This is a genomic window from Nitrospirillum goiasense (genome assembly GCF_034427435.1).
Lineage (GTDB): Bacteria > Pseudomonadota > Alphaproteobacteria > Azospirillales > Azospirillaceae > Nitrospirillum.
This window is the reverse complement of the sequence record NZ_JAXQNP010000004.1, coordinates 450,515-564,253: the sequence shown is the minus strand read 5'-3', so window position 1 is coordinate 564,253 and position 113,739 is coordinate 450,515. Positions and strand designations below refer to the sequence as shown.

At 67.6% G+C, this 113,739-nt stretch carries 101 protein-coding genes, 2 pseudogenes and 1 riboswitch (2 of these 104 only partly in view); of the genes and pseudogenes, 43 read left to right on the top strand and 60 right to left on the bottom strand.

Annotated features, from left to right (window positions below; translation table 11 throughout):
• Together tcuC and ULB03_RS24335 are read right to left on the bottom strand one after the other, a co-directional pair.
• On the bottom strand, window positions 1-719 hold the 5' portion of the coding sequence (gene tcuC, locus ULB03_RS24340; protein ID WP_322485668.1) for an MFS transporter. It extends 565 nt beyond the left edge of the window; the window shows 719 of its 1,284 coding nt (coding positions 1-719); it begins with the start codon at window positions 717-719; its stop codon lies off the left edge, out of view.
• Window positions 720-745: 26 nt separating this feature from the next.
• Window positions 746-1,549, bottom strand: a complete 804-nt coding sequence (locus ULB03_RS24335; protein WP_322485667.1) for a substrate-binding domain-containing protein — start codon at window positions 1,547-1,549, stop codon at window positions 746-748.
• A 110-nt stretch (window positions 1,550-1,659) separates the two neighbouring features.
• On the opposite strand from ULB03_RS24335, the gene ULB03_RS24330 reads away from it, so the two are divergent.
• On the top strand, window positions 1,660-2,556 hold the full coding sequence (locus tag ULB03_RS24330; protein WP_322485666.1) for a LysR family transcriptional regulator: 897 nt from the start codon (window positions 1,660-1,662) through the stop codon (window positions 2,554-2,556).
• A gap of 7 nt (window positions 2,557-2,563) precedes the next feature.
• On the opposite strand, the gene ULB03_RS24325 is transcribed toward ULB03_RS24330, so the two are convergent.
• From ULB03_RS24325 to ULB03_RS24305, 5 genes are all read right to left on the bottom strand, one after another.
• A complete protein-coding gene (locus ULB03_RS24325) occupies window positions 2,564-3,463 on the bottom strand; it encodes a hydroxymethylglutaryl-CoA lyase (RefSeq protein WP_322485665.1) in 900 nt (299 codons plus the stop codon).
• Window positions 3,460-5,520 (bottom strand): acetyl/propionyl/methylcrotonyl-CoA carboxylase subunit alpha, encoded by a 2,061-nt coding sequence (locus tag ULB03_RS24320; protein WP_322485664.1) that lies wholly within the window; start codon window positions 5,518-5,520, stop codon window positions 3,460-3,462. Before ULB03_RS24320 ends, ULB03_RS24325 begins: the two co-directional genes overlap by 4 nt.
• Complete coding sequence (locus ULB03_RS24315; RefSeq protein ID WP_322485663.1) at window positions 5,520-6,332, bottom strand: enoyl-CoA hydratase/isomerase family protein; 813 nt, start codon at window positions 6,330-6,332, stop codon at window positions 5,520-5,522. The genes ULB03_RS24320 and ULB03_RS24315 overlap by 1 nt, the downstream gene beginning before the upstream one ends.
• Before the next feature lie 10 nt (window positions 6,333-6,342).
• Complete coding sequence (locus tag ULB03_RS24310) at window positions 6,343-7,950, bottom strand: carboxyl transferase domain-containing protein (RefSeq protein ID WP_322485662.1); 1,608 nt, start codon at window positions 7,948-7,950, stop codon at window positions 6,343-6,345.
• Between the two features lie 64 nt (window positions 7,951-8,014).
• On the bottom strand, window positions 8,015-9,193 hold the full coding sequence (locus tag ULB03_RS24305; protein WP_322485661.1) for an isovaleryl-CoA dehydrogenase: 1,179 nt from the start codon (window positions 9,191-9,193) through the stop codon (window positions 8,015-8,017).
• A 193-nt stretch (window positions 9,194-9,386) separates the two neighbouring features.
• Between ULB03_RS24305 and ULB03_RS24300 the strand changes: the two genes are divergently transcribed.
• Both ULB03_RS24300 and ULB03_RS24295 read left to right on the top strand, forming a co-directional pair.
• Window positions 9,387-9,977 (top strand): TetR/AcrR family transcriptional regulator, encoded by a 591-nt coding sequence (locus ULB03_RS24300; protein ID WP_322485660.1) that lies wholly within the window; start codon window positions 9,387-9,389, stop codon window positions 9,975-9,977.
• A 166-nt stretch (window positions 9,978-10,143) separates the two neighbouring features.
• Window positions 10,144-10,479, top strand: a complete 336-nt coding sequence (locus ULB03_RS24295) for a hypothetical protein (RefSeq protein ID WP_322485659.1) — start codon at window positions 10,144-10,146, stop codon at window positions 10,477-10,479.
• Between the two features lie 49 nt (window positions 10,480-10,528).
• Here the strand turns inward: ULB03_RS24295 and ULB03_RS24290 are convergent, their stop codons facing one another.
• Window positions 10,529-10,849: a hypothetical protein gene (locus ULB03_RS24290; RefSeq protein WP_322485658.1), complete on the bottom strand. Its 321-nt coding sequence runs from the start codon at window positions 10,847-10,849 to the stop codon at window positions 10,529-10,531.
• A gap of 39 nt (window positions 10,850-10,888) precedes the next feature.
• A complete protein-coding gene (locus tag ULB03_RS24285) occupies window positions 10,889-11,350 on the bottom strand; it encodes a hypothetical protein (protein WP_322485657.1) in 462 nt (153 codons plus the stop codon).
• 557 nt (window positions 11,351-11,907) lie between these two features.
• Here ULB03_RS24285 and ULB03_RS24280 point away from each other — a divergent pair.
• The 4 genes from ULB03_RS24280 (at window position 11,908) to ULB03_RS24265 (ending at window position 16,182) form a co-directional block, all read left to right on the top strand.
• A complete protein-coding gene (locus tag ULB03_RS24280) occupies window positions 11,908-12,855 on the top strand; it encodes an aldo/keto reductase (RefSeq protein WP_322485656.1) in 948 nt (315 codons plus the stop codon).
• Between the two features lie 170 nt (window positions 12,856-13,025).
• Window positions 13,026-14,060, top strand: coding sequence for a GlxA family transcriptional regulator (locus ULB03_RS24275; protein WP_322485655.1), 1,035 nt, complete (start codon window positions 13,026-13,028; stop codon window positions 14,058-14,060).
• A 69-nt stretch (window positions 14,061-14,129) separates the two neighbouring features.
• Window positions 14,130-14,729 (top strand): cytochrome P460 family protein, encoded by a 600-nt coding sequence (locus tag ULB03_RS24270; protein WP_322485654.1) that lies wholly within the window; start codon window positions 14,130-14,132, stop codon window positions 14,727-14,729.
• Window positions 14,730-14,976: 247 nt separating this feature from the next.
• Window positions 14,977-16,182, top strand: a complete 1,206-nt coding sequence (locus ULB03_RS24265; protein WP_322485653.1) for a TetR/AcrR family transcriptional regulator — start codon at window positions 14,977-14,979, stop codon at window positions 16,180-16,182.
• Window positions 16,183-16,197: 15 nt separating this feature from the next.
• Here ULB03_RS24265 and ULB03_RS24260 read toward each other — a convergent pair whose 3' ends face one another.
• The 4 genes from ULB03_RS24260 to ULB03_RS24245 all read right to left on the bottom strand — a co-directional run bounded on the left by ULB03_RS24260 (window position 16,198) and on the right by ULB03_RS24245 (window position 19,867).
• Window positions 16,198-16,548 carry a hypothetical protein gene (locus tag ULB03_RS24260; RefSeq protein WP_322485652.1) on the bottom strand — a complete coding sequence of 117 codons (351 nt, stop codon included), beginning with the start codon at window positions 16,546-16,548 and terminating at the stop codon, window positions 16,198-16,200.
• Between the two features lie 46 nt (window positions 16,549-16,594).
• A riboswitch (SAM-I-IV-variant riboswitch) is annotated at window positions 16,595-16,725 on the bottom strand.
• A 41-nt stretch (window positions 16,726-16,766) separates the two neighbouring features.
• A complete protein-coding gene (locus ULB03_RS24255) occupies window positions 16,767-17,570 on the bottom strand; it encodes a MaoC family dehydratase (RefSeq protein ID WP_322485651.1) in 804 nt (267 codons plus the stop codon).
• The gene (locus tag ULB03_RS24250; RefSeq protein ID WP_322485650.1) at window positions 17,567-19,063 is read right to left on the bottom strand and encodes an acyl-CoA synthetase; all 1,497 of its coding nucleotides are present in this window, start codon (window positions 19,061-19,063) and stop codon (window positions 17,567-17,569) included. The genes ULB03_RS24255 and ULB03_RS24250 overlap by 4 nt, the downstream gene beginning before the upstream one ends.
• A gap of 72 nt (window positions 19,064-19,135) precedes the next feature.
• Entirely contained in the window at window positions 19,136-19,867 is a 732-nt protein-coding gene (locus tag ULB03_RS24245; RefSeq protein WP_322485649.1) for a TetR/AcrR family transcriptional regulator, read from the bottom strand.
• A 214-nt stretch (window positions 19,868-20,081) separates the two neighbouring features.
• On the opposite strand from ULB03_RS24245, the gene ULB03_RS24240 reads away from it, so the two are divergent.
• The 5 genes from ULB03_RS24240 to ULB03_RS24220 all read left to right on the top strand — a co-directional run bounded on the left by ULB03_RS24240 (window position 20,082) and on the right by ULB03_RS24220 (window position 25,278).
• Complete coding sequence (locus tag ULB03_RS24240) at window positions 20,082-20,861, top strand: alpha/beta fold hydrolase (RefSeq protein ID WP_322485648.1); 780 nt, start codon at window positions 20,082-20,084, stop codon at window positions 20,859-20,861.
• Between the two features lie 58 nt (window positions 20,862-20,919).
• Window positions 20,920-23,157 carry a TonB-dependent receptor gene (locus ULB03_RS24235; RefSeq protein WP_322485647.1) on the top strand — a complete coding sequence of 746 codons (2,238 nt, stop codon included), beginning with the start codon at window positions 20,920-20,922 and terminating at the stop codon, window positions 23,155-23,157.
• Between the two features lie 87 nt (window positions 23,158-23,244).
• Window positions 23,245-24,543: a spinster family MFS transporter gene (locus ULB03_RS24230; protein ID WP_322485646.1), complete on the top strand. Its 1,299-nt coding sequence runs from the start codon at window positions 23,245-23,247 to the stop codon at window positions 24,541-24,543.
• A gap of 70 nt (window positions 24,544-24,613) precedes the next feature.
• On the top strand, window positions 24,614-24,865 hold the full coding sequence (locus ULB03_RS24225) for an AbrB/MazE/SpoVT family DNA-binding domain-containing protein (protein WP_322485645.1): 252 nt from the start codon (window positions 24,614-24,616) through the stop codon (window positions 24,863-24,865).
• Window positions 24,862-25,278, top strand: coding sequence for a type II toxin-antitoxin system VapC family toxin (locus tag ULB03_RS24220; RefSeq protein ID WP_322485644.1), 417 nt, complete (start codon window positions 24,862-24,864; stop codon window positions 25,276-25,278). The genes ULB03_RS24225 and ULB03_RS24220 overlap by 4 nt, the downstream gene beginning before the upstream one ends.
• On the opposite strand, the gene ULB03_RS24215 is transcribed toward ULB03_RS24220, so the two are convergent.
• The 5 genes from ULB03_RS24215 to ULB03_RS24195 all read right to left on the bottom strand — a co-directional run bounded on the left by ULB03_RS24215 (window position 25,279) and on the right by ULB03_RS24195 (window position 30,172).
• Window positions 25,279-26,742, bottom strand: coding sequence for an APC family permease (locus ULB03_RS24215; RefSeq protein WP_322485643.1), 1,464 nt, complete (start codon window positions 26,740-26,742; stop codon window positions 25,279-25,281).
• 131 nt (window positions 26,743-26,873) lie between these two features.
• Entirely contained in the window at window positions 26,874-27,554 is a 681-nt protein-coding gene (locus ULB03_RS24210) for a GntR family transcriptional regulator (RefSeq protein ID WP_322485642.1), read from the bottom strand.
• Window positions 27,555-27,596: 42 nt separating this feature from the next.
• Window positions 27,597-29,129, bottom strand: coding sequence for a histidine ammonia-lyase (gene hutH / locus ULB03_RS24205; protein ID WP_322485641.1), 1,533 nt, complete (start codon window positions 29,127-29,129; stop codon window positions 27,597-27,599).
• A 45-nt stretch (window positions 29,130-29,174) separates the two neighbouring features.
• On the bottom strand, window positions 29,175-29,984 hold the full coding sequence (gene hutG, locus ULB03_RS24200; RefSeq protein WP_322485640.1) for an N-formylglutamate deformylase: 810 nt from the start codon (window positions 29,982-29,984) through the stop codon (window positions 29,175-29,177).
• A complete protein-coding gene (locus tag ULB03_RS24195) occupies window positions 29,981-30,172 on the bottom strand; it encodes a hypothetical protein (protein ID WP_322485639.1) in 192 nt (63 codons plus the stop codon). The genes hutG and ULB03_RS24195 overlap by 4 nt, the downstream gene beginning before the upstream one ends.
• 235 nt (window positions 30,173-30,407) lie before the next feature.
• On the opposite strand from ULB03_RS24195, the pseudogene ULB03_RS24190 reads away from it, so the two are divergent.
• Window positions 30,408-30,653 (top strand): annotated as a pseudogene (locus ULB03_RS24190) (hypothetical protein); the annotation flags it as partial.
• Window positions 30,654-30,849: 196 nt separating this feature from the next.
• Here ULB03_RS24190 and ULB03_RS24185 read toward each other — a convergent pair.
• The 5 genes and pseudogenes from ULB03_RS24185 to ULB03_RS27535 form a co-directional block, all read right to left on the bottom strand.
• Window positions 30,850-31,191 carry a PilZ domain-containing protein gene (locus tag ULB03_RS24185; RefSeq protein WP_322485638.1) on the bottom strand — a complete coding sequence of 114 codons (342 nt, stop codon included), beginning with the start codon at window positions 31,189-31,191 and terminating at the stop codon, window positions 30,850-30,852.
• Between the two features lie 48 nt (window positions 31,192-31,239).
• Window positions 31,240-32,595 (bottom strand): pentapeptide repeat-containing protein, encoded by a 1,356-nt coding sequence (locus tag ULB03_RS24180; RefSeq protein WP_322485637.1) that lies wholly within the window; start codon window positions 32,593-32,595, stop codon window positions 31,240-31,242.
• Window positions 32,596-32,915: 320 nt separating this feature from the next.
• Window positions 32,916-33,797 (bottom strand): RNA polymerase sigma factor RpoH, encoded by an 882-nt coding sequence (gene rpoH, locus ULB03_RS24175; RefSeq protein ID WP_145734075.1) that lies wholly within the window; start codon window positions 33,795-33,797, stop codon window positions 32,916-32,918.
• A gap of 144 nt (window positions 33,798-33,941) precedes the next feature.
• Entirely contained in the window at window positions 33,942-34,232 is a 291-nt protein-coding gene (locus ULB03_RS24170; RefSeq protein ID WP_322485636.1) for an RluA family pseudouridine synthase, read from the bottom strand.
• 3 nt (window positions 34,233-34,235) lie between these two features.
• Window positions 34,236-34,618: pseudogene (locus ULB03_RS27535) on the bottom strand (RluA family pseudouridine synthase); the annotation flags it as partial.
• A gap of 470 nt (window positions 34,619-35,088) precedes the next feature.
• Between ULB03_RS27535 and ULB03_RS24160 the strand changes: the two are divergent.
• Both ULB03_RS24160 and ULB03_RS24155 read left to right on the top strand, forming a co-directional pair.
• A complete protein-coding gene (locus tag ULB03_RS24160) occupies window positions 35,089-35,508 on the top strand; it encodes a hypothetical protein (RefSeq protein WP_322485634.1) in 420 nt (139 codons plus the stop codon).
• Between the two features lie 234 nt (window positions 35,509-35,742).
• On the top strand, window positions 35,743-36,765 hold the full coding sequence (locus ULB03_RS24155; RefSeq protein WP_416211185.1) for a threonine aldolase family protein: 1,023 nt from the start codon (window positions 35,743-35,745) through the stop codon (window positions 36,763-36,765).
• Window positions 36,766-36,848: 83 nt separating this feature from the next.
• On the opposite strand, the gene ULB03_RS24150 is transcribed toward ULB03_RS24155, so the two are convergent.
• The 3 genes from ULB03_RS24150 to ULB03_RS24140 all read right to left on the bottom strand — a co-directional run bounded on the left by ULB03_RS24150 (window position 36,849) and on the right by ULB03_RS24140 (window position 38,247).
• Complete coding sequence (locus tag ULB03_RS24150; protein ID WP_416211184.1) at window positions 36,849-37,160, bottom strand: cupin domain-containing protein; 312 nt, start codon at window positions 37,158-37,160, stop codon at window positions 36,849-36,851.
• Window positions 37,161-37,303: 143 nt separating this feature from the next.
• Window positions 37,304-37,549: a DUF982 domain-containing protein gene (locus tag ULB03_RS24145; RefSeq protein ID WP_322485632.1), complete on the bottom strand. Its 246-nt coding sequence runs from the start codon at window positions 37,547-37,549 to the stop codon at window positions 37,304-37,306.
• An 86-nt stretch (window positions 37,550-37,635) separates the two neighbouring features.
• Window positions 37,636-38,247 carry a LysE/ArgO family amino acid transporter gene (locus ULB03_RS24140; protein WP_322485631.1) on the bottom strand — a complete coding sequence of 204 codons (612 nt, stop codon included), beginning with the start codon at window positions 38,245-38,247 and terminating at the stop codon, window positions 37,636-37,638.
• A 96-nt stretch (window positions 38,248-38,343) separates the two neighbouring features.
• Here ULB03_RS24140 and ULB03_RS24135 point away from each other — a divergent pair, with 96 nt between their 5' ends.
• From ULB03_RS24135 to ULB03_RS24120, 4 genes are all read left to right on the top strand, one after another.
• On the top strand, window positions 38,344-39,258 hold the full coding sequence (locus ULB03_RS24135; RefSeq protein ID WP_322485630.1) for a LysR family transcriptional regulator ArgP: 915 nt from the start codon (window positions 38,344-38,346) through the stop codon (window positions 39,256-39,258).
• 80 nt (window positions 39,259-39,338) lie between these two features.
• Window positions 39,339-39,824, top strand: a complete 486-nt coding sequence (locus ULB03_RS24130) for a (2Fe-2S)-binding protein (protein ID WP_322485629.1) — start codon at window positions 39,339-39,341, stop codon at window positions 39,822-39,824.
• The gene (locus ULB03_RS24125) at window positions 39,824-42,109 is read left to right on the top strand and encodes a xanthine dehydrogenase family protein molybdopterin-binding subunit (RefSeq protein ID WP_322485628.1); all 2,286 of its coding nucleotides are present in this window, start codon (window positions 39,824-39,826) and stop codon (window positions 42,107-42,109) included. Before ULB03_RS24130 ends, ULB03_RS24125 begins: the two co-directional genes overlap by 1 nt.
• Window positions 42,110-42,280: 171 nt before the next feature.
• Complete coding sequence (locus ULB03_RS24120; protein WP_322485627.1) at window positions 42,281-43,528, top strand: SGNH/GDSL hydrolase family protein; 1,248 nt, start codon at window positions 42,281-42,283, stop codon at window positions 43,526-43,528.
• A gap of 11 nt (window positions 43,529-43,539) precedes the next feature.
• Here ULB03_RS24120 and ULB03_RS24115 read toward each other — a convergent pair whose 3' ends face one another.
• Window positions 43,540-45,465: a sigma-54-dependent Fis family transcriptional regulator gene (locus ULB03_RS24115; protein WP_322485626.1), complete on the bottom strand. Its 1,926-nt coding sequence runs from the start codon at window positions 45,463-45,465 to the stop codon at window positions 43,540-43,542.
• Window positions 45,466-45,741: 276 nt separating this feature from the next.
• On the opposite strand from ULB03_RS24115, the gene adh reads away from it, so the two are divergent.
• The 3 genes from adh (at window position 45,742) to ULB03_RS24100 (ending at window position 48,819) form a co-directional block, all read left to right on the top strand.
• A complete protein-coding gene (gene adh, locus ULB03_RS24110) occupies window positions 45,742-47,262 on the top strand; it encodes an aldehyde dehydrogenase (RefSeq protein ID WP_145734048.1) in 1,521 nt (506 codons plus the stop codon).
• A gap of 20 nt (window positions 47,263-47,282) precedes the next feature.
• Window positions 47,283-47,696: a DUF779 domain-containing protein gene (locus ULB03_RS24105; protein ID WP_322486234.1), complete on the top strand. Its 414-nt coding sequence runs from the start codon at window positions 47,283-47,285 to the stop codon at window positions 47,694-47,696.
• Window positions 47,697-47,865: 169 nt separating this feature from the next.
• Complete coding sequence (locus ULB03_RS24100) at window positions 47,866-48,819, top strand: helix-turn-helix domain-containing protein (protein ID WP_322485625.1); 954 nt, start codon at window positions 47,866-47,868, stop codon at window positions 48,817-48,819.
• A 1-nt stretch (window position 48,820) separates the two neighbouring features.
• Here the strand turns inward: ULB03_RS24100 and ULB03_RS24095 are convergent, their stop codons facing one another.
• The 9 genes from ULB03_RS24095 to ULB03_RS24055 form a co-directional block, all read right to left on the bottom strand.
• Window positions 48,821-49,195 carry a response regulator gene (locus tag ULB03_RS24095; protein WP_322485624.1) on the bottom strand — a complete coding sequence of 125 codons (375 nt, stop codon included), beginning with the start codon at window positions 49,193-49,195 and terminating at the stop codon, window positions 48,821-48,823.
• Window positions 49,196-49,466: 271 nt separating this feature from the next.
• Window positions 49,467-49,697, bottom strand: coding sequence for a transposase (locus ULB03_RS24090; RefSeq protein ID WP_416211183.1), 231 nt, complete (start codon window positions 49,695-49,697; stop codon window positions 49,467-49,469).
• The gene (locus ULB03_RS24085) at window positions 49,669-49,794 is read right to left on the bottom strand and encodes a hypothetical protein (RefSeq protein WP_322485623.1); all 126 of its coding nucleotides are present in this window, start codon (window positions 49,792-49,794) and stop codon (window positions 49,669-49,671) included. Before ULB03_RS24085 ends, ULB03_RS24090 begins: the two co-directional genes overlap by 29 nt.
• Window positions 49,795-49,921: 127 nt before the next feature.
• Window positions 49,922-51,244, bottom strand: a complete 1,323-nt coding sequence (locus tag ULB03_RS24080) for an APC family permease (RefSeq protein ID WP_322485622.1) — start codon at window positions 51,242-51,244, stop codon at window positions 49,922-49,924.
• 145 nt (window positions 51,245-51,389) lie between these two features.
• Window positions 51,390-52,877 carry a S10 family peptidase gene (locus tag ULB03_RS24075; RefSeq protein WP_322485621.1) on the bottom strand — a complete coding sequence of 496 codons (1,488 nt, stop codon included), beginning with the start codon at window positions 52,875-52,877 and terminating at the stop codon, window positions 51,390-51,392.
• Window positions 52,878-52,918: 41 nt separating this feature from the next.
• Window positions 52,919-55,036: an amidohydrolase family protein gene (locus tag ULB03_RS24070; RefSeq protein ID WP_322485620.1), complete on the bottom strand. Its 2,118-nt coding sequence runs from the start codon at window positions 55,034-55,036 to the stop codon at window positions 52,919-52,921.
• Window positions 55,037-55,269: 233 nt separating this feature from the next.
• A complete protein-coding gene (locus tag ULB03_RS24065) occupies window positions 55,270-57,240 on the bottom strand; it encodes a S9 family peptidase (RefSeq protein WP_322485619.1) in 1,971 nt (656 codons plus the stop codon).
• Window positions 57,218-58,708, bottom strand: a complete 1,491-nt coding sequence (locus ULB03_RS24060) for a S10 family peptidase (protein ID WP_322485618.1) — start codon at window positions 58,706-58,708, stop codon at window positions 57,218-57,220. Before ULB03_RS24060 ends, ULB03_RS24065 begins: the two co-directional genes overlap by 23 nt.
• A gap of 118 nt (window positions 58,709-58,826) precedes the next feature.
• On the bottom strand, window positions 58,827-60,104 hold the full coding sequence (locus ULB03_RS24055) for an aminotransferase class V-fold PLP-dependent enzyme (RefSeq protein WP_322485617.1): 1,278 nt from the start codon (window positions 60,102-60,104) through the stop codon (window positions 58,827-58,829).
• Window positions 60,105-60,484: 380 nt separating this feature from the next.
• Between ULB03_RS24055 and ULB03_RS24050 the strand changes: the two genes are divergently transcribed.
• The 3 genes from ULB03_RS24050 to ULB03_RS24040 all read left to right on the top strand — a co-directional run bounded on the left by ULB03_RS24050 (window position 60,485) and on the right by ULB03_RS24040 (window position 63,526).
• Entirely contained in the window at window positions 60,485-62,410 is a 1,926-nt protein-coding gene (locus tag ULB03_RS24050; RefSeq protein WP_322485616.1) for an ornithine cyclodeaminase family protein, read from the top strand.
• A 4-nt stretch (window positions 62,411-62,414) separates the two neighbouring features.
• Window positions 62,415-62,900: an Lrp/AsnC family transcriptional regulator gene (locus tag ULB03_RS24045; RefSeq protein WP_322485615.1), complete on the top strand. Its 486-nt coding sequence runs from the start codon at window positions 62,415-62,417 to the stop codon at window positions 62,898-62,900.
• Between the two features lie 140 nt (window positions 62,901-63,040).
• On the top strand, window positions 63,041-63,526 hold the full coding sequence (locus ULB03_RS24040; protein WP_322485614.1) for an Lrp/AsnC family transcriptional regulator: 486 nt from the start codon (window positions 63,041-63,043) through the stop codon (window positions 63,524-63,526).
• Window positions 63,527-63,539: 13 nt separating this feature from the next.
• On the opposite strand, the gene ULB03_RS24035 is transcribed toward ULB03_RS24040, so the two are convergent.
• The 7 genes from ULB03_RS24035 to tyrS all read right to left on the bottom strand — a co-directional run bounded on the left by ULB03_RS24035 (window position 63,540) and on the right by tyrS (window position 74,387).
• Complete coding sequence (locus tag ULB03_RS24035) at window positions 63,540-64,997, bottom strand: S10 family serine carboxypeptidase-like protein (RefSeq protein WP_322485613.1); 1,458 nt, start codon at window positions 64,995-64,997, stop codon at window positions 63,540-63,542.
• 26 nt (window positions 64,998-65,023) lie between these two features.
• Complete coding sequence (locus ULB03_RS24030; protein ID WP_322485612.1) at window positions 65,024-66,226, bottom strand: pyridoxal phosphate-dependent aminotransferase; 1,203 nt, start codon at window positions 66,224-66,226, stop codon at window positions 65,024-65,026.
• Between the two features lie 121 nt (window positions 66,227-66,347).
• The gene (locus ULB03_RS24025) at window positions 66,348-68,075 is read right to left on the bottom strand and encodes a M61 family metallopeptidase (protein WP_322485611.1); all 1,728 of its coding nucleotides are present in this window, start codon (window positions 68,073-68,075) and stop codon (window positions 66,348-66,350) included.
• 102 nt (window positions 68,076-68,177) lie between these two features.
• The gene (locus tag ULB03_RS24020; protein ID WP_322485610.1) at window positions 68,178-70,334 is read right to left on the bottom strand and encodes a TonB-dependent receptor; all 2,157 of its coding nucleotides are present in this window, start codon (window positions 70,332-70,334) and stop codon (window positions 68,178-68,180) included.
• Window positions 70,335-70,634: 300 nt separating this feature from the next.
• Window positions 70,635-72,101 (bottom strand): S10 family peptidase, encoded by a 1,467-nt coding sequence (locus ULB03_RS24015; protein ID WP_322485609.1) that lies wholly within the window; start codon window positions 72,099-72,101, stop codon window positions 70,635-70,637.
• Between the two features lie 111 nt (window positions 72,102-72,212).
• Window positions 72,213-73,043, bottom strand: a complete 831-nt coding sequence (locus tag ULB03_RS24010; protein WP_322485608.1) for a hypothetical protein — start codon at window positions 73,041-73,043, stop codon at window positions 72,213-72,215.
• An 81-nt stretch (window positions 73,044-73,124) separates the two neighbouring features.
• A complete protein-coding gene (gene tyrS / locus ULB03_RS24005) occupies window positions 73,125-74,387 on the bottom strand; it encodes a tyrosine--tRNA ligase (protein WP_322485607.1) in 1,263 nt (420 codons plus the stop codon).
• A gap of 375 nt (window positions 74,388-74,762) precedes the next feature.
• Here tyrS and ULB03_RS24000 point away from each other — a divergent pair, with 375 nt between their 5' ends.
• The 5 genes from ULB03_RS24000 (at window position 74,763) to ULB03_RS23980 (ending at window position 80,179) form a co-directional block, all read left to right on the top strand.
• Window positions 74,763-75,728 carry a sulfonate ABC transporter substrate-binding protein gene (locus ULB03_RS24000; RefSeq protein WP_322485606.1) on the top strand — a complete coding sequence of 322 codons (966 nt, stop codon included), beginning with the start codon at window positions 74,763-74,765 and terminating at the stop codon, window positions 75,726-75,728.
• Window positions 75,725-76,939 (top strand): FMNH2-dependent alkanesulfonate monooxygenase, encoded by a 1,215-nt coding sequence (gene ssuD, locus ULB03_RS23995; protein WP_322485605.1) that lies wholly within the window; start codon window positions 75,725-75,727, stop codon window positions 76,937-76,939. The genes ULB03_RS24000 and ssuD overlap by 4 nt, the downstream gene beginning before the upstream one ends.
• Entirely contained in the window at window positions 76,936-77,715 is a 780-nt protein-coding gene (gene ssuC, locus ULB03_RS23990) for an aliphatic sulfonate ABC transporter permease SsuC (RefSeq protein WP_322485604.1), read from the top strand. The genes ssuD and ssuC overlap by 4 nt, the downstream gene beginning before the upstream one ends.
• On the top strand, window positions 77,712-78,491 hold the full coding sequence (locus ULB03_RS23985) for an ATP-binding cassette domain-containing protein (RefSeq protein WP_322485603.1): 780 nt from the start codon (window positions 77,712-77,714) through the stop codon (window positions 78,489-78,491). The genes ssuC and ULB03_RS23985 overlap by 4 nt, the downstream gene beginning before the upstream one ends.
• A gap of 176 nt (window positions 78,492-78,667) precedes the next feature.
• Entirely contained in the window at window positions 78,668-80,179 is a 1,512-nt protein-coding gene (locus tag ULB03_RS23980; RefSeq protein ID WP_322485602.1) for an FAD/NAD(P)-binding protein, read from the top strand.
• A gap of 27 nt (window positions 80,180-80,206) precedes the next feature.
• On the opposite strand, the gene ULB03_RS23975 is transcribed toward ULB03_RS23980, so the two are convergent.
• The 3 genes from ULB03_RS23975 to ULB03_RS23965 all read right to left on the bottom strand — a co-directional run bounded on the left by ULB03_RS23975 (window position 80,207) and on the right by ULB03_RS23965 (window position 82,584).
• The gene (locus tag ULB03_RS23975; protein WP_322485601.1) at window positions 80,207-81,286 is read right to left on the bottom strand and encodes a branched-chain amino acid aminotransferase; all 1,080 of its coding nucleotides are present in this window, start codon (window positions 81,284-81,286) and stop codon (window positions 80,207-80,209) included.
• A 211-nt stretch (window positions 81,287-81,497) separates the two neighbouring features.
• A complete protein-coding gene (locus tag ULB03_RS23970) occupies window positions 81,498-81,728 on the bottom strand; it encodes a hypothetical protein (protein WP_322485600.1) in 231 nt (76 codons plus the stop codon).
• A 70-nt stretch (window positions 81,729-81,798) separates the two neighbouring features.
• A complete protein-coding gene (locus ULB03_RS23965) occupies window positions 81,799-82,584 on the bottom strand; it encodes an enoyl-CoA hydratase (RefSeq protein WP_322485599.1) in 786 nt (261 codons plus the stop codon).
• A 211-nt stretch (window positions 82,585-82,795) separates the two neighbouring features.
• Here ULB03_RS23965 and ULB03_RS23960 point away from each other — a divergent pair, with 211 nt between their 5' ends.
• The 3 genes from ULB03_RS23960 to ULB03_RS23950 all read left to right on the top strand — a co-directional run bounded on the left by ULB03_RS23960 (window position 82,796) and on the right by ULB03_RS23950 (window position 86,144).
• Complete coding sequence (locus tag ULB03_RS23960; RefSeq protein WP_322485598.1) at window positions 82,796-83,704, top strand: FadR/GntR family transcriptional regulator; 909 nt, start codon at window positions 82,796-82,798, stop codon at window positions 83,702-83,704.
• A gap of 57 nt (window positions 83,705-83,761) precedes the next feature.
• Window positions 83,762-84,622 (top strand): alpha/beta fold hydrolase, encoded by an 861-nt coding sequence (locus ULB03_RS23955; RefSeq protein WP_322485597.1) that lies wholly within the window; start codon window positions 83,762-83,764, stop codon window positions 84,620-84,622.
• A 118-nt stretch (window positions 84,623-84,740) separates the two neighbouring features.
• Window positions 84,741-86,144, top strand: a complete 1,404-nt coding sequence (locus tag ULB03_RS23950) for an alpha,alpha-trehalose-phosphate synthase (UDP-forming) (RefSeq protein WP_322485596.1) — start codon at window positions 84,741-84,743, stop codon at window positions 86,142-86,144.
• 115 nt (window positions 86,145-86,259) lie between these two features.
• Here ULB03_RS23950 and ULB03_RS23945 read toward each other — a convergent pair whose 3' ends face one another.
• The 3 genes from ULB03_RS23945 to ULB03_RS23935 form a co-directional block, all read right to left on the bottom strand.
• Complete coding sequence (locus tag ULB03_RS23945) at window positions 86,260-86,766, bottom strand: YciE/YciF ferroxidase family protein (RefSeq protein ID WP_322485595.1); 507 nt, start codon at window positions 86,764-86,766, stop codon at window positions 86,260-86,262.
• A 110-nt stretch (window positions 86,767-86,876) separates the two neighbouring features.
• The gene (locus ULB03_RS23940) at window positions 86,877-87,326 is read right to left on the bottom strand and encodes a DUF3775 domain-containing protein (protein ID WP_322485594.1); all 450 of its coding nucleotides are present in this window, start codon (window positions 87,324-87,326) and stop codon (window positions 86,877-86,879) included.
• A 71-nt stretch (window positions 87,327-87,397) separates the two neighbouring features.
• A complete protein-coding gene (locus tag ULB03_RS23935; RefSeq protein ID WP_322485593.1) occupies window positions 87,398-88,303 on the bottom strand; it encodes a LysR family transcriptional regulator in 906 nt (301 codons plus the stop codon).
• Window positions 88,304-88,412: 109 nt separating this feature from the next.
• Here ULB03_RS23935 and ULB03_RS23930 point away from each other — a divergent pair, with 109 nt between their 5' ends.
• Window positions 88,413-89,912, top strand: a complete 1,500-nt coding sequence (locus tag ULB03_RS23930) for a CoA-acylating methylmalonate-semialdehyde dehydrogenase (RefSeq protein WP_322485592.1) — start codon at window positions 88,413-88,415, stop codon at window positions 89,910-89,912.
• Between the two features lie 24 nt (window positions 89,913-89,936).
• Here ULB03_RS23930 and ULB03_RS23925 read toward each other — a convergent pair whose 3' ends face one another.
• A complete protein-coding gene (locus tag ULB03_RS23925) occupies window positions 89,937-90,467 on the bottom strand; it encodes a GNAT family N-acetyltransferase (RefSeq protein WP_322485591.1) in 531 nt (176 codons plus the stop codon).
• Window positions 90,468-90,550: 83 nt separating this feature from the next.
• Here ULB03_RS23925 and ULB03_RS23920 point away from each other — a divergent pair, with 83 nt between their 5' ends.
• A complete protein-coding gene (locus tag ULB03_RS23920) occupies window positions 90,551-91,126 on the top strand; it encodes a helix-turn-helix domain-containing protein (protein ID WP_322485590.1) in 576 nt (191 codons plus the stop codon).
• Window positions 91,127-91,136: 10 nt separating this feature from the next.
• Here ULB03_RS23920 and ULB03_RS23915 read toward each other — a convergent pair whose 3' ends face one another.
• Window positions 91,137-91,664: a L,D-transpeptidase family protein gene (locus ULB03_RS23915; RefSeq protein WP_322485589.1), complete on the bottom strand. Its 528-nt coding sequence runs from the start codon at window positions 91,662-91,664 to the stop codon at window positions 91,137-91,139.
• Between the two features lie 234 nt (window positions 91,665-91,898).
• Here ULB03_RS23915 and ULB03_RS23910 point away from each other — a divergent pair, with 234 nt between their 5' ends.
• Window positions 91,899-92,483, top strand: a complete 585-nt coding sequence (locus tag ULB03_RS23910) for a DUF4865 family protein (protein WP_322485588.1) — start codon at window positions 91,899-91,901, stop codon at window positions 92,481-92,483.
• Here ULB03_RS23910 and ULB03_RS23905 read toward each other — a convergent pair.
• A complete protein-coding gene (locus ULB03_RS23905; protein WP_322485587.1) occupies window positions 92,466-93,644 on the bottom strand; it encodes a winged helix-turn-helix domain-containing protein in 1,179 nt (392 codons plus the stop codon). The two genes, ULB03_RS23910 and ULB03_RS23905, sit on opposite strands and share 18 nt — an antisense overlap.
• Window positions 93,645-93,788: 144 nt before the next feature.
• Between ULB03_RS23905 and ULB03_RS23900 the strand changes: the two genes are divergently transcribed.
• On the top strand, window positions 93,789-94,172 hold the full coding sequence (locus ULB03_RS23900) for a DUF1636 domain-containing protein (RefSeq protein ID WP_322485586.1): 384 nt from the start codon (window positions 93,789-93,791) through the stop codon (window positions 94,170-94,172).
• Here ULB03_RS23900 and ULB03_RS23895 read toward each other — a convergent pair whose 3' ends face one another.
• From ULB03_RS23895 to ULB03_RS23875, 5 genes are all read right to left on the bottom strand, one after another.
• Window positions 94,173-95,420: an SGNH/GDSL hydrolase family protein gene (locus tag ULB03_RS23895; RefSeq protein ID WP_322485585.1), complete on the bottom strand. Its 1,248-nt coding sequence runs from the start codon at window positions 95,418-95,420 to the stop codon at window positions 94,173-94,175. It lies immediately after the preceding gene.
• A 26-nt stretch (window positions 95,421-95,446) separates the two neighbouring features.
• Window positions 95,447-96,382, bottom strand: a complete 936-nt coding sequence (locus tag ULB03_RS23890; protein WP_322485584.1) for a polysaccharide deacetylase family protein — start codon at window positions 96,380-96,382, stop codon at window positions 95,447-95,449.
• Window positions 96,383-96,424: 42 nt separating this feature from the next.
• Window positions 96,425-99,244, bottom strand: a complete 2,820-nt coding sequence (locus ULB03_RS23885) for a glycosyl hydrolase 115 family protein (RefSeq protein ID WP_322485583.1) — start codon at window positions 99,242-99,244, stop codon at window positions 96,425-96,427.
• 73 nt (window positions 99,245-99,317) lie between these two features.
• Window positions 99,318-101,681 (bottom strand): glycoside hydrolase family 3 N-terminal domain-containing protein, encoded by a 2,364-nt coding sequence (locus ULB03_RS23880; protein WP_322485582.1) that lies wholly within the window; start codon window positions 101,679-101,681, stop codon window positions 99,318-99,320.
• Window positions 101,682-101,819: 138 nt separating this feature from the next.
• A complete protein-coding gene (locus ULB03_RS23875) occupies window positions 101,820-102,548 on the bottom strand; it encodes a GntR family transcriptional regulator (protein ID WP_322485581.1) in 729 nt (242 codons plus the stop codon).
• A gap of 179 nt (window positions 102,549-102,727) precedes the next feature.
• On the opposite strand from ULB03_RS23875, the gene ULB03_RS23870 reads away from it, so the two are divergent.
• The 4 genes from ULB03_RS23870 (at window position 102,728) to ULB03_RS23855 (ending at window position 110,052) form a co-directional block, all read left to right on the top strand.
• The gene (locus ULB03_RS23870) at window positions 102,728-103,885 is read left to right on the top strand and encodes a LacI family DNA-binding transcriptional regulator (protein ID WP_322485580.1); all 1,158 of its coding nucleotides are present in this window, start codon (window positions 102,728-102,730) and stop codon (window positions 103,883-103,885) included.
• 203 nt (window positions 103,886-104,088) lie between these two features.
• Window positions 104,089-105,294, top strand: a complete 1,206-nt coding sequence (manD, locus tag ULB03_RS23865) for a D-mannonate dehydratase ManD (protein ID WP_322485579.1) — start codon at window positions 104,089-104,091, stop codon at window positions 105,292-105,294.
• Between the two features lie 89 nt (window positions 105,295-105,383).
• Window positions 105,384-106,715: an MFS transporter gene (locus tag ULB03_RS23860; protein WP_322485578.1), complete on the top strand. Its 1,332-nt coding sequence runs from the start codon at window positions 105,384-105,386 to the stop codon at window positions 106,713-106,715.
• A gap of 412 nt (window positions 106,716-107,127) precedes the next feature.
• On the top strand, window positions 107,128-110,052 hold the full coding sequence (locus tag ULB03_RS23855; RefSeq protein WP_322485577.1) for a TonB-dependent receptor: 2,925 nt from the start codon (window positions 107,128-107,130) through the stop codon (window positions 110,050-110,052).
• A gap of 140 nt (window positions 110,053-110,192) precedes the next feature.
• On the opposite strand, the gene ULB03_RS23850 is transcribed toward ULB03_RS23855, so the two are convergent.
• The 3 genes from ULB03_RS23850 to ULB03_RS23840 form a co-directional block, all read right to left on the bottom strand.
• Complete coding sequence (locus tag ULB03_RS23850; RefSeq protein ID WP_322485576.1) at window positions 110,193-110,711, bottom strand: flavin reductase family protein; 519 nt, start codon at window positions 110,709-110,711, stop codon at window positions 110,193-110,195.
• Between the two features lie 212 nt (window positions 110,712-110,923).
• Complete coding sequence (locus ULB03_RS23845) at window positions 110,924-111,571, bottom strand: flavin reductase family protein (RefSeq protein ID WP_322485575.1); 648 nt, start codon at window positions 111,569-111,571, stop codon at window positions 110,924-110,926.
• Between the two features lie 137 nt (window positions 111,572-111,708).
• On the bottom strand, window positions 111,709-112,113 hold the full coding sequence (locus ULB03_RS23840; RefSeq protein ID WP_322485574.1) for a hypothetical protein: 405 nt from the start codon (window positions 112,111-112,113) through the stop codon (window positions 111,709-111,711).
• Window positions 112,114-112,434: 321 nt separating this feature from the next.
• On the opposite strand from ULB03_RS23840, the gene ULB03_RS23835 reads away from it, so the two are divergent.
• Complete coding sequence (locus tag ULB03_RS23835) at window positions 112,435-113,115, top strand: response regulator transcription factor (protein WP_322485573.1); 681 nt, start codon at window positions 112,435-112,437, stop codon at window positions 113,113-113,115.
• Window positions 113,102-113,739: the 5' end (the start) of a sensor histidine kinase gene (locus ULB03_RS23830; RefSeq protein ID WP_322485572.1), read on the top strand. It continues 760 nt past the right edge of the window; the window shows 638 of its 1,398 coding nt (coding positions 1-638); its start codon is at window positions 113,102-113,104; the stop codon falls past the right edge of the window. The genes ULB03_RS23835 and ULB03_RS23830 overlap by 14 nt, the downstream gene beginning before the upstream one ends.

Below are 113,739 nucleotides of genomic sequence, written 5' to 3'. Positions count from 1 at the left end.
ACCATCATCATGCCCGCCAGCACCAGCCGCCAGTTGGCGGCGATGGACAGGACGCTTTCCCGGAAACTGGGATGATGCGTGCGGGCCTGGAACGCCGCCGTTTCCTGCAAGGACCGGCGAATGACGAAGATCACCGGCACGATCAGGCAACCGATGAAGAAGGGGATGCGCCAGGCCCAGTCATGGACCTGCTGCGCCGACAGGACCTGGTTCAGCCCATAGCCGATGAGGGCCGCGGCCATGATCGCCGCCTGCTGGCTGGCGGATTGCCAACTGACGTAGAAGCCCTTGGTGTTGGGCGTGGCCATCTCCGCCAGGTAGACCGAGACGCCGCCCATCTCCACCCCGGCGGAAAAGCCCTGCAACAGGCGGCCGATCAGCACCAGGGCGGGGGCCAACAGCCCGATGCTGGCATACCCGGGCACGAAGGCGATCAGCACCGTGCCCAGCGCCATGATGGCCAGCGTCAGCACCAGGCCCTTGCTGCGTCCGATCCGGTCGATGTAGCTGCCCAGGATGACCGCGCCCACCGGCCGCATCAGGAACCCCGCCCCAAAGGTGGCGAAGGTCAGCATCAGCGACGCGGTGTCGTTCCCGCTGGGGAAGAACGTGTTGGCGATGTAGGGCGCGTAGAAGCCGTAAAGGAAGAAATCGAACATTTCCAGGAAGTTGCCGCTTGTCACGCGCAGCACGGTGGCCAGCCTGGACGACTGTTTCATGGGGGAACCTGGCATCGGGACGATCCTCAGCGACCAGCTGTGTTGGCGGGCACCAGCCCGGATTTGATGATCAGGGGTGCCGCCTCCGGCGACGACAGGAAGGCGATCAGCTCTTCGGCCGCCGCCTTGTCTTTGGTCCCGGCGGCGATGCCGATGGAGAACGGGGTCACCTTCTGGGCGTCCTCGGGCAAAGGCCCGACGATATCGATGCCGGACAACGGCAATAGCTCGCTGATCTGTTGGAAGCCGATCTCCGCCTCGCCACGCGCGACCACGGCGCCGACTGGTTCGGCCGGGATCATCCGCGCCTTGCCCTTCATGGCGTCGGCGATGCCCAGGCGCTCGAACAGGACTGTCGACAGGAAGACGCCGCTGGCGCTGTCCGAATAGGCGATGGACTTGGCGTCCAGCAGCACCTTCTTCAAAGCGGCGACGGTCGAAATGTCCGGGTGCGGGGCGCCCGCCTTGACGGCCATGCCGATTTTGGACAGGGCCAGGACCCGGTGGTCGGCGTCCATCACCTCCCCTTCCCGCACCAGCTTGTCCAGGCTGTCGCCCACCATGATGACGACGTCGATATCCTGGTGCTGGTGCAGTCGATTGGGGATGGACTGCGGCGTATCGCCCATGGAGGGGCCCCACACGGAAACCAGCGTATGTCCGGTGCGCTTTTCAAACTCGGGCGCAAGCGCCTTGTAGGCGGCGGCGAAGCCACCGGAACTAGCCACGTGCAGGTCCGCCGCGCCAGCCGGCAAGGGCGCCACCAGCATCAGCAGGGCGAGCGCGCGCGAAATGACGCCGCCCGTTGAACGGGGGTCACTTCCGGTCATTTCCGTCTCCTCCGGTTTTAATATCTCAGCCATAGTGCGATGGCCCACGGTGGACAGGAATTGCATTTATCTTCTCAATTGATAACTATACCGTATCAATTGGGGGTGCCATGCGGCTGGATTTCGAATTTGGCGAGGTGCTGGCCTTCGTCACCGTGGCGCAGACGCTGAACTTCCGCGCGGCGGCGGATCGGCTGTACATCTCCCAGCCCGCCTTGAGCCGGCGGATCGAAAAGCTGGAGGCGGCGCTGGACATGCGCCTGTTGGAACGCACCACGCGCAAGGTGGAGTTGACGGATGCCGGCCGGCAGTTCCTGAACCACGCCGTCGTCATTCTGGAGGAACTGGATTTGGCCCGCGCCAGCATGGTTGAGCGCGCCAGCAGGGCCAAGCAGCTGGTGACGGTGGCCTGTGTGCCCTCCGTGGCCAACCACGTCTTGCCGGAAATCCTGCATCTCTATGCTGAAACCCATGCGGGCGTGCGCATCCGGGTCATCGACGAAAGCGCCGGCAAGGTGCTGGACGCCGTGTTGGACGGCGAGGCCGATATCGGCATCAGCTTCCTGGGGGCCCAGAACGCGGATATCGACTTCACGCCCATGCGTAGCGAACCCTACGTGCTGGCCGTCCGGCGGGATCATCCGCTGGCGGTCGCGACGACGGCCCGCTGGGCGGATCTGGAGAGGGAACGCTTGATCGCCGTTTCACTGAACAGCGGCAACCGGGTGCTGATCGAAAACGTGCTGGCCAGCCTGCCGCGCCGCCCCACCATCCATTATGAGGCCAACCATGTCGCCGGGGCGCTGGGGCTGGTATCCGCCGGGCTGGGGGTCGCGGTGCTTCCCGGCTTGGCCCTGGCCAATGACGCCTATCCCGGGCTGGTCGGCCTGCCCATGCGGGAACCGGAGCTGAGCCGCACCCTGGGTCTGCTCACCCGGGCCGGGGCCCGGCTCAGCCAGGCCGCCACCGCGCTTCAAGACCTGGTGCTGCAACAGATCAGCGGCTAGTGGCGCCTCATGCCTTCTTGGCCAGCAGGGCGCGGCCGGCGCGGCTGGCGTTGGGGCGGCCGATGGCGTCCGAGATCCAGCGGCCGATGGCCGCGAGCGCGTCCAGGTCCACGCCGGTGGACAGCCCCTGCCCCTCCAGCATGTAGACCACGTCCTCCGTCGCCACGTTGCCGGTGGCCCCCTTGGCGTAGGGGCAGCCGCCCAGGCCCGCGACCGAGCTGTCGATGACCCGGATCCCCTCGTCCAGGCTGGCCAGCAGGTTGGCCAGCGCCTGGCCGTAGGTGTCGTGGAAATGGGCGGCCAGCTTCGCCACCGGGACCTCTTGGGCGACACGGCGGATCAGGGCCGCGGCCTTGGCCGGAGTGCCCACGCCGATGGTGTCGCCCAGCGAGATCTCGGCGCAGCCCAATTCCACCAGCCGGGCCGACACCTCCGCCACTTTGGCGGGGTCGATCGCGCCCTCATACGGGCAGCCCAGCACGCAGGAGACATAGCCGCGCACGGCGATGCCGTTGTCACGGGCCAGGCGCGCCACGGGGGCGAAGCGGTCCAGGCTTTCCGCGATGGAACAGTTGATGTTGCGTTGGGAGAAGGCCTCCGACGCGGCGGCGAAGACGGCGATTTCCGTCACGCCCGCCGCCAGAGCCTGGGTTAAGCCGCGCTCATTGGGCACCAGCACGGGATAGCTGACGCCCGCTTGCCGCCGGATGCGGCCCAGTACCTCGGCCGTGTCCGCCATCTGCGGCACCCATTTGGGCGACACGAAGGCCCCCGCCTCCACCACCGTCAGGCCGGTGGCCGACAGCCGGTCGATCAGGGCCACCTTGGTGTCGGTGGGCACCAGGGCGGCCTCGTTTTGCAGGCCATCGCGGGGGCCGACCTCGACGATCCTCACGGCGGCGCTCATGCCTCGTCTCCGGTCACGATGATCAATTCGGCGCCGTCCGGCACCTGGTCACCGACGGCATAGCGCACGGTCTCCACCGTGCCGGGGCCTTGCGCCTTGATGGTGTGTTCCATCTTCATGGCCTCCAGCACCACCAGGGCCTGCCCCTTCTCCACCCTGTCCCCCGTCGCCACCAGTACGGCGATCACCTTGCCCGGCATGGGCGCCACCAGACGCCCGCCGCCGCCGGCATCGACCATGCCGACGTCCAGCGGATCGATGAGGGTGAGGCGGTGGTGCCGGCCGGGACGGAACAGGTCCAGCTCCCGCCCCCGGCGTGACCAGCCGGCCGTCAGCCGGCGTCCGCCGACCTCGGCCACCAGCCGGCCGCCCCCATGGGCGGCGTCGGGCTCGAAACGGGCATGGCCCGCCAGCTCCTCGCCATTGGGCAGGGTGATGTCGAAGCCGCCGTCGCGCCGGCGGCAGGCCCGAACCTCCAGCGGTTCGCCGCCCTCTTGCCCCGTGGTGAAGGTCAGAACCTCCGGCACGGCGTCGTTCAGGCGCCAACTGTCGCCGGTGGCCCAGGGGCTCCACGGGTCCTTGGTCCGGGCGGCGGCGGCCACCGTCTCCGCCTTGCGCTCCAGCAGCACGCCCAGCGCGGCCAGCGCCAGGACGTCGCCGGCAGGGGCCGCCGGCGGGGGCAGCAGGTCGGCCTGGTGGCGCTCGATGAAACGGGTGTCCAGGTCGGCCGCCAGGAAGCCGGGGTGGCCTGCGATGGCCGCCAGGAAGGGGATGTTGGCCGACAGGCCGCCGACCTCGGTTTCCGCCAGCGCCTGCCGCAGGCGGCGCACCGCGGCGGGGCGGTCCACGTCCCACACGATCAGCTTGGCGATCATGGGGTCATAATGGATGGAGATGGCGTCGCCCTGGCGCACACCCGTGTCCACGCGCACATGCCCGCCCGATGCCGGCCCGGCCTGGGGGAAACGCAGGTGCGACAGCGTGCCGGTTTGCGGCAGGAAGCCCTTGTCCGGATCCTCCGCGTATAGCCGCACCTCGATGGCGTGGCCGTTCACCGCCAGCTCGCTCTGGCTCAGCGGCAGGGTGCCGCCAGCCGCCACCCGCAGCTGCCATTCCACCAGGTCCTGGCCGGTGATGTACTCCGTCACCGGATGTTCCACCTGCAAGCGGGTGTTCATCTCCATGAAGTAGAAACGGCCGTCGCCGCCCGTCTCCACGGGGTCCAGCAGGAATTCCACCGTGCCGGCGCCGACATAGCCGATGGCCTTGGCCGCCGCCACCGCCGCGGCCCCCATCTCCTGCCGCAGTTCCAGCGGCAGGTTGGGTGCCGGCGCCTCCTCCACCACCTTCTGGTGGCGCCGCTGGATGGAGCAGTCACGCTCGAACAGGTAGACGCAGTTGCCATGGCTGTCGGCGAACACCTGGATTTCCACATGGCGCGGGCGGCCCAGGTACTTTTCGATCAGCACCCGGTCATTGCCGAAGGCGGCCTGGGCCTCGCGCTTGGCGGAGGCCAACTGCTCATGGAAGTCTTCCGCCGAGGTGGCGACCTTCATGCCCTTGCCGCCACCGCCGGCCGACGCCTTGATCAGCACGGGGTAGCCGATGCGGGCCGCCTCCGCCGCCAGCACGCCGCTGTTCTGCTCCTCCCCATGGTATCCCGGCACCAGGGGGACGCCGGCGGTTTCCATCAGGGCCTTGGCCTCGGACTTGCCGCCCATGGCGCGGATGGCGCTGGCCGGCGGGCCGACGAAGATCAGGCCGGCGGCGGCGCAGGCCTCGGCGAAGCCGGCGTTTTCCGACAGGAAGCCGTAACCCGGGTGGATGGCCTGGGCCCCGGTGCGGGCGGCCGCGTCCAGGATGGCGTCCATGCGCAGGTAGCTGTCGCGGGCGGGCGCGGCGCCGATGCGCACCGCCTCATCCGCCAGCGCCACATGTAGGGCGCCCGCGTCGGCGTCGGAATAGACGGCCACGGTGCGGATGCCCAGGCGGCGGGCGGTGCGGATGATGCGGCAGGCGATTTCGCCGCGGTTGGCGATCAGCAGCGTCTCGATCATCACTTGTCCCCATCCCGGGTGGTTTCCTGGGGCTGGACCCAGGCGGCCTTGCGCTTGTCCAGGAAGGCGGCGACACCCTCCCGCCCTTCGTCACTGGCACGGATCAGGGCGATGCGCTCCGCCGTGTCGCTGATCAGATCGTCGGTCACCGGCCGGTTGGCGCAGTCGAAAACCAGGGCCTTGGCCGCCGTCTGGGCGGCGGGGCCGCCCTCGCCCAGGCGCTTCAGCAAGGTGGCGACGGCGCCGTCCAGCTGGTCGGCCGGCACCACCTGGTGCACCAGGCCCAGGGCCATGGCCTCCGCCGCGCTGAACCGTTCCGCCGTCAGGAAATAGCGGCGGCAGGCGCGCTCCCCCATGGCGGCCACGACATAGGGGCCGATGGTGGCGGGGATCAGGCCCAGCTTGACCTCCGACAGGCAGAAGGTGGCGCCCTCGGCCGCGATGGCGATGTCGCAGCAGGCGACCAGGCCCACGCCGCCGCCGAAGGCCGCGCCGTGGACCACGGCGATGGTGGGCTTGGGCGTCCGGTTGAGGGTACGCAGCATGGTGGCCAAGGCCAGGGCGTCGGCATGGTTCTGGTCGCGGCTGTAGCCCGCCATGCGCCGCATCCAGTCGAGGTCCGCCCCGGCGGAAAAGCTGGGGCCATTGCCCTTCAGCAGGATGGCGCGCACCTGCGGGTCAGCGCCCAGTTGTTCGAACAACTGGGTCAGCTCGGCGATCACGCCCTCGTTGAAGGCGTTGTGCAGGGCCGGCCGGTCCAGGGTGACGGTGGCGATCCCCGCTTGATCCACGGTGGCAAGAACATCGGTCATGGTCTTGATCTCACATCCGGAAGACGCCGTAGGTGGTCGGTTCCACCGGGGCGTTGAGGGCGGCGGAGAGGGAGAGCGCCAGCACCATGCGCGTCTCGGCGGGGTCGATGATGCCGTCGTCCCACAGGCGGGCGCTGGCGTAATAGGGGTGGCCCTGGTGCTCATACTGGGCGCGTATGGGGGCCTTGAACGCCTCCTCCTCCTCCGCGCTCCAGCTCTTGCCCTGGGCTTCCAGCCCGTCGCGCTTCACGGTGGCCAGCACGCCGGCGGCCTGCTCCCCGCCCATGACGCTGATACGGGCGTTGGGCCACATGTAGAGGAAGCGGGGGGAATAGCCCCGGCCGCACATGCCGTAATTGCCGGCGCCGAAGCTGCCGCCGATGATGACGGTGAACTTGGGCACCTTGGCACAGGCCACGGCCGTCACCAGCTTGGCGCCATCCTTGGCGATGCCCGCGTTCTCATACTTCTGCCCGACCATGAAGCCGGTGATGTTCTGCAGGAAAATCAGCGGGATGCCGCGCTGGTTGCACAGCTCGATGAAGTGCGCGCCCTTCAGCGCGCTTTCCGAGAAGAGGATGCCGTTGTTGGCGATGATGCCGACGGGATAGCCCCACAAATGGGCGAAGCCGCAGACCAGCGTGGTGCCGTACAACTGCTTGAACTCATCGAACTCCGACCCATCGACCAGGCGGGCGATGATCTCGCGCACGTCGAAGGGCTTGCGGCTGTCGGTGGGGATGATGCCGTAGATTTCCTCGGCGGCGTACTTGGGCGCCACCGGCTCGCGCAGGGCCAGGGCCGGCGCCTTCACCCGGTTCAAATTGCCGACGATGCGCCGGGCGATGGCCAGGGCGTGGGCGTCGTTCTGGGCCAGATGGTCGGTGACGCCGCTGGTGCGGCTGTGCACGTCGGCGCCGCCCAGATCCTCCGCACTCACCACCTCACCCGTGGCGGCCTTCACCAGCGGCGGGCCGCCCAGGAAGATGGTGCCCTGGTTGCGGACGATGATGGATTCGTCCGCCATGGCCGGGACATAGGCGCCGCCCGCCGTGCAACTACCCATGACCACGGCGATCTGGGGGATGCCGGCGGCCGACATGGTGGCCTGGTTGTAGAAGATGCGGCCGAAATGGTCGCGGTCGGGGAAAACCTCGTCCTGGTTGGGCAGGTTGGCGCCGCCGCTGTCCACCAGATAGACGCAAGGCAGGTTGTTCTCCCGCGCGATCTCCTGCGCCCGCAGGTGCTTCTTCACCGTCAGGGGATAGTAGGTGCCGCCCTTGACCGTGGCGTCGTTGGCCACCACCACGCACTCGGTGCCGGAGACGCGGCCGATGCCGGTCAGGATGCCCGCCGCCGGCACCACGTCGTCATAGACGCCATGGGCGGCCAGTTGTGAGAACTCCAGCCACGGGCTGCCCGGGTCCAACAGGTGGCGCACCCGGTCGCGGGGCAGCAGCTTGCCGCGCGACAGATGCTTGGCCCGCGCCTTCTCGCCCCCACCCTGCTTGATGCCGGTGACGGTGGTGTGCAGGTCATCGACCAGGGACCGCATGGCCGCCGTATTGTCGGCGAAGGCGGCGGCGCGGGTGTCGATCTGGGAAATCAGCTGGGGCATGACGCGGGTGTTCCTCCCCCTTCAGGCACGAAACAGGTTGCCAGGCAAATGGGTCAGGCGGATTTCAATTGGCGCTTTCGCGGAACAGTTCCCGCCCGATCAGCATGCGGCGGATCTCCGAGGTGCCAGCGCCGATCTCATACAGCTTGGCGTCGCGCAGCAGCCGGCCGGTGGCGTATTCGTTGATATAGCCGTTGCCGCCCAGGACCTGGATGGCGTCCAGCGCGCACTTGGTGGCGCTTTCGGCGGCCAGCAGGATGGATCCTGCCGCGTCCTTGCGGGTGATCTTCTTGGCATCCGCCGCGCGGCCCACAGCGTAGACATAGGCGCGGGCGGAGTTCAGGGCCACGTACATGTCCGCGACCTTGCCCTGGATGAACTGGAACTCGCCGATGGGCTGGCCGAACTGCTCCCGATCATGGATATAGGGCACGACCACGTCCAGGCAGGCCTGCATGATGCCGATGGGGCCGGCGGCCAGCACGGCGCGCTCATAGTCCAAACCGCTCATCAGCACGCGGACGCCGCCGCCCACCTGGCCCAGGATGTTCTCCTCCGGAACCTCGCAGTCCTCGAACACCAGTTCGCCGGTGTGGCTGCCGCGCATGCCCAGCTTGTCCAGCTTCTGCGCGCAGGAAAAACCCTTGAAGCCCTTCTCGATCAGGAAGGCGGTAATGCCCTTGGGGCCGGCGCTCGGGTCGGTCTTGGCGTAGACCACCAGGGTGTCGGCGTCGGGGCCGTTGGTGATCCACATCTTGGTGCCGTTCAGGACGTAGCGGTCGCCCCGGCGCTCGGCCTTCAGCTTCATGGACACGACGTCAGACCCGGCGCCGGGCTCACTCATGGCCAGGGCGCCGACATGCTCCCCCGAGATCAGCTTGGGCAGGTAGCGCCGCTTCTGTTCGGCCGAGCCGTTCAAGCGGATCTGGTTGACGCACAGGTTGGAATGGGCGCCGTAGCTGAGACCCACGGAGGCGGAGGCGCGGCTGATCTCCTCCATCGCCACCATGTGCTCGACATAGCCCATGGCGGCCCCGCCGTACTCCTCCTCCGCCGTCACACCCAGCACACCCAGGTCGCCCAGCTTGCGCCACAGGTCCATGGGGAACTGGTCGGTGCGGTCGATCTCCGCCGCGCGCGGGGCGATCTCCGCCGCCGAGAAGGACGCCACGGCGTCGCGCAGCATGTCGGCGGTTTCGCCAAGGCCAAAATCCATGGTGGGGAACGCGGCGGAGATCGACATGGCGGGCTTGTCCTCCCTCGGGGAATGTGAGATTGCTTATTTACAAACGGTCATACGTTTCTTTCGGGCGGGCCGCAAGGGTGATTTAGGGACCAAATGGGGCGTGATCTTGACGGCCGCCAGCGGCGGGCTGAAAAGTCGCGGGCACCGGTGGACCTAAGCCCCGGAAACATCAGGAATTGGATTTTTCGGCATGGTGCGGACGGTGGGCTCACGCGGGCCCAAGACGATGGAGGCGATCCGCGCGGCGGGCCTGCGCCTGATCCGGCAGCATGGCTATGAGGCCATCACCCTGCGCCAGCTTGGGCAAGAGGTGGGGATCCAGCCGGGCTCGATGTACAACTACATCCAGTCCAAGCAGGACCTGCTTTTCATCCTCATCCGCGACCACATGGTGGCCCTGTCGGCCGAGGTGGCGACGGCGCTGGACGGGGCGGCCGATCCCCTGGACCGATTGCGGCGCTTCATCCGCTTCCACGTTTCCTACCACATCCGCCGCACGGATGAGGTGTTCATCGGCGGCTCCGAACTGCGCAGCCTGGAGGGCGAGAACCGTACCGCCATCCTGGCCATGCGCCGGGATTATGAGCGCCTGCTGGTCACCATCCTGCAGGACGGCATGGCCGCCGGCCAATTCAAGCGCACCGACCCGCCGGTGACCGCCTACGCCATCCTGGCCATGCTGACCGGCGTCTGCACCTGGTACAACCCCGCCGGCCGCATGGGGGAAGAGGAGCTGATCCGCCTGCACCAGGACATGATCCTGGGCGGGGTGCTGGCGTGAAAACGGCCCTGCCCCACCGATGGTGCGCGGCGATGGCGCTTGGCCTCCTGGCTATGTTCGCGCCGCGTGTCGTGGCGGCTGCTTTCTGCCCCACCCAGCGGGCCGCCGCGCAAACCTATCCGCTTTGACGCGATCTGCCCCGGATGTGCGCTGGGATGCGGAGTCCATGGTGTGTGGCGACGTCAACGGCGATGGTATTCCGGACCAAGCGGTTTTGGGATATCGCGACCACCTGCTTATCCTGGCCATACGCCGGGGAGGCCAGCCTCGGCCCCAAATCCTGCAATTCGCGATTGGCGGCGGGGTTCAACAGGGCTTCTGCAGCCTGCCGGTCACGTTGCGCACAAGCGAGCTGGTTTGCGACACGGAAGAAGGCCTGTTGTACGGCTGCAAGGCTGGCAAAGGCGTGGTGGCGCTGTCAATCGAGGACGGAGGCTGCGACCCGATCAATCTATACTGGAGCCACGAGGCGCAAGCCATGCTGTGGTGGCGCATGAAGTAGTGGAGGGCATCCCGACCGGCGATGTCACCGGTGCTGGCCGTTCAGCTGACTAAAATATATGAGCGATTAGGGATAGAAGAGAGAGGACGAATAAAAAAATCTGATTACCGATCGGGATCTTTATGCTTTTTCGATATATATCTATTTTCTCTGAGTGTTCGTTAATATTTGTCACAGCAACCATCAGAAATAGAAGACCAAAGATGATGGATAAAATTGCGAAGCAGGAGGATGCGATCAGAAAACCTCCACCTTTCTGCGAGTCTTTCAGCAGCCCCACGGAAAGGCCGATCACCGCGCTGGATAGCGTAATGATTTGCTTGCAAAGTTCGACGGCGATGTCGACAGACTTATGACGCAGTTCAGTCATGATAATGCCTGTGCCAATCAAGCCGTATGGAATTAAAATTTAAGCGGGCTGGCAGAAGGGCCAAGGGTTACCTAATTTGCGGCACAGGTTGCGAATGGCATCCTGTAAGGCTTCGTTCGATACGATGACATAGTTGCCGTTACGAACTTTGATGTACTTGGTTCCCATTGACATCTGGTTCTTTTTTGCAAGTTCGACCAATTCTTTCATGATGCGTAATGATATCTCGTATAGATCCAGGGAATTCCAGCTTCCTGGCAAGTTGGGAGTGTCCTGTCCCCCGACCCGATCATCCCTTCCACCCGCGCTTTGATCCGTTAGTTCCTGATTGGAATTCTGCACCCCTACCACACGTTCGGATTCCGCGAGAGCAAAAGAGTTAATTCTCTCGGCGCTCTCCCCAATAAAAATAATGCCCTTGCGTTCCGCGACCTGGACCGCCCGTTCAATCAAAGACTGGTGAAAGCTTTGCGGAAAGTTCCTGAGGGAATAGGACATCATCGCGCTCCTTGGGTGGGGCGAAACAGGGTCAGGCACACCGATTAGGGAGGAGTAGGCGCTAAGTTGATGAATTCAATTTAATATATTAGGTTCATGGCATCAACAATTATAAATTGTTATTCAATTTCATGCTGCTCGAAATAATATTTTCGCAGCTGCTGGAGGGCCTGGACCCGGCCGGTGTCGCCCCGGCGCAGGTCACCGATATTCTGATCTCCCAAGCCCATTCCGCCCCATGCCGGCGCCCGGATTTCCATGGATGGATGGGGCAGCCCCGATTCCATCCATGGTTAACATCGCCCCGGGCTTGGCACTTACCGTGGTATAGTCCGCTACCCTTTGGAATTGGGCGTGGCGGTGGGAAAGATGGGCGGTTAAGCCTCGGCGCCTGCGGTGACTAAGAGGCGCCACTTCGTTTTCCACTCGACGGCGATCCTCGGAGAGGTCGAATATCGGGGGGCTGCGGAGGCATCCCCTCTTCCAGACGGTTTAACCACGGCTTTCATTCCCCATCCCTGACCCCATCCCTGGCCCCATCCTTGATCCGGATCGCACCCATGCCTGGCACCCCGACCCACATTCCGCCCGTTCCCGACGCCTTGAGCTGCCTGCATCCCGAAGGCCCGCGCCTGTCGCCGCTGGTCTGGGGCGCGTGGCGTTCCCGCGAGGGGGAAGAAACCGGCACCCCGGCAAAGCTTGCCCGCTTCCTGGAGGGGTGCCTGGAACTGGGCATCACCAGCTTCGATCATGCCGACATTTACGGCGATTACGGGGCGGAGGCCCTGTTCGGCCAGGCGTTGAAGGAATGGGGGGGCAAGCGCTCCGCCCTGCAACTGGTCACCAAGTGCGACATCGCCCTGCTGTCGCCCCAGCGGCCCGGCCATGTGGTGAAGCATTACAATACCTGCGGCGACCATATCACCGCCTCGGTGGAACAGTCGCTGCGCAACCTGGGCACGGATTACATCGACCTGCTGCTGCTGCACCGGCCGGATCCGCTGATGAACCCGGACAACACCGCCGACGCGCTGGACCGGCTGCTGCGGTCGGGCATGATCCGCCATATCGGCGTGTCCAACCATAACCCGTCGCAGGTGCGCCTGCTGCAGTCCCGGATGGCCCGGCCGCTGGTCACCAACCAGATCGAATTTTCCGTCACCACGCTGGCGCCCCTGTTCGACGGAACGCTGGACCAGGCGCTGGAACTGCGCATGCGTCCCATGGCCTGGTCGCCGCTGGGCGGTGGCGGCCTGTTCACCGGCGCCACGGAGCAGGCGCGCCGCACCCTGGCGGCGCTGGAGGCGGTGGGCGCGGAGATCGGGGTGAATGATCCCGGCACGGTGGCTTTGGCCTGGCTGATGCGCCATCCCGCGCGGCCGGTGCCGGTGCTGGGCACGACGCGCCTGGAGCGGGTGCGCACCTACACGCAGGCCGCCCACCTGAAGATGCAGCGCCAGCACTGGTTCCAAATTCTGGAGGCCAGCCAGGGTCACGAGGTGCCCTGACCCCGCGCGGCCAGCCGCCGCTGGCGGCGGTTGGTGCCACTTGGCCAGGGTCCACCGGCGATGGCCGGAAGTGTCGGGCGGATGTCCTTCCGCCCGGCACCCGTCCCGCGGATACTGTCCCCATCGCACACCCCGGCATCGGGGTGGGATGGGGACGGATTGGGGCAGGCATGACGCGGGCACCGGCGCTTATCGGAATCATCGGCTACGACGACGTCAACGCCCTGGACGTGACCGGCCCGGCCGAGGTCTTCGCCAACGCCGCCGATCTGGCAGAGGGTGGTTTGGCAGAGGGTGGCTTGGCGGAGGCCGGTCAGGCGGGACCGCCGCGCCATCGCCCCTACCGCGTCGTGCTGATCGGCGTGGCGGTAGGGGCCTTCACCAGTGAGTCCGGTATCACCTTCATGCCGGCAAATAGTCTGGCGGCGGATGACGTGCCGGATTTGGACACGCTGATCATCGCGGGCGGCAAGGGCCTGCGCGAGCCGGCGACCAACGGGGCCGTTGCCCATTGGCTGGCGGATAACGCCCATCGTTTCCGCCGGGTGGCCAGCGTCTGCACCGGCATTTACGGCCTGGCGGCCAGCGGCCTGATGGACGGCCGGCGGGTCACGACCCACTGGCGCCACGCGGCCGACCTGGCGCGCAAGTTTCCCGCGCTGCGCGTCTGCGATGACGCCCTGTTCCTGAAGGATGGGCCTTTCTACACGTCGGCGGGTGTCACCGCCGGCATCGACCTGGCGCTGTCGCTGGTGGAGGAGGATCACGGGCCGGCGCTGTCCCTGGCGACGGCCCGGGAACTGGTGGTGTTCGTGAAGCGCCCCGGCGGCCAGGCCCAATTCTCCGAGCCCCTGCGGTTCCAGAGCCGGGCGGCCGACCGGTTCGCCGATCTCTCCGCCTGGATTCTGGGTAATCTGGACCGCGATTTGTCCGTCGACCAGTTGGCGACCCGGGTGAACCTCAGTCCCCGCCAGTTTCGCCGCCGCTTCATCGCCGCCTTGGGCCGGCCGCCCGCCGACTACATCGCCGATGTGCGCCTGGGCGAGGCGTGCCGCCGTCTGCTTCAGCCCGGAACGACCGTGGACGCGTTGGCGCCGGCCGTCGGCTTCCGCAGCGCCGACGCCTTCCGCCGCGCTTTCCGCCAGCGGTACGGCGTGTCCCCCAGCCAGTATCAAGCCCACTTCTCCCCAGCCGGAACCGGCTGACCCATCCACCACCCCACCAGCGGAGGCCCTCATGGCCTGGTTCTTTCCGCCCGCCGTCTCGCGGCGGCGATGCCCCTGCTTTGCCTGCTGTCTATCACCGCCGGTCCGTCCATCGCGGCGGACGACACCCCCCCGTTCGTTCCGCGTTTCGATAAGGATGACCGCTTGGCCTTCCCGGACGGGTACCGCGAATGGGTTTATGTCACCACCGGCCTGGACATGTCCTATGGTCCCGCCCGAAGCATGGGCCATTCCATGTTCGACAACGTCTTCGTGAACCGTGAGGCCTACCTCACCTTCAAGCAAACCGGCACCTGGCCAGAGAAGACGACCTTCGTGCTGGAGGTGCGCGGCGCGGCGGACAAAGGCTCCATCAACAAGAACGGCCATTTTCAGACGTCGGAGGTCATGGGGCTGGAGGTCCATGTGAAGGACACCGCGCGCTTTCATGACGACGGCTGGGGTTTCTATTCCTTCGCGGTGGATGACGCGACGCCGGCGCCGGCCGAGCAATTGCCCGTGGAGCAAAGCTGCTACAGCTGTCATCGGGAGCATGGCGCCGTGGACACGACCTTCGTCCAGTTCTACCCGACCCTTACCCCCATCGCCGCCGCCAAGCACACCTTCAGTGCCGCCTACCTGTCCGAAAGTAAGCAGGGTGGGCCGTGACGTCTCCCGGCCGGGCGATCTTCTGGGCAGGGAGAGCCTGCCGCGGCGCAATTGTGATATATTCTGACATCCTTGCATTGCTGTTGTAACCCGGATGGATTATCAGTGCTGGACGGCAGTTGAAAAAAGCACGGTCATGAACTCTGGCCTGATGTCCCCGACTCGTTCGGCTTTATCCAATATCCCAGACGATCGCGCATCGGGGGCCGCGCCCCCGCCCCGCGCCGCCCCGCGGCCCTTGGCCGGCGTGCGGGATCGGCTGATCGACCAGGGCCATACCCTGTTGGCCCAAGGCGGGCTGAAGGCCCTCAGCGTCCGCAATCTGGCCGCCGCCGCGGGACTCTCAGCCAGCGCCGTCCCCTATCACCTGGGGGATAAGGACAGCCTAACCCAGACCGTTTTCCAGGCGGCTGTGGAGCGGGACCGGCAGACCTGGGTGCAGTTCCATGAGTCCGTGGGCCGGGAAGGCATGCCCCTGGCGGCCTTGGCGGAGGCCTTGGTGGTGCAGGCGCTGGACCTGTCCTTCCGGCAGGGCGCCATCGAGTTGGTATGGTATGAGCTGATCCATCAGGCCCGCCACACCCCCGCGCTGCGTCCCATCCTGGCCGATTGGTATGAGGAGCGGAAGGCGCGCAACCGCGACCTGTTCGCTTTGGCCGGCCTGCCGGCCCATGTGGCGGACGTCATGACCCATTACCTGGTGGGTGACCGTTCCACCCTGCTGGTGGCCGGTGGCGCCTCGGGCTACGCCCTGTCGGTGGCGGAAAATATCCGTTACCTGTGCGACCCCCAAGGCAACAGCGGCCTGTGGTATGAGCGTCTGCGCCGCCCGGCATGCCGGGCGGCGGACGGCTTGGACACCTTAGGTGAGACCGAGCGGCGCATCGCCGCCGCCGCCGTCGCCATCATCATCGACCAGGGCGTGGCCGCCGTCACCCACCGCGCGGTGGCGCAGCGGGCCGGTGTCTCCCTATCCTCCACCACCTATCATTTCCGCTGTCGAGCCGACATCATCCGCCGCGCTTTCCAGTTGATCCATGAGGATCTGCGGCGGGAGGTTCCGGCGACCCACCGCGAGCCCCCGCCCCTGTGCGTCTTTCTGCGGGCCGTGGCGGAGCACATGCTGGTGCCGGTGGCAGGCGAACGCGTCGCCGGGCGCAACGCCACCTACGCCATGGGCGACTTCGCGTTGGAGGCCTGCCGCGACACACCGCTGGTCCCGCTGTACCTGACCTTCCGCCAGGATCGGGGATCACGTATCTGTGCGGCGCTCGACCATGTGGTCGGGGGCCCATCCTCCCTTTCCCCGTTCCAGGCGCAGATCGTCTCCACCTGGATGCAGGGGCGCGCCCAGATCCTCAATGCCCTGGACGCGCCGCCCGACGTGGACGGCTATGCCGGGGAATTGATCGTCCTGCTGCGTTATCTGCAGCCGGCCTTGCCCAGGATTTGAGGCGTCCCCAGCGGATCAGAAGTTCAGGCGTCCCAGGTGGCGTCCGGCCAGGACCCAGGCGCGGGCGGCGGCCAGCTGTTCGCCCGGCAGCACCTGGCGCAGGTGGACCACCCGGCGCTGATGATGCCGGCTTTCCAGCACTGTGTAGATGTGGGTGTGGACGCCATGGCGCCGGTGCACGACGGCATAGGTGCGGGCGACACAATCGGACACGCCCGGCAGGGGCGTGCGTTCCTCCCGCAGCAGGTGGACGCTGTCGCCTGGCCCACTGACGATGCCGGGGGCGGGCTCAAGTGCGGGCTGGCCCTCTTCCGGCTGCGTAATGACAGGGGAAGGGCTTACGGGGAAGGCGGCGGGTATATGCACGGCGTGTCCACTCCAGACGGACGTGACCGGCCCTGCGACCATACGCTGCGACCCACTTGGTTGCCGCCGCACGGGATCAATCCCGGTGGCCGCCACATCTCCGCATGTGCTGCGGAAACCACCTTGCCTGGGTTGGCAGGTTGGTGCGGGACGCCGGCCCCGCTCCTGATGCAACAACGACGGCGTCGCCGCCGTCGGATATTGGATACTATCGCTGGTCAGGCTTGGCAATCCGACATTTGGGCATGGCTGGCCCAGCGTTCCGGGCCCCAATGGGGCGCCAGAACCAGGGCGCGGCCGGTGGCGACGGTCTCACCCCTTCCCCCGCCCGCATGGATGCGGCAGACCGTGGCCAAGTCCACCAGCCGCTTGTCGGGGCGCAGCCGGGTGATGGTCACCGTGGCGTCCAGCGGTGCATCCAGCGGCACCCGGCGCGAGAACACCGTTTCCTGCTTCAGGTAATTGGTGCCGGGCCCCGGCAGGCGCGTCCCCAGCAGGAAGGAAAACAGGCTGAGCACCAGCGGTTCCCGCAGGCGATGGCCGGTCAGCCGCTCATAAAGGCCAAGATCAGCGTCGGCATAGAGGCGGGTGACGCTGGCGGTGGAACCGCCCAGCGGATCGGTCCAGCCATTGTCGGGGGGCAGTGAGGAGGCCAATGGGGCCAGGGTCGCCACGCCCTCGCACACGGCCTGCCCATCGGCTTGGCGCTGGGCCAGAAGTCGGACGCGGGTGTCGTCCTGCGGGTCGGCGCGGAAGACCAACGCCTCGTCAGCGTAGGCCGGGGCGGGAAAGGTCACGGCCAGCCGGGCCAGCGGCGGACCGGGCCGCGCGTCGGATACCAGGCCCCGCAGCAGGGCGCACAGCAAGGCGCCATGCGCCACGGTGCGTCCGAAGTGGGTGCGGGCGGCGTGGCCGGCATCCAGATGGATGGGGTTGTCGTCGCCCGACAGGCGGGCGAAGGCGGCGAAATCATCCTGGGTCAGGGTGTGCTCCGCCTGCGCGGGGCCGCTCAGCACGCTCACGACGCCAAATCCAGGCCCGGCGGCGGCACCATCAGGCGATGCTTTTGGATTTTCCCGGCGGCGGTGCGGGGAAAGTCATCCACCAGGACGAAATGGCGCGGCACCTTGTAGCCGGCCAGCAGGGCGCGGCAATGGCGCGCCAGGCTATCCACATCGGTTCCAGGCTGGACACGGACGTGGGCCTGTCCCACCTCCCCCCACACGGCGTCCGGCATGGCCACCACCGCGACCTCCAACACGCCGGGATGCCGCAACAGGGCGTTTTCCACCTCCACCGGGTAGACGTTTTCCCCGCCGGAAATGAACATCTCCTTCAAGCGGCCGGCGGGGTAGTAATAGCCATCATCGTCCTGGCGCACGAGATCGCCGGTGCGCAGCCAGCCGTCCTCGGTAAAGGCCGCCGCCGTCGCCGCCGGCTGGCGCCAATAGCCGGGCGTGACGGCGGCGCCCTTCACCCACAGCTCCCCCACCTGCCCTGGGGGCACGTCCCGCCCCTGCGCATCCGCCACGCGCACCCGGCACAGGATCTGCGGCTTGCCGATGGACCCCACCTTGGCTCGGGCACCGGCCGGGTCGTTCAGGAACAGGGTGGGGCCCGTTTCCGTCATGCCCATGCCGTTGCAGACGGGGGCGCCCCGGTCGAGGAAGCGGCGCGCCAGCGCATCCTCCAACGGCGCGCCGCCGCAGGCCCAGCGCCGCACCCCGCCCAGGTCCGTGGTGGCGAACCGGGGATGCAGCGCCAACTGCCGGTAAACGGCGGGAACGCCGAAGAAGGTGGTGATGCGGCCGTCGGCGATGAGATCAAGCACGGCATCGGCGTCGAACCCCGGCCGCACCAGCACCTCGCCCCCTGCCATCAGCAGCGGCAGGGTGTGCAGGTTGATGCCAGCGGTGTGGAACAGCGGCAGATAGTTCAGGGTGCGGTCGCTTTCCGACAAATCCACACCCTGGCGCAGGTTGACGTAATTCGCCATGGCCATGCCGTAGGTGTAGAGCACGGCCTTGGGCTCCCCCGTCGTGCCGGAAGTGTAGAGCAGATACCAGATGTCGTCGGCGGGCCACACCTCCCGCGCCGCCAGCGGCCGGTGCGTGCCCACCCGCGCATCGAAGCCATCGTCCAGGTTGAAGCACGCCACGGGCAGCGCCTCCGCCGTGGCGCCATCCTCCACCCCGTGGAACAGCAGCCGGGGCTGGCAGTCCGCCATCACGCGGCCCAACTCCGCCGCCGGCATACGCCAATTCAGGGGCACCAGGATGCAGCCCAACTTGGCACACGCGAACAGCAGCACGAAAAAGGCGGGGCGGTTGCGGCAGAGCACCGCCACGCGATCGCCGGGTTCGATGCCCAGCGACGCCAGCATGCCGGCGGCGCGGGCGGCGCGATCGTCCAGCCCGGCATAGCTCAGGGTGTCACCGGTGGTGAGGTCCACCAGGGCCACGCGGTCGGGCGACAACCGGGCGCGTTGCGCCGTCAGGTCGAACAGATCCCACATGATCCGGCGCGGCGCGCGCCACTCCCTTGTTGTTCCGGTTACGCAATGGTCCCGTTAACGCAAGGCATCACATCAGGGCTTCAGCCCCCGGGCGATGAAATCGGCGGCCTCCGCCGCGATGTCCGCCGCCGGGCGGTCGTCCCCCCAGACGGCGTAGCGCTGGCCGATGAAGACGCTGATGCCGATCAAGGCCCAGGCCCGCACCTCCACATCGCCCTCCCGTATCTCCCCCCGTTTCTTGGCCGACTCCAGATTGTTGATATAGCCGTCGGCGAACACCTGATAGTAGCGCCGGTACGCGTCCTCGGCAACGAACTGCGCCTCCATCACGATGCGATAGAGGTTGCGATGGGCCCGCACGAACTCGATGAAGGCCTCCAAACCCACCCGCTCGGCCGTCAGGCGGTCGGGCGCCTGGGCCACCCGTTCAGCGATCCAGCGGCGGGTCAGCGCACCCATATCCTCCACCAGCGCCCGGAACAGCGATTCCTTGCTGTCGAAGTAGGTGTAGAAGGTGCCCAGCGCCACGGCGGCCCGTTGGGTGATGCCGCTGACCGACGCCTCGTGAAAGCCGCGCTCGCCAAATTCCAGGGCGGCCGCGTCCAGCAACTTGCGCAGGGTGCGCTTGCCCCGCTCCGTGCGTGGCGCCTTGTCGCCGGCCGCCGCCTCCGCCGTGGGCATGTCGGTTTCCCGGCCCTCCGCTCCATCCCGCGTCAGGGCATCCCCCTCGCCCTCGTCCGGAACCTGCCCTACCGCATCCGGCCCCACCGCATCCCGGCCCATTGCACCCCGCGATTGCGCCATGCCCCACCTCCCTCTCTTGTTTTTCAGAACTTGAACGTTGACTCAACTTTCATCTTACGGCAAGCATGTCGGCGGGAGGATGGTGCCGCCGGCACATTCGTGTCGCTGGATACCACGAAGCGCGGGAAACACCGATGCACGAACTGGGGCGACAGGCCGGGGCGCGGCCACGCGGGGGGACGCATGCCCGCTGACACCGGCTGACGGCGGCCTGATGGCCTACCGCCTGGCGGGTCAGGGGCGCCCCTTGGTGCTGCTGCACGGCTGGGCCACGCACGGTGGTTTCTTCGCCCCGCAGGTCGCCGGCTTGCCCGGTACCTTCCAGATGGTAGCCCCTGACCTGCCTGGTCACGGCGTCACCCCTGCCCTTCGGCCCACGGTGACGGGCCAGGCGGAGGCGCTGCGCGCCCTGCTGACCGCCCTGGACCTTCGCGGCGCCGTGCTGGTCGGCTGGTCCATGGGGGCCATGGTGGCCTGGCGCGCCCTGCTGGATGGCGTGGCCAACCGGGTGGCCGGCTTGGTGGTGGTGGACATGAGCCCGCGCCTGTGCAACGGCGCCGGGTGGCCCTGGGGACTGCGCGGTGCGGTCCAGGAGCGCGGGCCGCAGGCGGCGCGGCTGCTGGCCGCCGACTGGGCCGCCTTCGCCCCGCGCATCGCCCGCCGCATCTTCGCCGCCGGCACCCCGCGCACCGACCTGCGCCACTGGGCGGAGGGGGAGATCGCGGCCTGCGATGCCGAGGCGATGGCCGCGCTGTGGCTGGATCTGCTGGCCCAGGACTTTCGGGCGGACCTGGCGCGCCTGCGGTTGCCCACGCTGATCCTGCGGGGCGCCTTGAGCCAGCTTTACCCCGCCGGGACGGCGGACTGGCTGGCGGCGGCCCTGCCCCAGGCGCGGCAGGTCACCTTCGCCGCCTCCGGCCATGCCCCGCATCTGGAGGAGCCGCGACGCTTCAACGAGATCATCGCCGGCTTCGCCGCCGGCCTGCCGCCCTGACTGGTTGGAACCGGCGGAAAACGGCGATCAACGAACCAAAGAACGGGAGGGTAAGGACATGGGCAAGGCTGCAGATTGGACGTTGGGGCGGATGCTGAGGGGGATTTCGCGGGCCTCGGTCGCGGGCCTGGTCATGGGGACTGCGGCATGGGTGCAGGAGGCAGCGGCGCAAACGGCGCCCCCCGCCCCGGAGGACGACACGATACAAGAGGTGGTGGTGACGGCCCGCCGCCGGGCGGAAAACCTGAAGGATGTGCCGGTGGCGGTCACCGCGATATCGGCCGACCAATTGCAGGCCCAGGGCTCCGTCAACCTGACGGACCTGGAGTACAAGTCGCCCAACACCACGGTGCAGGTGGCGCGCGGTTCCAACTCCACCCTCATCGCCTTCATTCGCGGCGTGGGCCAGCAGGACCCGCTGTGGGGCTTCGAACCCGGCGTGGGCCTCTATGTCGATGATGTCTACATCGCCCGCCCGCAGGGTGCCGTGCTGGACATCTACGACGTCAGCCGTATCGAGGTGCTGCGCGGGCCGCAGGGCACGCTGTACGGCCGCAACACCATCGGCGGCGCCATCAAGTACGTGACCCGCGACATGACCGACCAGCCCACCGCCAACGCGCGGGTGGAGATCGGCAGCTATAACGAGCACAACGTCATCTTGTCCGGCAGCACGCCGCTCAGCGAGAAGTTCGCCATCGGCGGCGCCGTGGCCATCTACCGTCACGACGGCTACGGCCACAACCTCTACACCGGCGCCGACCAGTACAATAAGGACGTGGTCGCCGGCCGCATCAGCGCGGAGTTCAAGCCCACCGAGACATTCACCATCAAGGTGGCGGCCGACCAGACCAACGACATGTCCAACGCCAAAAGCGGCCACCGCGAAACGGTGACACCGGCCGGAGCCGCGCCCCTGCCCGACGACTACGACACCATGGCCGGCGTGGGCGACCATAACTTCGTGACCAACCGCGGCATGTCGTTGACGGCGGAATGGCAGGTGTCGGACCAGTGGCTGTTCAAGGCCATCAGCGCCTACCGGGACGGCTACACCCAGACCAATATCGACTTCGACAACCTGCCCCAGCCCTATCTGGACGTGCCCGCCCAATACAAGGACCACCAGTTCAGCCAGGAGGTCCAGGCCGTCTATACCGGTGAGCGGCTGCAGGGGGTGGCCGGCATCTATTACATGGATGCCACGGCGGCCGGCGCCTTCGATACCGATGTGCAGAACCTGGGGCTCAGCATCCTGACCTCCGGCTCGGTCAAGACCAAGAGCGTCGCGGGCTTCACCGACCTCAGCTATGACATCACCGATGACCTCAAGGTGTCGCTGGGCGGCCGCTACACCAACGACGACAAGACGGGCAGCGTCTATCGCGCCTATTACCTGGGCATCCGCAGCCCGGCGTTCGGCGGCAAGCAGCAGGCCCCCTTCTCCATCCGCACCAACTACACCAACGACCGCAGCTTCGGCGAGTTCACGCCCCGCGCCAGCGTCAGTTACAAGCTGACGCCGGATATGACCGGCTATGTCTCCTACTCCAAGGGCTTCAAGTCCGGCGGCTTCGACATGCGCGGCGACGCGGTGCTGACCCCCGACACGGTCAAGGGCTACAACCCCGAAACGGTCAACAGCTATGAGGTGGGCCTGAAGGGGGACTATCTGGACCGGCGCCTGACCTTGAACGTGGCCGGATTCTACGCCGACTATTCGGGCCAGCAGGTGACAACCCAGGTGCCCACCGCCACCGGCATCGCCAGCTTCGTCGACAACGCCGGTGCCAGCCACATCTATGGCCTGGAGTTGGAGGCCGTGGCCAAGTTGACCCGCCAGCTGACCGCCCAGGCCAATGTCGGCTACACCCTGGCGCAGTTCGACAAGTTCCTGTCCTATGATCTGACCAGCAGGCAATACGTGGACGTGGCCAACACCCGCGGCTTCCAGAACACGCCCAAATGGACCACGGGGTTCACCCTGTCCTACCTGCTGCCCTTCGATGACAAGAGCACCCTGAACTCCTCCGCCAGCGTGTCGTACCGCAGCTTCACCCAGCTATACGACACCGCCAGCATCCTGGACCAGCCGGGCTACACCTTGCTGGACCTGAATTTCATCTGGACCTCCGCCAATGACCATTGGCAGGTGGGCCTGCATGCCAAGAACCTGACCGATGAGCGCTACCGGGTGGGCGGTTATCCCTTCGGCGGCGCCACCTATGCCAATTCCTTCGCCGCCTATTACGGCCCGCCGCGCACCATCACCGGCACGGTTGGCCTGCATTTCTGAGACCGGCGTGTCCGGCGCCTGGGCGGGTGGGATCCAGATCAGCGGTCCCGCCCGCTTCCCCATGCTAGAGAACAGCCAGGATCACCCATGAGCGAGAGCACGATGACCGAAACCGCCCTTCCGCCGGCCCCGACCCTGGTCCGGCCAGGATATCGCGTCCTGGTGATGGCGGCGCTGTTCGTCGTCTACACCCTGAATTTCGTGGATCGCCAGATCCTCAGCATCCTGGCCGTGCCCATCAAGACGGAACTGGGCCTGACCGATACCCAGTTGGGCTGGTTGGGCGGCCCGGCCTTCGCCCTGTTCTACACCTTCCTCGCCATCCCCATCGCCCGGCTGGCTGACCGCATGAGCCGGGTGCGCATCATGGCGGTGTCGCTGGCGCTGTGGAGCGGCTTCACCGCGCTGACCGGCCAGGTGGGCCTGTTCTGGCAGCTGTTCCTGTGCCGCATGGGCGTGGGCGTGGGGGAGGCCGGCGGCGTGGCCCCCGCCTATTCCCTGATCAGCGACTATTTCCCCAAGCGGCAGCGCGCCCGCGCCCTGGCCGTCTACTCTTTCGGCATCCCCTTTGGCAGCGCCTTGGGCATCCTGCTGGGCGGCTACATCGCCACGGCGGTGAACTGGCGCCTGGCCTTCACCGTCTGCGGCGTCGCCGGCCTGGTCATGACGCCGATCTTCCTGCTGACGGTGCGCGAGCCGGTGCGCGGCGCGTTCGACGCCGTGAAGAACGCGGGCAGCCCGGTGCCGTTGCGGGCCGTTCTGGCCATCCTGGGCACCAAGCCGTCGTTCTGGCTGCTGTCCGCCGGGGCCGCCTCCTGCTCCGTCCTGGGGTATGGGCTGGCGTTCTGGATGCCGTCGTTCCTGGGACGCATGCACGGCATGGCGCTGACCGACGTCTCGCTGCTGCTGGGCGGCGGCACCCTGGTGGCGGGAACCTTGGGCATCTGGGCGGGCGGCGCCCTGGCCGACCGGCTGGGCGGCCGTGCCAAGGCGGCCTATCCCCTGGTGCCGGCGGTGGCCTTCCTGATCGCCGTGCCGCTCTACGCCCTGGGCTTCCTGGCCAAGGAACTGTGGCTGGTGGCGGCGCTGTGCACCCTGCCGCTGGCCCTGGGCCTCGCCTGGCTGGGCCCCATCATTGCCGCCGTGCAGCATGTGGTGCCGCCGTCCATGCGGGCCACGGCCTCGGCCATCTTCCTGTTCATCAACAACCTGGTGGGCATCGGCTTCGGCATCTTCTTCTTCGGCCGCCTGTCCGACTTCCTCGCCCCCCGCTTCGGCGCCGAGGCCCTGCGCTACTCCATGCTGATCGGCCTGGGCTTCTACCTGCTGAGCGCCCTGTTTTTCATCCTTTCCAGCCGCCGCCTGGAACGGGATTGGGAGGGGTGACACTACCCGGGTTGCCAGTAAGGGTAGTGTGCCTTACGATAGAGATGATCTCCATCAGGGACACTCTCCCATGTCCATTGAGCTGACAGTGACGGCCAAGGGCCAGGTTACCTTACGCCAAGAGGTTCTGGCTCACCTGGGAATTGGGCCTGGTGACAAGGTCGTGGTCGATCTGCTTCCTGACGGTAGGGTCCAAGTCCATGCCAAGCCGGGCTTGGCGATAACGGAGTTGTTCGGCGCTCTGAAACGGCCCGGCCAGCCCGTCCTAACCATTGACGAAATGAATGAGGCGATCACGGCCGGTTGGGCTGGCGAGCGGTGAAGATTACCATCGATACCAACATCCTCGTCCGTTTCTTCATTGAAGACGATCCAGAGCAGGCGGACGAGGCGCGCGCCCTGATGGCCAAAGCGACACGGATCGTCATTCCCCTGCCCGCGTTGTGCGAGGCGGCCTGGGTATTGCGACGCGGGTATCGACTTCCCGCCAGGGATATCGCGGATCAACTGGAACGCCTGCTGCTTGTCGATGTGATCGTGGTCGACAGGTCGGCGTTGGCGGCGGGTGTCGCTTTTCTGCGTGCCGGGGGCGATTTCGCCGATGGGGTTATCGCGACCGAAGGCCGGGACAAGGGCGGTGAGGTGTTTGTCTCGTTTGATCGTGGCGCCGTCAACCGTTGGCGGCGCATGGGCGGGAACGCTGCCGAACCCGCCCTTCTGCTGTCCGCCGGCTGATCACTCCGCCAGTTGCGCTTCGCGCTGGCGGGCGGAGTTGCGCATGCCGTAGGCGAAGTAGATGGCCAGGCCCAGCAGGCTCCACGCGCCAAAGCGGATCCAATTGCTGAGGCCCAGCGAGATCATCAACGCCACGCAGATCACGGCACCGATCACGGCCACCACCGGCAGGTAGGGCACGCGGAAGGGGCGCGGGCGGTGGGGGTCGCGCACGCGCAGCACCAGGGTGGCGACGCAGACCAGGGCGAAGGCCATGAGCGTGCCCAGGGACACCAGGTCGCCCAGCACGTCCAGGGGGGCGATGCCGCCGATGATGGCGGCGACCAGGGTCACCCACAGCGTCGCCTGCCACGGCACATGGTGTTCCGGGTTGACCGAGGCGAAGGACGGCGGCATCAGGCCGTCACGCGCCATGGCGTAGAAGATGCGGATCTGACCGTAGTTGCAGATGAGGATGGCGGAGCCCAGGCCCAGGATGGCGGCCAGGTTGATGATCATGCCCAGCCAGGCCAGGGACGGGCCGGCGTTCTTGATGGCGATGAAGATGGCCTCGGGCGCGTCCAGCATGGTGTAGGGCGCCAGGCCGGTCATGACCAGGCCCACCACCACGTACAAGGTCACGCAGACGGCCAAGCCGCCCAGGATGCCGCGCGGCACCGTGCGCTGGGGCGACCGCGCCTCCTGCGCCGCGGTGGAAACGGCATCGAAGCCGATATAGGCGAAGAACAGGGTGCCGGCCGCGCGGAACACGCCGGACCAGCCGAAGGCCCCCTCGCCCGTGTTCGCCGGAATGAAGGGGTGCCAGTTGGCGGTGTCGACATAGAAGATGCCCACCACCGCGAACAGCACCATGGCGCCGACCTTGATGGCCACGGAGATGTTGTTGAAGCGCGCGGTTTCCTTGATGCCCAGGCTGAGGATCACGCCGCACAGGGCGATGATGAACACGGCCGGCCCGTTGATGAAGGCCCCGGTCCACTCAAAACCCTTCTCGTCCGAGTAGGACAAGGGGGCCGACGCCAGGTTGGTGGGCAGATGCACCCCCCATTGCTCCAGGAAGGCGTTGAGGTAGCCGGAGAAGCCCACGGCCACGGCCGAGCCGCTGATCATGTATTCCAGCACCAGGTTCCAGCCGACCAGCCAAGCCACCATTTCGCCCAAGGTGGCGTAGGTATAGCTGTAGGCGCTACCTGCCACAGGGATGACGGTGGCCAGTTCGGCGAAGCACAGCCCGGCGAACAGGCAGGCCAGGGCGGCGAAGGCGAAGGAGATGGCGACCGCCGGGCCGGCATGGGTGGCGGCCTGCGATCCGGTCATGACGAAGATGCCGGCCCCCACCGTGCACCCCACGCCCGCCAGGATCAAATCCAGCGTGCCCAGGCCGCGCGTCAGCTTCGCGGCGCCGTGCTTCCCCTCACCGGCCGCGATGAGCGCATCGACCGGCTTGACCGTCCATAACCCCATACCCGTCCCTTTCCCCATTCGCGCCAATCAGGTGGGCCGCACGTCCGGGGCCCTGTCCTATCCATTATTCCCGTCCTAGCACGTTCCGGTACGCCCGTCCCAGCCTGGCCCCCCGAACGGCATCAAATTTTTCAGTCGACCCCATCCTCTTCCGGTGACGGGTACTGGCGCAGCACCGCCTCGATCACGAAGTTCTGGCCGGTGTAGACATGCTCATACAGCAGTTGGGCCGCCTTCTCCCCGTCCCCGGCGATCAAGGCGGCCAGCACGGGCTGGCTGCCGGCGCGGTATGCCGCCGCCCCTTCGGATTGGGGGATGCCCATGAACAGCGGGCGCTGTCCGCGCTCGAACAGGTTTTGCAGGATTTGCTGCAGGCGCGGGTTGCCTGAGGCCTCCGCGATGGTCTCGTGGAAATCCTGGTCGGCCTCCAGGATCTTGCGGTGCTGGTCGGGGTCGTCCGGTTCCACCGTGATGGTGGTGGCCCGCACCAGCCGGCGGACATGCGCCGTGGTCAGCCGTCCCGCCGCCAGCCGCCCGGCCATGGGCTCCAGGGCCAGGCGGATCTGGAAGCAATGCATGATGTCTTCGGGCGTGATGGGCGCCACGGTGAAACCGCTGCGCGCCCGCGCCGCCATCAGCCCTTCCTGGCACAGGCGGGCCAGGGCGGTGCGGACGGGCGCCTTGCCGAAGCCCAGCCGCTCCGCCAGCAGGGCCTCGCTGACCCGCTGCCCGGGCGTCAGGCGGCAGAGCATGATATCGGCGCGCAGGGCCTGGTAGGCCCGTTCGCTCAAGCGTTCCTCAGTGGTGGTCAAGGTCCGCTTCCCTCCTGCTCATGCCGCCCTGGTGCCCCCCTCTTACTGGAACTCCAGCCCCGCGCCCACAGATTCGTCCACCAGATCGCCGTTCACCACCAGGGCCTTGGCGGCGGCGATGTCGGGGGCGAAGTAGCGGTCCTGGTCATAAGCCGGGACCACGGCGCGCAGCTTGGCGCGGGCCGCCTCTAATGCTTCCGAGGTCTTCAGCGGCAGGTGGAATTCCAGGCCCTGGACGGCGGCCAGCGCCTCGATGCCGACGATGCCGGCGGCGTTGTCGGCCATGTCGATCAGGCGGCGGGCCGCCCAGGTGGCCATGGAGACGTGGTCCTCCTGGTTGGCGGAGGTGGGGATGCTGTCGACCGAGGCCGGATGGGCCAGGCCCTTGTTCTCGCTGGCCAGGGCCGCCGCCGTGACGTGGGCGATCATGAAGCCGGAATTGATGCCGCCGTCCTTCACCAGGAAGGCCGGCAGGCCGCCGTTGTGGTGCGGGTCCACCAGCATGGCGATACGGCGTTCCGACAGGTTGCCGATCTCGGCCAGCGCCAAGGCGATCTGGTCGGCGGCGAAGGCCACCGGCTCGGCATGGAAGTTGCCACCGGACAGGATGTCGCCGGTGTCGGGGAAGACCAGGGGGTTGTCGGTGACGGCGTTGGCCTCGATCAGCAGCGTGCCCGCCGCCATGCGCAACTGGTCCAGGCAGGCGCCCATGACCTGCGGCTGGCAGCGCAGGCAATAGGGGTCCTGCACCCGCTCGCAATCCAGGTGGCTGGCGCGCACGGCGCTGCCGTCCAGCAGGCGGCGATAGGCGGCGGCGGTATCGATCTGGCCCTTCTGGCCGCGCAGCTCATGGATGCGGGCGTCGAAGGGCGTGTCGGACCCACGGGCCGCGTCCACCGACAGGGCGCCGGTGGTCAGCGCCGCCTGGAACACACGCTCCGCCGCGAACAGGCCGTTCAGCGCCAGCGCGGTGGACACCTGGGTGCCGTTCAGCAGCGCCAGGCCTTCCTTGGGGCCCAGGTCCATGGGCTCCAGCCCCGCCCGCTTGATGCCGTCGGTGGCGGGCAGGATCTGGCCGTCCACCCGCACCTCGCCCACGCCCAGCAGCGGCGCCACCAGGTGTGCCAGCGGCGCCAGGTCGCCCGAGGCGCCGACGGAGCCCTTGGACGGGATGCAGGGGTAGACGCCGTGGTTGGCCAGGGCGACCAGCGCGCGGATGACGCTGCCACGCACGCCGGAATAGCCGCGCGCCAGGCTGGAAATCTTCAGCACCAGGATCAGGCGCACGATGGCGTCGTCCAGCAGCGGGCCGGTGCCCACCGCGTGGCTGAGCACCAGGTTGCGCTGCAACTGCGACAGCTGGTCATTGCCGATACGGGTCTTGGCCAGCAGGCCGAAGCCGGTGTTGATGCCGTAGGCGGTGCGGCCGGCGGCCATGACGGCGTCCACCGTGGCGGCGGACTTTTCCGCATGGGTCAGGGTGGCGTCGTCCACCATCAGGCGGACGGGGCCCGCCAGGGTGGCGCGCAGGTCAGCCAGGGTCAGGCGGCCGGGGACCAGGGTAAGGGTGTGCATGGCACGGGAACTCCCGAGAAAAAACAATAGGCTGTGAGGCTGTCTTCAGGCGCTGGCGTAATGCCGGGCGGCGGCGGACAGAAAAGTTTCGATCATGGAACGAAGCACTGGGCGCAGTCGGTGACAGCGTTCGCCGTCCAGCGCCGGTATCAGGCCGGGGGCCAGGTGGGTGTCCTGCGACAGTTCCAGTTGCAGGGCGTGGACATGCGCCGCCGGTTGGCCGTAGTGGCGGGTGATGTGCCCGCCCTTGAACCGGCCGTTCAGCACGGCGCTGTACGCGCTGGCCTGGGCCACGCCGAACACCGCGTCGGTGAAACCGCCGGCGCAGGAGGCTCCGGCGTTGCTGCCCAGGTTCAGGTCTGGCAGCCGGCCCTCGAACAGGCGCGGCACCTCCGCCGCGATGGAATGCGCATCCCACAGCAGGGCGTAACCGTGCCGCGCCTTCAGTCGCTCCAGCTCCGCCGACAGTTGGGCGTGATAGGGCTGCCAATAGGTGGCGACGCGGGCGGCCTTTTCGGCATCGTCCGGCCCCTGCCCCGGCAGGTACAGGGGCGTGCCGTCGAACATGACCTCCGGGATCAGGCCGGTGCCGGCCTGGCCGGGATAGAGGTTGGCGTCATCCGCCGGCCGGTTCAGATCCACGACGTAGCGGCTGTGGCCCGCCACCAGGGTGGAGGCGCCGATCGCGTCCGCGAAGTCGTACAGAGCGTCGACATGCCAGTCGGTGTCGACCAGCGCGTGCGCCTCCGGCACCAGGCGGGCGGCGATGTCGCCCGGCACCTGAATGCCGACATGCGGGAAGGAGATCAGCAGCGGCACCGTCCCCTGCCGGAAGGTGAAGATCGGCGCCGTCATTTGCCGACCGTGGGCTGGTCCAGGTCATGGCGGTGGCCGCAGCCGATGGCCAAGTCGTGACCTGTCAGAGGACGCTGGCCATGGTCCAGCCAGTACAGTTCCTCCAGGCGTTCACCACTGGGCGTCGCCGCCGCACCACGGTCCCAGCCACCGGGCCGCAGGGCCAAGCCGGTGAATAAGATGCGCATGTTGACGCCGCGCGGTGGAAGGGGGGAGCCCATTGACATGCCTCTTGCCTGTTTCGCCGGCTGGCGGCCATTGATGGCCGCCAGTTGATCACCGGAACTGTCTTTTTCGGTGGCCAGGATGACGATACGGGCCCATCCTACCGGTGGATTGATGGATCGTAAAGACTTGTCGGATCATCTGACCTGTCAGAAATCTTCAGAAGGCGGACCCTATCCCCCCGCCAACCTAGCCATCATGGCGGCGGGGGCGGCAACGCCTTACGGTGGCGCTGAAAATGGCGCCCTGGCGGTGCACGTACGGGGATGCCGGCAGCCGGTGGATCACGCCGAGCTTGATTGACGGCCACGCCCACCTGGTGTTCGGCGGTGAGCGGGTGACGGAATTTGAATTGCGCCTGAACGGTGCCAGTTATTCTGAAATTTCACGGGCTGCGGCGGCATCGCCCACACGGTGCGGGAGACACGGGCAGCCAGCGACGACGCGCACTACCAGCCTGGCCACCCGCCGGAATTGGCCTATTGGCTGGATGGCAACGCCCGCGCGGGGCGGGTGCGGGCCGGGCGTCCTGTCCAGGACGAGTGCCGGCTGCGTAAAGCCAGACGCAGCCGGCACTAGCTGAGTCTGTCCACGAGCAGCTTCACGCCCAAAGGGGATTTTCAGCTTTGGCCGATCGGCTCTAACGAGCGTCCGACATCGCCAGCAGGCAGGCCAGGAAGTCGGCGGCATCCTCCGCCTCGTCCAGGAAATCGGCGCCGATGACGCGCCGGTCCACATCCACGCGGCGGACAACGATGGGGAACAGTGCCACGCCGTTGGTGACCTCGCTGTGGATGCTGACCGTCAGCGTCTGGCCCGGCGCCAGCGTGTCGACGCCGCCCCGCAATTGCAGGCCCAGCCCCTTGCCTGACCAGTCGACCAGCCGCGCCGCTTCGCGACCAACGCGTATCGGATAGGCCTCGCCAGGCTGGCGCACGGCTTCACGCCGGTCATTTGACAGGGGTTCGGTGGTGCTGGTCATGCTTCCATCTTACCACAATCACAGGGGCCCCACGTATGGGGACCAAGATCACAGGGCCAGGGATTCGGCGGACAAATTCTTGGCGCCGCGGAAGTCGGCGTTGCGGATGTCGGCCTCGCGCAGGTCGGCCATGGTCAGGATCGCGTCCGTCAGGCTGGCGCCCGCCAGGATGGCGTTGCGCAAATTGCCTTGGGTCAGGTCGCCATCCTCCAACCGTGCGGCGGTCAGGTCGGCGCCCGCCAGGTTCACCCGCACCATGCGCGCCTTGTTGAAATTCGTGGGCCAGGCGTGGCCGTTGCGCAAATCCATGGGGCAGGCCACGGCGTTGGCCAGGTTGGCCTCGTTCAGGCTGGCGCGCTCCAGGCAGGCGCCGCGCAGATCGGCCCCCGCCAGTTCGGCGTGGCGCAAGTCCGCCATGGAGAGATCGGCCATGGCCAGCACCGTGCCGCTGAGGTTGGCCCCCTTCAGGTTCGCCTGCTTGAGGATGGCGGCCGACAGGTTCAGGTTGGACAGGTCCTGCCCACTGAGGTCGATCGCGGAGAAGTCGGCCCGCTGCCCCTTGCCGCCATTGCTCAAGATCCACAATCGGTGCCGACGCAGCGTCTCACCGATGGTGCCCTCGATATCGTCCAGGCGCCGCACCAGGTCGGCCCCGGTCAGGTTGGCCATGGACAGGTCCACATCGTCCAGCAGCGCGCCCAGCAGGCTGGCCTTGGACAGGTTGGTGCTGCGCAGCAGGGCGCGGGTCAACACGGCCCCGTCCAGCTTGGTGCCGCTGAGGTTGGCCTCCGACAGGTCCGCCCCTTCCAGGTTGCAGCCGGTGAGGTCGGAGCCGCTGAGATCCGCCCTGACGAAGACGGCGCCCCGCAGGTCCGTGTCCCGCAGGTCCGTCTGCATGACGAAGGCGTTGGATAGCTTGGCGTAGCTGAGGTCGGCCCTGGTCATGGACGCCTCGGCCAGTTCGGCGGAGGCGTTGCCCTGGACATTGGGGGTCAATTCCCCGTTCTTGCTGCGCATCAGATGGCCGTCCCGCAGGTCGGCTTCCACCATCACCACCCGCTGCATGCTGGCGCCGCGGAAGGCGGCCCCGCGCAGGTCGGCGCGGACCAGATTGGCCCGCTCCAACGTGGCGCGCCGCAGGTCGGCCCCGAACAGGCAGGCGGACCGCAAGTCGGCGTCCGACAGGTTGGCCTCGCTCAGGCGGGCGCCCGTCAGATCCGCATCCGCCAAGACACGGCCCCGCAGCACCGCGTGCGACAGGTCGCAAAATTTAAGGCAAGCGCGTGCGCCACCCCGCTGACCCTGCAGGTAGCGAAGGTGCAGAGCCAGCATCTGTTCGATCTCCGCGGCCGACAGGCGCCGATATCCAATGTCCAGGCTGTCGAGGTCGGCCTTATGGCTCATAACAATCTCAGGTTCTTCCATTCATAACGCGGCACTTATGGTGATAGCCTGTGATCGTTAATAAAAGGTCTTTAAGGCCGAATTGGCCGGCCAGGGATGAAAAAATTAACGAGGATGGTGAAAGGTGTAGCCGCTTTCTTTTTTCGCCTTTTTATTCAAAGGGCGAGAGGTCGGCTTTATCACCTTTTGTAAGGTTCGCCGTCGCTCCCACACCATAAAAGGCAACGGCGGGACCCAAGGCCCCGCCGTCTTATTCAAACACCCTTGCCCTTCGACCGTACCTGCGGCCGTCGGCCTTGCAGCCGGGTAAAAGTCCAGGCTTAGGCTAGGTGCGTTTCCAAGGCCGCGTTCTTCACCGCCTTCTGAAGCTTTTCGAACGCGCGCACCTCGATCTGGCGGACACGCTCCCGGCTGATGCCGAACTCCTGCGACAGATCCTCCAGCGTCGTCGGGTCGTCCCGCAGGCGGCGTTCGGCCAGGATGCGACGCTCACGGTCGTTCAGGCCCTTCATCGCGCCGGCCAGCAGGGCCTTGCGCTTGCCCAGTTCCTCCCGGTCGGCCAGGCGGATTTCCTGGCTTTCCGTTTCATCGACCAGCCAATCCTGCCACTCACCCTCGCCATCCACGCGCAGGGGCGCGTTCAGGCTGTGGTCGGGGCTGCCTAGGCGGCGGTTCATGGACACGACGTCCTGCTCCGGCACGTCCAGCTTGGTGGCGATGGCGGTCACCGTCTCGGGCGACAGGTCGCCGTCATCGATGGCCTGCATCTGGCCCTTCAGCTTGCGCAGGTTGAAGAACAGCTTCTTCTGCGCGGCCGTCGTGCCCATCTTCACCAGGCTCCAGCTATGCAGGATGTATTCCTGGATCGCGGCGCGGATCCACCACATGGCGTAGGTGGCCAGGCGGAAGCCGCGATCAGGGTCGAAGCGCTTCACCGCCTGCATCATGCCGACGTTGCCTTCGGAGATCAGCTCCGACAGGGGCAGGCCATAGCCGCGGTAGCCCATGGCGATCTTGGCCACCAGGCGAAGGTGGCTGGTCACCAGCTGGTGGGCGGCCGTGCCGTCCTCATGTTCCTGCCAGCGCTTGGCCAGCATGAACTCCTTTTCCGGCTCCAGCATGGGGAAGCGGCGGATTTCCTGGAGATAGCGCGACAGGCTCGATTCCGAGCTGATGGCGGGGATGGCGGGCAAGGTGGCCATGGTCAACAACCTTTCACGGCTAAGGATCCCCGGATATCGGGCGATCCCCCCGGTACCGGATGCTCAACAGAGCCCCCCGGGCGGGGTTGGGGTGACACGTTGATCAGTATACGCTTGAGACGCGCATCCGACCACATTTTAAAATCATTCTAAACTAGAAAGCAGCCCTGCGAGATCGGCGGGCAAGGCGCTGGTGAAGGCCAGCATCCCACCACTCACCGGATGACGGAAGGCGATGTCCTTCGCATGCAACGCTTGGCGACGAAAACCGAGAAGTCCGGCTTGCGCCGCCGCCGACGCTTCCTTCAGCCGCGCGCCCAACGCCCCGGTGGGGCGCGCCTTGCCGTACAGCGGGTCGCCCACCAAGGGGTGGCCGATCTGGGCCATGTGCACCCGGATCTGGTGGGTGCGGCCGGTGGCCAGCTTGCATTCCACATGGGTGGTCAGCAGGCCGTGCCGGGCCAGGACCCGCCAGCGCGTCAGCGCCGGCTTGCCCCCCTGCTTACCACGGCCATGCGCTTGCGATCCGTCGGATGGCGGCCGATGTTGCCCTCGATTTCGCCCTGGGCTTCCGCCGGCGCGCCCCAGACCACGGCGTGGTAGGTGCGCGACAGGGTGCGGTCGGCGAATTGCGCGGACAGCCCGGTGTGGGCGCGATCGGTCTTGGCCACCACCATCAGGCCGCTGGTGTCCTTGTCCAAGCGATGGACGATGCCCGGCCGGCGCACGCCGCCGATGCCGGACAGGCGCTCGCCACAATGGAACAGCAGGGCGTTGACCAGCGTGCCGTCCGGATTGCCGGCGGCGGGATGCACCACCATGCCGGCCGGCTTGTCGATCACCAGCAGGTCATCATCCTCGAAGACGATGGTCAGCGGGATGTCCTGCGCCACCGGTACCGCCGCCTCGGGCGCCGGAACCGAGATGTGGAAGACCTGGCCGGGTTTGACCCGGTAGGAGGCGTCGTCTATGGTCTGGCCGCCCGGCTGACCCACGGTCACGCGGCCTTCGCCGATCAATGCCTGCAGGCGTGAGCGGGTGAGGCCGGCGGCCTCCGGCGTCAGTTGGGCCAGGGCCTTGTCCAGCCGATCGCGGGCCGCGGTGTCGGGAATGGTGACAGCGAGAAGGGTGGAACCCGCCTCATCGCCCTCCAGCTCCTCATCCTCCGCCCCGTCGACCACCGGCGCGCCAAGGTCCAGGCGGTCAGCCCCGCCCTCACCCGCCGCGGCGCCAGGGCGCGCAAAGGGGGTGTCGGCAGGCTGGCCCGGGGCGGCACAGATGGTTGAAGCAAGTGCGGACAATAAAGACCTTCCTCGTCATCATGGGCGTACTGATCGTCGCCGGTTTCGCCTTCATCGGGGTGGAGATCTGGCGGCGTGCCACCGACCCCAACCACCCCCGCGCCTTTGGCCGCCATGACGCGGCGCCAGGCACGACCACTCTTTCGGCCGCGCCGCCCGAGGCCCTGGCCCCCTTGCTAAAGCTACCCGAAGGCAGCCGCATCGAAGCCATGACCAGCGTGGGCAGCCGCCTGGCCGTCCAGGTCGGACTTCCCAATGGGACCCAGCGTATCGTGCTGCTGGAGCCCAGCACCGGGAAGGTCCAGATCGCGGTCGTTACTGGAACCACTTCATCGGACACCCCATCTTCTTCAAATGGGGCGTCTGAACCCAACCAGACGATGCGCCCGCAGGTTCCCCGGACGCCGTGATTACGGTCACACCGATGGCCGGCCCACCAGCGTAATCGGTCTACATGACAGAGATTTAATGGCCTTTGTCAGGAAGCCGGCGGTGCAATCCCCGCCGCCGGTGCTTGTCCAATATTTCAGCGAAGCGCGACAGCACTGCGGTTTTCCGCGCTTTTTCGCTTCCATCCCGTGGCCATACGGCCCGATCCTCCTCCATATCACGCAACAAGGCTTAGACGGTCCTCGATGAACTTCATGAGCGACAACGTGGTGGGTGCGGCACCGGAGATCCTCGCGGCCCTGACCGCCGCCAATGACGGGGCCCAGCCCTCCTACGGCGCCGATCCCGTGACCGAGCGGGTGAGCCGGGATCTGGCCGAGTTGTTCGAGTGTGACGTCACCGTGTTTCCGGTCGCCACCGGCACCGCCGCCAACGCGCTGGCGCTGTCGGTGCTGACCCCGCCATACGGCGCGGTCTATTGCCATGACGAGGCGCATGTCCAGGTGGACGAGTGCGGCGCGCCGGAACTGATGTCCGGCGGCGCCAAGCTGGTGCCCCTGCCCGGCCCCCATGGCAAGCTGGACGCGCTTACCCTGGCCGCCACCCTGGACAAGGCCGGCGCCGGCTTCGTCCACCATGTGCAACCGGCGGCCCTGACCCTGACCCAGGCGACCGAGGCCGGCACGGTCTACACCCCGGACGAGGTCGCCGCCCTGGCGGAGGTGGCGCGGGCCCACAAGCTGCGCATCCACATGGATGGCGCCCGCTTCGCCAATGCCGTCGCCAGCCTGGCCTGCGCGCCTGCCGACATCACCTGGCGCGCCGGTGTGGACGTCCTGTCCTTCGGCGCCACCAAGAACGGTGCCCTGGCGGCGGAAGCGGTGATCTTCTTCGACAAGGACCTGGCGGAGAGCTTCGCCTATCGCCGCAAGCGCGCCGGCCACCTCTTCTCCAAGATGCGCTTCCTATCGGCGCAGCTGGACGCCTATCTGACCGATGGCCTGTGGCTGCGCCTGGCTACCCACGCCAACGCCATGGCCACCCGCCTGGCGACCGGGCTGGACGCCCTGCCCGGCGTTGGCCTGCGCAGCCCGGTGCAGGCCAACGAGGTCTTCGCCATACTGCCGGAGCCGATGATCGCCGGCCTGGAGGCCGCGGGCTTCCGCTTCTACCGCTGGGACGGCGCCTGCGTCCGCCTGGTCACCGCCTGGAACACGGACCCGGCGCATGTGGATGCCTTCGTGGCCACGGCCCGGGGGCTGGCCGGGATCGTGTGATCAACGCCGATAGTCGGCTTCGGAAACTTGCTCCAGCCAGTCAACCACCTTCCCGTCCAGCGCCTCTTGCAGGGCGATGTGGGTCATGGCTGTCGTTGCCGTGGCGCCGTGCCAATGACGTTCCCCGGGGCGAACCATATGACGTCACCGGGGCGGATCTCCTCCACCGGGCCGCCGTCGCGCTGTGCCCAGCCCAGGCCGGAGGTCACGATCAGGGTCTGCCCCAGCGGGTGGGTATGCCACGCTGTCCGGGCGCCGGGTTCGAAGGTGACGGTGGCGCCGCGCAAGGTTGCCGGCGCCCCAGCCTGGAACGGCTGGTCCAGGCGCACCGTGCCCGTGAAATAATCCGATGATCCCCGGGTGGACGGCGTCGCGCCGTTGCGAATGATCTCCATCGTCGCATGCTCCTGTTGCCCCATCCGCCGACCGGGTGGGCTTGGGAGCAATCTGGGGTGGGCATGGTCCGGCGACTATGCCCAAAAGTCCGCATGGCCTCATGAACGGGACTCATGAATGGGCCAGGACGCCGCCTGATGTTTTATGGCGCGTCCGCGAGGATGCGCGCCGCCTGCGCCGCGGAGATGAAGGCCGCGCGGGCCGCCTCCACCTCCCCCGAACCGTCCAGGGCGGCCAGGCAAGCGGCGGTGGCCGCCTGACGGGCGGGATCGTTCAGGTGCTCTTCCGGCCAGCGGTAGATCAACCAGTTCGACGCCTCGTCCACCGTGGCGATGGCACGGCGGACCGAGGGGGCTTCCCAGACGGCGATGGGGGTGAAGGGGCGCATGGGCGGTATCCTGCTGGGGGAGCAACTGCAAGCACCGCACAACGGTCCACCACGGCGATGGTTCCCCTTTCGCTGCGACCTTCGGCCTATCGCCCGGCGACCAGGGTGACGGCGATGGACCACATGATCAGTGCGATGGCGCCCTCCAGCACGCGCCATGCGGCGGGGCGGGCGAAGACGGGGCGCAAGCGGGTGGCGCCATAGCCGAGGGAGAAGAAGAACAGGAAGGAACCGGTGATGGCGCCGGCCGCGAAGGACGCCTGGAAACCGTCGAATTGGGTGGAAACCGCACCCAGCAAGACCACGGTGTCGAGATAGACATGCGGGTTCAGCCAGGTGATGGCCAGGCAGGCCAGCAGGGTCTTCGCCAGCCCCTCCTCCTCCGCCCGCCCGGCCGCCGTCAGCGCCCCGGTGGCGTGCCACGCGGACCATAGGCTTTTGACGCCGTACCAGGCCAGGAAGGCGGCGCCGGCATACCGCATCGCCGTGTCCAGCCAGGGAATCCAGGCGATCATGGTGCCGAAGCCGGCCACCCCCGCCCCGATCAGCACGGCGTCCGACAGGGCGCACGCCAGGCACACGGCGAAGACATGCCGGTTGCGCAGGCCCTGGCGCAGCAGGAAGGCGTTCTGCGCCCCGATGGCGACGATGAGGCTGAGCCCCATGCTGAGGCCCGCGATGAAGACGGAGAAATTCATGACCAGGATGCCCCGATGTTGCCCGCCCTTGTGATAGTCGGGGACGCTGGATTAGGCTAATTAATCAAACTAAGTCAGATTTAGAGAAACTTATCCATGATCGACTATCCGGCGGCGCGGGCCGTGGCGCTGGTGGCGCGGACCGGCAGCTTTGAAAAGGCCGCCGCCGCGCTGAATGTCACCCCCTCCGCCATCTCCCAGCGCGTCAAGGCGTTGGAGGAACGGCTGGGCGTCGTCCTGATCGAGCGGGGTACGCCCTGCACCGCCACGGACAAGGGCGAATGGCTCTGCCGGCATATGGACCATGTCGGCCTGCTGGAGCGGGAGTTGACGGCCCACCTGCCGGGCTTGGCCGATGCGGCGGCGGCCGGGGCGCGGGTGACGCTGGCCATCGCCACCAACGCGGACAGCCTGGGCACTTGGTTCCTGGCGGCGGCGGCGGCCTTCACGCACGCCAGTGATCATTTGCTGAACATCGTCATCGATGATCAGGACCACACGGCGGACTGGCTGCGGCGCGGCCGGGTGTTGGCGGCCGTGACCTCGCTGGATAAGCCCGTGCAGGGCTGCCGCGTCACGGCCCTCGGCGCCTTGCGCTACCACGCCACGGCCAGCCCGGCCTTCGTGGCCCGGTATTTTCCCGATGGCGTGACGATGGAGGCCCTGGCCCGCGCCCCAGCACTGACCTTCAACCACAAGGACCGGCTGCAGCATGACTGGGTTCGCCGGGAACTGGGCCGCGACATCGTGTCCCCCACCCATTGGCTGCCGTCGACCCAGGCCTTTGTCGACGGCGCTTTGGCCGGCATGGGCTGGGGCATGAATCCAGCGCCGCTGGTAGGTGAGCATCTTGAGGCGGGCCGGCTGGTGGAACTGATCCCTGGCGCCGTGCTGGACGTACCCCTGTTCTGGCAGGTAAGCCGGCTGGCCGCCGAGCAGCTATCCGCGTTGACGCGCAGCGTCGTGGCTATCGCCCGGCGTGAGCTGGTGCCTGGTGTGCCGCGGGCGTAAGCAGGCCCCAGGCCAAGAACGGTTTCCCTCTCGCGGCACTGGTGGCACCATGCGCGGCATGACAATGGATGGCGGTTGACATGATCACGTTCACGTTGAACGGGCAGGAACAGCGTTTCGAGGGCGACCCCGAGATGCCCCTGCTGTGGTACCTGCGCGATGTCCAGGGCCTGACGGGCACCAAGTACGGCTGTGGCGAGGCGCTGTGCGGTGCCTGCACCGTGCATGCCGACGGCGCCCCCATCCGCAGTTGCCAGACCACGCTGGGCGATCTGGCCGGCAGGACCGTCACCACCATCGAGGGCTTGTCGCCGGACGGCATGCACCCCGTTCAGGTGGCGTGGCGCGAACTGAACGTGGCGCAGTGCGGCTATTGCCAGGCCGGGCAGATCATGTCGGCGGCGGCGCTGCTGAAGGACACGCCCCATCCCAGCGACGAAGCCATCGACGACGCCATGAGCGGCAACATCTGCCGCTGCGCCACCTATCCCCGCATCCGCGCCGCCATCAAGAAGGCGGCCGGCCAGGTCCATCGCAAGACGGCCAGCACCGGGGGAGCCAAGTGATGGGCGCCACGATCACCAATCTCAGCCGCCGCGCCGTCCTGATGGGGCTCGGTGCCGGCACCTTTGTTCTGGCCGGCGGGCTGGGTCCCGGCGCGCGGGCGGAGGACAGCCCCAAGAAGTATGGCGGCGACGCCATGCCCGGCGGGGTCAAGGATGATCCGCGTCTGTTCGTGGCCGTGGCCGCCGACGGCACCGTCACCATCCTCTGCCACCGGGCGGAGATGGGCCAGGGTGTGCGTACCAGTTGGGCCATGGTCATCGCCGACGAGATGGACGCCGATTGGTCCAAGGTCAGGGTGGATCAGGCGCTGGGCGACGAGGCGCGCTACGGCAACCAGAACACCGACGGCTCGCGCAGCATGCGCCACCACTTCCAGGCCCTGCGCCGCATCGGCGCCGCCGCGCGCCAGATGCTGGCCCAGGCCGCCGCCACCCAATGGGGCGTGCCGGTGGCGGAGGTGACGGCGGACCACCACAGCTTGGTGCATGCCGCCAGCGGCCGGCGCCTGGGCTATGGCGAGGTGGCCGCCGCCGCTGCCGCCCTGCCGGTGCCGGCGCGCGAGACGCTGGTGTTCAAGGATCCGGCCAAATTCCGCTATATCGGCCGGGCCGACATCGGCCTGGTCGACGGCTTCGACATCACCACCGGCCGCGCCACCTATGGCATCGATGTGCGGCGGGAGAATATGCTGTACGCCGTGGTGGCCCGCCCGCCGGTCCATGGCGGCAAGCTGGTGCACTATGAGGTGGATGAGGCGCTGAAGGTGCCCGGCGTGGTCAAGGTGGTGGTGCTGAACACGGCCCCCCTGCCCTCCGGCTTCCTGCCCAAGGGCGGCCTGGCCGTGGTGGCGGAGAACACCTGGGCCGCCCTCAAGGGGCGGGAGAAGCTGAAGCTCACCTGGGAGAACGGGCCCAACGCCGGTTACGACAGCGTCGCCTACCGGGCGGAGTTGGAGGCGGCGGCCCGCGCCCCCGGCCAGGTGGCGCGCAACCAGGGCGACGTGGACACCGCCCTGAAGTCGGCAGCCAAGCGCATCACCGCCGAATACTACATTCCCCACCTGGCCCAGGCGCCGATGGAGCCGCCGGCGGCGGTGGCCCAGGTGACGGGCGACAAATGCGAGATTTGGGGCAGCACCCAGGCGCCACAAACCACGCGGGAGACGGTGGCCAAGGTGCTCAGCATTCCGGCTGAGAACGTGACCGTGCACCAAACCCTGGTGGGCGGCGGCTTCGGCCGCAAGTCCAAGCCCGACTACATCGCCGAGGCGGCCCTGCTGTCCCGCGCCATGGACGGCCGGCCGGTGAAACTGACCTTCACCCGCACCGATGACCTGCACCACGGCTTCCTGCACACCGTGTCGGTGGAGCGGCTGGAGGGCGGGCTGGACGCCAAGGGCAAGCCTGTCGCCTGGCTGCACCGCACCGTGGCCCCCGCCATCAATGCCACCTTCGCGCCCGGGGTGAAGCATGAGGGCGCCTCGGAACTGGGCATGGGGGCCGTCAACACCCCCTGGATCGTGCCCAACCTGCGGGTGGAAAACCCGGAGGCGGAGAGCCACACCCGCATCGGCTGGTTCCGCAGCGTTTCCAACATCCCGCACGCCTTCGCGGTGCAGAGCTTCGTGGCCGAGCTGGCCGCCGCCGCCGGGCGCGACCCCAAGGATTTCCTGCTGGACCTGATCGGCCCGGCCCGCCAGATCAACCCGGCCGACATGGCCGATGGCTGGAACTATAACGAGGACCCGGTGGTCTACGCCTATGACACCGGCCGCCTGCGCGGCGTGGTGGAGCGGGCGGCCAAGGAATCCGGCTGGGGCAAGCCCTTGCCCAAGGGCCAGGGCCGGGGCATCGCCGCCCACCGCAGCTTCGCCAGCTATGCCGCCGCCGTCGTCCATGTCGCGGTGGACGCCCAGGGCAAGCTGACCATCCCGCGCGTCGACATCGCCTTCGATTGCGGCCCCGTCATCAACCCGGACCGGGTGCGGGCGCAGTTGGAAGGGGCGGTGATCCAGGGCGTCAGCCTGGCGACGCTGGGCGAGATCAGCTTCAAGGCCGGCCAGGTGCAGCAGGACAACTTCGACAGCTACCCGGTCACCCGCATCGAGGCCGCCCCCAAGGACATCCGCGTCCACCTGATGCCGGCGGCGCAGTACGACGCGCCCCTGGGTGGCGTGGGCGAGCCCGGCGTGCCCCCCATCGCCCCCGCCCTGCTGAACGCCATCCACGCCGCCACCGGCAAGCGCATCCGCAGCCTTCCCATCCGGGATCAGTTGCAGGCGTGAGTCAAAGCGGGGGGACATCGGCAGGTTGTTGAGGAGGTGGCTGCAACCGATTGTAATAAGGGCTTGCCGCGTCCCGTGCGCCGTTATAAAAGTTATTAAATATAATTGTTGTGCGGCTGTCTGGACTGACTGCAACGGTCGCAAACACAAACAACCGGGAGGGACTAATCCATGCGGCGATCCCTATTGCTGACCATGCTGGCCGCGGCCGGCGTCATCGCGGGGCTGTGCCCGGGGGCCTGGGCCAAAGGCGAGACCGCCGGCTGGATAACCACCTGGGCGTCCAGCCCCTCCCTGCCCATTGAAAAGCTGCCCCTACCCTTCTGGAAGCCGGCGCCGGAGGTGCAAGGCACGGTGCGCTACACCCTGCGCATCAGCGCCGGCGGCGACCAGTTGCGTGTCCGGCTGTCGGCCGAGACCCTGCCGCAGGATCTGCTGGTTGACCATGCCACGGTCGCGGTGGCCGACGCCCAGGGGCGTGTGGCGCCCGGCGCCTTCCGTACCCTGACCTTTGGTGGCGCCCGCGCCGTCCGCGTGCCGGCGGGCGCGCCGCTGGTCAGCGATCCGCTGGACCTGCCGCTTGATGCCGGGGCCGTGCTGGTGGTGAGCCTGCACCTGCCCCAGACGGTGACGGTGCCGCAGGCGGACAACAACCATCACACCGACACCCTGCCCGGCGATGACCGGACCGAGGCCGTCGCCCTGGACGGCGCGCGGGGCGAGGACGCGCGGGAAATCGTGTCCGCCCTGCTGGTCCATTCGGGCGCAAAGGCCCGCACTATCGTCGCGTTCGGCGATTCCATCACCGACGGCTTCGGCGCCAAGGACAGGCTGATGCGCGGCTGGCCGGACCAGTTGGCCGCCTTGCTGCGCGCCAAGGGACTGCGGGACATCGGCATCGCCAACGCCGGAATCGGCGGCAACCGGATCTTGCGCGGTGAGGTCGGGCCGTCGGCCCTGGCGCGGTTCGACCGCGACGTGCTGGCGGTTCCCGGCGTCACCGATGTCATCCTGCTGGAGGGCATCAACGATCTGGGCCTCAGCGGCCTGCCAACCCTGCGGACCAGCGCCACCCACCCCGTGGTGACGGCGGAGGACATCATCGCCGGCTACCGCCAACTCATCGACCGGGCGCGGGCGCGGCACCTGCGGGTGCATGGCGCCACCCTGACACCGGCCATCGGCTCCACCTTCCCCGGCTATGCCACGCCGGAAAAGGACGCGGTGCGGCAGAAGATCAACGTCTGGATCCGCACCAGCGGCGCCTTCGACGACGTGATCGATTTCGATGCCGCGGTCCGCGACCCGGCCCATCCCGAGCGTATCCGCGCCGACTATGACTGCGGCGACCACCTGCATCCCTCCGACGCCGGCTATCGCGCCATGGCGGAGGCGGCGCTGGCGGTCATCGCCCCCTGACAGATCCAGGGTCAGTCCGGCCGCATGCGCCGGTGCAGGGTGCTGCGGTGCACGCCCAGTTCCCGGGCGGCGGCGCTGACGTTGCCCCGGTGGCGGGCCAGGGCCTGACGAATGGCGTCGTCCTCCCGCGCCTTCAGGCTGGGCGTGGGGTGACGGGCCGCATCCAAATCCTGGGGAGCCCGGCCGGTCAAATCCGCCGGCAGGTCGGCCGGACCGATGAGGGCGCCAGGCGGGGATAGCGCCACCAGGGTGCGCAGCAGGTTGGCCAGCTCGCGCAGGTTGCCGGGCCAGTCGTGGCGGCGCAGCAGGGTGCGGGTGGCCGGGGCCAGGCGGATGCCCCGGTCGTTGGCGCCAAAGCTGGCCAGCAGGGCGTCGATGATGACGTCCAGCGGGCGGTCGCGCAGGGGCGGCAAGGTCACCACCAGGTGTTTCAGCCGGTAATAGAGGTCGGCGCGGAAGGTGCCCTGGGTCACGCAGGCCGCCAGGTCGCGGTGGGTCGCGGTGACCAGCAGGAAATCCACCTTCACCGGCCGGCCGCCCACGGGCGTCACCTCGCCATCCTGCAGCACGCGCAGCAGGCGGGCCTGAAGCGCCGGCGGCATGTCACCGATCTCATCCAGGAACAGGATGCCGCCATCGGCCTGGCGGATCTGGCCCCGGTGCCCGCCCCGCCGGGCGCCGGTGAAGGCGCCGTCCTCATAGCCGAACAATTCCGATTCCAGCAGCCCCTCGGGGATGGCGGCGCAATTGACGGCCACCAGGGGGGCCTGGGCGCGGCCGCAGGCGGCGTGCGCCGCGCGCACGAACACCTCCTTGCCCGTCCCCGTCTCCCCCTGCAGCAGGACGGGGATGCCGGCGTCCAGCGCCAGGATGGCGCGGTCCAGCAGGGGGCGGGTGCTCGCGTCCCACAGGATGCCATCCCTGCCCGCCGCCATCCCCTGGTCCTGCCGCGTGGAACGGCGGGCGGACGGCCGAGAGGTGGAAGGGCGGCGCTTGCCCGGCGTCGTCATGCGGGCATGCAGGGGACGATCCTCCGCCACCGTTCGCATCAAGCGGTCGCCCCGCTCCAGCCCGCCGCTCAGCACGCTGTCCAGGTGGACCCGGCCCAGAACCTCGGTCCCGAGGCCCAACAGGGCAAGCGCCGCCGGGTTGGCCGCCTGGATGATGCCGTCGTCCACCGCCAGCACCCCCTCCTGCGGGGTGCCCAGCCAGCCGGGGTGGGCATGCAGGCGGATCAGCGTCTCATGCCCCTCGGCGGCCCGCACGGCCCAGCGGTGTTCCAGGTGGGCCACCGCCAGGCGGGCCAGGGCCTGGGCATCAGGGCCGTGGGCATCCGCCCGGGGATGGCGGGTGTCGCCGGACAGGTCGATCACCCCGGCCACGGCGCCATAGGGATCGGTCACCGGCATGGCGGTGCAGATAAGGAAGGCGTTGTCGGTCAGGTAATGCTCCGGCCCGCGCACCTGCACCAGGGCGCGTTCGGCCAGCGCGGTGCCCACGGCGTTGGTGCCCTCGTCATCCTCCCCCCACCCCGCGCCGGGCTGGAGCGAGACGCGGCGGGCGCGGCGAACGAAGCCGGCGTCCCCCCGCGCATCCAGGATCAGGCCCCGGTCGTTGGTCAGCAGCACCATGCCGCCCAGATCGCGCATCGCCTGGTGCAGGGTGTCCAACTCGGGTGTCGCAAGATGCATCAGCGTATGGTGACGGTCGCGCAAGGCCGCCAGGTCCGTGCGCGACAAAGGATCCTGGTGGGCGGGCCTGTCCGCGCGCAGGCCCCGGTCGGCGCAACGCCGCCAGGATCGGGCGATGACCAGCGGGACAGGCGCGCCCTCCAGGCCGCCCGCCTCGCCCAATCGTTCACGCGCCACGGCCAGGGTCATCGTCGGGCCGCTTGGGGCCGGGCCATGTGGGGCCGCGCCGTGCGGGGCGTTCGCCATGCCTATCCTCCCGATCGCCGCGACGGGTGTCGCAAGCCTTTTCGTTGCGACAGGTGTCGCACGGGTGTCGCGGTCCGCGACAGTTCCGGCGCCTGTCTTTGACCGGCAGCATGAGGCAGATCGGCGCCCCCCGCAACCCGACCTAAGTGGCATGGATTAAGGCCTTGATCCGGCGGGATTCCGGAAAAGCCTGATGAGGTTGGCACGCCCCTTGCCTTTAAGAGGTCAGCGCAAACCGCCCGCCTGAGGCGCAAAACAAGCTGGAGGACACGTTACATGGCCAAGATCGCCCCCGGACAGTATGGCAGCCCGGTCTCGTTCAAGAGCCGCTATGGCAATTTCATTGGCGGCGAGTGGGTGCCGCCCGCGTCCGGCGAGTATTTCCAGAACACCACCCCCATCACCGGCCAAGTCATTTGCGAGGTGCCGCGGTCGAACGCGGAGGATATCGAGCGCGCGCTGGACGCCGCGCACGCCGCCAAGCGCGACTGGGGCCGCACCTCCGCCGCCGACCGGGCCCGGGTGTTGGAGCGCATCGCCCAGCGCATCGACGACAACCTGGAAACCCTGGCCACGGTGGAAACCTGGGACAACGGCAAGCCCATCCGTGAGACACGCGCCGCCGACATCCCCCTGGCCGCCGATCATTTTCGCTATTTCGCCGCCGCCATCCGCGCGCAAGAAGGCGGCATTTCGGAGATCGACCACAACACCATCGCCTACCACTACCACGAGCCGCTGGGCGTGGTGGGCCAGATCATCCCCTGGAACTTCCCCTTGCTGATGGCGACGTGGAAGCTGGCGCCCGCCCTGGCGGCCGGCAACTGCGTGGTGCTGAAGCCGGCGGAGCAGACCCCGGTCAGCATCCTGGTGCTGATGGAACTGATCCAGGACCTGCTGCCCAAAGGCGTGATCAACGTGGTCAACGGCTTTGGTGTCGAGGCGGGCAAGCCCCTGGCCTCCAGCTCCCGCATCGCCAAGATCGCCTTCACCGGTGAGACGACGACCGGCCGCCTGATCATGCAGTACGCCTCGCAGAACCTGATCCCGGTGACTTTGGAACTGGGCGGCAAGTCGCCCAACATCTTCTTCGACGACGTGGCGGCGCAGGATGACGCCTTCCTGGACAAGGCGGTCGAGGGCTTCGTCATGTTCGCCCTTAACCAGGGGGAGGTCTGCACCTGCCCCTCGCGCGCCCTGATCCAGGAAAGCCTGTATGGCCGCTTCATGGACAAGGCGCTGGCCCGCGTGCGGGCGATCAAACAAGGCAACCCGCTGGACGGGGACACCATGATCGGCGCCCAGGCCTCCTCCGAGCAGTTGGAGAAGATCCTCTCCTACCTCGACATCGGCAAGCAGGAGGGGGCGAAGGTCCTGGCCGGCGGTGCGCGGGCGGAACTGTCGGGCGACTTGGCCGGCGGTTTCTACGTCCAGCCCACCGTGTTCCAGGGCCACAACCGCATGCGCATCTTCCAGGAGGAGATTTTCGGCCCGGTCGTGGCCGTCACCACCTTCAAGGATGAGGAAGAGGCGCTGCACGTCGCCAACGACACGCTGTATGGCCTGGGGGCCGGCGTGTGGACCCGCGACATCAACCGCGCCTACCGCTTCGGCCGGGAAATCCAGGCGGGCCGCGTGTGGACCAACTGCTATCACCTGTACCCGGCGCATGCGGCCTTCGGCGGCTATAAGCAGTCCGGCATCGGGCGCGAGAACCACGCCATGATGCTGGACCATTACCAGCAGACCAAGAACCAGTTGGTCAGCTACAGCCCCAACGCCCTGGGCTTCTTCTGATGACGGGTCCGGCGGATCTGATGTCAGAAAGCCGGGCCGACGTGACCCCCGGATCACCTGCCAAGGTGGTCCGGGTGGACGTCACCCCGAACGCCCTGGCGCTGATCAAAAGGCTGGAGGCGCGTCATGGCCCCCTGCTGTTCCACCAGTCCGGCGGCTGCTGCGACGGTAGTGCCCCCATGTGCTACCCGCGTGGGGAGTTCCTGGTGGGCGACGGCGATGTCCTGCTGGGTGAGATCGGCGGCCAGCCCTTCTACATGGGCAAGGCCCAGTTCGAATACTGGAAGCACACCCGCCTGACCATAGACGTGGTTCCCGGTCGGGGCGGCATGTTCTCCCTGGAGGGGCCGGAAGGCCTGCGCTTCCTCACCCGGTCGCGGCTTTTCACGGATGAGGAGAACAGGGCGCTGGAAGCGACGCCCCTCGGTGTCTGACAGGCGCTCTGCCCCAAGCTACCCAAATTAGGAATAATTAACCATAAAACCTATCCTTTCAGGCCGGGCGTTAACCATACATCCCTCCTCCGGCCTGAATTTATTCAATATATAATATACTTCTTATGCACACTGCGCACGCACCCTTCATCGGTGCGACGGGGGGAGTTTGTCGAGTGACGTTATCCGGTTCAGCACCGAGGGAATGGGGCAGCGGGAGGCAAAAGAATACTGGGCCGATCACGTCGGCGATGCCTGCCATGGCGTCCAGTGTGACTTTCGGGATGTCGATCATTTCAGCGCCAGCACCGAATATGTGGACTTCGGCTTTGGGAAGGTGACCCAATTTTGGCTGAGCGACATCCAGGCGCAGCGCTTGCCCTTTCACATATCCAGGGATGGGCTTGAGATATTGTGCCTTTCCTTGATCAGAAAAGGAAATGGCAAGATATATTCAAATTCAGATGAGTTATATTGGCGTCCTGGTGATGTGTATTGCAATCCCATATCAAACCCGTTTCAAGCTGAAATGAAGGGGCCGGTGGAGTTTGTAACTTTATATTTTGAAAAGTCGTGGATTCGTTCAATCGGTTCGGTTCCGACGGGATTGTTCTTCAATGAAATATCGACCATATCCGGGTGGGGAAAAGCCATCGCGGAGATGATGTTGGAGATCTCCCCCAAGACAATGGGGGGCTTGGCGCTTCCCGCCGCCGACATCGCGGAAAATATCGCCGGCTTATTGGCGTTATGTGCCGGCCCAGATGCGGCGCCACTCCGCGCCAGCGGTCGCTCTCTTCTCGACCGACTGCGCTCGGATATGCGCGACCGCCTATCCAGCCCCGCCCTTAGCCCTACCGGCTTCGCGGCGGAGCATGGAATTTCCGTACGGACCCTCCATTTGCTGTTCTGCGCCACGGGAACAAGTTTCATGGCGGAGTTGTGGACCATGCGGCTTGAGCGGTCTCGTGCCCTGCTGGCCAATCGTCGCCTGGATAGCAAGAGCATTTCTGAGATCGCCGCGCTGGCAGGCTTTTCAAATGCCGACCACTTCACAGCCCGCTTTCGCAAAGCCTATGGGATGTCTCCCACAAAATATCGACAGGGCATCGCTGGAAAATAGACTATTGGACAAGAAAGCCCATATTTTGGATTCGCTTCAAAAGTAAATCGATGTTTGTTGGTTTCATTATATAATCATCGGCGCCGGCGTCAAAAGCCTGATTGATCCTATTCATGTTACATTCAGATGAGAACATCACTATTTTGGGCAAATTGCCTTTAGGAAGCGCTCTTATCTTCTTTATGAGATCCGGACCGCTCATTCCCGGCATCACCCAGTCCACAAAAATCATGTCGGGTGAATTTTTGCCAAGCAGAGCCAACGCCCCCTGCCCGCCGGCAACATCCCACACCCGGCTGCATCCAAGATGTAAAAGCATCGCTTTCATAACGCGGCGAATGATTTCGTCGTCATCGATAATCAGGCAAGTAGGCATATTCAATTCCCTGTAGTAGGCATTCCAAATTACGAGTATTTCTCGTATTGCCGCGTGAGGCATTTTCAGAAAATTTAATCAGAATTCTGTGGCAGGCAGAACGAATTTCCAGTGTCCTGCGCTCCGGGAATGGACATGCTGCGCTGGGAATAATACAAGAAGCACGAGATAGAGACTCGTGCCTCCGTAGCCCCGCGGCTTCGGGCGCCGCAGCGAGCGCCGCCCAGTTCATGTAAAGGGGGGGCGCAGCGAGGAAGCCAAGCAACTGTCTTTATAGAGCGGGGTCATATTCCCGCTGGTCGCGGATAAGTGCGTTGGCAAGGACAATGATTTTGCGCATGAGGGCCACGAGGGCGGCCATGTAGAGGGCGGCTCGGACATCTGGTCTTCCGCCGTAGATGGAGCGAGGCCCGTCGCGTTTGCCGCTTTGATTATCCATGGGCGCGACGCCGGCCAAGGTGACCTTCCCCCGATTAAGTGGACGCCGCGCTGTCGGCGCCATCCGCCCCGTGCGCCGCCCTGCCCGGCACCAGGGCCAGCAGCGCCAAGGTGCCCATGAGACAGCCCGCATGCAAGCGCGCCGCTTTCCTGGACTTCATCACTTGAGTTCTTCCCCAAGGCTCCCGTGGGCGGGTGATTCCTTATTTGTCAGGCGGCGCATCGCCCTGGAAACAGGATCAGCGGACGTGGAATTGAACCGCCAAGCAGCCGGATCGTCCCAAGTGGTTAGATAGCCGCCATCCGCCGCCGCCACGTCTGGAAATAATACGCCAGGCCCAGCGCCAGCCAGACGGCCAGCAGGGCGTAGGGCCGCCAGTCGGTGCCGAAGCCCAGGGCCGCGATGACCAGGGCGGCCAGCATGCCCAGGGCCGACAGCGCCTTCACCAGCCCCGGGCTGAAGCGCAGCCGGGCCTGGGCCCGCACCTCCGGGTGCCTGTCCGCCACGTTGTAGGCGGCCAGGCAGGAGCCGAAGTACTTCATCATGGTCGGCACGTTGATGGACAGCAGCAGGAACAGCAGGCTGTCGGGCAGGACCAGGCCGGTGCACGACGCCAGGAAGGCCACCACCGTCGCCAAATGCGGCGTGCCGAAGCGCGGGTGGATGCGGCCCAGCGGAGCCGGCAGCACGCCGGTGGCACCCATGGCGTAAAGGAAGCGGGCGTAGACCAGGAAGATGGCGTTCATCGACTTGATGAGGGCGGCCACCGCGGCCGTGACGATCAGGGGCGTGGCCCAGCGGCCCAGCGTGGCCTGCGCCACCATCAGCAGCGGCGCCTTGGCCGAGCCCAGCGCCTCCGGTCCCACGACGCTGAGGGCGGTGAAGGAGACGGCGACGTAGACCACCACGGTCAGCAGCAGGCCCAGGGCGATGCCCCAGGGCACCACCACCTTGGCGTTCCTGACCTCCTCCCCCACCTCGGTGGCGGTCTCGATACCCAGGAACAGTTGGATCATCAGCGGCAGGGCCGCCAGGATGGGATGCCACCCTCCGGTCACCGCCTCCACGAACAGATGGGGCCTCATCGCCGGGGCGCCGCTGACCACCAGCACGGCGAACAGACTCAACAGCATGATCATCAGCACCGTCTGCGCCCGCGCGGCCACGGCCACGCCCAGGTAGTTGAGGGCGAAGATCAGGGTGAACAAGCCCAGGATGACCGGCACGGCCGGCAGGGGCAGCACCATGCCCAGGTAGTTCATCAGCACCCGGCCCAGCACGATCATGACCACGGCGTTGCTGAGCACCCGCAGCCAGACGATGGAAAAGGCGATGAGCGGGTGGCTGAACTGCCGCTGCCATTCATACGAGGCGGCGGTGCGGGGCACGGCCGAGGCCATGTAGGCGTAGACCAGGGCGAACAGCACCATGGGTAAGGCGGCCAGGCCGGCCGCCACCAGGATGCCGGCACCCCCCACCTGCGCGGCGGGTCCCAGCACAGAGAAGATGGCGGCGCCGATGGCGGTGCCGGCCCCCAGCATCACCAGGTCGATCAGGGTGACGCCCTGTTTCAGGCCACCGGGCTCAAGGCCGGCCTTGCTGTCGCTCATGGGGAAGGAACCAATCCTGATTGTGCTCGGTCAACGGCATCACCATGCCGTTGTAGGACGCGACAGCGTCCGCCGGAACGAGTACCGAAGGGCGCAGTGAGGAAGCCAAGCCCGCGGATGCGGGCGCCCGGCGATTGAGGGAACACTACTGGCTGAGAAACGCGCGCACGTCGCGCGCCAGGGCGGCCCGCGCCTCGTTTCCCAGATAGGGCATGTGGCCCGAGGGGTAGAGATGGGTTTCCGTCCGGTCCTGGGGAACGCCGGCATGGGCCAGGGTGTAGGCGGCGGAGCCCAGGGTGGTCACCAGGTCGTAATAGCCGGCGCCGACCATGACCCGCAGGCGCGGGTTGCGGCGCATGGCGGTGGCCAGGTCCTTGGCGTGGTTGGTTTCGGCGCCGGAGGCCTTGCCGTAATCCCAGCGGGCGTTGACGCTGCGGAAGGAAATGGCCTCGTACGCCTCCGGCACCGTCACGTTCAGGTCGTGACGGACATAGTCGTTGAAGGCGCCGACGAAGCCCGGCACGTACTGGCCCATGGCCGGATCGTCGGCCACCGGGTCCTTGGCGCTGCCCGCCAGCGGCAGGGTGTAACGGCCGTCATAGGCCCCGACCTCCTGCCCCTCCGGCGCCAACAGCTCACGCGCGAAGGTGGTGGTGCTGACGCGCAGGTCGTTGGCCTTGATGACGGCGGGGGACAGGCCGGTGAGCGTGGCGAGTTCCGCTGTCACCGCCTCCCGCTCCGCATCGCCCAGGGCGTTGCCGGCGTATAGGGCCTTCAGGTAGCGGTCGGCGGCGAAGGCCTGGGCGGCGGCAACCTGGCCTTGGGCCGTGCAGCCGGCCGGCCCCTTGTGGTGATAGCAGGCGGTGGCGGCCAAGGTGGGCAGCGCCGTCAGATAGCGCGTGTCCTCACCCGCGGTTCCCGACATGTCCATGGACTGGCCCAGCAGGATGATGCCGTTCAGGGTCATGCCGTCCATGGTGCCGGTCGCCATGGGGCCGCCGGCCAGCAGGCGGGCGACCACGGCGGCGCGGATGGTGCCGTAGCTTTCCGACATGAGGTACTTGGGCGCGTTCCAGCGGTCATGCTCCCGCGTCCAGCGCTCGATGACGTCCACGGTCATCTGCGCGTCCTGCGCCGTGCCGTAATACTGCTCCGGCTTGCCGTCCGGCAGGATGCGGCTGTAGCCGGTGCCGGGTGGATCGATCAGCACGATGTCGGCCACATCCAGCGGGCTGTCGGGGTTGTCGACAGTATGGAAAGGGGGCGTGGTCGGCGGGTGCACCGGGTCGGCGAAATCGACGCGCTTGGGCCCGACGAATCCCATGTGCAGCCACAGGCTGGCGGACCCCGGGCCGCCGTTGAAGACGAACACCACCGGCCGCACGGTGCCCTTGGGCACGTCGGTGCGGATGTAGCTGGTGGTGAAGACGCTGGCTGTCTTCTGCCCGGCCGGATCGGTCAGGATGGTTTCCGCCACCGTCGCCGTATAGCGCAGCTTCCGCCCATTGAAGGTGCCGCTGTGCTCGGAGGTGAATACGCGCGGCGCCCCAGCCGCCTCTGCCGCCAGGGTCTGGCCAGCGGTCAAGCCCGCCAGCACCACCCCCGCCATCAACGCCGTCTTCCACGTGCCCATCGCTGTTCCCCAACCCTTGTTTGTTCTAAAGCCAGTAAGGTTCAGTCGCCCATGTCGTCGTCGTGGCCGCCGCCGAACAGGCCGGGGGCGCCCAGGCTGTCGCCAGGGCCGGTATCCGCCTTGGGCGCCGTGACCGGCGGGGCGTCGGTGAAGGGCTTGATGCTCAGCGACTGGTAGATTTCGCTGGGGTAGTAGATGGCCCCGCCCTTCATCACCAGGCGCGGCTTCTTCACCGCGCGGATGTCCTGGGTGGGGTCGCCGGCGATCAGCACCAGGTCGGCCAGCTTGCCGCGCTCCACCGTGCCCAAATCGCCATGGCCCATGTATTCCTCGGGCGACAGGGTGGACAGGCGCAGCACCTCTGCCGGGCTGATGCCGGCCAGGGTGTACAACTCCATCTCCCGGTGCACGGTGAAGCCGGTGACGTCGTCCGTGCCCGGCAGCAGGCGGATGCCCTTGTCGTGCAGCAGCTTCAGCGTCGCCAGCACCTTGGCGAAGGCCTTCACATAGGCCTGATCGTCGGCCGGCGACTTCAGGGGCACGAAGGTGCGCTTGCGATAGCGCTGATAGCCGATGGGCATGTTGTCGAGGTAATCGACATCGCCCGGCGGGGTGACGCCGGCGCGGCTCAGCATCAGGCGTTCCAGGATGACGACGGTGGGGTCGTGGGCGATGTGCCCTTCCTCCATCAGTTTCACCGTCGCCTGCACGGGCGCCGAGTTCAGGTCCAGGTCGGCCGCCCGCGCCATGGCTGTCAGGCGCAGGGGCGTGCGGGTGTCCTCCTCCGGCTTCAGCAGCCAGCCCAGCATCAACTGGTTGATGTGGGTGATCTCGCTGTAGCCGTCCTTGATGCAGCGGTCGGGCGTGTCGAAGGCCGGCACATGGCCGGTGACGGTCATGCCGCGCTTGTGCGCCTCCTCCGCGATGGGGCGCACCCAGTCGGGCGTCATGGAGTTGTAGATCTTGATCTGGAAATAGCCGCGGTCGGCATACCAGTCCACGGCCTTGACGGCGTCGGTCACCGTTTCCGGGATGATGCCGAAGCGGGCGGAATAGGGGCTGCGGCCTTCCAGGAAGCCGTTGGGCGTGATGCGCGGGCCCGCCAGTTCCCCGGCTTCGATGCGGGGCATCAGGTCTTGCAGGAAGGCGTTGTCGTTGCCCATGTCCCGCGTCTCGGTGACGCCGGCGGCCAGGTAGAACAGCCCGGAATCGAGCGTGGTGTGGGAATGCATGTCGTGCAGGCCCGGCATCAGCGTGCCGCCCTGCCCGTCCACGATCACTTGGTCGTCAGTCGGGGCGCCATCCTGCTCCGCTGGCAAGACGGCGGTGATGCGGTCGCGCAGCACGATGACGGTGGACAGGCCGCCCAGCGTGCCCGTGCGCGGATCGAAGACATGAACGTTACGGATGCGCACCGGTTGGCTGTAGCGGTGGGCCAGCGCCTTCTGCCTATCCCGCGCCAGGGTGCGCTCGGCGTCAGCGCCCAGGGCCTGGATGGCGTGCGCCTCCTTCTCGTGACCCTGGCGGATGGTCAGGTAGTGGCCGCCGAAGGTGGCGAACAGGCGGCCCGCCCTGTCCAGCAGCACGTAGTCCGGCTGCAGGTTCACGCCCTCGATACGGTAGAGCGTCAGGGGCACGGCGTCCTTGCCCTGGCCCAGCGTGGTGGCCTTGACCTTGAGCAGGCGCATGGTGCCGGCGGGCAGCAGCGGCAGGCTGTTGCCCGGCGCCTTCAGCAGGGCCCGGGCATAGACGCCCAGGGCCCAGGGGCTGTCGTCGTTGACGACATACAGCGGCGCCTTGGCCGCCGACACGGTGCCTGTGTCCGCCTGGCTGGTCCAACGCGCCTGGCCGCCCTCCCAGGTGTAGCTCTCATTGACGCCGCCCCCCATCAGCGAGGTGCCGGCCACCGTCCAACGGGTGGGGATGCCGCCCGCGCCGATGGTGAGAGTCTCCTTGTGCTTCGGGCCGCGGCCGTTGTCGTCGACGTAATAGTCGACGCTGACCGAGGCGCCATCGGTGACGCCGGTGACGGTGCCGATGCTCTCCCCATTCTGGATGATGGCGAATTTCTCGGTGACGGGGGCGGCCTGCGCCCCGGCGGCCGCGCCCATGGCCAGGGCCAGCATGGCCGCCTGGGCCGTCCAGGCGCCGGCTGCCACACGGCTTGGGCGACGGCTGGGGGAACGCGCTTTTTCATGCCCGGTGCTCCTGCTTTTCCCATCGGGCCCTTATCGGCCCGGACCCGGCCCGGGGATCGCCCAGGCCGGAATTCCCTGTGTTGGCAAAAGCCTATCGCGGGCCTGCGGGATAGATTATGCCGATATGGGGGGAACAGGACGGGGGCCGCATAAACTATGCCGCCCTGGCGCCACTTCCGGCATAGCGGTGCCGGTCAAGGTTGCGCCCCGCCATGGGCGCCGGCAGCGCCGCCGGTGGGGCCGATGTGCCGTTCGAACCAGTCGATGGTGCGGCGGTTCAAATCCTCGATGTTTTCCGCCTTTTGCATGACGTGGCCTTCATCGGCGTAGACGACGAAGCTGGTCTCCACGCCCAGGGCGCGCAGCGCGTGCCAGAACTCCCGCGTCTGCATCACCGGGGTTTCGATGTCGCGCTCCCCGACATGCAGCAGGGTGGGCGTCTTCACGGCGCGGACGTGCCGGATGGGCGACAGCCGGTCGTAAATCTCTGGATCCTCGTACGCCGACGCGCCGAAGAAGGGAATCATCCAGCGGTCGATGCCGTTCTGGCCGTAATAGGAATACCAGTCCGACAAGCCGGCGCCGATGGCGGCGGCCTTGAAGCGCTGGGTCTGGGTGATGGCCCACATGCTCATGAATCCGCCATAGCTGCGGCCGAAGATCATCAGCCGCGCGTCGTCGATGGGGGCTTGCGCTTCCGCCCTGTCGATGCCGGTCATGATGTCGCGCAGGTCGCCGCCGCCGAAGTCGCGGATGTTGGCGCGGGTGAACGCCTCCCCCTGGCCGAAGCTGCCGCGCGGGTTGGGCAGGAACACGGCATAGCCGGCCTTGGCGAAGGCGGCCATGATGTCGCCCCAGACGAAGCGCGGCGTGTGCGCGGCGGAGGGGCCGCCGTGGATGTTCACCACCATGGGCCGTTTGGCGCCGTCCGCCACCGGCGTCCTGGGCGTCACCAGCCAGCCCTGGACGGCCATGCCATCGTTCTGCCAGGTGAGGTCGGTGACGGTGACCAGCGGCGCCAGGGCGTCGTTGTCATGGGTGATGGCGGCCAGATCGCCGAGGCGGCCGTATTCGATGCGGGGGCCGAAATCGAAACCCTCGGCCACCCAGGCGGCGCGGGTGCCGGCACGGTCCAGCGCCACGCGGCCATCGCCGGCGTTGCGGGTGGCCGGCGCCGTCCTGACCTCGGTGACGGTGCCCTTGGCAGGGTCGACCACGGCGCTGCCCGTCCCACCACCGACCGTGACGCCCGCCACCAGGCGGCTGCCGCGCCACGCCAGCGAGGTGAGCGTGCCGGCATAACCGGCGGTCACGTCCTTGGGCTGCCCGCCTTGGAAAGGCACGGTGTAGACATCACCCCCGAAGGAGCCGAAGTCGCTCATCAGCCCACCGATGAAGGCCACGGTCTTGCCATCGGGCGAGATGCGGGGAAAGGCGATCTGGGTCTGCGGGGCGGCGATGACCCGAGCGGAGCCGTCGCGGCCGAAGGCCCGCAGGCTGGCGATCCACCAGTTGTTGTCGCCATTGCCCTCCGCCGCCGTGGCGACGAAGCCCTGGCCATCCGGCGTCCAATCGTACTCGTAGACGTAGGTCCGATCCGGGCTGACCAGTTTCACCGCGCCGCTGGCCACCGTTACGATGGCGATGCGCTGGACATCGTCGCCCTCGCCCTGCTCGCCCACCTGCCGGGCGCCGGCCTGGGTGGCACCCGCTTCCTTCTTGGCGTTCTCCGTCACCAGCAGGGCGATTTCCCGGCCATCCGGCGACCAGCGCGGCGTGTGGGCCAGCCCCTGGAGGGCGGCCAAGGGGCGCGCGGTGGCGCCATCCAAGAGGTACAGCACCGCCTGCCCGCCGGCACTGCCGACGAAGGCCAGCGTCTTGTCGTCCGGGGACCAGGCGGGGTTGCCATAGCGGCAGGAGTTGCAGGGGTCAACCTTCAGCGCCACCGCGCCGTCCGCGCCGCGTACCACCACCGCGCCGTGGCCGGCGCTGCCCGCGCCTTCCGCCTTGTCGGCCTCAACCACGGCCAGGCGTTTGCCGTCGCCCGACAGGGTCAGGCCGGAATATTGGTGCAGGTTTTCCGCCCGCGCCCCCGCCGCCAACGTCACGCCGATGGCCGTTGCCGCCGCCAGCACCCGGCGATCAGCGCCCCACCAAAAAACCATGCATCATCTCCTGCATCCGACCCTGCCCCGCTTCCCCGTCGAAGGGGCTGTGACCCGCATCGAAGGCGGCAACGGTCACGCGGTCAAGAGGAATGCCCGCCCGCTCGATGGCATAGCGGGCGGACAGCAGCGGCACGGCCAGGTCGTAATAGCCGCCGACCAGCAGCAGGCGGGTCTTGGGCTGGGCCCGCATCACGGGCGCGATGGCGGGCGCGGCGTTGAGGTAGAACCCATCCTCGCGCTTGGCTGGCCTGAAGTCCCAACCGAAGTTCACGTCCAGGGTCAGGGACACATAGTCGCGATCCACCGGCACGTTCAGCTCATGCTTGAAGTAATCGGTGGCGACGGCGGAGGTGATGACATTGCTGGACCCCAAGCCCAGTGCCGGGTCCTTGGCGGCGGCTGGGCGGTCGGCGGGCGCATCCTTGGGGGCCGCACCGGTGACGCGGCCGTCCAGGCGGCCCACCACCAAGCCCTGGTCGGCCAGCAGCGTTTCCAGGAAGGTCTGGGTGCCGATGCGCAGACCTGATTCGGCAATGGTCTGGGCGGGCAGGCCGATCAGGTCGCTCAGGCGGGCGGCCACGGCGTCGCGTTCCGCCGCCGGCAGCCGTCCGCCCTTCAGCAGCGCCAGGGCGTAGGGCCCCTCGGCATAGTCGGCGGCGATCTGGAACACCTGGTCCGGCGTCTGGGCGTCGATCTTGGCGCGGCCGTGCTTCCAGGCCGTCACCGCCATGGCCGGCAGCGCGAAGATGTAAGGCAGGTCGTTGCCGGGGGCCTCCGCCGTCGCCGTGAAGTCCAGGGCGGGGGAAATGAGGATCAGGCCGGCGATGGGCAGGTCACCCGCGAACTTCATCATCGTGGCCAGGCGGAAGCCGCCATAGCTTTCCCCGGCGATGTAGACGGGGGACCCGGCGCGGCCCTGATCGCGCAGCCAGTCGCGGATCAGTCCCAGCACCGCCTGGGCATCGCCGTCAGCGTTCCAATAGGGGTGGCCATCGCCGCCGGGCAGCACACGGCTGAAGCCGGTCCCCACGGGATCGATGAACACCAGGTCGGCATCCGCCAGCAGGCTGTGCGGATTGTCGGCCAGGACGCGCTTGCCCTCCGCCGTCTTGACGATGCTGCGCGGACCGAAGGCGCCGAAATGCAAGGGCGAGGACGAGGCGCCGGGCCCGCCGTTGAACACGAACAGCACCGGCCTCGTCTTCACCACCGGGCTCGCCACATAGGCGGTGGCGGACAGGGTGGCCAAGGGCTTGCCGCCGTCGTCCTTCAGCACGGTTTCCGCGAAGGTGGCGGTGTAGCGCACCGTCTTGCCATTCAGCATGATGCCATGCGGCGTCGTCACCGGGCCCAGAACCGGCCCGGCGATCTCCGGCACGGGCACGCCTTGGGCGCCGGCCAATCCAGGGGTGGCCATAGGCATCAGGGCCAGCCCCGCCACGACACACCGCATCAGCCCGCGCATGATAATCCCCCAGCCACCGGCGGGCGGGGACGATGGCTCGTCACCCGCCAAGCCGACTTTTTATAATGAACCCAACTGCCAAAACTCTCTTTTTAACAGGCCACCTGAACGCACGACCTTAGGCGTGACCGACTGCGGCGAGCAGCCGGTCGATATCGGTGTGGTCGTTGAACACCGAAGGGGTGACGCGGAAGCGGTTGGCGCTGACCGTCATCTTGATCTTGGCCGCCGCCAGCTTCGGCCCCAGCTTCTCCCGCGCGCTCTCATAGGCGCAGGTGACCAGGGGCGTGGTGCTCTCGGGCGGGGTCATCAGGCTGTAGCCCAGCTTGGGCAGTTCCCGCTTCAGCCGGTTGATCAGGTCCTGGGCATGCGCCTGGATGGCCGACACGCCCACGCCCAGGATGTAATCCAGGGAGTGGTCCAACTGGGCGATGACCGTATGGGCGTGGGTGCCGTGGGCGAAGGTGCCCTCCGCCGTGTCGGCGTAGGCATAGTCGGCGATCATGTCGCCCGGCGGCCCACTGGGCGTATCGAAGGGATAGACGTGCGGCTTGAACGCGCTCATCCCGTAATAGCCGTATTCGGTGCGGGTCAGCAGGGCGCGCGCGGCCTTGGTGCCGTAGATGAAGCCCAGGCCGAAATCGCCCATCAGCCATTTGTAGCTGGCGCAGGCGGAGAAATCGACGCCGCTGCCCTTCAAATCCACCGGCACGCAGCCGGCAGCGTGGATGATGTCGGCATAGACCAGGGCACCGTGGGCATGCGCCAGGTTGCACACCGCTTTCAGGTCGTGCTGGAAGCCGTTGATGGTGGAGACCAAAGACAGGGCCACCAGTCGGGTGTCCTTGCGGATGGCCCGCTTCAGGTCGTCCAGCAGGATGCGGCCGTCCTTGGGCTCCACCCACGTGACCTCCACCCCATGGCGCTGCATTTCCTCATACAGCGGCAGGGAGCCGAAGAAGTGCAGCGTGTCGGTGACGATGTGGCCACCCGATTGGGGCAAGCCCAGGCCACGCAGCACCATCTGCTCCCCCGCCGTGGTGCTTTGCACATAGGCGATGTCGTCGGGATCGGCATTGACCAGGCGGGCGAACTTCTCCCGCACGCCGTCGTCCGGCAGGTCATAGTGCGCAGCGGCCGGGTCCAGCATGCGCTTGGACAGGTAGGTATCGACGGCGGCCCGGGCGCCGATGCTGACGGGATGCTGTGATCCGGAGTCCAGGTAGACCCCCTCGCCCGCCAGGAACGACGATTTGTCGGGCAGCTGTCGAGGCAGCGTGGATTTCCCCTGGGCAGGCGCCGATTGCGCCGCCGCGCCGGCCGGCACGATATCAACCATGGTCAAGGTACCAGCGGACAGGGTGCCAGCGGCCAGCATCACGTCCCTGCGCGTCATTTTCATCCATAACATCCACGGCTGGTGGGGGCGCCAAGGCAAGGCAGACCGGCCTTAAATCCAAGGGGATGTTAGCTGACTGCGCGGGGGCTTTTTTGGCGAAGTTGCCGGCGTTTGCGCCATGGTTGGGAAATTTTTGTCGGTCGCCGCGCGGTCAGCGCATGGATATACCCACGTCCCATCCTCGCCCCTGACAACGGCAAGGCCGGGTGCGGTGCTTCTGACCCGGTTTTAAGTGATGCACGCATAAAAATATCCGTCATTCGACCGTGTTGTGAAAATATTACCGGCCCATGGTGCATCGCCCCCCGAACTTCGGAAAGATAATTCCCAGTCGGTCCCGTAAGGTGAATCGGAACAGGATGACAGGGAAGACACCTATGGATACCGCGCCGTCCGCCCTTGCCGTTTTCGATGCCGCCGCCGTGCGCGCCAGCCTCAGCATGGAGGCCGCCATCACCGCTGTGCGCGGCGCCATGGTGGCGCTCAGCACCAGCGGTGTGCGCCAGCAGTTGCGCAGCTTCATCGGCCTGGGCCCCGGCCGCACCTTCGCCATCATGCCGGCGGCCTTCGTGGGCGGCGAGCGGCCCGGCTATTTCGGTGCCAAGCTGGTCAGCGTCTACACCGACGGCCACGGCGGCAAGGCGCATGAGGGGCTGGTGGTGCTGTTCGATGGCGCCAGCGGCCGTCCCGTCTGCCTGGCGGATGCGGCGGAGGTCACGGCCATCCGCACGGCCGCGGCCAGCGCCATCGCCACCGACGCGCTGGCCCGGCCGGATGCCGACACCCTGGCCCTGGTCGGCGTCGGCCGCCAGGCCCTGGCGCATGCCCTGGCGCTGAAGACCGTCCGTCCTCTGCGCCATATCCGTGTCTGGGGCCGCACGCCGGCGAAGGCCCAGGCGTTCGCGGCGGCGGTCCAGGCCGCCACGGGCATCGACACCCAGGCCTATGACAGCGTGGCGGAGACGGTGGCCCAGGCCGCCATCGTCTGCACTGTCACCGCCGCCGCCGATCCCATCCTGTTGGGCGCATGGATCGCCCCCGGCACCCATGTCAACGTCGTGGGCTCTAGTGGTCCCGCCCAGGCGGAGGTCGATACCGCCCTGGTGGCCGCCAGCCGCCTCATCGTTGACCATCGGGAGCATGTGCTGGCCCATGGCGGGGAGTTCCTGCGCGCCAAGGCCGCCGGCGTCATCGGCGATGATCATATCGCGGCGGAGATCGGCGCCGTGCTGGCGGGCCAGGCGCCGGGCCGGCAGACGGCGGAGCAGATCACGCTCTACAAGTCCCTGGGCCACGCCGTGCAGGATTTGGCCGTGACGGCCTGGCTGTATGAGCATACCCCCCGCCCCGCCGCCCCGTCCCTGCGCATCGTCGATGGGCACGCCGTGGCGGCGCGCCTGGACTACGGCACCTGCATCCCCCTCGTGCGCCAGGCCATGACGGCCCTATCGCGGGGCGAAACGCAGCAGTTGCCCCGCGGCGTGCTGCCCCTGGACCAGGGCCACCTGTTCGGCGTCATGCCCGGCGCGCTCAACGGCGGACCCTTCGGGGCCAAGCTGGTGGCGGTGTTCCCGGACAATTTCGATAGGGGCCTGCCCTCGCACCAGGGCGTCATCGTGCTGTTCGACCGCGACAGCGGCCGGCCCCTGGGCGTGGTCGATGGTGGCGAGGTCACGGCCATCCGCACGGCGGCGGCCAGCGCCGTCGCCACTGACGCGCTGGCGCGGCCGGACGCCCAGACTCTGGCCCTGTTGGGCTATGGCGAGCAGGCCCTGACCCATGCCCGGGCCATCGCCAAGGTGCGCCGGCTGAGCCGCGTCACCGTCTGGGGCCGAAGCGCCAGCCGTGCCGCCGCCTTCGCTGCGCGGCTGGGGCAGGAGCTTGGCCTGCCCGTGCGCGCCGCCACCAGCGCGCAGGAGGCTGTGGTGGATGCCGACATCATCTGTACCGTCACGGCCGCCAAGGAGCCCATCCTGTGCGGTGCCTGGGTGCCGCCGGGCACCCATGTCAACGTCGTAGGGTCCAGCATCGCCGGCCCGGCGGAGGTGGATCACGACCTGGTGATCCGGTCGCGCTTCATCGCCGACTGCCGGGAGCATGTGCTGCGCCAGGGGGCGGAATTCCTGCGCGCCAAGGCGGCTGGCCTCATCGGTGACGCCCATGTCGCCGGGGAGATCGGGGAGGTGCTGGCCGGCCAGGTCGAGGGCCGTCAGTCGGCGGAGCAGGTGACGCTCTACAAGTCCCTAGGCCACGTGGTCCAGGATCTGGCTGCCGCCTGGCCCTTGCTGGCCAAGAAGGACTGATGCCATGGCGACCGCCGACCTCGACGCCATCGACATGAAGATCCTGACCCACATGCAGCGCGACGCCTCGCTGACCACGGCGGAGCTGGCGGAGCGGGTGGGCATCTCGCAGTCCCCCTGCTGGCGCCGGGTGCAGCGCCTGCATGACGAGGGCTACATCACGTCCCAGGTGGTGCTGGTGGACCGGCAGAAGCTGGGCTTCGACATGACCATCTTCGCCCAGGTGAAGATCGCCCGCCTGTCGGAGGCGGAGCGGGAGACCTTTTTCCGCGGCATCCAGAACATCCCCGAGGTGATGGAGTGCTACACCGTCTTCGGTGAGATGGACGCGTTGTTGAAGATCGTGGCGCCGGACGTCCGGTGGTATCAGGAGTTCATCTTCAACACCCTGATGAAGCTGCCGGGGGTGGAGGACATCCGGTCCATCGTCACCCTGTCGGAGGCCAAGAACACCACGGCCATCCCGCTGACGCCCCGCACGTTTCAATAAAGGGGGCGCTCCCCACCGGACATGGACCTGAGGGGCGAAGCGGCACTATCGGCGACAGGCCGCAGGCGGTAGATTTATGCCCGGCAGGGGCGCGAAACCCCATGGGCGATGCGATAAATGAACAGGGGACCACATAGGATATGCCGGCTGCGGAACTCGACGCCATCGACATGAAAATCCTGACGCTGTTGCAGCGTGACGCGTCGCTGACCACGGCGGAACTGGCGGAAAAGGTTGGGATTTCCCAGTCCCCCTGCTGGCGCCGCATCCAGCGCCTGCAGGGCGAGGGCTATATCAAGGGCCAGGTGGTCATCGTCGACCGGGAGAAGCTGGGCTTCCACATGCAGATCTTCGCCCAGGTGAAGATGGCCCGGCTGTCGGACGAGGAACGCCAGACCTTTTTCCGGGGGGTGGAGACCATCCCGGAGATCCTTGAGTGCTATACGGTATTCGGGGAAATGGACATCCTGATGAAGGTCGTGGCGCCGGACGTCAAATGGTACCAGGAGTTCATTTTCAACAGCCTGATGAAGCTGCCCGGCGTTCAGGACATCCGGTCCATCGTCACCCTGTCGGAGGCCAAGAGCACCACGGCGGTGCCGCTGAAGCCCCGCACGTTCCAATGAATAAAATTACCCTTCAGTGCGCAGGGGCGATGAACTGGCCGAGATCGGCGCTGAGACGCACGCGGGCCTCGGTGTCGCGGTACATCATGTGGCCGCCGCCATAGCAATGGATGGACAGCCGCGCGGCCAGCCCTGGCGCCAGCCGGGTCTTCAGCGCCTCATTGGCGGCGCAGCTGTTCAGGCTGTCGTACAGCCCGGCGGCGGCGAAAACGCGCAGCTTGGGGTCCATGTCCATGGCGCGGCGTATCCACGGTTCGGCGCCGGGCGGTCCCTCCCCGGCTTGGGCCGCCGCCATGGCGGCGGCGAAGGCGGCGGGCGAGGTGTCGCCGGAATTGTAGTCCCACTGTTCGCCCACCGGCGTGGCCGTGGCGTCGGTGTCCTTCTCCAGCCCCAGGTAAGGCAGGTCGGTGCGATAGCCCAGGGTTTCGCGCAGATAGCGGACCATGACGGGGCCGTTCGCCGGTGCCGCCTCACCCTGCCCCGCTGGCCGGCTGATGCGCATGTCAAAGGTGTCCAGCCGCTGGCCCGGCAGCAGGTCGGTCAGGAATTGCCGGGAGGAGACGGCGAGCGTTCCCTTGTCGACCAGGGATGGGTCCAGGCCCATGTGGCGGGCCACATCCTGCGCCAGCATCGACCGCGCCGGCTCGTCAAGATCACCGGGATGGGCGAGCGCCGGGGCATAGGTCCGTGTCGCCCAGGCGCTGGCGGCCTCGGCCGTGGCCGCCGGGTCCGCCCCCGCCAGGCTGGCCGGCAGCCGGCCATGGACCTGGGCGGCGGCGGCGCGGCCAGGGATCTTCAGCGCCGTCGCCAGTTCCTTGGGCAGCACCGGTCCCACCGGAATGCCGCCCGAAATCAGGACGACGCCCGCGACCGCGCGGCCCCGCTTCTCCAGCGCCTCCGCCACGCCGGCGGCCCGCCAGACGCCATAGCTTTCCCCCACCAGGTAAACGGGCGTTTCAGCGCCGGCATGCCGGGCCATCCAGGCCTGGACGAAATCGGTAATGGCGGCGATGTCGCCCAGGGTGCTGTAGAAGCGCTGGCCGTCGTCGGCGGTCGCCGGGCGGCTGAAGCCGGTGCCCACGGGATCGACGAACACCAGGTCGCTGTCGGCCAGCAGGGTCTGGGCGTTGTCCACCAGCCCGTCGCCCTCCAGCCGCTTGGGCCCGAAGGCCTCGAAATGCAGCAGGGTCGCATTGGCGCCGGGGCCACCGTTCCACAGGAAGGTGACGGGCCGCACCCGCCCGCCCTGGTTCGGCACGCGATAGGCGACGTAGAACACATGCCCCCGGACCACGCCTTGCGCATCCGTGAGATCCAGCGTCGCCGCCTCGGCCGTGTAGCGCAGAGGCTTGCTCGCCACGATGATCTGCTGGGCGATACCGCCTGGTGCCGCCGGGCGATCCTGGCTGGCGCATCCGATGACCAGAGACAGGGCCATCGCGCCCACCCCCGCCCGCATCACCGATCGCATACCCGCCCCCTTCCCCTCTTGATCCGTCAACGGTTCCGCCAGGCGCGCAGGCCCGCGTGCAGGCGGCCCAACCCCCTATCCAGCGTCGCGGCATCACCGGCGTAACCCAGCCGCACATGTCCCGCCAAACCGAAATACTCGCCCGGCGCCACCAGCAGGTCAGCCTGGTTCCACAGGTGGCGTGTCAGCGCCCAGGTGTCCGCCACCCCGACGATGCGGGGGAAGTAGAGACAGCCGGATGCGGGCACCGCGCCCTCGATCAGTCCATCCTTTTGCATGGCGTCGGCGTGCCGGCGCAGCACCGCCGTCGTGGCGGTCATGACCGCCTGCCAGTGCCGGTCGAAGGTATCCGCGTTTTCCAGCACATGGGCGGCCACGGCATGCGCCAGCTTGGACACGCCCACGTCCCCCTCCGGCTGCCGGGCGCGGATACGGGCCAGCACGGCCGGGTCCGCCACCATCCAACCGCATTTGAGCGCGAACAGGCCGAACACCTTGGTCAGGCTGGCCAAGCTGATGATGTTGGGCGCCAGCTTGGCCGCCAACCCGGCCGAGGGGCGGCGGGCGAAGTCGCCATAGACCTCGTCCACCACCAGCAGGGCGCCCACGCGGGCCGCCGCCCGCGCCACGGCCGTCAGGGTGGCGTGGTCCAGGCAGGTGCCCGTGGGGTTGTGGGGATTGGTCAGGATGACCAGGCGGGTGTCGGGCGTCAGTTGGGCAGCCACCCGGGCCGGATCGACCCCGAAGTCCGGTGCCGGACGCTCCAGGTCATCCACCACCGCGCCGGCCTCCAGCGCCAGGTTGGACAGGATTTTAAACCCGGGGTTCTCGATCAGCACGCGCTCACCCGGCTTGACCAGCGCGCGCAGGATCAGTTGCAGGCCGCCGGTGACGCCGGTGACGGTCTGCAACCGTTCCGGCGTTTCGCCGTAGCGGGCGCAGAGCGCCTCCACCAGGAAGCGGTTGCCGTTGGCGAAGACGCTGACGTAGCGGCTGCCGAACCGCGGCTCGCCCTCGCCCGAGGGGATGACCAACGCCTTGGCCACCAACTCCGCCAGCAGGCCGGACGGTTCGCTGATGGTGCTGTCATACAGGGCGATGGCGTTGGGCCGGCTGGCCATCGCGTGCAGGGACCCGCGCACCCAGTCGGCATAATGGGTGGCCGCGAAGAAGTCGCCGCCGGGCTGGGCGGCGGGCGCGGATCCAACAGGCGTACCGGCAGATTTCAAGGCGTGCTTCCTATCCGGGCAAGGCAGCGCGGGACCTCGCGATGCCTGAATTCTAGTCGACTTGGCGGGTTCTTTTTTGCGTATGCCCGGCGCATGAGGGGTGCCCGTGGCTAGTTTATGCTCAGCCACATGTCGCTGGCGCACCGGGGCGCCGGCCCCACTGGTAAGCCTCCACCGTCTCTCCCCTTGGCAGGTAGGTGATCGGGAAGACCTGGCCGTCGCGCCGGACCTGCAGCGTCAGGGTGGCGTGCTGGTCGCCCTGGATCATGTCCTGGGGCACCGGGCGCACGATCTCATCCCCCTCCCGCAGGCCGGCCGCCGCCGCCGCCGAGCCGGGGATCAGGCCGCGCACGACGCGCTTGGGCTGGATCAGCACCTCCGGCTCGAACCCCAGCTGATAGCGGCGCAAGGGAGCGGTGGTACGGGTGAAGCAGGGGCCGAAGGCGTCGTCCCCCGGCAGAACCAGGGCGCCGTTCAGCATGGCGTCCAGTTCCACCTTGCCGCGCGGCCCCAGCTCGCGGGTGATGATTTCCACCCAGGCGGCGTGATCCATCGGCCGGCCATGCCGGCGCCGGTCGAGCATGGCCAGGATCAGGTCATCCAGTGAGCGCTTGCCACGGCTGGCCTTGCGCACCTCTTCATCCACCAGGGCGAAATACAGGGCGCCCCGGTCGTAAGGCAGCACGCGGATGCGGGTATCGGCCCAAAAGCGCGCCGGGATGTCACGGTTGGGCGTGCCGTTCAGGGCGTTGGTGTAATAGCGGCCGGCGGTGCTGTTCAGGTCCGCCAGGAATTCCTCGGGCGTGACCATGCCGGCCCGCAGCGGCAGGCGGTTCTGGTAATAGACGGCGATGCCTTCGCTGAACCACGACGATTCCAGCCCCTGCGCCGCGTCGTCCGGCGCGGTATCCAGCGACCGCACGAAGGTGTGCACCATCTCGTGCGCGAGGGTGAACTTGAAGTCCTTGACGTCGGTCTTCTGGTCGAAGGTGCCGATGAAGGCGCCGTTCAGTTCAACGCCACCGCCCGCGTTCACCAGGTTGGGCCGCAGGAACACGCCATAAGGCCGCGCGCCTGAGTCTTTGAAATAGCCCAGGTAATGGTGGTACAGCCCCTCCGTCCACTGCATCAGCGCCTTGCCATCGAACGGGGGCGTGCCCTGCCAGGCGGAGAAGAAGCCTTGGGCGGGCGTGCCGGCGGGGGCGGCCTCGGGATAGCGGTGGATGGCGCCGCCCATGAAGTAGGTGGCGCCCAGGGTCTCCCCGTCCGACGCCTCGGTGGAGGCCACGTCCCCCACGCCGAAATTGGAGACGCCCGCGGCACCAGGACCGGCGGCCGACAGATCCCAGTGGACCCTCAGGCCGTAGGCCGCCGCGGAGTCCGGCATGATGAGGAAGGTCGCGGCGGCGCCGGAGAAGCCACCGCCGTCGGTGCGCAACTCCAGGGGTGGTGCCGCACCGCGCGGATTGGCCTGCGTGGTGATGGGCGCGCGATACCGCACGGTCAGCGTACCCTGGACCGGCCGCGCCGCCGTCCAGTGGCTATAGGCCCGGGTGGGCGTGTCGGCATCGTCTTTGGTGGTCAGCGCCACCGGGCCGGCGCTATCGCTGGCCGTCAAGTCCGTCAGCGTTTCGGCCACGCTCTGCACGTTGTCGGCCACCAGCGGCAGGCGCAGCAGCGGCGCGCCGGCCGCGACCGCCATAGAGGGGATTTCGACCGTGACATCGACGAAGGGCACGGTGCCCTCTCCCCCCGCGCCGGTCACCGGTGCCGGCTTCAGCGTCACCGTCAGTTGCGGCGATGCCGCCAGCGCCACCGATGCTGCGGACAGGGCCAGCAGCGCCGTCATTCCACCTATCGTCAAATGCCGCATCATCCCTACCCTTTTTTACGCAAGAGGTCGGCCCGGCGTCACCGGGCCGACCTTGCGACCCTTCCCGGTCGGGTTGGATCAGAAGTCCTTCGATATGGTCAGGCCGAAGGTGCGCGGCTGAATGATGGCTGCGGAATAGACGCCGGTCCGGGTGATGGTATCCAGCGGGCCGCCCGAGACGAAGGCGATCTCGTTGCTCAGGTTCTTGGCATAGACCGACAGGTTCCAGTCGTCGTGGCTGACACCGGCCCGCACGTCCACCGTCTCGTAGGACGGCATGAAGAAGCGCTGGCCCGTGGCCTTGGTCGGGAAGACGCTGTAGCGATCGCCGACATAGGACACGGTGGCGCCGACGAAGCCGGTGAAGCCGTCCGCGATGCGGAACTTCTGGTCGGCCGACAGGCTGCCGGTGAACTTCGCGGAATATGGCAGGCGCTGGCCCTTCACGCCGTACAGGCCGGACGTCTTGATGGTCTCGGTCAAGGTGGCGTCGGTATAGCCCAGGTTGGCCACCACGCTCAGCCCCTCGGACGGTGTCAGGGTGACGCTCAACTCCCCGCCGCGCGAGCGCGCGGTGCCGCCGTTCTGGATGTAGGAAAAGCCGGTGGGTGACGCCGCCTGCAACTGGATGTCGTCCCATTCGATATCGAACAGGGCGGCGTCCACCGTCAGCAGGTGGTCGACCAACACCCCCTTGAAGCCCACCTCGTAATTGGTGGTGGTGTCGGAGGTGTAGGCGGCGGGCTCACCCGGCGCGTCGTTCGGACCACCGGGGCGGTAGCCGGTCGACACGCGGCCATAGACCATCATGTCCTTGGTGATGTGGTACTGCGGGCCCAGCGAATAGGTGAAGACGCTGGTGTTGGAATGCAGGTCGCTGTAGGTGGTGTCGCCCTGCAGCACACCGCCGACCTCGCTGGCGTTCTCCTGGAACTGGCGGCTGAACCGGCCACCGAAGGTGAAGTCCAGCTTGTCCTCGATGATGTGATACGTGGCCGAGCCGAAGCCGGCGTATTCCCGGTAATGCGACGGGCCGAAGACGGTGTAGAGGTCGGGGAAGCCCACGTTCTGGCCGTTGGCCTTGTTGGCGACGTAGACGTTTTGGCGGTTCAGATTGTCCTCATTGGTGGCGAAGCCGCCGACCATCCAGTCGATCATGCCGCCGGGCTGGGATTCCAGGCGGATTTCCTGGCTGAGCTTGTTGGTCTGGTAATAGTTGTAGATGCCGGTGCCCAGCCCCGGCAGGGCCGAACTGGGGAAGAAGAAGCCCAGGTAGCGGCCGAAGGTGCCGGTGGTGTCCTGCGGGCCGTTGAACACCGTGTGGCTGTAGGACGTTACGGCCACCAGGTTGGCGAAGCCCAGGTCCGCCTTCAGGTTGCCGTTGTAGATGCCCATGTCGAGATAGCCGGTGTTCAGGCCGGAAATGGGCGCCTGGGTGTAGTCGCCATAGGTGGGCACGCGGTCCACTGAAACGTATTCGTTGGCCGAGCCGCCGGCCGTCATGTGCTGGTAGGTGGCGGAGGCCTGGTAGCTGACGCTGGGCGTGATCTGCCACAGCAGGGTGGCGCGGCCGCCTTCCGTGCGGTTGACGTTGATTTCCGTCTGGCCGCTGTTGGCGTTGGTCATGTAGCCCGGGTCCATGCGGGCGAAGGCGCTGACCCGCAGGCCCAGCTTGTCCTCGACGATGGGCACGTTGATGTAGGCGCGGCCGCCGTCGCCCTCACCGCCATGCGCGACGCTGGAACCGGATACGGCGACCTGGCCGAAGGTCTCGGTCAGGTTGGGGGCCGCCGTCACATAGCGGATGAGGCCGCCCATGGAGCTGGCGCCGTACAGGCTGCCCTGGGGACCGCGCAGCACCTCGATCTGCTGCAGGCTGGACGGGTCGATTTCCGGCACGACCGCGTCACCCAGGCCGCTGCCGGTGGCGGAGCCGATGGGAACGTCGTCGATGGTCAGCCCCACGGTGGGGTTGTTGCCGGCGCCGGTGGTGATGCCGCGGATGGCGATGGTGGTGCGGCCGTTGCCGCTGGAGGTCACGTTCAGGCCCGGGACCTGGCTGTAGAAATCGCGCAGCTGGGTTTGGTTGGACTGCAACAGCGACTGGGTGTTGACGACGGCGATGGAGGCGGGCACGTCCATCAGGCGTTCCGTCTTCTTCTGCGCCGTGACCACGATTTCCTGAAGTTCATCCAGGCTGTCGTCCGCCGCCGCGTCGGCGGCGATGGACGTCAATGACCAAAGAGAGAAAGTTGTAAGAACAGTCGTGGCAAGCAACGACCGAATTCCACGATTTGCCTTCATTTCACTACCCCCTGTTCTTATGGGCTCCCACGGCTGCCATCACCCGTTTTGGGGTTTTGTTATTCGGCGGAGCCGGAAAAGATAATTAATGATATCGCCGCTGGCCGGCTTTTCTTCCCAAATTGCGCCTGCCGCGCCAGGCGGGGAGAAAATTTTATTCCCAGGGGGGATGCTGCGGAAATTTTCTGCCCGCTCCCCCAACGGCCCATCGATAGGGCCCGCCAGCGGCGGTCAGGGACGCGGTTGCACGAAGGCGCGGACATCGGCGCCGAACTTGCGGGCGGCAGTCTCCGCCGTGTACGCCATGTGCCCGCCTTCGTAGAACGTCAGGCGCACCCGCCCCTCCGGCCAGCCGCCCTGGCGGGCTAGCAGTTCGGCCGCCCCCACGGTGGTCTGGGTATCGTAATAGCCATTGCCGATCAGCAGCCGGAACGCCGGGCTGGCCTTCATGGCCTTCATCAGGCGGTCGCTGTAGGCCCAGTTGGCGAAGGGCGAGGCGTAGCCCCATCCCCACTCGTCCAGGCCTTCGACCTCCGCAATTTCCACATAGGGTTCCGTCCGGTCGACCTTCAGGTCGCTATGAAGGTATTCTTTGAACAGGCGGGAGAACGGCGGCATGACGGCGGCCGCGAAGGGGTCGGGGCCGATGCCTTTGTCGGTAAGGGGGGCGGTGTAGCGCGCGTCGGCCCGCCCCAGCAGCAGGCCCTGGTCCTTCAGCAGTTCACCCCGGTATTGTTCCTTGCTGATGCGCAGGCCGTGCTCGCGGTAATAGGCGGCGGGGATGCCGGTCAGCTCCTGCAGCCGCTGGCCCACGCGGTCGCGGTCGGCTCCCGGCAAGTCGCTGCCCTGGTAGAGGGCGGGCATGTAATCGCTCTGGGCGTAGCGCCGCGCCTCCTCCACGAAGGCCTCCAGCGACAGGCCGTGGCGATCCACCTTCTGGTGGTACCAGGCGATGGCCGCCAGCGTGGGCAGCGACACCACGTAGCTCATGATGTTCTGCGGCCGCTGGACATATTCGATGATGTTGACCGCCTGCCCCATCAGCAGCACGCCATTCAGCAGGATGGGTTTGGGCAGTTCGGCCAACTGGGCCGCCACCTCCGCCGCACGCATGGTGCCGTAGCTTTCGCCCAGCAGATACAGGGGCGAGCCCTGGCGATGATGCTGCGTCAGCCAGGCCTGGATAAAGGCAGTGACCTGCTGGCCATCCGCCTTCACTGAGAAATAGCTCTTGGGATCGACGCCGTCGGCCACGCGGCTGAAGCCGGTGGAGGCCGGGTCGATGAACACCAGGTCGGTGGCGTCCAGCGGCGAATAGGGATTGTCCACCAGCTTGAAGGTGGCCGGATCGGCCGTCAGGTCGTCCGGCACCGCCACGCGCTTGGGCCCCATGATGCCCAGGTGCAGCCAGAGGGAGGCGGTGATGGGCCCGCCGTTGAAGACGAAGGTCACCGGCCGCTGCACCGCGTCCTTGGCATCCACGGTATAGGCGAAGCTGACGATGTGGGCGCCCGGCTTGCCGGTGGCATCGTTGACGTCCGTCCCCTCAACCGTCGCGGTGTAGGTCAGCTTCTGGCCGTTCAGGGTGGTGGCGTGGTGGGTCACCACCGGCGTTTCGGCAAAAGCCGGCAAGGCTGTCGCCAGCATCAACGCGGCCGCGACGCCGCCCAGTTTCCGCCGGCTGAGGTGCCCGGTCATCCTTGTCCCCTTGTCGCAAAGCCCTGTCAGGGAAAAGGATACCGGCCAGCGGCGGAATGTTTTTGCGTTATGCCGCCCAGTGCGCGCCGGGCCGCAAATTTTATGCGCCCCTCACGGGGTTGCCGTGGCCGTGGCATGACGGGCCTGGTAGGCCTGCAAAGCCTGCTGATAGTCGGAGGTTTGCTTGAGGGCCGGGGTGGCGCGCAGCTTTTTCTTCTGCTTCTGCGTGAAGGTCTCCGCCGTCAGGCTGGCCCCGTCGTCACAGAACTTGGCGCAGGCGCCGGTGGGATCGTTGAACCCCAGCTCATCGCCGCTGAGGGACATGGTCAACAGGCACGCCTTTCCGGGCTCAGGGTCCTGGAAGACGAAACTGCCGATCTTCTTGTATTCCGCGATGCCGGTGATGGTGCAGCTCCGCCCGTTGTGGAAGGACAGGCGCATGTCGAGATAGGCGGCCCCATCCGCCACCGGCATCACCTGAAGAACATCCTCCGCCCCGTGGGGGCCATCGGTGCTTCTGACCGGATGCCGGTAGATGCCGACGATGCGGGCCAGCAGCGCCTTGGCGTCGGCCCGGTTGCCGTCCGGGGCGTAGGCCGTGGCGCGCTTGGCCGAGTCCGCCTGCACGGCCTTGATCTTCTGGCGGTATTCCCGGTCCAGGCAGGCACGCGCGTCCAGCGTGGCGTCGCATCGCCTGAACATATCGTCATCGACCGTCCACGCGCGGCCCAGCCGGACATAGGGTAGGTCCTGCACGCTGTCCACCAATTGGCGCAGGCCTGGATCGGTGCAGAGGGCTTGCAGGGAGGCGGAGGTGGGCGCCGCGCAGTCCGCCGCCGTCAGGCCGGGCACCGGCGGGTCGCCGGCCGCCAGGGCGTCGCCGGCCGAGAATGCCGCCGCTGCCAAGGCCCCCGCCAAGGTGATGATCGCCCATTTGCCCATGATGTCACCCCGCTTCGCCCCCTGAACTGTGCCCAAGGGCAAAGGTGGGCGCAAGGCATGCCTGTCGCCCACCCCTTTGCGTCAAACGCCACACACCCGCACATGGCGCTTGCGGCCCAGGGACAGGCGGACCGGGGTCGCCGCCTGGCTGATGCGGGCGTCCGTGTCGGTCACCACCGTGCCGTCCGTCCGCACCCCGCCGCCCACGATCAGCCGCCGCGCCTCCCCTTTTGAGGCGGCCAGCCCGGCGCGTACCAGCAGGTCGACCACCAGGGCGCCACCGTCCCGCACCTCCACCGCGGTCAGCGTCACGTCGGGCAGGCCGTCGGCGACGGCCCCGGCGAAGGCCTGTCCGGCAGTGTCCCGGGCCGCCTGGGCGGCGTCGGCGCCGTGGGCCAGCGTGGTCGCGGCGTCGGCCAGCGCCACCTTGGCCTGGTTGATCGCGGCACCCGGCAACGCCTCCAACTTGGCGATGCGGTCCAGGGGCAGGTCGGTGAACAGGCGCAGGAAGCGCCCGACGTCGGCGTCATCGGTGTTACGCCAGAACTGCCAGTAGTCGTAGGGCGACAGCCGGTCGGCGTTCAGCCAGACAGCCCCGCCGGCGGTCTTGCCCATCTTGGCGCCGGACGCCGTGGTCAGCAGCGGCGTGGTCAGGCCGAACACCTCCCGCCCCTCGACCCGGCGCACCAGGTCGATGCCGTTGACGATGTTGCCCCATTGGTCCGATCCGCCCATCTGGGCCAGGCACCCCGCGCGGCGGTGCAATTCCAGGAAATCGAAAGCCTGGAGGATCATGTAGTTGAACTCCAGGAAGGTCATCGGGTCCTGCCGGTCCAGCCGCGCCTTGACGCTATCGAAAGACAGCATGCGGTTGACGGAGAAGTGGCGCCCTACGTCCCGCAGAAGGTCGATGTACCCCAGCCGGTCCAGCCAGTCGGCGTTGTTCACCATGACGGCGTCGATGGGCCCGTTGCCGAAGGTGAGGAAGCGTTCGAACACCCGCCGGATGCCCTGGATGTTGGCGGCGATCTGGTCGTCGCTCAGCAGCGGGCGCTCGGTCGCCCGGAAACTGGGGTCGCCGACGCGCGTGGTGCCGCCGCCCATCAGCACGATGGGCTTGTGCCCCGCCCGCTGCAGGCGGCGCAGCGTCATGATGGGCAGCAGATGGCCCACATGCAGGCTGTCGGCCGTGGCGTCGAAGCCGATGTAGACCGGCACCACGCCCGCCGCGAAGGCGGCATCCAGGCCGCCCAGGTCGGTGCATTGATGGATGTACCCGCGCGCCCGCAACACCTGCAAGGCGGTCGAGTGGAGGGTATGTTGGGGAAGATCCAGCGTGTCCATGAACGGTTTCCTGTCGTCGGTGGGGCCGCCACCAGGAAGGAAGACCGCTTTCAGGAAAACGACTGCCGCCTTGGCGGCGGCATCGTTTCAACATGGTCGAACAACGCCGCTCCTATGAGGAGGGCGCGTAATACGTGCAGCAAAGGGGCGGCGTCGTGACCATGGGCGAATGGTGATCATGCCCACCGCCCCTGTCAAGGCCGCCGGTGGGCGTTTCCTAATTCAACAGATTTTGTAAGCTAAATATCAAGATTGACTCTTAATTGATCGTTAATTTAGCCTCAAGTTCAGTCGTAAAATGCCATACTTCGATTGTTAAATGGCGCCAAAAATAGTGTTGATTTCGGCTATCCGGCCGACCACCTGCGGGAGACGATGATGGGTAAAGCCTTCTCCGCCCTTTGCCGCCTGGCTTTCGCCGCGGCCTTGAGCCTGGGCATCGGCGCGGCCCACGCGGCGGAAAAGCCGGTGCGCATTGGCTATCAGAAATACGGCACGCTGCTGCTGCTGAAGGAAAGCGGCACGCTGGACGCCCAGCTGAAAGCACAGGGGATCACCGTGGAATGGCGCGAATTTCCCGGCGGGCCGCAGTTGCTGGAGGCGCTGAACGTCGGCGCCCTGGACTTCGGCACCACCGGTGAGGCGCCACCCATTTTCGCCCAGGCCGCCGGCGCCCCCCTGGTCTATGTCGGCGTGGAGCCGGCGGCACCCAAGGGCGAGGCCATCCTGGTGCCCAAGGACAGCCCGCTGAAAAGCGTGGCCGACCTGAAGGGCAAGAAGGTGGCGCTCAATAAAGGGTCCAACGTCCATTACCTGCTGGTGAAGGCGCTGGAGGATGCGGGCCTGAAATACAGCGACATCCAACCCACTTACCTGGCCCCGGCCGACGCCCGCGCCGCCTTCGAGCAGGGCAGCGTGGACGCCTGGGTCATCTGGGACCCCTACTACGCCGCCGCGGCGGCCGCGACGCAGGCGCGGGTGCTGACGGATGGCGTGCGCGCCGATGGCAGCCACCTGGTCGCTAACCACCAGTTCTACCTGGCCGAACGCGGCTTCAACGAGACGCGGCCCCAGGTGGTGCAGGCCATCCTGGCGGCGCTGCGGGAGGTCGACGCCGCCTCACGCGGGGATCAGAAGGGCGTGGCCCAGCGCCTCAGCCCGCAGGTCGGCATCCCCGCCCCGGTGCTGGAGACGGCGCTGGCCCGCATGGGCTACGGCGTGCAGCCCATCACGCCCGATGTCGTCGCCGCCCAGCAGAAGATCGCCGACACCTTCCATCAGCTGGGGCTGATCCCCAAGCCCATCACCGTTTCCGACGCCATTCCGGGATCGAAGTCATGAGCAGCACCGCCCTTCCCCCCGCCCAGCCCGTAACTGAAGCCAACGTCTTCTGGTTCATTCCCACCCATGGTGATGGCCGTTACCTGGGCACAACCCAGGGCGCCCGCGCCGTCAGCTTCGATTACCTGAAGCAGATCGCGCAGGCCGCCGACAGCCTCGGCTATTACGGCGTGCTGCTGCCCACCGGGCGCAGTTGCGAGGATAGTTGGGTCATCGCCTCCGCCCTGGCCCCGCTGACGGAGCGGCTGCGCTATCTGGTGGCGGTGCGGCCCGGCCTGCAGTCGCCCACCGTTTCGGCCCGCATGGCGGCCACGCTGGACCGCGTGTCCAATGGCCGGCTGCTGATCAACGTGGTGACCGGCGGCGACCCGGTGGAGAACGCGGGCGACGGCATCTTCCTGTCGCATGCCGAGCGCTATGAGGTGACGCGGGAGTTCCTGTCGGTCTGGACCCGCCTTTTGGCGGGCGAGACGGTGCATTACGAAGGCCAGCATATCCGTATCGAGGATGGTCGCCTCTTCTTCCCCTCCCTGCAGCGTCCCTACCCACCGCTGTACTTCGGCGGATCGTCCACCGCCGGGATCGACGTGGCGGCGGAGACGGTGGACAAGTACCTGACCTGGGGTGAGCCGCCGGAGCAGGTGGCGGAGAAGGTGGCCATCGTCCGCGCCGCCGCCGCCGCCAAGGGCCGCACGGTGACCTTCGGCATCCGCCTGCACGTGATCGTGCGCGAAACCAATGAGGCCGCCTGGCGCGCCGCCGATGAGCTGATCCAGCACGTCGACGACGCCACCATCGCCCAGGCGCAGAAGACCTTCGCCCGCATGGACAGCGTGGGCCAGGCCCGCATGCAGGCGCTGCACGGCGGCCGGCGCGACAAGCTGGAGGTCAGCCCCAACCTGTGGGCCGGTGTGGGCCTGGTGCGCGGCGGGGCCGGCACCGCCCTGGTGGGGGACCCGGAAACGGTGGCCCAGCGCATGAAGGAATACATGGCCGTCGGCATCGACAGCTTCATCCTGTCGGGCTATCCGCACCTGGAGGAAGCCTACCGCTTCGCTGAACTGGTGTTCCCCCTGCTGCCGCTGGCGCCCGGCAATGGCCGCGACCGGGGCGAGGCCACCAACCACGGGCCCTTTGGCGAGCGCATCGCCAACACCCTGCCCCCGGTGGCCAAGGAGACCGCCGCCCTGCGCCAGGCGTCGGCATCATGACCGGGCTGAGGCGCGCTCTGTTGCCCTGGCTGCTGCCCCTGGCCTTGCTGGCGGGGTGGGAGGTGGCGGCCAAGCTGGGGTGGCTGTCGGCGCGGGTGCTGCCGGCGCCCAGCGACATCGCCGTGGCCTTCTGGGCGACCCTGCGCGACGGCAGCCTGCCCCACCATGTGGGGATCAGCGCGGAGCGCGCCTTCCTGGGCCTGGCCATCGGCGGCGGCCTGGGCTTCGCCCTGGGCCTGATCAACGGCGCCCTGCCCCTGGCCGAGGACATCCTGGACAGCAGCCTGCAGATGCTGCGCAACGTGCCGCACCTGGCCATCATCCCCATGGTAATCCTGTGGTTCGGCATCGGGGAGGAGGCCAAGGTCTTCCTGGTGGCCGTCGGCGTGCTGTTCCCCATGTACCTCAACACCTTCCACGGCATCCGCTCGGTGGACCGGGGCTTGGTCGAGATGGGGCGGGTCTACGGACTGGGGCCGGTGGCCCTGTACCTGCGCGTCATCCTGCCGGGCGCCCTACCCAACATCCTGGTGGGGCTGCGCTATGCCCTGGGCATCATGTGGCTGACCCTGATCGTGGCGGAAACCATCTCCGCCTCCTCCGGCATCGGCTACATGACCATGAACGCGCGGGAGTTCCTGCAGACCGACATGGTGCTGCTGGGCATCATCGTCTACGCCCTGCTGGGCAAGCTGGCCGACATCGCCTCCCGCTGGCTGGAGCGCAGGGCGCTGGACTGGAACCCCTCCTTCCATACCGGGCTGGAGGCGGCATGATGGTGCCCTTGCGCGCGGTTCCGGATGTTGAAGAGCCGGCGGCCCCGGCGGCCGATGAGAGTGCCGGCCGGGGGTTGGAGCTGGCTTTTGACGGCGTCACCAAGGCCTTCGGCGGCGTCGGCGTGCTGCGGGGCCTGGATTTGACCATCCCGGCTGGGCAGTTCGTCGCCGTGGTCGGCCGGTCCGGGGGCGGCAAGACCACCCTCATGCGCCTGATCGCCGGGCTGGACAGTCCCACCGGCGGCGCCATCCGCATCAACGGCACGGCGCGCAAGGGCTTGCAGCCCGACGTGCGCCTGCTGTTTCAGGAGGCCCGCCTGCTGCCCTGGCAGCGGGTACTGAGCAATGTCGGCATCGCCCGTGGCCCCGGCTGGAAGGCGCGGGCCCAGGCCCTGCTGGCGGAGGTGGGCCTGGCCGACCGCGCCGGCGACTGGCCCTACGTCCTGTCCGGCGGGCAGAAACAGCGCGTGGCCCTGGCCCGTGCCCTGGTGACGGAGCCGGGCATCCTGCTGCTGGACGAGCCCTTCGGCGCCCTGGACGCCCTGACCCGGGCGGACATGCACCGCCTGCTGACCCGCGTTTGGCGCCAGCACGGCTTCACCGCCGTCCTCATCACCCATGACGTAGCGGAGGCCGTGGCCCTGGCCGACCGCGTCCTGGTGCTGCGCGACGGCGTGGTGGCCGACGATGTCGCCATCGACATCCCCCGCAATGCCCGCGCCGCCGGCACCCCGCGCCTGGCGGAACTGGAACGCCGCATCCTCACCGCCGTCTAGAACGACATCCAGACGGTGGCCCTGTCCCGCCCCCGGGACCGCGACGCCCATAATTTTGAAGTTCATAAAAGGCGGCTACGTGCCGCCTTGAACCAATCGCTGGCGCCTGACACTCTGGCACCCGACAGCCTGACCGCCGCCGCCCTATGAACGGTATCACTTGATCGGGTTCCCCCATGTCCCTGGGTGACACGCCCCACCACCGCGCCGCCGCCCGCGTCGTCATCCTGGGCGGCGGGTTCAGCGGGGCCGTCGCCGCCCTGCACCTGGCCCGGGCCGTGACCGTACCCGTGGACATCGACATCGTCGAGCCGCGGCCCCTGCTGGGCGGTGGTGTCGCCTATTCCACGCCCGATCCGCAGCACCGCATCAACGTGCCGGCGGCGCGCATGAGCGCCTTTTCCGCCGACATGGGCCATTTCGACCGCTGGCTGCGCCGCTCCGGCGTGCTGGCCACCGATCCCCAGGCCCTGGTCAAGGGCGGCCACATCTTCGCCAGCCGGCTGGAGTTCGGGCGCTATCTCGACGGGTTGGTGCGGGAACAGGCGGCATCTGACGGTCCCGCCCATATCCGGCATGTGCAGCAGCGGGCGATGGCGATCACCCCCATCCCCCGCGATGCGCCGCCGGGTCAGTCCATCGGCTATGCCGTGGCCCTGGAGAATGGCAGCCGCCTGGTGGCTGACATGGTCATCATCGCCACCAGCCATCCCCCGCCGGCCCCGCCCCGCATCCTGGCGCAGGCCCTGGGCGGCGACCCGCGCCTGATTGCCAACCCCTGGGCGCCGGGTGCCCTGGAGGCGGTGGCCCCCGAGGCCCGTGTGCTGGTGGTGGGCTCGGGCCTCACCATGGCGGACGTTGTCGCCAGCCTGGACGCGGGCGGCCACCGGGGCCCCGTCACCGTCTTCTCCCGCCGTGGGCTGACGCCCCGGGGGCATGCCTTGGACGCGACCGATCTGGTGGGCGATTTCGCCACCCGGCCGGAGCGGACGGCCCTGGCCCTGCTGCGCCGCGTCCGTGCCGCCGTCATCGCGGCGGAGGTGGAGGGGCGGCCGTGGCAGGCGGTGCTGGACGCCGTGCGCCGTGACGCCCGTGCCGTCTGGCAGGCCCTGCCCTTGGATGAGAAGCGCAAGGTGCTGCGCCACCTGCGTCCCTTCTGGGACGCGCACCGCTATCGCATCGCCCCGCAGCCGGAGGCGACCATCCAGAAGATGCAGGCGCGGGGACAGCTTGAGATTCTGGCGGCCAGCCTGGCCGACATCACCGCCAGTCCGGAGGGGATCCGGGCAACCTTGCGCCCCCGGCGCGGCGGGGCGGCCCTCACGCGCGTCGTGGACGTGGTGGTGGTGGCGACCGGCCCCGCGCACGACCATCTGATCGATGCCGTCCCGGCCCTCGCCCCCCTGGTCACCTCGGGCCGCCTGCGCCCCGACGCGCTGGGGCTGGGCATCGCCGTGGATGAGCAAAGCCGCGTCCTGGACACGCGCGGTCTGCCGGATGAGACACTATGGGTCGCCGGCCCCCTGGCGCGTGCCACCTTCGGTGAGCTGATGGGCCTGCCCCAGGTGCTGATCCATGCGGAGGAGGTGGCGCGATCCGTGGCCAAGCGCTTGCCGGGCCACGCCACCCCCGAAACATCAGGGACGGAGAAAATAAAGGCGGGCACCCGCAGCCGGATGCCCGCCTGATCACGCGCCGTGGAAATAACCCGGCGATCAAATAACCCGGCGCACCCAGCTCTCCACCAGCGGGGCCCGGCTGCCGCGCTGCATGCCGACCAGACGCTCCCGCAGGTCGGCGGTGGTCGCCCCGCCCTCACCATTGCCGATGACGAAGTCCCCCTGGGTGGTGCGCACGGTGCCGATGGGGGCCAGCACGGCGGCGGTGCCGCAGGCGAACGCTTCACGCACGCGGCCGGTGGCGGCGTCTTCCTTCCACTGCGCCAGGGAATAGGGCTGTTCCACCACGGTGCGGCCCAGGGAGCGGGCCAACTGGATGATGCTGTCGCGGGTGATGCCGGGCAGGATGGTGCCGGTCAGCGGCGGCGTCAGCAGGCTGCCGTCGTCGCGGACGAAAAAGACGTTCATGCCGCCCAGTTCCTCGATCCAGCGATGCTCCGCCGCATCCAGGAACACCACCTGGTCGCAGCCGTGCTTGCTGGCCTCCAGCTGGGCGATCAAGCTGGCGGCGTAGTTGCCGCCGCACTTGGCGGCACCGGTGCCGCCGGGTGCCGCGCGGGTGTAGTTCTCCGGCGCCCAGATGGTGATGGCCTTGGCGCCGCCCTTGAAGTAGGCGCCCACCGGGCAGGCGATGACGCAGAAGATGTATTCCGACGCCGGCCGCACGCCGAGGAAGGCCTCGTTCGCGAACATGAAGGGGCGCAGGTACAGGCTGCCCTCACCGCCGGGAACCCAGTCCTGGTCGATGCGCACCAACTGTTCCACCGCCTCCAGGAACAGCTCTTCCGGGATCAGGGGCATGGCCATGCGCTCGGCCGATTCCCGGAAGCGCTTGGCGTTGGCGTCGGGGCGGAACAGGGTCACGCCACCGTCGGCCGCCCGGTAGGCCTTCATGCCTTCGAAGATTTCCTGGGCGTAATGCAGGACGGCGGAGGCCGGGTCGAGCGAGAACGGGACCCGCGCCGTGACCGTGGCGTCGTGCCAACCCTGCGCCTCCGTCCAGCGGATGGTCACCATGTGGTCGGTGAACACCTTGCCGAAGCCCGGGTTTTCCAGGATGCGCGCCAGGGTGGCGGCGTCGGTCGGATTGGAGGTGCGGTTTATCGTGAACGTCATCTTCTCAAGCCTTCGTGTCCCCAGGACGGTAGCCTAACCGATCCACCGGCCGGATACGGTCATGCATTTTAGGGTCGAGGTGGTACGGCGGATTTTCAAAGCTGCCTAGCGGCGGGATCAGATCGAAACCGAATCCGCCCCCAGGCACGCCGAAAATAACGTGCTTGGGCGGCAGGCCGGACGATCATTGCCGGGGCGGCCGGGGGCGGGCTCAGAGGGGGGCGGCTGCCGCGTCGTCCAGGCGCATGCGGCGTCCCCGGCGGTGATCCACGGGGGTGGCCAAGCGCAACAGGTGGCGCTTGTGCTGGACCGACGCCACGGTCCGGCCCAACGCCTGGGCGATTTCCCGGTCGCCGTGCCCGGCCGCGTTCATGGCGACCAGCCGGGCCAGGCTTTCCTCATCCCAGGAGCGGGCGCCCCCCACTTTGACGGCACTACGCATGTTCTGATCCCGATGCTGTGAACGGCCCACCGCATGTCGGACGGGTGGGCCCCGCCGGTGTGGCGTTCCCTCACCGGCCCTTGAACTGGGGCGGGCGCTTCTCCGCGAACGCGCTCATGCCTTCCTTCTGGTCTTCCAGCGCGAAGGTGGAGTGGAACAGCCGGCGCTCAAACCGCAGGCCCTCGGCCAGCGTCAATTCGAACGCCCGGTCCACCGCCTCCTTGGCCATCATGACCGCGGGGCGGGAGTAGCCGCAGATCTTCTCCGCCACCCGCACGGCCTCTTCCACCAGATCGGCCGCCGGCACGATGCGCGCCACCAGGCCGGCGCGCTCGGCCTCCGCCGCGTCCATCATGCGGCCGGTCAGCACCAGTTCCATGGCCTTGGCCTTGCCGATGGCGCGGGTCAGGCGCTGGGTCCCGCCAGCGCCGGGGATGGTGCCGATGGTGATTTCCGGCTGCCCGAACTTGGCGGTGTCCGCCGCCAGCAGGATGTCCGCCATCATGGCCAGTTCGCAGCCACCCCCAAGGGCGTAACCGGCGACGGCCGCGATGGTCGGCTTGCGGCAGGTGGCCAGCCGGCCCCACTTCTTGGTGATGAAGTCGCCCAGATAGGCGTCCATGTAGGACTTGTCCTTCATCTCCTTGATGTCGGCACCGGCCGCGAAGGCCTTCTCGCTGCCCGTCACCACGATGGCGCCGATGGCGTCGTCATCCTCCAGCCGGTCCAGCGCGTGCTGCAGATCCGTCACTAGGCCGTCGGACAGGGCGTTCAGCGCCTTGGGCCGGTTCAGGCGGATCAGGGCCACGGGGCCGCGCACCTCGACCAGGATGTTCTCGTACGTGAACTCGGACATGGGCTCGTCCTCTCCAGGATTATTGGCGTCTTCCCGCCGGCGCCGACGGGAACCCGGGCCGTGCCGGGTCCGCAAATGATGTGCGCGCCTGCACCCCACGGGTGACGACGGGCAAGCGAAGATCGATGGTTGGGGGGATTATTCAGCTATCCATTGTGCCTGGCTAGGAAAAGGGAGTGAAGGCTGGAAAGGGGTATTGCGAAGTTTGCGAATGCTCCTGGGCCAACCGGGAGCCCCCCGGGGGCGCGGCTGGTGCGTCGAAGGGTGGAGGCCCGAAAGGTTGCCTGTTACCGCCAATCCTGAAATGATCCGGCGCGATCCGCGGGCCCATCAGCCCCAAACCGGTACCTGTGAACCTAGCAACGTGACCACCCAGACTGCAAAGACGTCCCGAACCCAACCATCCCGGGGTGGGGCGCCGGCCCAGGCGGCGCGGCGGATGCGTGACGAGATCCTGGCCCTGCCCGACGGCGCGCCCTTGGGCTCGGAGGAGGAGTTGCTGGCCCGGTATGGGTTGAGTCGCCCCACCCTGCGCCAGACCGCCCGCATCCTGGAGCAGGAGCAGCTGCTGGTGGTCCGCCGGGGCAATGGCGGCGGCTATTACGGCCGGCGGCCCGATATCGGCGCCGTCACCCAGGCGGCGGCGCTGTACCTGCGGCTGCGCCAGACCACGGTGCGCGACGTGCTGGACGCCTTCCAGCTGGTGAATGTGGAGGCCGCGCGCCTGGCGGCGCTGACCGACACGGTGGACGCCCGGCTGGATTTGGCGGAGTTCCGCCAGCATCTGGTCGACCGCCGGGAGGTGACCTACCTGGCGGCCGACGTGGTGCGGGACGAGGTGGCGCTCTACGCCATCCTGATGCGCATGGCGGGCAACCCGGCCCTGGAGCTGTTTCATCGCACCCTGTTCGAATTCGGCCAGCGCGATGCCAACCTGCGTGTCTTCCAGGGGCATCCCGACCGCTGCGCCCACTGGCGCACGGGCCGCCTGCGCATCGTGGACGCCATCCTGGCCCGCGATCCGGAGATGGCCGTGCTGCTGGCGCGGCGGCAGAACCGGCTGATGCTGGACTGGGTGTCGCCGGAGGTGGAGCGGGAGTCCATCGCCGCGCGGGATTGAGCGATAAACCAAGGGCGGCGATCATTCCGCCCTCATAACAAGACAGGGAAGAAGCCAATGAACGGGCCTGTGTCGCGCTTCTATTTCTCCGACCGCCTGCGCCTGCACTATGTGGAATGGGGGCGTGAGGACAAGCCCACGCTGTTGCTGGTCCATGGCGGCCGCGATCACTGCCGCAGCTGGGATTGGGTGGCGGAGGAGCTGGTGCGCGACTTCCACATCCTGGCGCCCGACCTGCGCGGCCATGGCGATTCCGCCTGGTCGCCGGGCGGCGCCTACACCCTGGCGGAGGTGGTGGCCGACCTGGTGCAGTTGCTGCGCCAGCGGGCCGGCCGCAAGGTCGTGGTCATGGGCCATTCCTATGGTGGCGCGGCGTCATTGTTCCTGGCCAGCTTCTATCCCGAGCTGGTGGAGCGTCTGGCGGTGGTGGAAGGCACCTGGCCCTTGCAGGAATTGCGGGAACAGAAGCCCCTGCCCGAGCGCTTCCGCGCCTGGGTGGAGAAGGTGCACGAACTGTCCGCCCGCGGCCCGCGCAAATACCAGACGCTGGAGGAGGCCGAGGCCCGCATGCAGGCGGAGAACAGCTTCCTGTCGGCCGAGCAGGCGCACCACCTGACGGTCCACGGCCTGCACCGGAACGAGGACGGCACCTACAGCTGGAAATTCGACAACTACGTCCGCACCGCCTTTCCTTTCCGCATCAGCGTGGATGAACTGACGGACCTCTGGGCGGCCGTCGCCTGCCCCACCCTGCTGGTCACCGGCGCCAAAAGCTGGGTGCAGGACCCGGAGACTAACGGCGCCGCCGCCCTGTTCAAGCAGGGGCGCACGGCGCTGATCCCCGATGCCGGCCACTGGCCGCATCATGACCGGCTGGCGGAGTTCCTGGCGGTGGTGCGGCCGTTCCTGGTCGGCTGAGGGCTTTGAGGATCTGATGGGAAACCCTTGAACCGGCGCGCGTTTTTCCGCCGGTCGCGGGAACCGGGACGGCCTTGGAATGTTGCCTGGGTGGGCAGACACCATTCAGGGGGCATCCATGAAACGCCTGGTCATCGTTTCCAACCGGGTCCCGGCCGCCGGCACCCCACAGGCCGGTGGCCTGGTGGTGGCCCTGGCCGACCTTTTGCGGCGGCACAAGGGGCTATGGTTCGGGTGGAGCGACGCGCTGACCGAGAAGCCGGGCGCGGAACCGCGCATCGTCGACCGCCAGGGCGTCAGTTGCGCCATGATCGACCTGACGCCGGAAGAACACCGCAAATACTACCTCGGCTTCTCCAACAGCGTCCTGTGGCCCTTGATGCACATCCTGCCCGGCGTGGTGCGCTTCCACCCGCATGAGCTGGAAACCTACCGCGCGGTGAATGTGCGCTTCGCCCAGGCGCTGAAGGGGCTGCTGAAACGCGGTGACCTGATCTGGGTGCAGGATTACCAGTTGCTGGCCGTGCCGGCGGCCCTGCGCAAGCTGCGGGTGTCCAACCCCATAGGCTTTTTCCTGCACATCCCCTTCCCCCCGCCGGTGGTGGCCGCGATATCGGAGGGCCTGCTGGCCTTGGTGCACGACGTGCTGTCAGCCGACCTCATCGGCTTCCAGACCGCGACCGATGCGGAGCATTTCGCCCAGACGGCGGCGCAGTACGCCGGGGCCCGGCGCGTGGGCCGGACGGGCCTGCGGCTGGGGGAGCGCACCATACGCCTGGGCGTGTTTCCGGTGGAGATCGACGCGCGGGAGTTCGCGCGCGTCACCGAAACGGCCATGCAACGGGCGCCGGCCCAGGACCTGGCCCACAACCTGCGCGACCGCGCCCTGGTGCTGGGCGTCGACCGGCTGGACCCCAGCAAGGGCCTGGCGGAGCGGCTGATGGCCTATCAGCAGTTCCTGGCGGCGGAGCCCGACTGGCGCCGGCGCGTCAGCTTCCTGCAGATCGCCGCCAAGTCGCGCGAGGGGGTGCAGGCCTATCGCAGCCTGTTGCGGGAGTTGGAGAAGATCGCGGGCGCCACCAACGGCGCCTACGCCGATCCCGACTGGACCCCGCTGAAGCTGGTGACGCAAAGCAGCACCCGCAACACGGTCGCCAGCTACATGCGGCATGCCCGGGTGGGCCTGGTGACCCCCCTGCGCGATGGTATGAACCTGGTGGCCAAGGAATTCGTGGCGGCGCAAGACCCGTCGGATCCTGGGGTGCTGGTCCTGTCCCGCTTCGCCGGCGCCGCCACCCAGTTGCAGGCCGCCCTGCAGGTCAACCCCTATGATCCCGATCAAATCCAGGCGGCCCTGCGCCACGCGCTGACCATGCCGTTGGAGGAGCGGCGCGAGCGGTGGCAAAGCCTGTGGGACGTCATCAAGGACAAGACGGCCCTGGCCTGGGGGAAACCTTCGCCGAGGCGCTGGCCAACCGGGGCGCCATCGGTAAGCGGGACGTCGGTAAGCGGGACACAGTGACGAAAAGGCCGCCCCCCGCGCGATGGCGAAGGGGGCGGCCAAGGAGGGACTGTTGGAACGGGCAGGCTCCGGCTGACGCGGCCCCACAAGGAAAAGGGGCCGCGCCGGACGGTGTTTATTCGGCGGCCATGGCATTGATGTGGGACTTGGCCAGCATGGTCAGCTTCTCGTCCGTGGCCTTTTCCTCTTCCAGGTTCTGGTGCAGCAGGGCGGCGCAATCGTCGCGGCCCAGCAGCTTGGCCCAGGTCACCAGCGTGCCGTAGCGCGAGATCTCGTAGTGCTCCACCGCCTGCCCGGCGGCGACCAGGGCGGCGTCCAGCACCTGCTTGTCATCGACGTCGCCGGCGATGTCGTCCGTCTCATCGATGATGCCGTCGATGGCGGGGCACTTCACGGCCTCCGGCTCCACACCATGCTGCCGGAACACCTGCTCCAGCCGGCTGATCTGGCCTTCGGTTTCGCGCAGATGGGTTTGGAAGCCCTGCTTCAGTTCCGGGTTGGTCGCCTTCTCGATCATGTCGGGCAGCGCCTTCAGGATGCGCTTTTCCGCGTAATAGATGTCCTTCAGCTGATGAACGAACAGGTCGTTCATGGTCTCGATGTCCTTGGTGAACAAGCCCATGGTGTTCCTCCGGGATGGGACGGGTATCTTCGCTGGTCGGCACTGTCAGCGCCGACGGACAGTCAATCGGCACGCCCCCGTAATGGTTCCGGGGGCAATGCCTCCCGCGCTCACAGGCGGTTGACCTCGAACTCCTCGCAGGAGTGGCCCAGCGCGGCCAAGCCTTCCTCCAGGAAATCGCCCAGGGTGGGGATGCCGATAAGATAGCGGGCCGATCCCTCCCGATGACGCTCGGCCGCCAGGGCCCGCGCCTCCTCCCATTCGGTGGCTATGTAGTCACCCCGGCCGATCCAGGCCAGGGTGATCAGGTCCACCACCTCATCCTCGTTCAGAGAGGTGATGGCCCCCACCAGTTCCGCCTGGGTGGGGTCGTCGGCGTAATCCTCCAGCACCGCGCGCTCACCATCGTCGGCGGGGTTGGAGCCGGGGTCCGGCTCCACCGGGTCGACCTTCACATCGAACTCCCGCGCCTTGACGATGATGAAGCAGACCTTTTCCGGGCTGATGTTCAATTCGACAGCCGGGGTGGTGTCGCCGCCCATGTTCTGCGTCGTGGTCATTTTGGATAGTCTCCCTCCTGACTGCGGAAGGAAACCGGCGGTGGCGCGGCAAAGTTCCGGTCGGGCCAGGCTCAAGCGTCCGGCAGGAAGATCGGGCGCTCCGCCCGTACCGCCTCGACAATGAAGTCGGAGGTGATGCGCACCCGCGCCAGGGCGCGCAGGTCGGAATGGACGATCAGCCAGAAGGACCGGGCCAGGGACACGGTGTCGGGCAGGACCCGCCGCAGGCGCGGCTCCTGCGCCGCCATGAAGCAGGGCAGGACGCACAGCCCCTGCCCCGCCAGGGTCATGTGGTATTGGGCCAACAGGTTGGAACTGGTGATGCTGGGCACCAGATCCTTTTCGATGAGGGGGATGTAATCCAGCTCCGGCGCATAGATCAGTTCCCCGACATAGCCGATCAGGCGGTGGTCGCGCAGATCCGCGCGGCGCTGCGGCGCGCCCCGGCGCTCCAAATAATCGACGGAGGCGTACAGCCCCAGCTGGTAATCCGTCAGCTTGCGGGCATGCAACCGCCCCTCACGCGGCGGGGCCAGGCCGATGGCGATGTCGGCCTCGCGCTTGGTCAGGCTGAACAGGCGGGGGGTGGTGACCAGTTCCACCACCAGATCCGGGTGCGCCGCGCCCAGGTCGCCCAGTCGGGGCGCCAGGAACACGGTGCCGAAGCCGTCGGGCGCGCCGATGCGCACCGTGCCCGCCACCTTGAGGCTGGAGCCCGCGACCTCCCCCAGGATGCCCAGCGCCACGGATTCCATGGCCTGGGCCGAAGCCAGCAGCTTCTCCCCCTGCGGGGTCAGGGCATAGCCCTGGACGCTGCGGGTGAACAGCTGGGTCTGCAGGGTGCGTTCCAGATCGGCGATGCGGCGGCTGAGCGTGGAATGGTCCACACCCATGCGCCGGGCGGCGGCGGTCAGCTTGCCCGCACGGACCACGGCCAGGAAGGATTGCAGGGCATCCCAGTCAAAAGAGCTTTCCATGTGGGAATCCATGCACAACCAATGGCGAATATCCGCCCTGTACGTGCAGGAATATGAATGCTTAACTTCCGCAAAACAACAGCGGTCCCACAGCAGGAGAGGAAGGCCCATGGCCCGGGAATTGACCCATTTCATCGGCGGGCGCGCCGTCGCCGGCACGTCCGGCCGCTTCGGCGACGTGTTCGACCCCAATACGGGCGAGGTGCAGGCCAAGGTGCCGTTGGCCGGCCAGGATGAGGTGGAGGCGGCCATCGCCAACGCCGCGGCGGCGCAGCCGGCCTGGGCCGCGACCAACCCGCAGCGCCGGGCCCGCGTGCTGATGAAGTTCGTGGACCTGGTGAACCGTGACATGAACAGCCTGGCGCGGCTGCTGTCCTCCGAACATGGCAAGACCATCGCCGATGCCAAGGGCGACATCCAGCGCGGGCTGGAGGTGGCGGAATTCGCCATCGGCATCCCCCACCTGCTGAAGGGCGAATACACCGACAGCGCCGGCCCCGGCATCGACGTCTATTCCATGCGCCAGCCCCTGGGCGTGGTCGCCGGCATCACGCCCTTCAACTTCCCGGCCATGATCCCGCTGTGGAAGGCGGCCCCCGCCATCGCCTGCGGCAACGCCTTCGTGCTGAAGCCGTCGGAACGCGACCCGTCGGTGCCGCTGCGCCTGGCGGAACTGTTCCTGGAGGCCGGCCTGCCCGAGGGCATCTTCAACGTGGTGAACGGCGACAAGGTGGCGGTGGACACGCTGCTGACCGATCCGCGCATCCAGGCCGTGGGCTTCGTCGGCAGCAGCGACATCGCCAACTACATCTACGCCACGGCGGCCCAGCATGGGAAACGCGCCCAGTGCTTCGGCGGCGCCAAGAACCACATGATCATCATGCCCGACGCCGACCTGGACCAGGCGGTGGACGCGCTGATCGGCGCCGGCTACGGCTCCGCCGGTGAACGCTGCATGGCCATCTCGGTGGCCGTGCCGGTGGGCAAGGGCACGGCCGACGCCCTGGTGGAACGGCTGGTGCCGCGCGTGGAATCCCTGCGCGTGGGCCTGTCCACCGACGAGGGGGCGGACTATGGCCCGCTGGTCACCCGCCAGGCGCTGGACCGCGTGCGCGGCTATATCGACACGGGCGTCAAGGAGGGTGCCAAGCTGCTGGTGGACGGCCGCGGCTTCCGCATGCAGGGGCATGAGAACGGCTATTTCATCGGCGGCAGCCTGTTCGACCACGTCACCACGGACATGAAGATTTACCAGGACGAGATCTTCGGCCCGGTGCTGTCGGTGGTCCGCGCCGACAGCTATGAGCAGGCCCTGCGCCTGCCCAATGAGCATGCCTATGGCAACGGTGTCGCCATCTTCACCCGCGACGGCGACACCGCCCGCGATTTCACCAGCCGGGTGAACGTGGGCATGGTGGGCGTGAACGTGCCCATCCCCGTGCCGCTGGCCTACCACACCTTCGGCGGCTGGAAGCGCTCGGGCTTCGGCGACCTGAACCAGCATGGCCCGGACAGCGTGCGCTTCTACACCAAGACCAAGACGGTCACTTCGCGCTGGCCCTCCGGCACCAAGGAGGGCGCCAGCTTCGTGATCCCCACGATGGGCTGAAGCCTGGGGAGGACGGGGCCGGCCTCAGGTCGGCTGGCCTCTTCCTACCACCAGCTCCATGAAGGTCAGGTCCAGCCAGCGGCCGAACTTGGTGCCGGCCTCGGAAAAGACGCCCACGGTGCGAAAACCGACCTTGGCGTGCAGGGCGATGGAAATGGCGTTCTCGCTGGCGATGGCCGCGATCATGCGATGGATGCCGCGTTCCCGCGCGCAATCCACCAGGGCGCGCAGCAGCGCCTGCCCCACCCCGCGCCCCTGCGCCTCGGGCGCCACATAGACGGAATTCTCCACCGAATGGCGGAAACCGTCGAAGGGCCGCCAGTCGCCATAGGCGGCGTAGCCCACCACCTGCCCCTGCCCCTCCCCCTCTGCCACCGCGACCAGCACCGGGAAATTCCGGGCCAGGCGCGCCTCGAACCATTGGCGCCGGTTCTCCAGATCCACCTGCACCTCGTTCCAGATGGCCGTCGTGTGCGCCACCGCGTGGTTGTAGATGACGCGGATGCCTTCCAGATCGTCCAGGGTGGCGGGACGGATGGTAACGGTCTGGGTCATGATGGGCGATCCGTTCACTATAGTTTCATCGCGTCCACTATGTGATACGATGCCGCTATCGGCAAGTGGGGTTCGGTCAGCATATGACGGGAAACGGTGATGAGCTGGACGCGCGGCTGGGTGCCCGCATCCGGGTGGAGCGTGAGGCGCGCGGCTGGTCGCTGACCGACCTGTCGGACCGCGCCGGCGTGTCGCGCGCCATGATCAACAAGATCGAGCGGGCGGAAAGCAGCCCCACCGCTTCCCTCCTTGGCCGGCTGTCGGGCGCCTTCGGCATGACCCTATCGGCGCTGCTGGCCCGGGCGGAGGATGACGGCCGCCGCCGCCTGTTGCGCGCCGGGGAGCAGCGCAGTTGGCGCGACCCCGCCACCGGCTATGTCCGCCGCCTGGTGGCACCACCGCCGGGGTCCGAGCTGCCGCTGGAATTGGTGCACATCGACCTGCCGGCGGGGGCCCGCGTGCCCTTCCCCGCCTCGGCCTACGCCTTCACCCGCCACATCATCCACGTGCTGACCAACGAGCTGACCTTCACCGAGGGCGACATCGAGCACCGCCTGGCGGCCGGCGACAGCCTGGAACTGGGCCCGCCGGCGGACTGCGTGTTCGAGAACCGGGGCGACCGGCCCTGCACCTATCTGGTCCTGATCCTTCAGCCTTGAGACGGAGCGCTCATCGCTGAATGTCCACCGGGGTGCCATTCGGCACCACGCGCCAGATTTCCTCGATCTCCGTGTCGGTGACGGCCACGCAGCCCGCCGTCCAGTCCATCACACGGTGCCAACCGCTCAGCCAGCCCATGCCGTTGCGGATGCCGTGGATCATGATCTCCCCGCCCGGATCCTGTCCACGCGCCTTGGCGGCGGCAACGTCCTGGGTTTCGGGATAGCTGACGTGGAGGGCCAGGTGGAAGGCGCTGTGAGGATTGCGGCTGTCGATGTGGTAATGCCCTTCAGGCGTTTTCCTATCGCCCTCCCGCGTTTTGGCATCCAACCCGCCGCTGCCCAGGGCCACGGCGTAACTGCGCAAGACCTGTCCGTCGCGGTAGAGGGTCAGGCGGTGGCGGCTCTTTTCGATAAGGATGGAGTCGGCCTGGGCGGTGGCCGGCAGCGGCGCCTGTTCTTTCCCCCGACCCAGCACGAAGGCAGCGCCGGCCACCGCCACTACCAGACCGATCACCGCCCCCACCAACACCCGCATCACGCCCTCAAACAGCTTGAGCCTATTGCGTGCGATACCATCGCACCAGCTGTCAGCCAAGACGACCTTAAGTGAAGTCGCCGACCGCGTCATGCGGGGCTTGGCCAATTCCTCGCGGCGCTCGGCTGCCAAATCATTTCAAATTGAAATCTCTGAAATAGGAATTCATACGGTTATGTGATCATCAAGGCACCGCTATCCTCCCCCGCATCATAGCCATGGGAGGAACCACCGATGTTGATCGCGCACTACAGCCACCGTCTGACGGCCGACTACGACCTGGACATCCTGCACCGGCGGGCCGCCGCCAATGCCGAGCGCTGGGCCGCCATTCCCGACCTGTATTTCAAGGGCTTCCTGTTGCGCCAGGCGGGGCGGCACGGCGCCATCGCCAACGCTTATTCCGCCCTGTACCTGTGGCGGCAGGATGCGGCCTTCCGCGATTTCCTGGTGCAGGACCGCTACAAGACCGTTACCGACACCTTCGGCCGGGCCGACATTGACGTGCGCGTGGCGCTGGACGCGCGCAAGGGCCCCGCCCGCGACGCCCGCTTCGCCGTGGTGGACAACGCGCCCATCGGTGTGGACGTGGCCCTGGGCCGGTTGTGGACGGATGAGATCGCGCAAAACCGCGAGGTGGCGGAGGGGGCGGATGTCGTTGCCGCCGCCGTGGGCGTGGACGCCCGCACTTGGACACTGACCCGTATCCGCCTGACCGCGGAGGAACCGACGGGCCTTCCGCCTACGGCGGTGATCTATCAGGTGTTGCAGCTGGCCCGGCCGTTGCTGGAAACCTTGCCCTCAAGCCGTCAGGACTGATGGCGCGGCCGCCTGGGGCGCCAACTGGAAGCGCTGGAAGCGGCCCAGCGCTTCCTCGATGGCGGTCTTCAGGGCTGGCCGTTCTGGCACCATCCAGGTCCAGCGCTGCACCAGCAGGCGGCCGGCCTGACGGTCGGTCTTGAGGTCCAGCGCGGCCACGATCTCATCCCCCACCAGCACCGGCAGGGCGAAATAGCCCAGCACCCGCTTGGCCGCCGGCACATAGGCCTCGAACCGGTGGGCGTAGCCGAAGATGGCCTCCAGCCGCTTGCGCTGGATGACCAGGGGGTCGAAGGGCGACAGGATGTGCACCAGGTGGGCCGGCACGGGCGGCAGCGTGCTTTCCAGCACCGCGGCTTCGGCCCAATGGGGCACCTTCTCCGCCCCGGCGAGGATCACCGGCGCCAAGCGGCGGGCGCGCACCGCCTTCTCGATCAGGGGCAGGACCTGGGCCTTCAGGCTGGGATTGCCGTAGCAGATGGACTCCAGGCTGACGACGCCTTGGCTGCGCAGCGCCCGGGTCAACAGATAGTCGGCCACCTGCCCCGGCGTCGCCGGGCGGGGCCGCCGCTCCCAACCGAAATGGCGGTCGGTCAGCTCATAGGCCTTCAGCATGCCGTCGCGGCGGGAGATGGCGAGGTCGCCGTTGTAAAAGCCGAAGTTCAGCAGGCGCTTGGACGGCTTGCGGCTGGCCCAGAGATGCTCCTTCTCCACCAGCACCTCATCGTCGATGTCGCGGATGCTGAGCGCCCCCTCCTCCCCGATGCGGCGCAGCAGGGCGGCGTAGTCGCGCCGGTTGATAGCGGCGTAGTGGGGCGGCGGATTATCCCGAATCTGGCGCATGTCGGGCGCGAAGTAGCGATAGTCGGCCGTGGGGATGTAAGCCAGGGCGTGCGCCCAGTATTCGAAGACGGACTTGTCCACCGACTGCGCGGCCGCCAGGTCCCCCCGGATGTAGTCGGGAATGCGCGTCTGCAGGATGTGGTGGTGGCTGCGCTCGATGACGTTGATGGTGTCGATCTGGACATAGCCCAGGTGCGCGGTCGCCCGCGCCACCGCCTCCGGCCCCGCGCCGAAGGGGGCCACGTCCAGCAGGCGTTGGGCCGCCAGCCACAGGTGGCGGGCGCGGGCGGCGGAGATCTCGACGGGCGTGGTTGGCATTGGGCCGCGATCCTGGAGGCACGGGGAGGTTGATCTTGTAGCGGTGAACGGGCGCCCCCGCTGTGATGGCGGATATGCCCCTTGACGCCCGCCGCCGCACCTGGCCCATAGTCGCCCGCGTTCTGGCCTTGAGGAAGTCCCCCGGTGAGCGAGCTACCCTCCCACACCCTGCACATCTGCGTCACCTGCCGGCCCAAGGGTGCCCCGCCCGATGCCGTGCGCGACGGGCGCCTGTTGTACGAGGCGGTGGCCGCCCTGCACGCCGAGTGGCCGGGCCGCGACCAGATCGCCCTGAACGGGGTGGAGTGCATGAGCGGCTGCGACCGCGCCTGCACCGTGGCCCTGTCGGGGCCGGGCAAGCCCAGCTACCTGTTCTGCGACAAGGCGCCGACGCCCGAAACGGCCGAGGCCGCCCTGGAACTGGCCGCGCAGTACGCCGCCAGCGACACCGGCGTGCTGATGCGGGGCGACCGCCCCGGCCCCTTCCGCTCCGGCATCCTGGCGAAGATACCGCCGGCGGTGCTGTAACTACCTGGCGAATAAGGCGAGGTCGGTCCCCTCCGCCATCAGGCGATAGCCGGTGTCGCCCGGGTGCAGATGGTCGCCGCCATCGGCCTCCGGCAACAGATGGCCGGGGTTCTTGGGATCCTCTAATGTCCGGTCCAGGTCGATGACGGCATCGAAGGCGCCGCCGCCGCGAATCCAGGCATTGACCTTCTGACGGTTCGGCTCCATGGCCGGGGCGCAATAACCGATGCCCTGGCAGGGCAGGATGGTGGCGCCATAGACCAGCAGCCCGCGCGCGTGGGCGCGGTCTATGATCTGGCGGTAGGCGTCGATGATGGCCTCCGGCGTCGCCGCCACCTCCTGGCGTTCCGCCGCCTTCAGGGCCGTCGCCAGGTCGTTGATACCCTCCAGCACAATGACCCAGCGCACGCCCGTCTGGTCCAGCACGTCGCGGTCCAGCCGGTCCAGCGCGCGCGGGCCGATGCCGTCCAGCAGCAGGCGGTTGCCGCCGATGCCGGCGTTCAGCACGCCCACCGGGCTTTTGCCCCGCAGCAGGTTCCGGGCCAGCGCGTCCGTCCAGCGGCCGTTGCCGTCGGTCGTGCTGTCGCGTCCGTCAGTGATGCTGTCGCCCAGCACCACGACGGCATGGGCCGAGGCCGGCGCCTGCACATCCACCCCGGTCAGGATGTACCAGTGGGTGACGGGAACGGCGCCGGGCAGGTCGGCGGCGGCCAAGGCGTCGCCAGTGGCGATGTAGCTGGTCGCGCGGGAGCCGGGATGGCCCGTGACCGTGGCCGGCACGTCCTTCAGGCGCAGGCTGACGGCCAGGTCCGCCATGTCGGGCACGGCCAGGTCCACCGGGTCGGACCAGACCGTGCCGCCGGCGGGAATGGTGACGGACGGCTGGCCGTTGAAGGTCAGGGCGTGGTCGCTGCCGGCGCGGATGGCGGCGCTGGGCGTCTTTCCCTCCTTCGCTGACAGGGCGACATGGGCGCCAGGGATGGTCAGCGGCGCCGTGCCGAAGGCGTTGGACAGACGGAAGCGCACACGGGCGCCGCCCAGGGTCAGGTGCACCACCTGGCGCAGGGTGGCGTCGGTGAAGCCGGGCGCCGGCGGGGTGGAATCGGCACCGCCCGCCAGGGCGGACGCCATCCAACTGCCCACCCACTGGGTGGCGTCTGGCTGGACCGCATCTGCCGCTTGCGCGACCCCGAAGACAGGGGGCGAGGCCAACAAAATCCCGGCCAGCAAAAGGGAACGGAGGCGCATCAGGCGTATCCTCGATCTAGGGAGCGTCAGCGGCACACGGTGTCCAGCCAGGGGGACGGATCGGGGCTGTGCGTCGGCGGCGTCAGATGGCGGCTGGCCATCTCGCGGTCCAGAAGGCTGCCCGTGCCGTCGGACGGGGCGTCCGGGTTGGGGGCGTAGATGGGGTCCGCTTCCGCCTGGGCCAGCGGCACGAAGTTCGCGCCCTGCGCCTTCATCAGCGACAGCAGTTCCGGCAGCATCACCGTCTCGAACGCGCCGATGTGCAACAGCATGACGTGGGGCACATCGCGGCCGTACAGCGCCTGGGCCTGCTGGCGCCCGATGGCCAGCGATTCCGCCGCCCGGTCCAGGTAGTTCTGGCGCAGTTGCGCCACCGCCGCCTGGTCACCCTTGGCCATGCAGCGGGCATAGGGCGGGTTGTAGAGGTAGTCGTTGAAGCTGAGCGTGACCTCGGCCACGCGATAGCCGTGGCTTTTCAGGAAGGCCGCCACCGCCTGCCGCTTCTCCGGCGTTTCCCCGATATGCAGATAGGGGAAACGCAGCCAGCGCCAGTCCGCATCGCCCATATAGTGCTTCAGCGTCGCCTCATCCGCTGTCACGGCGGCGGTGAAGGCGGCCACGTCGTGGCCATGCAGGTCGTCATGGGCGTAAACATGGTTGCCCAGGGGGTAGCCGGCCTGGCGCCACAGGGTCAGCACCTGGGCGGCATCGTCGCCCTCCTCCAGGCCCTTGGCGTTGACGAAGCCATAGACCTCCGGCACCCCGGCGCTCTTGAACGCCGCCAGCACGCGGCGCGCCACCTCCGCCCGGGTCAGGCCGGGCGGCAGGGGGCCGTGCACCGGCAGGTCGTCCATGGTCAGGGCCACCTGCAGGGGCGCCTGTTGCGCCCCCTCCCGCGCCAGGACCGGTGCCGCGGTCAGCATCAGGCTAGCGGCGAGGGCCAGCATTCGCTTCAGACGCATGATATTTCTTTCCCTACCTTTTTCTTATCGTGCCGCCACTTTTTATCGTGCCGCCACCTGGGCGCTTTCCGGCGGACCCAGATAGCTGGGCTTCACCCCGCCCAGGTCCACCACCAGCTTGGTCAGCACCACCGCCGGATCCACCATCCAGATGTGGAGGGTGTGATAGCCGGCGCCGGCCACCGTGTGGTGGCTGGTGGGCTTGCGCGCGTTGTCCTGCACCGCCTTGGACCAGTTGGCGACCCCATTCATGGCCAGGATGTCCACCACCTGCGGCGCCTCGTCATCAATGGCGACGGCATAGCGCAAACCGCGCCCGGGCACAAAGTTCAGCGTGGGGCCGACGATGGCCTGCACCGTCACCGGCCCCGCCGCCGGCAGGTACATGCGATAATCCAGGCGTGGCCCCTGGCCGGCCGCGACACTGGCGGAGGTCACGGGGAACGGGGCCAGGCCGGACAGGGTGCGGCCGTAGTTCGGAATCGTCTCCCAGGCCGCCCCGCCGGCGTCGGCCTTGCCGGTGTAATGCTCCGCCTCCATGGACACATAGCCGTCGGCGGCGATGAAGGCCGGCTGGCCATCCTGCGGCACCGGCGTGTTCAGCGCGCGCAGGTGGACGGTGACGCTGCCCCCGGCTCCGGTAATGGTGACGCTGCCCGGGCTGGTGCCCGCCGGCGCCTTGGCCCAATCGACGGCCACCTGCAAACGGGCTTCCTGGGTCACCGTGCCCTTGGGCTGGCTCAAGATGATCCAGGGCGCGCTGGCCTTGGCGGTGTAGGCGAAGGGCTTCTTTCCTCGGTTGAAGATATCGATGTAATGGCTTGGTTTATTGGCGATATCCAGGTCCGGCAGGACGGCCGCGTCCTTCACCGGCTTGCCGTCCAGGGCGGGCCAGGCCTGCCGGCTGCCCTCCACCGCCACGCCCAGCTTCGCCTCGGCCGGCAGGGTCAATTCGCGCACCTCCGGCATCACGTTGGCGTGCGGCTCCTGCCAGTAGGTGTAGCCGATGTGGGTTTGGTCCATCATGTGGTCCCACTTGCCGCCATTCATCGCGTGGTACCGCTTCGTCAGGTCGGCATCGGCCTGGAACAGGGCCCGCGCCTTGGCGGCCTCCGCGTTCGCGGAGGCGCGGCCCTGGTCGGCATAAAGGCGATTACGACCGACAGCCACATACAGCTCCGTCACCTGGGCCGCCGCCTTGGCGGGATGCAGCACCAGTTGGAAAAAGGCGTCGCGGGCGTCCGTCGGCAGGGCCTGGTAGACGGCTTCCGCCTTCGCCACCAGGTCTTGGTAGTCCGCCACCACCCGCTCCGCCTCGCGGTAATCGGTCAGGCTGAAGGTGTTGGCGTCCAGCAGTTCCGGCTTGCGGCGGCTGATCAGCATGCCGTAGCGGGTGACCAGGGTCGCGATCTCGGCCGCATGCTCCGGCCCGAATTCGCGCTCGGCCCAGGCGGCCGTGAACTCCGGCAGCTTCTCCTTGGGCCAGCGGCTGGGGTTCCTGGCGTAATCCAGGAAGAATTCGATGGGCAATTCCATGGGCTTCAGGTCGCCCACGTTCACGATCCACACCCGGTCGGCGCCATACTCCAAGGTCAGGTTCATCTGCTCCCAGACCTTAGGAATGGAGTTGGTGTTGATCCACTTGTAGTTCCGGGGATCACCGACATAGTCGAAGTGGTAGTACATGCCGGCCCCGCCAGGCCGCTTGCGCTCCTCCGCCGTGGGCAGGCGGCGGACGTCGCCCCAGTTGTCGTCGCACCACAGCAGGGTCACGTCGTCGGGCACGCGCATGCCCTTCTCGTAATACTCCTGCACTTCCTTGTAGAGCGCCCAGATCTGGGGGATCTGGGTAACGTCGGGATTGACCTCCTTGGCCAGGATCTGGCGCTGGTCGGCCACGATCTTTTCCAGCAAGGCGGTGTTGGCCGCCGCCGCGTCGCCCGTCATGGGCATGTCGCCGTCGCCGCGCATGCCGATGGTGACGATGCTCTCGAAGTCCTTGTTGCGGCGCACGCCGTCGGCCCAGAATTGGCGCAGCACCGCGCCATTCTGGGCATAATCCCAAGGGCCGGTGCCGTGACGCTTCCATTCCTGCTGCGACCGCAGCATGGGCTCGTGATGGGAATTGCCCATGACGATGCCGTACTCGTCGGCGATCTTGGGGTTCAGCGGATCATCCTCGTTGAAGGCGTTGCCCCACATGGCGGGCCAGAGGTAGTTGCCCTTCAGCCGCAGGATCAGCTCGAACACGTGTTCGTAGAACTGATGGTTCAGGCCGCCGAACTTCTCCCGGGCCCAGCCGGTCAGGGCCGGCGCCTCGTCATTCAGGAAGATGCCCCGGTATTTGACCGGTGCCGGATCCTCGCCATAGCTGCCAGCCTTGACGTAGAGGCTGTCGCGGTGGCGCACCGGCACGTCGGCCCACCAGGCCCAGGGTGACACGCCGATCTGTTCCGAGACGTCGTACAGGCCATAGATGGTGCCGCGCTTGTCGCTGCCGGCGATGACCAGGGCACTGGTGATGCCCGGCGCCGGGTTGGCCACCACCTGGATGCGGAACGCCTCCCACTTCCCCTTCAGGGCGGTGACGTCGATCTTCCCCTCCGCCGCCAGCCGGTCGATGGTGGGGCTGTGGCCCAGCGTGCCCACCAGGATGGGCAGGCCGCCGGGCCCCTGGCCCTCCGTGGCGACGGCGGGCGTGACGCCGGTGACCTTGCCGATGTCGGCCGCCAAGTCCCGCGCGGCGCGCTGCACGCCGGCATAATCATGGGCATCGACATGGAGCGGGGCCGCGACGCCGCCCTGGACGATGGCGAAGCCACCGGGCGTGGCCTGACCCTCGACATAGTGGATCTGCCCCAAGGCCCAGGCCTGGGGGACAGCGCGATGGCGGCGGCGGCCACCAGAAGCGAACGGGTAAGGCGCTTCATCGGCCTCACTCCGTGACCGTTAGCACGGCGGTCTTCAGGTCGACGGAGTTGTCCCCCGCCATGATGTCGAAGGCCCCCGGTTCCACCACCCGCTTCATGTCCTGGTTCCACAGGCCCAGCGCCTGGGCGTCGAGGGTGAAGGTCACCGTGCGGTTCTCACCCGGGGCCAGGGTGACACGCTGGAAGCCCTTCAGTTCCTTCACCGGCCGGGTGACGGAGGCGACCTGCTGGTGCAGGTACAGTTGCACCACCTCATCCCCCGCCCGCGTGCCGGTGTTCTTCACATCCACCGACACGGTGACCGCGCCGTCCTTCCGGATGGTGGGCGTTGACAGCCGCGGGGCGCCGACGTCGAAGGTGGTGTAGCTGAGGCCGTAGCCGAAGGGGAACAGCGGGTCGGTGGTGTCGAACAGGTAACCGCGCCGGGCGCTGGGCTTCTTGTTGTAGAACATGGGCAACTGGCCGACGGAACGCGGAATCGTGACCGGCAGCTTGCCGCCCGGGTTCACATCGCCGAACAGCACGTCGGCCACGGCGGTGCCGCCCTCCTGCCCCAAGTACCAGCCCTCGACCAAGGCGTTGGACTTGGCCGCCACGTCCACCACCGACAGCGGGCGGCCGTTCTGCAGCACCACGATCACCGGCTTGCCCAGGGCGAACAGCGCCTTGGCCAGGTCATTCTGCTGCCCCACCAGGTCCAGGCTGTCGCGGTCGCCCAGGTGGTTCTTGGCCCAGCCCTCGCGGCTGGTCTGTTCGTTGTCGCCGATGACCAGGACGATGTGGTCGGCGGTCTTGGCCACCGCGACCGCCTGCTGGATCAGCTTGGCGTTTTCCTGCGGATCGGCCAGTTCAACGGTGTCGCCATACCAGTCGTCGCCCTTGGTGATGCGCACGCCCTCGGCATAGGTCACCTTCACGCGCGCGCCCACCTTGGCCTTGATGCCCTCCAGGATGCTGACGGTCTGCTTGGGCAGTCCGGAATATCCGCCCAGATGGGCCACGGCGGCGTTGGGGCCGATGACGGCCAGGGTCTTGACCTTGGTGGTGTCGAGCGGCAGCACGCCGTCGTTCTTCAGCAACACCACCGCCTTTTGCGCCGCCTTCAGCGCCACGGCCCGCGCCTCGCCGTTGCCGGTCAGGGCCTCCGCCTGGTCGGCGTCGGCGTAGGGGTGTTCGAACAGGCCCGCCTGGAATTTCAGTTCCAGGATGCGGCGCACGGCGCGGTCGATGACCTCTTCCTTCACCTTGCCGGCGCGCACGCTGTCCGCCAGGCTGGCATAGGATTCGCCGTCCGGCAGGTCGGCGTCCACGCCAGCCTTGATGGCGCGGATGGCCGCCGCCGGCAGGTCCGGCACCACGTGGTGGATGCTGACAAGCTGGTCGACGCCGGAATAGTCGCTGATGACGGCGCCCTTATAGCCCCATTCCCCGCGCAGCACGTCCTGCAGCAGCCAGGTGTTCACATGGCTGGGCACGCCGTCGATCTCATTGTAGGAGGCCATAACGGCGCGCACGTTGGTGCGGTGGATCACCTGCTCGAACGGCGGAAAGAACATTTCGCGCAGCGTCCGTTCGCCCAACGATGCCGGACCGACGTTGGTGCCGCTTTCCGGTTGGCCATGGCCGGTCAGGTGCTTCAACGTGGCGAAGACCTTGCCGTTGGCCAGGGGCAGGCTGTCCCCCTGCAGGCCTTGGACGGCGGCCACGCCTATCTCCCCCGCCAGGTAGGGATCTTCGCCGAAGGTCTCCTCGATACGGCCCCAGCGCGGGTCGCGGGCCACGTCCACCACCGGCGACAGCACCAGGCTGACGCCGCGCACGCGGATCTCCCGGGCGACCACGCCGTCAACCTCGCGGATCAGGTCCGGGTCCCAACTGCTGGCCTGGGCAATGGCCTGGGGAAAGCTGGTGGGGCCGATGGAGGGATAGCCGTGCAGCCCCTCTTCATGGAACAGCACCGGGATTCCAAGGCGCGTCTTCTCCACCGCCCAATGCTGGACGGCATTCACCATGGCGACCGTGCCCCGGGTGTCGCGCCAGCGCTGGGTGCGCAGGGATCCGCTGCCCTTCTCATCGTTGGGGCGGGTGAACTGCCCCAGGCCGTTGGGGTAGACGCCGCTGGCCTTGCTGGGGTCGAAGTTCATGGACGCGTCGAAGATGGCGGGCTTGTGATCCCAGACGGCGATCAACTGGGCCACCTTCTCATCCAGGGTCATGCGTGCCAGCAGATCGTCCACGCGGGCGGCCAGCGGTGCGGCGGGATCCTTATAGATGGCGGGCTTGTCAGCGGCATGGGCGACAGCGCTGATGGCCACGGCGGCGACGCCGGCCAGGACAAGGCGGCGGATGGAGGTGTGGCGGGTGTGCACGTTGGCTTCTCCCTATCGTTATTCTTTTCAGGCGTCCCGATGCCAGATACTCGCCCCTGTCAGGGCCGCCCTGGTACCGTTACCATAGTCACAAAACCTTGAACCGGCCGGGGCCGGCCAAACCAAACAGCCAAAGGGTTATGAGGGCACGTCGTCGGCGAACAGGTCGGGGAACCGGGTCGCCAACTGTGGCAACGACGTCAGGATTTCCTGAAGGTGCTGGCGCATCGCCGCCTCCGCCCGATCCGCGTCGCGATCGGCGATGGCATCGACGATGGCTTGGTGTTGCGCGATCAGCAGCGAAAACGGCGTCGCCTCCGGCATGCTGAGATAGCGCACGCGATCCATCTGCGCCTTGGTCTCCTCCACCACCCGCCAGGCGTACTCGCAGCCGACATGCAGCGCGATGTCGCGGTGGAAGCGTTCATCCAGATCCAGGAAACCGCCATGGTCGCGGTCTTCCGCGGCGTGGGCCTGGGCGCGCAGGTTGTCGCGCAAAAGATCGATGTCGCGCCCCTTCATCTCCGCCACGGCGCGGCGCACCACCGCCAGTTCCACCGCCTCGCGCACGAAGCGGGCGTCGAACACCTGGCGGACGGAAATCTTGACGATGAAGGAGCCACGCTGCGGGCGGATGGACAGCAGCCCCGCCTCGCTCAGCTTGATGAAGGCTTCGCGTACCGGCTGGCGGCTGACGCCCAATTGGTCGGCGATGTCCTGTTCGGAAATGGCCTGGCCGGGGCGGAACTTCATGGCGACGATGGCCGCCCGCAATTCCCGGAACACGCGCCGTGCCACAGGTTCCGCGCTGTCCGCCTGGATGCGGTTCAGGATGATACGGTCATTTTCCGCCAACACCAGACGCACCCCATTCTGTCCCGCGGGCCCACATACCCACCCTGCGGCATTTGACAGTCGCCTTCCAGAGGCGCGTTTCCCGACCCGGCGCCTTTTTTCCCAACACCATTGCTCCGGCCTAAGACACATACTACCATACTAGACTACAAGCAAGGCCGCGATGGCGGCTTAAACAGGGAGGGGGCCGCATGGCGGCGGGCAAAACCATCATGGCGGAGCCGGGCAAAGCCACGTTGCAAGATGTGGCGCGGTTGGCGGGTGTGTCACCGGCCACAGTGTCTCGGGTACTGAACGATCCGGCCAAGGTGGCGGAGGGGACCACGGCGCGGGTGCGCCACGCCATTCTGGAAACCCAATTCGTCCCCAACGCCGTGGCTGTCAGCCTGGCCCACCGCCGGGCGCGGGACGGCGAGCGCGCCGCCCCGGTGTCGCCAGACGCCGGGCGGGAACCTCCATCCGCATCCCCTGGCATCGTCGTTGCGGCGACCGGGAAAACGCCCCCCGCCCAGCGGGCGGCCCGGCCGGTGGGCATGATCGCGGTGATCACCCCCGCGCTGGCGGACGAGGCGGTGGCCGGGGTGGTGGAGGAGTTGGCGGCCCATGCCATTGCCGCCCTGGTCATTCCCGCCGGGCGGGAGGATTCCGGCCTGCGCCGGGCGGTGGATGCCGCGATGGCCCATGGCCCCGCCGGGTTCGTGCTGGCCGGTGTGCACGGCGATGCCCCGGTACGGCGGCGTCTGGTCCGGGCTGGTGTGCCGGTTGTGGAAATTGGCGACCTTCCCGGCGAGCCGATCGACATGGCGGTCGGCTGTTCGCATCGGGCCGCCGGTCAGGCCCTGGCCCGCCTGTTGGCGGGGCGCGGCTACCAAAACCCCTTGCTGATCCTGGAACGGACCGGGCCGGCCTTGGCATGGCTGGACGGGTTCCAGGCGCAATACGGCGCCAGGGCATCCGGCCCCCTGCCCCACCATGTCGTCCCCGCCGGCAATGCCTATGCCCATGGGCGGGAGATCGTGGCGGATATGCTGGACTTGGCGGATGGGCAGCGGGGCCGCGCGGATGTCGTGGCGTGCAGCAGTGACGGGTTGGCCCTCGGCGCCCTGACCGAAGCCGGCAGCCGGGGCCTGCGCGTGCCACGGGACCTGGCGGTGGTCGGCTTCGGCGATGCCGACTTCGCGGCCCACACCCATCCCCGGCTCAGCACCGTCCGCCTGGACGCCCGCGCCATGGGGCAGCGGGCCGCCCGCTTGCTGCTGCACCGCCTGGAGGGGGACCGGCCGCGCCAGGGCCCAGCCCCGCGCCCCGTGGACCTGGGCTTTTCCATCGTTTCGCGGGACAGCGCGTAACACCGGACGGGCGCGATTGCCCTGTTGACCTAACTGGTATGGTAGTATACATGAATGGTAACAGACAAACGGCGGCGCCTGCCGCTCAGGGAGAGATCGCCGCCCCCAGGGCGCCCCGAAACACGACCTTCTAGCCTGCCCGCGACCGCCCTGCGCGTCGTCGGCCCTGCGCCCGCCTGGACCCCGCCTTCGGAGCTGAAGATATGAAAATCACGGACGCCTATGTCATCGTCACCTGCCCGGCGCGAAACTTCGTCACCCTGAAGATCCGCACGGATGAAGGCGTTTATGGCATCGGCGACGCCACCCTGAACGGGCGGGAATTAGCGGTCGCGTCGTACCTGACCGACCATGTCATTCCGTGCCTGATCGGCCGTGACCCGCATGATATCGAGGACATCTGGCAGTACCTGTACAAGGGCGCCTACTGGCGCCGGGGTCCGGTGACCATGTCCGCCATCGCGGCGGTGGATACGGCGCTGTGGGACATCAAGGCCAAGGTGGCCGGCCTGCCGCTGTATCAATTGCTGGGCGGCAAAAGCCGCAACGGCGTCATGGTCTATGCCCATGCCAACGGCCAGACGGTGGGTGACGCCCTGGACCAGGTCCAGCATTATGTCGACCTGGGGTACAAGGCCATCCGCATCCAGGCGGGCGTCCCCGGCCTGAAGGGGGTGTACGGCGTCGCCAAGGGCATCAATTACGAACCGGCGACGCGTGGCTTGCCGGCGGAGTCCGCCTGGTCGACGGAGGCGTACCTGGACTTCGCCCCCACCCTGTTCGCCGCCGCCCGCGATCGCTTTGGTTGGGACCTGCACCTGCTGCACGACGTGCACCACCGCCTGACGCCCATCGAGGCGGCACGCCTGGGCAAGAGCCTGGAGCCGTACCGCCTGTTCTGGATGGAGGACCCGACGCCGGCGGAAAACCAAGAGTCCTTCCGCCTGATCCGCCAGCACACGACCACCCCCCTGGCGGTGGGTGAGGTGTTCAACAGCATCTGGGACGCCAAGGATCTGATCCAGAACCAGCTGATCGACTACATCCGCACCACGGTGGTGCATGCCGGCGGCATCAGCCATCTGCGCCGCATCGCCAACCTGGCGGACCTGTACCAGATCCGCACCGGCAGCCATGGCGCCACCGACCTGTCGCCGGTGTGCATGGGGGCCGCCCTGCACTTCGACCTGTGGGTGCCGAACTTCGGCATCCAGGAGCGCATGGTCCATGAGGACGTGACCAACAGCGTCTTCCCCCACGCCTACACCTTCGATCAGGGCTACATGCATCCGGGCGAGGCGCCGGGCCATGGCGTCGACATCGATGAGGCGGAAGCCGCGAAGTACCCCTACCAACCCGCCTACCTGCCCGTGGCCCGTCTGACCGACGGCACCTTGTGGAGCTGGTGAGCGGGCACCGGGCGCGGCCCTGATCGCGCCCATCGCTGAAAAAGGCCGCGCCCAACGATGGCGCGGCGATAAACGGGAGTGAGACGTCCATGGCGTGGCCAGCGGAAGCGACCATCGCACCCAGCCCCCCGCCGGCCAAGATAGGCCGGCGGCGCTGGATCGTCGTGGCCCTGCTGTTCGCCGCCACCGTCATCAATTATGTCGACCGCCAGATGCTGGGCTTGCTGAAGCCGCTGCTGTCGCAAGAGTTCCACTGGTCCGAAACCGACTACGCCGACATCATCTTCTGGTTCCAGGCGTCCTACGCCGTGTCCTACCTGGTGTGCGGCCGGGTCATCGACCGTGTCGGCGCGCGCTGGGGCTATGCCCTGACCTTCGTCATCTGGAACCTGGCCCATATCGCGCACGGCCTGGCCAGCGGCTTGGTCCAGTTCGTGCTGGTCCGCGTGGCGCTGGGCGCGGGCGAGGCCGGCAACTTCCCCGCCGGCCTGAAAAGCGTGGCGGAATGGTTTCCCCGGCGCGAGCGCGCGTTGGCGGTGGGTGTCTTCAACGCCGGGTCCAATGTCGGCGCCGTGATCACGCCCCTGGTGGTTCCCGCCATCGTCGCCGTCGCCGACTGGCGCATGGCGTTCATGGTAACCGGTGTCATCAGCTTCGCCTGGTTGGCGGCTTGGCTGATCTTCTATCGCCGCCCTGAGGAAGACCGCCGCCTGTCCGCCGCCGAGCGGGCGCATATCCTGTCGGACGCCATCACCCCGACGGTATCCGCGGGCGGGCCGCGCCTCGCCTGGATTCTACGCCAACGCCAGACATGGGCCTATGTCCTGGCCAAGTTCCTGACCGACCCCATCTGGTGGGTGTTCCTGTTCTGGTTGCCGGATTTCCTCGGCCGGCGCTTCGGCCTGGATCTCAGCGGCTTCGGCCCGCCGCTGGTCGCCATTTACCTGATGTCCGACATCGGCAGCGTCGCCGGCGGCTGGCTGTCTTCACGCCTGATGCGGCGGGGCCTGGGGGCCAATCGCGCGCGCAAGCTGGCGATGCTGATGTGCGCCGCCTGTGTCATTCCCGTGCTGACCGCGCCCTGGGTTGGCGGCCTGACCGCCGCCGTCCTGATCATCGGCCTGGCGACGGCGGGGCACCAGGGCTTTTCCGCCAACCTCATGACCCTGCCCTCCGATCTTTTCCCGCCCACATCGGTGGCCACGGTGGTGGGATTGGGGGGCACGGCGGGCGCGGTGGGCGGCATGCTGATGGCCAAGTTCACAGGGTGGATACTGCAAGGCACCGGCAGTTACGGTCCCGTGTTCCTGACGGCGGCCGTGGCCTATCCATTGGCGTTGCTGGCGATCCAGGCCCTGAGCCCCTACCTGCGTCCGGCCATGCCCGACGCCACCGGTGGAGGTGCCCCATCCGGAAGGTGACGGGACGAATATTTTAAAATATGTCGATATTGGCGCCACTACTTGAGTGTTTTTGGCGATAGGCCCCTTTTTTAAAATATATCTCTGAAATATAATTCAGATAACCAAATAAAAATCTTGACAGTATTGCTCTTTTGGGAAAATGGTAACGCTACCATCAAGGCGCCACGAACGCGCCGCTGGAAGGGAGGGGAGCAAATGGGACGCCTGCGTTGGGCCACCGGCCGACACTTGCCCCCGGCGGCTGAAAGTGGCCGTCGGCCTCGCCGCCCACTTGCCGGTGGCCGGCAAGGCGATGGACGGCGGGTGACCTTCTACCGCTACCGCTGACCCGCATCCGCGCGAAACCAGAGCCTAAACAACAGCCCGCCTGAACCCGGAAAGGGGCCGTGGGCGGCCAGGGAGGAAAAACATGGCACATTCAAAGAACTGGAAGGCATTACTGACCACCACCGCCCTGGCCGGCTCCGCCCTGCTGGGGATGCTGGCGCCGCCGGCCAACGCCCAGACGGCCGCTCCCCCTACGGACGCATCCTCCACGGCCGCCCCGCCCACGGCCACATCGCCTAGTGATGACGCCACGCTGGATGAAATCACCGTCACCGGCATCCGGCGCAGTCTATTGGACGCCACGGAGCAGAAGCGCAATTCCGTCGCCTTCGGCGACAGCATCTTCGCCGAGGACATCGGCAAGCTGCCGGCCACCAACCTGGCCGAAACCCTGAACCGCATTCCCGGCGTGAAGCTGAACCGCGACATCAACGGCGAAGGCGTGCAGGTCTCCATCCGCGGCTTGGGGCCCAGCTTTTCCAAGGTGCTGCTGAACAACACCCAGATCGCGGTCGCGTCCGATGGCGGCACCACCGGCGGCAACGCCAACCGTGAAGTCGACCTGGACCTGTTCCCGTCGGAACTGTTCACCCGCCTGGACGTGGAGAAGACGCCGATCGCCTCCACCCTGGAAGGCGGCATCGCCGGCACGGTGAACCTGCACAGCGCCCGTCCCTTCGACAATGAAGGCACCCACGTCACCCTGATCGGCCAGGGCCAGTACACCAACGCGGATAACGAGGTGAGCCCGCGCGGCGCCCTGGTCGCCAGCCACACCTGGGGCCCCTTCGGCATCCTGGTCGGCGTGTCGGGGGTGAAGACCACCACCCGCATCGACGGTTTCGAGACCATCGGCTGGACCGACGGCAACTTGCCGGCCGGCAGCGGCGACGTCGGCTCTGGCAACGGCTTCGTCTACGCCGCCAACGCACCCAACAACGTCCCCGGCCTGACGCCGGGCCAGCCCGTGAACCTGGCCCAGACCTCCGGCCTGACCCTGCCCCAACTGGGCAGCGCGCAGATCCCGCGCCTGGGCCGCAACAGCTACACCTTCGGCGACCGCTCGCGCGTGTCCAGCCTCTTGTCCCTGGAATACCGGCCCAGCGACGAATGGCACTTCGCCATCGACGGCTTGTGGGCGCAGTCCGACCGCGATTACCAACGCCTTAACATGAACTGGTACGTCCGCAACTCCGGCCCCGGCACCAGCCCCACCTCCACCGGCGGCATGGTTCCCATCAACCTGACCGTCGACAGCAACAATGTCGTGACCCAGGGCACCTTCGCCAATTCCAGCTTCTTCCTGGAAAACGACATCTACAACCAGCATACCGAGTTCTACAATATCAACCCCACCCTGACCTGGAAGCCGTCCAAGGACTTCAAGGTCGACGCCCAGGTCAACTACGGCCACAGCACCTTCTTCCGGGAACAGCCGCAGTTCGACGTGCAGACGCCGGCGCAGTCGGGCCTGGCGGTCAGCTACCAGGCCAATGGCGCCAACGGCCAGCCCATCATCGTGCCCAACCGCGACCTGAACGACCCCAACCTGGGTTGGAAGTGGTATCGCGTGAACGTGCAGAACGTGTACCGCGAAACCACGACCCGCGGCGCCCATATCGACACCCAGTACGGCGATGACGACGTCAACCTGAAGGTGGGCGGCGCCTATGACATGGCCAGCCGCATCATCCGCGCCTACGACAACAGCACCGCCTTCCAGACCGCCGTCTGCGGCGCCACCTGCGACGGCAACTCCGGCTTGGTGCCCAATTCGCAGATCGGCCAGTACCTGATGCCCATGAACATCAGCGATTTCGGCAAGCTGGCGGGTGGCAATGTCGGCTACACCCAATGGATCATGACCAACGTGTCGGCGCTGGAGAAGGCGACCAACTACGACTATTACAATCAAACCGCGCCGCAGACCCGCAGCGCCGTGACCGGCGGCTCCGTCGGCAACATCTCGGAAAAGACTTTCGGCGGCTATGCCGAGGGCAACGCCAGGGACACCCTGCTGGGCCACGAGGTGGCCATCAACATGGGCCTGCGCTATTTCCACACCGACCAGACGGTGACCAGCCCGCTGGTGACCGCGTCCGGGGCGCTGATCGACCAGACGCTGAGCACGGGGTACAGCGACGTGCTGCCCTCCGCCAACGTGGTCTATAGCCTGACGAACGACATCAAGCTGCGCGCGTCCGCCTCGCGCGCCATGACCCGGGCCGATGCCAGCCAGTTGCTGCCCGGCACCACCTTCTCCGACATCTCGGCGCAGGTGGCCAGCGCCGGCAACCCGAACCTGAAGCCCTACACCTCCAACAACATCGACATCGGTGGTGAGTGGTACACGGGCGGCCTGGGCTATATCGGCGCCGCCCTGTTCCGCAAGGACATCGACGGCTTCACGGTCACCACGCAGAAGACCGTCCCCTTCACCGCCCTGGGCGTCAACTTCAGCGACCTGCAGACCAGCCAGCAGCAGGCGCTGATGCTGCGTGGCGGCCCGAACGTGGCCACCGTGACCCTGACCCAGCCGGTGAACCTGAGCAAGCTGCTGCTGCAGGGCATCGAGTTGACCTGGGTGCAGCCCCTGGATTTCATCGTCGAGGGCCTGGGCTTCTCCGCCAACGGCACGCATATCGAGCAAAGCTCCGACAGCGGGCTGTTCGCCACCGGCATCGCGCCCTACAGCTATAATCTGCAAGCCTTTTATGAAGGCCATGGCGTGTCGGTCAGCGTCAACTATGTCTGGAATGACCAGTCCACCGCCGCCAACGCCCCGCAGAACAACATCAACGAGGCCCTGATCGCCGAGGCGCGGGGGCAGCTGGACCTATCGGTGGGCTACCAGCTGCCCTGGCTGGACGACAGCATCCGCCTGACGGTGGACGCCCTGAACATCACCAATGAACCGCTGGTGACCCAGTTCGGCCACTCCAACTCGCCCTACAGCATCTACTACCCCGGGACGCAGGTGATCTTCGGCGCCCGCGCGAAGTTCTGATCGGCGGACGGCACCCTTCCCCGGACGGGTTTTCGAGGGGTAGCCCGCCCCTTGTGCCACCCGTCCCAACTTGAGTTTTGGCAGTAACAAAAATCCCCGGGTGGTCGATGCCGCCCGGGGATTCCTTTGAAAATAAGGAATTACAGGGCGCTCAGCTTGCGGTAGCCGCCATCGGCGTAAAGCAGCGGATTGACCTCCGCCCGGCTGCGGGTCCACAGCACCTCCCCCACGATGACGCGGTGACTGCCGTGGGGCAATTCCGCGGCCCGGCGGCAGATCAGGGTCGATTGCGCGCCAATCAGGCAGGGGGCACCCATGATATCCTCCCAAACGCCGGGCTTGAAGCAGTCGGCCGAGCGGTTAGGGGCGCCGAAGGTCCTGGAGACATCCTCCTGGTCGGCATAGAGAATGTTGATGGCATAGGTGTCCACCGCCAGGAGGCGGTCGTGGATGCTGCCCGACTGGTTCAGCGCGATCAGCACCGACGGCGGGTCGAAGCTGAGGGAGCACAGGGCGCTGACCGTCGCCCCCGCCGCCCCCTGCGCATCCCGCAGCGTGACCACGGAAACCGATGCCGCCAGGCGGCGCATGGCATGGCGCAGGCCGTCCACCAGCGTGGTGTCGTCATCGGCGGGCGGCAGGGCGGTGGAACTGGACATGGGGCCTCAAATCACAGCGCGGTCGGACGGGTCACCTTAGCCATCGGCGACGATGTTGCCAGCCCAATGTTTCGGCGAACCACGTACAGGGGGCATAGGACACCGCTTCGCCCGTCATGACAAGGCGGGTTGATGCCCTCTGGCGTTAGCATGACGGGCTATCCCGCCGTAATTGAATAGTTCTCAACGTCCGCTTGGTGGTGACCAAAGGGTCAGCGGCCGCTGGGCCGGTCCACACTGGGTCGGTCCATGTCGAAACGGCTGTCGGGGGTGATGGCGGCATAGGCGGACGGGCCGCCGCCGCGCAGGATGATGCCGGCACCGAACGTGTCGAAGACGCCATCCACCAGCAGCGAGCGGGCGATGTGGATCACCACCGCCTCGCCCATCACCAGCCAGGAATCGACCGCTGTGCCGTCATGGCGGCGCAACCGGTGGATATCCGTCACCCGGCATTCGAAATGCACGGGGCTTTCCCCAACACGCGGCACATCGATCAGCGTTCCCGGCACCTGGGTCAGGCCGGCGGCCTGGAACTCGTTCACGCCATACGGCAGCGGCGCGCTGGTGGCGTTCATCTGCGTGGCCAGATCGCGGGTCGCCAGGTTCCAGACGAAGACGCCGGTTTCCTGCGCGTTGCGCAGGCTGTCCTTGGCGCTGGTGCTGCAAAAGCCGATGATGGGCGGGCGATAGTTGAAAAGGTTGAAAAAGCTGTAGGGCGCCAGGTTGACGCTGCCGTCCCGCCCCTTGCTGGAGATCCAGCCGATGGGGCGCGGCCCGACGATCGCGTTCAAGGGGTCGTGCGGCAACCCATGGCCCTTGGACGGTTCGTAGGAATGAAGGTCGTCATAGTGGCGCATGCGGCAAGCCCCGGCGATGAGGGGCGGCCCTGCCGGACCGCCCAGTGGTTCATCGCCCGACCATAGCGGGCCTCGCGCCTGGTTTGAACGCGGCGTGGACGCACGGGACTGTTGCGCGCCCTTCAGGTGGGTGGCTGTCAGGCGACGCGTCGCGGGCGGGCGGCGCCAGCCTCGGCCCCGCCGTCAGCCGTGTCCTTGGCGGCCGGGACCTCCCCCAGGGCGCCAATGCTGGCCTGCAACAGGCGGCTGATACCCTCGGCATAGTCCTGGCTCGCCTTCAGGGCGAAACGCTGGCCGACGGTCTGCAGATCCTGCGGCGTCCGGCAGGTGAGGAACTCGGCGCAAGCCTCCCGGTCCTCATGCATGCGTAATTCCCAGAACCGTGCGAGTTCCTGGAAAAAGGCCAGGCTGCCCTGGGTCACCCGGCCATAGACATGGTGGATATCATCCATCCAGGCGGCGTTTTCCGACAGCAGGGTGCCGAGCGGGGCGTTCGTGGCCCAATCCATGGGCGGAAACGGTGTTTTGGCGGCGTCAGGCATGGCGTCCTCCCCTCTGTTGCGATCCCGGGCACGAGGAGGTGCGGAGATTCCGCGCCCCGGTGCGGCGGGCGAGACGAACGAATAATCGTAACCGACCATGGACCTGGCACGCCTTGAGGTGGCTCAAGCGCGGTCCCGGATAATCCCCGGGGCGGACACGATTGCGGAGTGGCCCTTGCACAATACCACAGCCCCGATGGCTCCCGCAGTCCCAGGACAGCGGCGATGAAGCGATTTTTTAAGGCGGTCCCTGTCAGGCCAGATGCCTTGCGCCGGCGGCCCCGTTATGGTGCGCGGCGAATTGCCGGAGAACTGCCCCGCATGGCCAGGATATTGGTGATCGAGGACGAAGCGCGCACGGCGCGCGAAATCGTGGACGCGCTGACGGCGGAGGGCTACGCCGTCACGCTGCGCGCGGACGGCCCCACCGGCCTGGCGGAGGCGCGGGCGGGCCTTTACGACGCCATCACCCTGGACCGGCTTTTGCCAGGCCTGGATGGCCTGGCCCTGCTGGCGGAACTGCGCCGCGAAGGGGTGACGACCCCGGTCCTGGTGGTCAGCGCCCTGGATGGGGTGGACGACAAGGTGCGCGGCCTGCGCGCGGGCGGCGACGACTACCTGACCAAGCCCTTCGCCCTGGCGGAGCTGGTCGCCCGGGTCATGGCCCTGGCCCGCCGCCGGGCGGACAAGCCGGCCGGCACCCTGCTGCAGGTTGGCCCCCTGGTGATGGACCTGGTGGGGCGCCAGGCCACCCGGGGGGCGCGTGAGCTGGACCTGACGCCCCGGGAGTTCCAGTTGCTGGAATATTTCGTGCGCAACGCGGAGCAGACCCTGACGCGCTCCATGCTGTTCCAGGCGGTTTGGGAGTATGGCTTCGCCCCCGGCACCAACGTCATCGATGTCCATGTCGGCCGTCTGCGCCGCAAGGTGGACGCGGACAATGAGGAAGCGATGATCCGCACCGTGCGCGGCGGCGGCTGGCGGCTGCATGCCCCGGATTAACCGGTTCCGCCTGGCCGACGTGCCCCGCACCACGGCCTTCCGCATGACCGTGCTGTTTGGGGCGCTGACGGTCACGGTCGTCCTATTGGCGCTGGGCGTCGTCTATTGGCGGGCGGGCGTGTTCCTGACCCAGCGGCTGGATGAAACCCTGGTGCGCGAGGTGGCGGAGTTCCAGCGCGCCTCCGTGCCCGAGCAGGCCACGCATATCGACAGCCTGGTGGACAGCGACCGCCGTGGGCACTGGCGGGCGGCGCTGCTGGCGCCCGACGGCCGGCGCCTGGCGGGGGACCTGGCGAACGTGCCGGAGGAGCTGCGGGCCCTGGACGGCGGCATCCACGCCCTGCCCCAGGGGCCGGCCCCCACGCCCGAACGCCACCACGCGGCCCGTGGCCTGGCGCGGCGCCTGGCGGACGGCCGTGTCCTGGTGCTGACGGTGCGGACCAATGAGGTGCATGAGGTGCGGGAACTGATCCTGCGCGCCATGGCGGCCGGCCTGGTGGGCGGCGTCATCCTGGCCCTGGCGGGCGGCTTGGCGCTCAGCGTCGGCACCTTGCGGCGGATCGAGGCCATCCACCGCGCCAGCGCCACCATCATGGCGGGGGATTTGTCGCAACGCCTGCCCGT

Bases quoted from the DNA above. Each gene is read 5' to 3' on its own strand.
- ULB03_RS24320 (WP_322485664.1), bottom strand. From the start codon at position 5,520: ATGATCGAGACGCTGCTGATCGCCAACCGCGGCGAAATCGCCTGCCGC.
- hutH (WP_322485641.1), bottom strand. From the start codon at position 29,129: ATGCACACCCTTACCCTGGTCCCCGGCCGCCTGACCCTGGCTGACCTG.
- ULB03_RS24250 (WP_322485650.1), bottom strand. From the start codon at position 19,063: ATGTGGGATCTGTTCGACCTGACGGCGCAACGCGCCCGGTTGTCGCCC.
- ULB03_RS24105 (WP_322486234.1), top strand. From the start codon at position 47,283: ATGTCAGAAAGCCGGGCCGACGTGACCCCCGGATCACCTGCCAAGGTG.
- ULB03_RS24085 (WP_322485623.1), bottom strand. From the start codon at position 49,794: ATGAAGTCCAGGAAAGCGGCGCGCTTGCATGCGGGCTGTCTCATGGGC.
- ULB03_RS24090 (WP_416211183.1), bottom strand. From the start codon at position 49,697: ATGGCGCCGACAGCGCGGCGTCCACTTAATCGGGGGAAGGTCACCTTG.
- ULB03_RS24305 (WP_322485661.1), bottom strand. From the start codon at position 9,193: ATGTCGATCTCCGCCGCGTTCCCCACCATGGATTTTGGCCTTGGCGAA.
- ULB03_RS24300 (WP_322485660.1), top strand. From the start codon at position 9,387: ATGGTGCGGACGGTGGGCTCACGCGGGCCCAAGACGATGGAGGCGATC.
- ULB03_RS24000 (WP_322485606.1), top strand. From the start codon at position 74,763: ATGATGGGTAAAGCCTTCTCCGCCCTTTGCCGCCTGGCTTTCGCCGCG.
- ULB03_RS24245 (WP_322485649.1), bottom strand. From the start codon at position 19,867: ATGGCGCAATCGCGGGGTGCAATGGGCCGGGATGCGGTGGGGCCGGAT.
- ULB03_RS24150 (WP_416211184.1), bottom strand. From the start codon at position 37,160: ATGGAGATCATTCGCAACGGCGCGACGCCGTCCACCCGGGGATCATCG.
- ULB03_RS23930 (WP_322485592.1), top strand. From the start codon at position 88,413: ATGGCCCGGGAATTGACCCATTTCATCGGCGGGCGCGCCGTCGCCGGC.
- ULB03_RS24050 (WP_322485616.1), top strand. From the start codon at position 60,485: ATGGATACCGCGCCGTCCGCCCTTGCCGTTTTCGATGCCGCCGCCGTG.
- ssuC (WP_322485604.1), top strand. From the start codon at position 76,936: ATGACCGGGCTGAGGCGCGCTCTGTTGCCCTGGCTGCTGCCCCTGGCC.
- ULB03_RS23890 (WP_322485584.1), bottom strand. From the start codon at position 96,382: ATGCGTCTGAAGCGAATGCTGGCCCTCGCCGCTAGCCTGATGCTGACC.
- ULB03_RS23945 (WP_322485595.1), bottom strand. From the start codon at position 86,766: ATGGGCTTGTTCACCAAGGACATCGAGACCATGAACGACCTGTTCGTT.
- ULB03_RS24010 (WP_322485608.1), bottom strand. From the start codon at position 73,043: ATGGGCAAATGGGCGATCATCACCTTGGCGGGGGCCTTGGCAGCGGCG.
- ULB03_RS24185 (WP_322485638.1), bottom strand. From the start codon at position 31,191: ATGACCAGCACCACCGAACCCCTGTCAAATGACCGGCGTGAAGCCGTG.
- ULB03_RS24295 (WP_322485659.1), top strand. From the start codon at position 10,144: ATGGTGTGTGGCGACGTCAACGGCGATGGTATTCCGGACCAAGCGGTT.
- ULB03_RS24035 (WP_322485613.1), bottom strand. From the start codon at position 64,997: ATGCGATCGGTGATGCGGGCGGGGGTGGGCGCGATGGCCCTGTCTCTG.
- ULB03_RS23965 (WP_322485599.1), bottom strand. From the start codon at position 82,584: ATGTCCGAGTTCACGTACGAGAACATCCTGGTCGAGGTGCGCGGCCCC.
- ULB03_RS24180 (WP_322485637.1), bottom strand. From the start codon at position 32,595: ATGAGCCATAAGGCCGACCTCGACAGCCTGGACATTGGATATCGGCGC.
- ULB03_RS24195 (WP_322485639.1), bottom strand. From the start codon at position 30,172: ATGCGCATCTTATTCACCGGCTTGGCCCTGCGGCCCGGTGGCTGGGAC.
- ULB03_RS24275 (WP_322485655.1), top strand. From the start codon at position 13,026: ATGACGCGGGCACCGGCGCTTATCGGAATCATCGGCTACGACGACGTC.
- ULB03_RS24140 (WP_322485631.1), bottom strand. From the start codon at position 38,247: ATGAATTTCTCCGTCTTCATCGCGGGCCTCAGCATGGGGCTCAGCCTC.
- ULB03_RS24095 (WP_322485624.1), bottom strand. From the start codon at position 49,195: ATGCCTACTTGCCTGATTATCGATGACGACGAAATCATTCGCCGCGTT.
- ULB03_RS24040 (WP_322485614.1), top strand. From the start codon at position 63,041: ATGCCGGCTGCGGAACTCGACGCCATCGACATGAAAATCCTGACGCTG.
- ULB03_RS24215 (WP_322485643.1), bottom strand. From the start codon at position 26,742: ATGGGGTTATGGACGGTCAAGCCGGTCGATGCGCTCATCGCGGCCGGT.
- ULB03_RS24080 (WP_322485622.1), bottom strand. From the start codon at position 51,244: ATGAGCGACAGCAAGGCCGGCCTTGAGCCCGGTGGCCTGAAACAGGGC.
- ULB03_RS24135 (WP_322485630.1), top strand. From the start codon at position 38,344: ATGATCGACTATCCGGCGGCGCGGGCCGTGGCGCTGGTGGCGCGGACC.
- ULB03_RS24155 (WP_416211185.1), top strand. From the start codon at position 35,743: ATGAGCGACAACGTGGTGGGTGCGGCACCGGAGATCCTCGCGGCCCTG.
- ULB03_RS23985 (WP_322485603.1), top strand. From the start codon at position 77,712: ATGATGGTGCCCTTGCGCGCGGTTCCGGATGTTGAAGAGCCGGCGGCC.
- ULB03_RS23840 (WP_322485574.1), bottom strand. From the start codon at position 112,113: ATGCCTGACGCCGCCAAAACACCGTTTCCGCCCATGGATTGGGCCACG.
- ULB03_RS24315 (WP_322485663.1), bottom strand. From the start codon at position 6,332: ATGACCGATGTTCTTGCCACCGTGGATCAAGCGGGGATCGCCACCGTC.
- ULB03_RS24115 (WP_322485626.1), bottom strand. From the start codon at position 45,465: ATGGCGAACGCCCCGCACGGCGCGGCCCCACATGGCCCGGCCCCAAGC.
- ULB03_RS23940 (WP_322485594.1), bottom strand. From the start codon at position 87,326: ATGACCACGACGCAGAACATGGGCGGCGACACCACCCCGGCTGTCGAA.
- ULB03_RS24120 (WP_322485627.1), top strand. From the start codon at position 42,281: ATGCGGCGATCCCTATTGCTGACCATGCTGGCCGCGGCCGGCGTCATC.
- manD (WP_322485579.1), top strand. From the start codon at position 104,089: ATGAAAATCACGGACGCCTATGTCATCGTCACCTGCCCGGCGCGAAAC.
- tyrS (WP_322485607.1), bottom strand. From the start codon at position 74,387: ATGGACACGCTGGATCTTCCCCAACATACCCTCCACTCGACCGCCTTG.
- adh (WP_145734048.1), top strand. From the start codon at position 45,742: ATGGCCAAGATCGCCCCCGGACAGTATGGCAGCCCGGTCTCGTTCAAG.
- ULB03_RS24025 (WP_322485611.1), bottom strand. From the start codon at position 68,075: ATGACGGCGCTGCTGGCCCTGTCCGCAGCATCGGTGGCGCTGGCGGCA.
- rpoH (WP_145734075.1), bottom strand. From the start codon at position 33,797: ATGGCCACCTTGCCCGCCATCCCCGCCATCAGCTCGGAATCGAGCCTG.
- ULB03_RS24335 (WP_322485667.1), bottom strand. From the start codon at position 1,549: ATGACCGGAAGTGACCCCCGTTCAACGGGCGGCGTCATTTCGCGCGCG.
- ssuD (WP_322485605.1), top strand. From the start codon at position 75,725: ATGAGCAGCACCGCCCTTCCCCCCGCCCAGCCCGTAACTGAAGCCAAC.
- ULB03_RS23955 (WP_322485597.1), top strand. From the start codon at position 83,762: ATGAACGGGCCTGTGTCGCGCTTCTATTTCTCCGACCGCCTGCGCCTG.
- ULB03_RS23910 (WP_322485588.1), top strand. From the start codon at position 91,899: ATGTTGATCGCGCACTACAGCCACCGTCTGACGGCCGACTACGACCTG.
- ULB03_RS23925 (WP_322485591.1), bottom strand. From the start codon at position 90,467: ATGACCCAGACCGTTACCATCCGTCCCGCCACCCTGGACGATCTGGAA.
- ULB03_RS23980 (WP_322485602.1), top strand. From the start codon at position 78,668: ATGTCCCTGGGTGACACGCCCCACCACCGCGCCGCCGCCCGCGTCGTC.
- ULB03_RS24045 (WP_322485615.1), top strand. From the start codon at position 62,415: ATGGCGACCGCCGACCTCGACGCCATCGACATGAAGATCCTGACCCAC.
- ULB03_RS24235 (WP_322485647.1), top strand. From the start codon at position 20,920: ATGGGCAAGGCTGCAGATTGGACGTTGGGGCGGATGCTGAGGGGGATT.
- ULB03_RS24145 (WP_322485632.1), bottom strand. From the start codon at position 37,549: ATGCGCCCCTTCACCCCCATCGCCGTCTGGGAAGCCCCCTCGGTCCGC.
- ULB03_RS24330 (WP_322485666.1), top strand. From the start codon at position 1,660: ATGCGGCTGGATTTCGAATTTGGCGAGGTGCTGGCCTTCGTCACCGTG.
- ULB03_RS23950 (WP_322485596.1), top strand. From the start codon at position 84,741: ATGAAACGCCTGGTCATCGTTTCCAACCGGGTCCCGGCCGCCGGCACC.
- ULB03_RS24225 (WP_322485645.1), top strand. From the start codon at position 24,614: ATGTCCATTGAGCTGACAGTGACGGCCAAGGGCCAGGTTACCTTACGC.
- ULB03_RS23845 (WP_322485575.1), bottom strand. From the start codon at position 111,571: ATGCGCCACTATGACGACCTTCATTCCTACGAACCGTCCAAGGGCCAT.
- ULB03_RS24280 (WP_322485656.1), top strand. From the start codon at position 11,908: ATGCCTGGCACCCCGACCCACATTCCGCCCGTTCCCGACGCCTTGAGC.
- ULB03_RS24060 (WP_322485618.1), bottom strand. From the start codon at position 58,708: ATGCGCGGGCTGATGCGGTGTGTCGTGGCGGGGCTGGCCCTGATGCCT.
- ULB03_RS24270 (WP_322485654.1), top strand. From the start codon at position 14,130: ATGCCCCTGCTTTGCCTGCTGTCTATCACCGCCGGTCCGTCCATCGCG.
- ULB03_RS23905 (WP_322485587.1), bottom strand. From the start codon at position 93,644: ATGCCAACCACGCCCGTCGAGATCTCCGCCGCCCGCGCCCGCCACCTG.
- ULB03_RS23970 (WP_322485600.1), bottom strand. From the start codon at position 81,728: ATGCGTAGTGCCGTCAAAGTGGGGGGCGCCCGCTCCTGGGATGAGGAA.
- ULB03_RS23960 (WP_322485598.1), top strand. From the start codon at position 82,796: ATGCTCCTGGGCCAACCGGGAGCCCCCCGGGGGCGCGGCTGGTGCGTC.
- ULB03_RS24065 (WP_322485619.1), bottom strand. From the start codon at position 57,240: ATGGTTTTTTGGTGGGGCGCTGATCGCCGGGTGCTGGCGGCGGCAACG.
- ULB03_RS23915 (WP_322485589.1), bottom strand. From the start codon at position 91,664: ATGCGGGTGTTGGTGGGGGCGGTGATCGGTCTGGTAGTGGCGGTGGCC.
- ULB03_RS23835 (WP_322485573.1), top strand. From the start codon at position 112,435: ATGGCCAGGATATTGGTGATCGAGGACGAAGCGCGCACGGCGCGCGAA.
- ULB03_RS23920 (WP_322485590.1), top strand. From the start codon at position 90,551: ATGACGGGAAACGGTGATGAGCTGGACGCGCGGCTGGGTGCCCGCATC.
- ULB03_RS23855 (WP_322485577.1), top strand. From the start codon at position 107,128: ATGGCACATTCAAAGAACTGGAAGGCATTACTGACCACCACCGCCCTG.
- ULB03_RS24285 (WP_322485657.1), bottom strand. From the start codon at position 11,350: ATGATGTCCTATTCCCTCAGGAACTTTCCGCAAAGCTTTCACCAGTCT.
- hutG (WP_322485640.1), bottom strand. From the start codon at position 29,984: ATGACGGCGCCGATCTTCACCTTCCGGCAGGGGACGGTGCCGCTGCTG.
- ULB03_RS23870 (WP_322485580.1), top strand. From the start codon at position 102,728: ATGGCGGCGGGCAAAACCATCATGGCGGAGCCGGGCAAAGCCACGTTG.
- ULB03_RS24125 (WP_322485628.1), top strand. From the start codon at position 39,824: ATGGGCGCCACGATCACCAATCTCAGCCGCCGCGCCGTCCTGATGGGG.
- ULB03_RS24075 (WP_322485621.1), bottom strand. From the start codon at position 52,877: ATGGGCACGTGGAAGACGGCGTTGATGGCGGGGGTGGTGCTGGCGGGC.
- ULB03_RS23850 (WP_322485576.1), bottom strand. From the start codon at position 110,711: ATGTCCAGTTCCACCGCCCTGCCGCCCGCCGATGACGACACCACGCTG.
- ULB03_RS24055 (WP_322485617.1), bottom strand. From the start codon at position 60,104: ATGACGCGCAGGGACGTGATGCTGGCCGCTGGCACCCTGTCCGCTGGT.
- ULB03_RS23935 (WP_322485593.1), bottom strand. From the start codon at position 88,303: ATGGAAAGCTCTTTTGACTGGGATGCCCTGCAATCCTTCCTGGCCGTG.
- ULB03_RS24130 (WP_322485629.1), top strand. From the start codon at position 39,339: ATGATCACGTTCACGTTGAACGGGCAGGAACAGCGTTTCGAGGGCGAC.
- ULB03_RS24310 (WP_322485662.1), bottom strand. From the start codon at position 7,950: ATGCCCCAGCTGATTTCCCAGATCGACACCCGCGCCGCCGCCTTCGCC.
- ULB03_RS23860 (WP_322485578.1), top strand. From the start codon at position 105,384: ATGGCGTGGCCAGCGGAAGCGACCATCGCACCCAGCCCCCCGCCGGCC.
- ULB03_RS24230 (WP_322485646.1), top strand. From the start codon at position 23,245: ATGAGCGAGAGCACGATGACCGAAACCGCCCTTCCGCCGGCCCCGACC.
- ULB03_RS23895 (WP_322485585.1), bottom strand. From the start codon at position 95,420: ATGCGCCTCCGTTCCCTTTTGCTGGCCGGGATTTTGTTGGCCTCGCCC.
- ULB03_RS24325 (WP_322485665.1), bottom strand. From the start codon at position 3,463: ATGAGCGCCGCCGTGAGGATCGTCGAGGTCGGCCCCCGCGATGGCCTG.
- ULB03_RS24290 (WP_322485658.1), bottom strand. From the start codon at position 10,849: ATGACTGAACTGCGTCATAAGTCTGTCGACATCGCCGTCGAACTTTGC.
- ULB03_RS24015 (WP_322485609.1), bottom strand. From the start codon at position 72,101: ATGACCGGGCACCTCAGCCGGCGGAAACTGGGCGGCGTCGCGGCCGCG.
- ULB03_RS23975 (WP_322485601.1), bottom strand. From the start codon at position 81,286: ATGACGTTCACGATAAACCGCACCTCCAATCCGACCGACGCCGCCACC.
- ULB03_RS24240 (WP_322485648.1), top strand. From the start codon at position 20,082: ATGGCCTACCGCCTGGCGGGTCAGGGGCGCCCCTTGGTGCTGCTGCAC.